This is a genomic window from Paenibacillus sp. TSA_86.1 (assembly GCF_052691815.1).
Genome location: NZ_JBQZGE010000001.1, coordinates 230,687 through 346,029 on the forward strand (window position 1 = coordinate 230,687; position 115,343 = coordinate 346,029).

Consider the following 115,343-nt stretch of genomic DNA (forward strand, 5'->3'; position numbering starts at 1 on the left):
TCTTTATTCATTGCGCTATTTATCGCGAGTATGATCTCTCGTCCGGTTAAAAAGATGAGTGAAGCTGCAGCAGCGATTGCTGACGGTGATCTGACGGGTGAGGAAATTACATTGAAGAACAGAGATGAGCTGGGTGTCTTGGCAACCTCCTTCAATACAATGAGTCAAAATCTGCGTTCGATGATTCAATCCGTATCGGAAACATCGGAGCAAGTTGCAGCTTCATCGGAAGAACTTCTCGCGAGTGCAGAGCAAAACGCTAAAGCTTCGGAGCAAATTACCGAAACGGTGGAAGAATTGGCTGTAGGGACAACAAATCAGGTGGATATCGTGAAGCGTTCTTCACAGGCGATGAATGAGATGGCATTAGGCTCCGAACAGATTGCCGAACTGGCTCAAAGCGTATCCGTATCCGCTGTGGACGCGGCGAATCAGTCGTCGGAAGGCAACAAGATTATTCAGCAAGCGGTGGATCAGATGGGGTCGGTTCGCAACTCTATTGCATCCTTAAGAGAACTGGTTACAGGACTCGGAGAACGTTCTGCCGAGATTGGCACGATCACTGAAGTAATCAATAACATTGCCCGGCAAACCAATTTGCTGGCCCTGAACGCTGCAATTGAAGCTGCACGTGCAGGCGAGCATGGCAGAGGTTTTGCCGTGGTTGCGGGAGAGGTGCGCAAACTGGCAGAAGAATCCTCAGCTTCAGCTCAGCAGATCACACAGATCGTGCAACTGATTCAGCAGGATACCGATCAGGCTGTACAGGCTGTAAAAGTAAACAGCAATGAAACAGAAGCCGGCATTGAGCTGGTTGCTGCAGCTGGACAAGCATTCGAACAGATTTCGGCCGCTGCCAACAAGGTAGCCGGAGAGATCGAAGAAGTATCCGCAGGCTCCGAGGAGATGTCTGCTAGTACGAATGAAGTTGTAAGTTATGTGAATCAAATCTCCAATATTGCTGGCGAGGCTTCCGGTGCTGTTCACAACGTATCTGCTGCAACACAAGAGCAACTGGCATCGATGGAAGAGATTGCTTCCTCTGCAGGTTTGTTATCCAAAATGGCGGAGGAATTGCAAGGACAAGTGGGCAAATTCAAAGTATAGATTTCAAAAATAGAGGACGAAGAGGCTGTTTCTCCCGTGAATATCCGGGGAAGAAACAGCTTTTTTGTCATATCACGCTGATCAGGTCACAACAATGTTATTTCAGAAGTCACCAATGTTGATATTTCAAGTCAAACAAACGACTATAATGGTAATTAATGGTGGAAATTACATCGAGTTACCACCATAGAGAGGAGCGAGGTCACTCAGAAAATGAAGAAGCATTCATCTGGAACTTTCGAGAAAAGGAGATGAACAGGATTTATGAAAGGGCGCTGGTGGAGACGCATTGCGATGGTAACGTTATCGGCAGGACTTCTCGCGGGGAGCTTTTCTATGAATACAGGATTACGTCAGGCGGATGCGGCCGCTGGAGATCATAACTACGCTGAAGCACTTCAGAAGGCTATTTACTTCTATGAGGCACAGCGCTCAGGCCCGTTACCTGCCAATAATCGAGTTGAATGGCGCGGTGACTCGGGAATGCAAGATGGGGCTGATGTCGGCGTCGATCTGACCGGGGGATGGTATGATGCCGGAGATCATGTGAAATTTGGTTTTCCGATGGCGGCGTCAGCAACGATGTTAGCCTGGTCAGTGGTCGAATATAGCGATGGCTATGAGCAAGCTGGACAATTGGAGGAAATTAAGGACAATATTCGGTGGGCAACCGACTATTTTATGAAAGCGCATACGAAGCCAAATGAATTATGGGGACAAGTCGGAGGGGGAAACATCGATCATGCCTGGTGGGGACCAGCAGAGGTGATGCAGATGAACCGGCCTTCGTTCAAGATCGATGCTTCCTGTCCGGGAAGTGATCTTGCGGCTGAAACGGCTGCTGCACTGGCTGCTTCTTCCATCGTATTTGCAGATGATGACCCGGCATATTCGGCAAAAATGCTTCAGCATGCGAAAGAACTGTACAACTTTGCAGATACATATCGGGGAAAATACACCGATTGTATTACCGATGCTGCAGCATTTTATAACTCGTGGACAGGATATGAAGATGAGCTTGCATGGGGCGGAGCGTGGCTTTATTTAGCCACTAATGATAACGCTTACTTGTCCAAAGCGCTTGCAGCTGCAGACCGGTGGTCTACGAGCGGCGGTTCAGCGAACTGGCCTTATACCTGGACACAGGGCTGGGATAGTAAACATTACGGTGCCCAGATTCTGCTTGCCCGGATTACATCCAGTCTGAATATGCCTGAGGCAACCAAATTCATTCAATCGACAGAGCGAAATTTGGATTACTGGACGGTAGGTACAAATGGAGGGCGTGTAACTTACACTCCAGGTGGTCTTGCCTGGTTGGATCAGTGGGGATCACTCCGATATACAGCGAATGCAGCATTCATTGCATTTGTGTACTCGGATTGGGTCAGTGACCCGGTGAAAAAATCCAGATATCAGAATTTTGCTACCTCACAGATGAATTACATCTTAGGGGATAATCCTCGTCAGAGCAGTTACGTTGTCGGATATGGAAAAAATCCTCCACAGCATCCGCATCATCGTACAGCACATAGTTCATGGATGAATAACGAAGATATTCCGGCGAATCACCGTCATATTTTGTACGGTGCCATGGTGGGAGGACCGAATGCGTCGGATCAATATACGGATGACATCTCGGATTATGTGAGTAATGAGGTGGCGACCGATTATAACGCGGGCTTCACGGGCGCACTTGCCAAGATGAATCTGTTGTATGGACAGAATCATCAACCTCTTGCGAATTTTCCTGCTCCTGAAGTGAAAGGTGACGAGTACTTTGTAGAAGCTGCTATTCGGTCATCAGGCTCCAATTTTACGGAAATTCGTGCATTACTTAACAACCGTTCAGGCTGGCCTGCGCGGATGGGAGATCAGCTTTCCTTCAAATATTTCCTGGATTTGAGCGAGGTGTATGCTGCGGGACGCACCGTATCGGATGTGCAGGTTACGGTATCTTCTTCTGAGGGTGCAACCGTATCTCAACCTGTCGTCGTGGATGCCGCCAAACGGATCTATGCGATTACGGCAAACTTCAGTAATACCAAAATCTATCCAGGCGGGGAGGGTAATTACCGCAAAGAGGTTCAGTTCCGGATTACAGGACCGCAAGGTGCATGGAATGCGGCTAACGATCCTTCCTACCAGAATCTGGCGACAGGCACTCCGGTAAAAAGTGTACACATTCCCGTATATGACGCTGGAGTGAAGGTATATGGACAGGAGCCGGGTGTTACACCGGTGACCATCCCAGCTGTACCTGCGGGTGTGCAAGCTTCACCGGGCAATAATCAGGTCACGTTGAACTGGGCTGCTTCTGCAGGGGCTGTATCGTATACCGTGAAACGTGCGGGAGTTAGCGGAGGCCCTTACACAACAGTCGCAACAGGTGTCACCGGGTTAACTTACACCAACACGGGATTGACGAATGGCCAAACGTATTATTACGTGCTGACCGCTGTCAATGCAGCCGGGGAATCCGCAGCTTCTATGCAGGTAGCCGGTGCACCACAAGCAGCTTCGAACGTACCAGGTGCGCTAACGGTAAGTGGAACAGCTGGTAATAACCAAAATGTGCTGTCATGGACAGCGGCATCAGGGGCTGCGAGCTATAAGGTACAGCGGGCTGTTGCTAGTGGTGCGTTCGCGGATGTAGCTACTGGCTTGACGGTGTTGGCTTACACGGACACGACAGCGCTTAATGGAACTTCTTACAGTTACCGAGTGGTTGCTGTGAATGCAAGCGGGCAGACGTTATCTAACGTGGTCGCGCTGACACCTTCAGGTCCACCTGTTTCCACAGGTACGCTTGAAGTGCAGTATCGAAACGGAGGAACCGGAAATTCCAGCAATGCGGCAACTCCTCAGTTTAACGTGAAGAACACGGGCACACAGGCGATCGACCTTAGTACGGTGAAAATTAGGTATTACTTTACGAAAGACGGCACGGAGGATCTGACCTTCTGGTGTGATTATGCTGTGGTGGGTACAGCCAATGTGCAGGGCAAGTTCGTGACCGTGAATCCGGCAAAAGGAATGGCTGATACGTATTTAGAGATCAGTTTTACCTCTGGAGCGGGCAGTCTGGCTGCCGGAGCGGAGACGGGAGTGATTCAGGGACGTTTTTCCAAAAACAACTGGAGCAATTTGGATCAAAGCAACGACTACTCTTATGATGCTTCCAAGACTGCTTTTGCCGCTTGGAACAAAGTGACAGCCTATCAAGGCAGCACTCAAGTATGGGGTCTGGAGCCGTAAAGTGAACGGCAAGGTTGAAATTCAGGAAGGCAACCATCTCAAGGTTTACAAGACAAACATCAGCATGGGCAGACCAGCAGCATTAATATTGAATTTCTACTATTCCAGGGAGGTAATATATTCATGTTGAAAACAGCTGCAAAAAAGAGTTTAACTGCCATGCTGGCGGGAACCGTCATGCTGACGGGATACACGGGACTCTGGGAAGGCCCTCAGGCAGCGCATGCTGCCGATCAGGCGATTGAGATTCAGGCCGATGGCGTGAATGAAGCACGCTTTTTACAACTATACGGGCAATTGAAAGATCCGGCGAACGGATACTTTTCTCCGGAAGGCATTCCGTATCACTCCATTGAAACACTGCTGAGTGAAGCCCCGGATTATGGGCATATGTCTACATCGGAGGCGTACAGTTACTGGTTATGGCTAGAGACGATGTACGGCCACTACACGGGAGATTGGTCCAAACTTGAAGCGGCCTGGGACAGTATGGAGAAGTACATTATTCCGGTCAATGAAGGGGATGGCAAGGAAGAACAGCCGACCATGAGTTTCTATAATCCAAACAGTCCTGCAACGTATGCAGCGGAAAAGCCATTCCCTGACCAGTACCCGTCTAACCTCAATGGTCAATATGCGGCAGGGAAAGACCCGCTGGATGCCGAACTTAAGGCAACCTATGGCAATAATCAGACGTATCTGATGCACTGGCTTATTGACGTGGATGACTGGTATGGATACGGAAACCTGCTGAATCCTTCCCACACGACAACGTATGTGAATACATTCCAGCGTGGAGAGCAGGAGTCTGTGTGGGAGGCCGTTCCTCATCCATCCCAGGATGATAAATCATTTGGTAAAGCAGGCGAAGGTTTCATGAGTCTGTTTACGAAGGAAAATCAGGCACCATCAGCACAGTGGCGTTATACCAACGCAACGGATGCGGATGCACGCGCGGTTCAGGTTCTGTATTGGGCCAAGGAGATGGGGTATAACAATACCGAATATCTGGATAAAGCCAAGAAGATGGGTGACTATCTGCGGTACGGTATGTACGACAAGTACTTCCAGAAGGTCGGAAGTGCGAAGAATGGTACACCAACACCGGGTACAGGCAAAGATTCCAACATGTATCTCATGGCTTGGTACACGTCATGGGGCGGTGGTTTGGGTCAAGGCGGGGACTGGGCATGGCGTATTGGAGCGAGCCATACCCACCAGGCCTATCAAAACCCGGTTGCAGCATATGCCTTGTCTGATCCGGCAGGCGGCTTGATTCCAGAATCACCTACAGCCAAAGCCGACTGGAATGCTACGTTGAAACGTCAGCTCGAGTTCTACACTTGGCTACAGTCCCATGAAGGAGCTGTTGCCGGTGGAGCAACCAACAGCATTGGTGGTTCATACTCGGCTTATCCGGCAGGTGTCAGCACATTCTATGACATGGCCTACCAGGAAGCACCAGTGTACCGTGACCCGGACTCCAACACATGGTTTGGATTCCAGGCATGGCCGCTGGAGCGTGTAGCGGAGATGTATTATATTCTCGCGGAGAGCGGTGATCTGACTTCTGAGAATTTCAAAATGGCCAAACAGGTCATTACGAAATGGGTTGACTGGACGAAAGATTATGTATTTGCTGGTGAGCGCCCTGTAACGGATGCTCAAGGCTACTATTTAAATGCAGCTGGACAGCGTATTCTCGGTGGAAAAAATGTTCAGGTAGCGACAACTTCGGCTCCAGGTGAATTCTGGATTCCAGGTGGTCAGGAATGGAATGGACAGCCGGATAAATGGAATGGATTCAGCGCGTATACGAATAATCCAAACTTCCATGCGGTGACCAAAGATCCGGTGCAGGATACCGGGGTATTGGGAAGTTATATCAAGGCGTTGACGTTCTTTGCTGCTGGGACTGAGGCAGAGAATGGTACGCTGAGTGTGAAAGGTCAGGAAGCTAAAGACTTGGCTCAGACATTGCTTGATACAGCTTGGGATTACAATGATGGTGTAGGTATCGTGACAGAAGAGGAGCGTAAAGATTACTTCCGTTACTTCTCGAAAGAGATTTATCTTCCGGCAAACTGGTCGGGTACCTTCGGTCAAGGGAATACAATCCCGGGTACTGCAGGCGTACCTTCCGATCCGGCAAAAGGCGGAAACGGCGTGTACATCGGGTACTCCGATCTGCGTCCAGCGATCAAGCAAGATCCGGCTTGGGCTTATCTGGATAACAAGTACAAAACATCTTACAACCCAACCACGAAGCAGTGGGAGAATGGTGCACCTAAATTTACGTATCACCGTTTCTGGTCACAAGTTGATATGGCTACCGCTTATGGAGAGTTCGATCGTCTCCTGGGTGACAGCGAAACGCCAGGAGTCGAGGCACCTGCGGTTCCAGCAGGTGTAACGGCTGCCGGCGGTGACAAACAAGTTGTTCTGAGCTGGACTGCTGCGGCGAGAGCAGCCTCTTACACGGTGAAACGCGCGGAAGTGAATGGTGGCCCATATACTTCTGTAGCGACTGGCGTTAGCGGTGCTACCTTCACAGATACCGGATTGACGAACGGGAAAGCGTATTACTACGTCATTAGTGCTGTAAACAGTGCTGGCGAGTCAGCACCATCTGCACAGGTTACGGCAACACCGCAAGCGGGAGTAGTTGTACCAGGAGCCTTCACCCTGAGTGGAACAGCCGGAGATGCAAAAGCTGTGTTGAACTGGACGGCTTCAACTGGAGCGGCAACCTATACTGTCCAGCGCTCGACGGGCACAGGAGCTTATGCCAATCTTGCTACAGGTTTGACGGCTATGACGTATACGGATGCAACAGCAGTGAATGGAACGGCTTATAATTACAGAGTGGTTGCCATCAATGCCGATGGACAGACGAACTCCAATGCGATTGTATTGACACCGATGGCTGCTCCGATTTCAACCGGAACAATCGAAGTGCAGTATCGCAATGGAGGATCGGGGGTTTCAGGCAATTCTCTTACACCGCAATTCAATGTGAAGAATACAGGAACAACGGCTATCGATCTGAGCAAAGTGAAGCTTCGTTATTACTTTACGAAAGACAGTGCCGCTGATATGAGCTTCTGGTGTGATTATGCACAGGTTGGCAGTGCTAATGTGCAGGGGAATTTTGTAGCTGTACAGCCGGCAAAAGGTACGGCGGATACGTATCTGGAGATCAGCTTTACTGCTGGAGCAGGTAGCCTCGCGGCAGGTGCTGAGACAGGAATCATTCAGACACGTGCTTCCAAAAACAACTGGACGAATTTTGATCAATCGAATGATTACTCCTTCAACGCCACCCAAACAGCATTTGGGGCATCGACTAAAGTGACTGCGTATCAGGATGGCGTGAAGGTATGGGGAATGGAGCCATAATCCAATCGGCAAGCGAAGAATGAATGATAAGGGCTGGTTTCAGGAATTGGGGCCGGGAACAAAACGTCCGATCTATCATTCAAACGTGCTGTTGATGTATATTACCATTGAAACGCCGGGGAGAAATCCCCGGTGTTTTCTTGTTTTTTAATCCATTAATTCTCATTTGTGAATGAGGTATTCCAGATTGGAGTGGAATGAAACGTAGTAATGTTTTCCAATTTACATAAAAATAATTATTAAAATCTAGTGCATAGGTTGCATATGCGAAGAGACCGAGGTCTGTCTGACCAAAACGTGGAAAACGAAGTATATCAATTGGTTACAATAATTTAACCTTTAATTCCGTGGGGAGTATGCTCTATTTTTCCAGTGTAAGAACGTTTTCCCTGATTCTTAGTGCTCAAGCTTGTCTAAACCCTTGCAGGACTTTGGGCTGATGAACGTTATGGATTGCCCGTTTACAATAAGGCGAGCCAGGAAGATGTGTTCTTGGTTAAAATTCTGTAATATCCGGAGGGACACGACATCATGAACTGGAAGAATACCATTGTTACGGCAAGTGTAACAGCAGCTATGCTGATGGGAAGTCTAACAACGGCAGCGCTCACAGGACAGGTATCCGCAGCAGCGTCAGATCAATCCCAAGTAGAAGTCATCAGGGGGGTAAACCTTCGAACCTCACCAACATCATCTGGCAAGGTTATTCGTATGCTTTCCAAAGGTGAAACGTTAACCGTGCTTCAGCAATCCGGCTCGTATTGGTATCAAATTAAAGATTCCGCTAATCGGACAGGCTACATATCGTCTTCATCCAAATACACACAAGCACTAAATGGAAGACCGGCAACAGGCAACACGGGCACGACTAACGGTTCTAACAGCAATGGTTCCAACCAAGGTTCTACAGAAAAAGGAAGTGCAGCAGTAGAGAAGGTCATCGCTGCTGGCATGAAGTTCATGGGGACTCCTTATAAATTTGGATCGGATCGTGACAGTACAGCAACCTTTGATTGTTCCAGCTTTGTACGGCGAGCTTTTCTCAATGGACTGGGCATTACACTCCCGGCTGACTCGCGTCAACAAGGAGATTATGTGAAGGGAAAAGGCACAGTCACAACGAATTGGAAAAACTTGAAACGTGGTGATCTGATGTACTTTATGTCGTATAAAGGTACCTCTGCATCAGCCTACAATGGCATAAATAAATCGCGTGCGACGATTACACATACCGGTATTTATATGGGTGATGGTAAAATATTGCATACATACTCCAACGCTGGCGGCGGCGTGACGATTAGCGATATTGCCGGAAAACATTGGGAAAATCGCTTCCTGTTTGGCGGCAGTGCATTGTAAGCATAGGTATAACAGCCAAACGAAAATCAGCTGAATATAGTGAACATATAAAAACACCTTTCATTTGCCATGAGTAAGAGCGAATGAAAGGTGTTTTTATGTTTTTTTATACTGCTGCTATTCCATCGTGGTAGAACAATCGGAATAAAATGTCTTGGTCGTAGTTGCCAAACCCCTCACCATACAGCGTCATCCCGCCTACATGCCTGGCGTCTTCCTCTACAGAAAGGCGCAACGTCCACTGATTACGTTCTACCGGAATGTCAGCAAGGGTGATGCTCGACAGATGCTGCCCATCGATAAACGTGCCTTCATGGGTTATGCGTAACACTTTAAGCATGCCATACTGATTAACGATATCACTCCACCAGTCAGGCGTGAATATGCCGCGTCCATTACCGGAGTCACCCGGGCTAGTCCATTCGCCCAAACGAATACCGTTTAGAGTGAACGTAATGTCAGAAGGCCAGTTTGGATTAACGGAAGGGGCTTCTGATCCGATCTCGAGTGACAACTCAATGGCGTCAATCTGTTGTCCGGTCAACATATAGTTTGGGATTTTATACTCGACAAATCCACGTCCCATCCACAAAATATGAGCATGCATCCGATCTGGATCCAGGAAATAACGGGGATCGTCATACTGCCCAATGACATGGTCCGACGTGGCTAAACCGCAAGTAGGATATACGTCAAAATGCGTGTAGTGCCCAACAGGGATGGAAACCTCGTGAAACTTGCGGGATATCCCTGTTTCTTGAGGCATGGAGATGCCAATCCAGTCTACAGCCAAACTGTTCATTTTATGCGTACCGCCGTCCTTGCGAACCATTTTGGATTGAATAATGCCTACATCTTGAAGCTTGCGGACATGCATGGTGACGATCGCACTGCTCAGGCCGAGCGAAGCTGCAAGGTCTTTCACATTCATCGGTGTTTCGGCGACAAGCCGGATAATCTGCAGACGAACCTCGCTTGCAAGTGCTTCATATAAGGGAAGCCATTCGGCATCGGTATTTGCTCTAATCACAGGTGTTCCTCCAATTTTCATATATAGAATTAAGTTAAACATAAATTCAGTGAAAAGAATAACATTTTTCGAATTTCGGGTTGAAATATGTGTTGTTATCGATTTTAATATAAATATGAACGTTGATCCATAGAATATCAATTAATTTTTATATTAATCTTAGGGAGATGAGATCATTCATGGAAAAGGCGAAAATGACGGTAGATAAAGATTTTACGATCGGTGAAGTGGATAAGCGTTTGTATGGATCATTTATTGAGCATCTGGGACGGGCTGTATATGGCGGAATTTATGAGCCAGGGCATGCTTCAGCCAATGAGCAAGGGTTCCGTACAGATGTACTGGAGATGGTGAAGGAGCTGCAAGTACCGATTGTGCGTTACCCTGGCGGTAACTTTGTATCCGGTTACAATTGGGAGGACAGTGTTGGGCCTGTCTCTGAGCGCAAACGTAGACTGGATCTGGCGTGGAGAACAGTTGAAACGAATGAATTTGGTTTTAACGAATTCGTGGATTGGGCTAAGCAAGCGAACTCCGAAGTGATGATGGCGGTTAACCTGGGAACACGCGGGGCGGATGCAGCTCGTAATATCGTGGAGTACAGCAACCATCCGGAAGGTTCGTATTACAGTGATCTTCGCATCAAACATGGATACAAGCAGCCGCACGGCATCAAAACATGGTGTCTGGGCAACGAAATGGATGGGCCTTGGCAGATTGGTCACAAGACTGCAGAAGAATACGGACGTACAGCCGTGGAGGCAGCTAAAGTCATGAAATGGACAGATCCAACGATTGAACTGGTCGCTTGCGGAAGCTCTCATCTGGGTATGCCGTCGTTCCCGGACTGGGAAGCAACGGTTCTGGATCATACGTACGATCATGTAGAGTATCTGTCCCTGCACCAGTATTACGGTAATCCGGAGAATGATACGCCAACGTTCCTGGCACGCTCACTGGAGATGGATCGTTTCATCGATACAGTGAAAGCAACTTGTGATTATATCAAAGCGAAGAAACGCAGCAAAAAGACGATGTATCTGTCCTTTGATGAGTGGAACGTGTGGTATCACTCCCATGAAAATGACTCCAAAATGGACCCGTGGCAGATTGCTCCGCCACAGCTGGAGGACATCTATAATCACGAAGATGCACTGCTGGTAGGCTGTATGCTGATCAGTATGCTCAAACATGCGGATCGGGTCAAAATGGCAAGTCTGGCTCAACTCGTCAACGTCATTGCTCCGATTATGACCGATACGGGCGGAGGATCATGGAGACAGACGATCTTCTATCCATTTATGCATGCGTCTGTATTTGGCCGTGGCACGGCACTTGTACCTTTGATTCAATCACCGAAATATGACACGAAAGAAATTACGGATGTTCCTTATTTGGAAGCCATAGCGGTGCATAATGAGGAACAGGGTGAAGTGACCGTATTCGCGGTTAACCGTCACTTGCAAGAGTCATTGCCGCTTGAAGTGGATTTGCGCAGCTTTGGCAAATGCAGCCTGATCGAGCATATCGTTCTGGAGGCGGATGATCTTAAAGCGGTTAATACCGTTGCACAGCCTAATAATGTTGTTCCACACAATCGCGGGGGTGCATCCGTATCCGATACACTCATCACCGCCAGTCTGGCGAAAGCATCCTGGAACGTGATTCGTTTGAAGGTTCAGTAACAAGATTAGCAAAGGGATTGAATTGAGCTGAGTACACTTCAATGTACTGAGTGTGTGAACGATAAGGTCGAAGTGGGATAAGGCTGAGGTATGATAAGGCTGGGGTATGATAAGGGCCAAAGTATAAAAAAACGAGATGCGAATATTCGCATCCCGTTTTTTTAATCCCACGCGTTAAGAGTAATCCCACGCATTAGAGTCCCATTGAGCTGTCCAACTGCGCTAACGATCACAGGAAAGCTTATTTAGGCACTTTACGTCACATTTTAAATCTAACGATCCTGAGAGACGCTATTTCGGTAAAAAGGGGTCAAATCTAAGGGGAAAGTGGGAATTTCGCATAAATAGCCTCCGCTGTGATCGTTAGAATTTCAGAATGGCGAAAACAGCTCAAATAGCATCTCCTGTGATCGTTAGAGTAATGCCGAGTAGCCCGACCATAATTCATTGACGCCGACTACTGCAGTCTACTATTATCGTACCTACGGCTGTATAGTTTGCCACTCCTACCTAGGCTTACGCTCTTAAAAACGTATTCCTTCTACCCCTGCATAAGGTGGCGATCACTAAGTGTGGCATCAGCCAGAGTATGTTACTTTCCCGTCGTGTGTAACTTGTTCCCTTGCTGCGTCCTGCTGACCTAATCTTGTATATTGCTCCGAGTTCCCGCTCACGGCGCTGTTACTGATGTTTGCCGTGTCTATCCTCAGTACAGTACTTCGATTGATAGTTTCTTGCCCTCGCATCTTACCCTACTAAGAAACGTTACTTAACGCGATACACTACATCCGCTCGCACTCGCTCTTCAAAACTCAAAGCTTTCGCCATCCTGCGGAATAAGCACTTCGCCTTCTAACTGTTCGGATGCCAGATGGGCGGCAAGGTCAGCGCGTGTTGTCATGCAGTGGTTGATGGCATCCATGTGCACAGCGATGAGGTGAGCTGAATGCGCAGCACGTCTCACAGCAGCCACGTCCGGCCCGTCCATGGTGATGGGATCACCCTGTAAGAAGCGAGCGCCTCCAGCATTTACAACAATGACCTCTGGTTTATATTGCTCAATGGCCGCAGCAGGCTCCTCACACCAGATCGTATCTCCGGCAATGTAGGTGACAGGTTCTCCATCCGCTTCAAGCACAAAGCCGGACACATTCCCCATACGTTTTCCAATCTCACCTGTACCGTGCTGACCCGAAGTGCGAGCAAAGCGTACGGAATGATGCTCATGCTTCACATCAACAGGCGTCACGTCCGTGAATCCGGCTTTGATGAAGACCGGCTCGTCCCCTGGCTGACACAACAACGGGATATCCTTGCGCAGCTGGCTCGCGGCAGCTTCATCCCAGTGGTCGGCATGTACATGCGTAACAATCAACAGATCAGGATGCAGAACATCCGTTTCGGTTTCGGGAAGATCGACTCTGGGGTTACGTAATTCATTCGGTGTATTCTGAAAAGCAGGCATGCTCTCGGCATCCATCAGCATCGGATCAACCAGAATGTTCAAACCGCCGTATTCCAGCCACAGTGTGGCATGACGAATCAATTGAAGTTTCATATCATTTGCACTCCTCTACGTTCTCTCTTAGTATTATCCTATATGTTATACAACCCGATTCACGTCGTACATAACACGCTGAATGAAATTCGGCTCGATTATTTTCAAGGTGAAAGGAATGCTGAACACGCATGAACGAAACGATAGACGCCACGGATATACGCATTTTGCAGATTTTGATTCGGGATGCCAAGCGTTCGAACAAGGAGATCGGAGAGGAAGTGCATCTTACAGGACAAGCGGTTGGGGCGAGAATTCGTAAGCTGCAGGATCTGGGAGTCATTGAAGGGTATACGGTAAAATGGAACCCCGACCGCCTGGGCCTTGGCCTGCAGGCATTTGTCACGGTATTTCTGAACTCTGGCGACAGACATGCCGCCTTTCGTACATTTGTGGCAGCCCGGGAGGACATCGTTGAAGTCCACCGGGTAAGCGGAGAGGGCTGTTACCTGATGCAGGTGCAGACAGGAACAACAGAGCAGCTTGGTGAACTGCTGGAGGCTTTGCTGCCTCTAGGTAATTATAGAGTAAACCTCTCTATTGGAGTGGAGAAGTCGCGTTACTAAGAGGATAGGCTTCTCTCAAGCTTAAGGTATACGGCAGGCTGGGAGAAACGCAGAAAAGGCATTAATCTCAGGCTAGTTTTGTAACCTTTTCTGCAAGTTAGATACATTTAGACCTGATTCAGCATCCCGCCCCAACAACATGATTCCAAATGATTACCCTATATCATGACACAAGCTCAGTCCGGGTCAAGCTCTTGATGTTCCTGTAGAGACTTTTGGAGAATGGACAAAGAGGATTGTAACTCTTTTTTGCCAAACAGATGATCGGTATGGATATGAACTCGTGTGCCGTCTTTCAGAAACAAAACATACATGGGAGAGGCAGACAGTTGCCATTTGCTTCGGGCAGGGGTGGCAAGCTCAATCTTACGAATCTGATTCCACGGAATATCTCGTTTTCCTGCGTGAAGGGATTGATTGTCCCATGAGACAAGCATCGCCACGCGCTGAATGGATCGGGTCCAAAACATAAAGAAAAACGGCCCTACCATCCACATGCCGAGTACGGCGGCCATAGGATAATAGATTTTTTCCACACTCTCGGTCTGTCCCGCAACGATGACCCATAGTAGCAACACACATAAGACGAGGAACAGGAAGCAGAGACTTCCTTTCCAGATGGCTGTTACGCGGCGATAGCGAATCTCCCCCTGCTGATGTTCAGATGTTGCAGGTAACATAGACTATTCCTCCTTCAAGTTCGAATGGATATGTAAAAATACCGCCTGCACCAGCAAAGCGGCCTGTATGACGTGTGAAGCTTATATTCATGTTTACGTGTTCTGACGGTATTCACCCTAACTTACTCGACTGCTGCCCGGATTCGCGCGCATGCTGGTACAGATCCGCATAAATCCCTTGAGCCGCAACCAGCTCCTGATGTGATCCTTCCTCGACAATAGCACCATGTTCCATGACCAGAATTCGATCGGCGTGCATGACCGTGGACAGACGATGTGCAATCACAATCGTTGTTCTGCCTTGCGATACAGACTCCAGTGCGTGTTGCACAAGCTGCTCCGTGTGTGAGTCCAGATTAGCTGTGGCTTCATCCAGAATGAGAATCCGGGGCTGAAATACAACGATTCGTGCAAACGAGATGAGCTGTCGTTCCCCGGCAGACAACCCGCTCCCGCGCTCGGACAGACGGGTATCATACCCTTGCGGTAAACGCTGAATCATTGCATCTGCTCCTACAAAACGGCATGCCTCCATCGCTTGCTCGCGTGTAATATCCTCCCTAAACATCCTGACGTTATCGATAATCGTACCCGAGAATAGAAACGGCTCCTGTTGGATCAAACCGACAATGCGGTGAAGTGAAGCTTGTGGAATGTGGCGAATATCGGTTCCGTCGATCTGAATGCTGCCCTGGTTGACGTCATAGAACCGATTGAGTAGGGAGATCAGTGTGCTTTTGCCAGCTCCGGTTGTACCTACAATGCCAACCATCTCTCCAGGGTACAGGTGCAGGTTCATATCCTGAATGATCGGCTGATCCGCCCGGTAACCAAAGGACACCTCGTTAAAATCAATCTGCCCCATAACCTGCCTTGGCTCCGGCAAGGACGCTTTGTCAGATTCCGGATCATGCACTTCAGGTCGTGTGTTCAAAATATTCCAGATCCGATCCATCGAAACCGTGGTCGACTGAAACGTGTTCCATTGCATCGTAATCTGGTTGATCGGTTGAAAAAACTGACGAATGTAGCTGATAAACGCATACAGCACCCCGACTTGCAAAGACTCGCCCAGCACGGCGCGACCGCCAAGCCACACCATCATGACCAGTGCCGCATTGCCTAGGATGTCAAATGTCCGGTTAAAAATCACATTGGAGCGGGCCTGTGTAATGTTTGCCTCCAGATGCCTTGCGTTCTGTTCCTTGAACCGTTTCCTCTGCTCTTCCTCTTGGTGGAATGCTTGAATCAGGAACATGCCGGACAAGTTCTCCGCAGTAAACGCGATTAGACGGGAAAGGCGCGTGCGTGCATTCTGATAGGCACTACGTAGTCTGCGGCGGAATAGGGCAGCCACGACAGCGATGACCGGAAGCACGATGAGCGAATAACTGGCGAGCATGGGATCGAGCTGAAACATAAAAAAGATAATGAGCACCAGCATCATGCCATCCCGGATCAGACTGAGCAGCACCTGGGTGAAGAAACTGCTGATCGTTTCCGTGTCGCTGGATACATTGGTCACCAGACTGCCGATATGGAAGCGGTCGAAGAAGGACATGGACATTTTGGAGATATGTCCGAACAAATCCTTACGAATACGAGCGACGATGCTCTGACCGACATGTTGTAACAGATTATTTTGAATATAGGTAAAAATAAAACTGATCACCGCCAGCCCCAGAAAAACGGCTGCAAGCTGAACGAGAAACAAGGTGCTGGTTTGACCCACGGCCAGATGATCATCGATGGCGATCTTCACCAGGTAGGGCTGCAACAGATCGGCTGATATGCCGAGCAGGGAGCAGACGAATATACCGGCAAATGCCCAGCGATGTGGTTTGGCATACCCCATCATAGCTTTAAACGAGGCGCGTTTGCTGTGATGTTCTTTGCTGGAGGAATCCGATTTTATGGCTGCGTTGTCGGAATTGGTGCTATTGTCCGAATGATCGCTACGGTTAGAATTATGGTTATTGTGTTTAGAATTCGCATCAGACATGATGTAACCCCTCCTCCTGCAAACGATAGGTCGCCGCATACAGCCCTTTGGCAGCCATCAACTCCGCATGTGTTCCCCGTTCAACAATCTTTCCTTCATCTAGCACCAGAATATCATCTGCATGACGCACTGCGCTGATGCGGTGAGAGATGATCAACGTCGTTTTGTCTTTGCCGATTTTGCGCAAGCTGCGAAGAATCCCCGTTTCAGTAACGGCATCCACAGCACTCATGCTATCATCCAGAATCAGCAATTGGGCCTGTTTGATCAGTCCGCGTGCCAGACTGGTACGCTGCCGCTGTCCACCAGACAGCGTAAGTCCGCGTTCTCCAAGCAGGGTATCGAAACGATCAGGGAAACGCACAATATTTTCATAGATCATTGCTTGTTTGGCACTGTCTTCTACGTCGTCCATAGGCGCCTCGCGGTTGCTGAATGCAATGTTGTCCCGAATCGTGGTGCTGAATAGAAATCCGTCCTGAGGTACATAAGCAATCCGGGATCTTAAACTATCCAGTGACAGCTCCCGAATGTCTGTACCATTGATGAGAATGCTGCCTTCTGGCGGTTCATATGTACGCAGCAGCAGCTTGACCAGTGTGCTTTTGCCTGAACCTGTTTTGCCGACAATCCCAACCGTGCGCCCTGCTTGAATCTGGAGTTGGATATTTTTTAGCGCGGGCGATGAGCTACCTGGATAATGGAACGTCAAATTTTGGATCGTAATCTCCTGCATGTTGTGCAGCGTCTCCGCTTGAGGGATTTCCTGTACGTCAGGTTCTTCGCTAAGAAGATCATTCACTCTTTCGAGAGAGGCTCCCGAGCGCTGCATCGTATTAATGACGTTGCCAATCTGCTGAAGTGGCCCCATGATGATCCGCAGATACAAGGTCAGGGCGACAAAACTGCCCAGTGTAATGGAGTTTTGCATCGTGAGAATGCCACCAACCAGCAGGGAAACCACGAGAGAAAGTGCACCGAGCAAAGGAAGTGTGGCTTGAAAAAGGGAAGACAGCCGCACCAGCCGCAGCTGCTTGCGTTTGATATCGTCGACGGTTGCGCCAAAACGGGTACGAGCGCTATCTTCAATGGCAAATGTTTTGATTACGCGAATACCTCCGAGTTGTTCTTCCGCAGACTCTGTCATCGTAGCGAGTGCCTCTTGCACATCACGGGAGCGCTTTCGAATCCGAGGACCGAAGAAAACAACCAGAAACGGAATGGCGAGCAATGGCACAATACTGATCAGGATCAGTGTCAGCGGAATGCCACTAAGCAGCATCATGACAACACAGGACAGTAACAGAAAAATGGCATTGGTCATCATGGTGACCCCGTTGGATATGGCTTCGCGGACGGAAGTGACATCGTTCATAAAATAACTGAGCAGCTTGCCGTTACCCTGTTTGGAAAAATAGTGCTCGCTAAGCTCGGAAAACTTGCGGAATATGCGTTCGCGCGTCATAAATTCAAATCGCCTGCCCAGCTTCATAATCATGAACTGGCCGGTACCAAACAGCAGGTTGTATGCAATCGCAACGGCAAGCAGTGAAAGACTGTAACGGATTACCGTTTGCATCTGGAGTGTGTTTTGCAGTAATTGATCTGTAAAACTACCCAGAATACGGGGTAAGGAAGCCTGACCGACATTAGACGCAATGATCAAAAGAACAGCCAGGAGATAGATGGGCCAGTTGCACAACACATAACCGCGAAGCAAACCTTTTTGGGACATAGGTGTGGGTTCTCCTTTAGTTACGAAGTCAAGAAAAGGGCAGACACCTCAATCTTAGCGTGTCATGCCCTCTTACTTTATGCGAACTTGTTTGTTATTTATCCGTCAACCGATGAATTGCTCTATTTATATTTTCGCGCTAATGGGAGCAGATGTCAATGAAGCTTGCTCGTCTTGGACGAGATATTTATAAGAAGATATACGAGCAAATTCGGAAAGGAATACAGCAAAAGAACACTCCAAGATGTGAACAGATATACAAAAGGAAAATGGACGTGGTTCAAGGTCTACATGGAGTTTTGCGGGTGATATTTCAGTCTGAGATACGTAAGGTATACAAGGCAATTCATATGCATTGTGATGAAGTATTATTCACCAAATAGAAAATCAACTGAAACATTTTTGGAGGGTGTCCCGTCTGTAGGGATGAAGAGATGAAAAACAGGTTTTACTAATTATATTGGAGGTGCCAGGAAATGAAACATAAAAAAGGATTGGCTGCAACACTTGCACTTTGCGTTTCTTTGACAGCAGGAGGTGCTTCGGCATTTGCATTTTCCGACATTAAGGATGAAGGCCAGAAGACGGTTGTTGATTCATTGAAATCGAAGGGGATTGTGAACGGAGTAACCGCAGATCTGTTCCGACCAGATGTAGCTTTGTCCGAGCCGCAGGGAATTCAGTTGATTGTCAAAGCGTTTGGATTGAAAAATGCATATGCGGAAGCTTCCGCTCAGACTAAAATTAGTCCGAATACCTGGTATGCGGATGCTGTGCAAGCAGCCACTCAGAATGGGCTGTCCGTTCCGGTAGAAGTGAATCCGCAAGGCAAGATGACGCGTGAACAATTTGTTATTTTGCTGCATGAGGGAATTAACACGACCGGTAATTATCCGGTAATCATGAAGTATAATGAAGTGAAGGATGAAAAAAAATTAAGTAAGGACGCCATATCTGCGGTCCAGAACTTGCTGAACATGAACATCATCGAACTGGACAAGGACGGAAACTTCCGCCCGGATCAGTCGCTTACTCGTATGGAGGCAGCTAGTATGATTTTCAATGCGCTTGAATTTGTGGATCAGCACGGCGGCGGTTCAACTGAGCCAGCTCCAACGAATCCTGGTGAAGGACAGCAAGGTATCGTACCTTCGGTAACGATCAGTAAAGTGGATGACAAAACAAGCAAAGTTACCTTGACGGCCGAGATGCCGCATCCGGGGTACGGATTAAAGATTGATGAAGTTAAACTGGAAAAGGATAATCACGCGATTGTAAAATATTCAATCGTGCAGCCTGATCCAGACAAGATGTATCCAATGGTTATTACGAAAGTAACGGCAGAAGCTGAAATTCCAACAGGATACACGGCGGAAGCGCAGCCTTCCGGTAAGTAAATTAGTGTGTATAAGGCGGATCACCTTACCTGTTGCTTGAGAGTGGGAGACTATACCGGCTTGAAGAGCATCAGAGTATCAGAGTATCTGAAAACCAGAGAACTAAAGAACTAAAGAACTAAAGAACTAAAGAACCAGAGTATCTGGGCACCAGAGCTTCAGAAGAGCAGAGCACCAGAAAACCATCTAATTGATCGGACTCTCTATGTAGGGGGGCTAGGCAGTTACCAGTCAAGGGATCTAGCTAGTTTCTGGCTATTTAGGGAAACAGCCGGGCAGGTGGTTTTCGTATGATCAGGTTAGCCAGTAATTACTGGCTGGCCTTTTTTTGTGCGTGGAGAGTAGAGTTGAAGGCTCCTAAAGCGCTAACGATCACCACAGAGCTTATTTCGGTGAAAATAGAGTGTTTTAAAATCTAACGATCCTCAGAGACGCTATTTCAGCAAATTAGGCTAAATTCACCTGGAAAATAGCTAAAAATCAGAGAATAAGCTTTCTGGTGATCGTTAGAATTTCAGATGGGCAAAAAATGGCTAAATAGCGTCTCCTGTGATCGTTAGCCAACCAACAGTCTAACAGGCCATACACATGTTTTAATCATGCAGTAATCTTCCGTCATCATGCCACTGACCATACAGCTGATTTGCTCTCGTATGCATGATGAACTTGTCGAGTCGGCTTTGAAATAGATCGGACTGTTTCTTAACGCTCTGAATCGTGTCGATGCGCACACGCTGATAGAGGGGAGGAAAGGCCGCGAAATGGTTATACACGTGTCTGTCCGCAGTTAACCTCTGCTCAATTTCGGCATCGATGACAAATGCTTCCGGGTTCATGCCGGGCAGAACTTTTCTACCCGTATCCTGCATAAGTCCGAGCTTTTCCAGACGACGAACACGTTCTTTATTCAGCTCTGTCCATGAGCTGCGGCGGCTTCGGGGAGATAATCGCTGTAACAGCCGACCATCGGAAGCTTTCTTTTTGACTCCATCAATCCAGCCAAAGCATAACGCTTCTTCCACAGCATCCAGATATACAAGGGTATCGGGGCGCGGCTTTAAACTTACAGGAACCCAACAGCAGGTCTGTGTAGTTCCATGTTCTTGTAACCATTGCCTTAACTCTTCTCTGGCAGTAGAGGTGAGTATATTTTCAAGTGGAACAGATGGCATCTTATCCAAGACCTTTCATGTTGCATTATATCGAAGAACTTTCATACTGCATGGTATTCGTATTCGTATTCGAGGCCTTTTATCAGGCGTATTAGATTTTAAGCATTAGATAATTACTCCGCTGCATTGGAACTTTCATACCAAAAGCGGGAGTAGTCGTTCATAATCGACGCGTGTCCCAATTGACGAAGCATGGTGGACATATTGCCCCGGTGATAGGTTCCGTGATTCACCAGATGAAAGACGATCTCTGCGAGGCTGGTTTGACGCACGCCTGCAAAGGGATTATCTAGCAGAATGGTCTGCTCCAAATCCGCCCGCTGACGGAACCAATCAAGGTACTCATGGGATAATTCAGTGTAACGTTCCGAATATTCTTCTATCGTGGCGTAGGTTTCTCCGTTGCGCGGCATACAGATTTGCAAAGCTTCAGGCATACTAGTTCCGGTTAATACCAGATACCACATCCGATCCACAGCATACAGATGACTGAGCGCATGGGCGAGGGTAGGAAAAGAACTGTTCACTTCCTGATGCAATACAGGAGCGGGCAGTTCTTGAATGTGCTGCATAATGGTATGAGAAGCCCAAACATGATATTGATACATTTGTTCCGGATGATTCATGGAAAATCGTCTCCTTTATTTTGGCGAATGATTGGGATGGTCGTAGTACCTCCCTTGTTACTAAAATGAGTATAAAAAAAGAAGTATGACAACAGCGTGTCATACTTCCCTATTGGCATACGTGCTGAAAAATCCCATCTAGAATCACTTGCAAACTGCTTTCCTCAAACACAGTAAAACTCCGATCCTTTGAACTCACCTTCAGCTTCAAACTCGATTCTTCAAATGGAACCTTAACTTTCATCATAAAGACGAAGTGCGTCACCAAGCTGCTGCTTAATGGCATCACGCAGTTCTATGGGTTCCAGTATTTCCGCACCGCTGCCAAAACTGAGCAAGTAAGCATACAACCATCTCGCCTTGAGGGGGGTATTAACCTGAATACTCATGGTCATGCTTCCGTCTTCATGAAACTGCTTGTGTGCCTGCGGAAAATAATCGATAGCCTCTGCGAGTGTCTCGGGTTTAACCAGGAAAATAACATCTGTCATGTCATCCTGTGATATGCTGCTCGGCAGTGCTATTTCCGGGTACTGAACAGAGCGGGGATCAAAATGAATGTTTGTCAGACGTACATTCATCATTCGGGACAGCCGAAATTCCCGATAATCCTGTCGGCTTCGACAAAACCCATACACATACCAGCTACGATATTTAAACTGTAGTCGAACGGGCTCCATCTCACGCGTAGTGCGCTCGTTTTTTGCGTTAATATAATCAAACTGAACCACCTGGTAATTTATTATTCCTGTTCGGAGATGGGGAAGTGCATCAGGTTCTGCCCGGCGAGTATCGAGGTCTACGGTTAAGCTGGGCCTGTGATGCTCTTCACCAATCGTCTGCAGGCGTTCGATCGTGCCCTGTGCACGAGCATCATCAAAAACAGTAGACAGACTGGTAAGCACCGTAATTAGCGAGTTCACATCATATGAACCGAGCAGGCTCTTATCCATTTTATAACCGTCCATGATGCCATATCCACCGTTCATTCCCTGATGGGAAACGACCGGAAATCCTGCTGCACAGATCACATCAATATCCCGATAGATCGTTCTCGGGGATACTTGGTATTCCTCGGCAAGGGTAGAGGCGGACAACACCTCGTGATTGAGTAACTTGTAAATGATCGAGACTAAACGTTCCAGTTTCAAAAGAACCCCCACCCGTCATCACTTTTCCTAAACAGCGATAAGTCAAATCTCCCCAACGCTAATCCTCCTGCACGTTGTAAAGCACTCGTGCGAGCAGGCCTTGACCGTAATTGCCAAAACTTTTGCCGAAAATAGTCAAGCCACGTTTGTTAACAGGGCCATCGGTGACCGCGATGCGGAAATGAATATCGCTTTTGTAATCCAGTGCGATATCATCCAGCGTGACGTCAGAGATACGACATCCGTCGATATAGCTGCCTTCCTTCGTAATACGAATCAGCTTCAGCATGCCGTATTGATTCAGATGTGGAGGCCACCAGTCCGGATTAAACGTGCCGCGGGTATCGCCGAAATCCCCGGGACTCGTCCAGAGGCCGATCTTTTTGCCATTGATGTAAAAGTAAATATCCGATGGATAGTTGTCACAGAATCCAGGGGCTTCTGAACCCAGCTCCATGGACAGTTGAATCTCGCTAAACGTTTGGTTGGGCTTGAGGTAGTTGGGAATACGGTATTCGAGATATCCTTCAGCCAGCCAGATCATCTCTGCATCAATGCGCAGCGGATCGGCAAAGTAGCGTGGGTCATCGAACTCCCCGATAATGCTGTCTTTGGTTGCAATCCCGCATGTTGGTGCGGCCTGATAGTCGCTGTAATGCCCAACCTGAATTTCTACCTCATATCGGTTGTGAATCTCCTGTGAACGGAGGTCGACCATTAATTTTTCCTCGTTAAGATAACAGATCTTCTGGATACCGTGTTTGCCAACAGCCGTATTAATCTCGATTAATCCGCTTTCCTCCAGCTTTTTGATATGCATTGTAATTGCACCGTTGCTAAGTCCGAGCTTGGTCGCGAGGTCATTGAGATTAAGGCTTTGGTTTTTGGCTAGAAGCTCTATAATCTGAATGCGAATTTCGGAACTGAGTGCTTTGAAAATATTCACACCTGACATCAGATCTTTAATATAAATCATAGGTGGATGTCCTTTCCCCGTTCTGAACAAAGCCTATGTTGGCAGACTTTTGCACATTTGACTGTTTTATTTCAGATAATTATAAATCATTACATGCTGGAAAGAAAGAGCGGAGAAAAGGGAGGTATACCCTACGTATACATTGAAAAATCTAAAAAAATCCTATGATTTCAATCCCGATCTCTCGAAATAAAACATTGAATTAATTCATGTATATTTGAAATATACCATTGAATTGTAATGTAACCGCTTTTATAATCCTATTATACTTGAATTGATTTAATACTTCATGAACCAAAGCAACCATTTAATCAGGAGAGGCGGCGTTCCGGTATGGAAAAGTTCAGTTCATGGAAAAAGTTGAGGAGTTTAGAGGGGAAGAAATTGAAGAGCCTGGAGTGGAAGACATGGAGGAGTTCCAAGTGGCAGATATGGAAGGATTCTAAAAGGGTGAAGGTGGCATCGGGCACAGGGGATCTAAGAGATTCAGGTCGTTTTAGTGGCTTGAGAAGCTCGAAGAATTCATCCAAAAGGCGTTGGGCTTTACCTGCATTGCTGGTTCTGGTACTGGTGCTTGCAGGACAGTCGCGGGCTTTAGCTGCGTTTTGGAATCTGTCGGGAGATATCGCCGTTCATGATCCTACCCTCATCCAAGAGGGCAATTCATGGTACACCTTTTCCACGGGGCCAGGTATTCAGGTATTGAAATCAGATAACGGAACGTCATGGTATCGTGTGCCACAGATTTTTTTGAATGAACCATCCTGGTGGAACTCGGCTGTCCCTGCACAAAAAGACCTGGATGTATGGGCACCGGATGTTCAGCGGTATAACGGCAAAGTGTGGCTCTATTATTCCATCTCGACCTTTGGCTCCAACAGGTCTGCTATTGGTTTGGCGTCTGCAAATAGCGTTGGCGCAGGGCAATGGAAGGATGAGGGGCTTGTATTACAATCCACGACATCGAATAATTACAACGCCATTGATCCGGAACTGGTCATCGATGCTTCAGGCAATCCATGGCTGGCCTTTGGATCGTTCTGGAGCGGCCTGAAGATTGTAAAGCTGGACAAAAACACGATGAAACCGACGGGGAACATCTCCTCGATTGCAGCACGTCCGAACAATGGAGGAGCTATTGAAGCGCCAAGTATCGTGTACCGCAACGGGTACTATTATTTGTTTGCTTCGATTGACTCTTGCTGTAAAGGCGTGAACAGTACCTACAAAATGGTTTATGGCCGCTCGGCCAGCATTACGGGCCCCTATGTGGACAAAAACGGAGTTAACATGATGAACGGTGGTGGCACGATATTGGATACAGGCAATGTGAGATGGAAGGGCCCAGGCGGGCAGGACGTGGTTAACGGCAATCTAATTGTACGCCATGCCTATGATGCAACGGATAATGGCAATCCGAAACTGCTCATTAGTGATTTGTTATGGGACACGAATGGTTGGCCAAAATATTAGGTTTTTATTTTAGATAAATATAAAATGTTTTAATAAAGTGTTGACTAAATGGATCTGGATTTGATAAATTTAACAACAGAAATGTCGATTCATGGTATTGAATACGTTTACAAGTCCAGATCAGGAGGGGTTCATATGGTCAAGAGAAAGAGTTGGGTCACACTAATGCTGCTAATGTTGGTCAGTGCACTGATGCTTGCAGGTTGTGGAGGGGGAAGCGGAAGTCCGAACGGAGATAAAGAACTGACATTTATGTTCCGCGGCGGCACGGATGAGCAGAAAGCCTATCAGGCTGTCGTTAAAAAGTTTGAAGAAGAGCATCCGGGCGTCAAAGTCAAAATTATCGTAACCGCTGCGGATCAATACGCAACCAAGCTCCGTGCAGCGATCACGGGTAACAGTATGCCTGACGTATTTTATTTTGCTCCAGGTGATATGAAGGCCTATGTCAACAGCAAGGTGCTAATGAACCTGACACCGTATATTGAGAAAAACAAAGATATCAATCTGGATAATATCTGGAAGTATGGCGTTGACTTGTATCGTTATGACGGCAAGATGGCAGGACAAGGTGACCTTTATGGTATGCCTAAGGATGTCGGGCCGTTTGCACTGGGTTATAACAAGACCCTTTTTGAAAAAGAAGGTATCCCACTCCCTGACAAAGACAAACCGTATACGTGGGAAGAGTTCATCAAAGTGAATCAGCAAGCAACGAAAGATACCAATGGGGATGGTAAACCGGACGTATTCGGCACAGGTTTTAACGTGCAGTGGGCACTGCAGTCTTTTGTATGGAGCAACGGGGCCGACTGGCTAGACGAGAGCAAAACCAAAGTAACGATTGATGATCCGAAATTTGCGGAAGCGCTACAGTTCTTTGCGGACATGCAGACCAAATACAAGATCACACCTTCCATTGAAGAGGCACAAACGCTCGATACATATCAGCGCTGGATGAAAGGTGAGATGGCGTTCTTCCCTGTAGGACCGTGGGATATGAGTACATTTGAGAAGCTTCCATTCGATTATGACCTACTGCCTTTCCCGGCAGGATCAACAGGCAAATCGGCTACATGGATCGGTTCCCTCGGGATCGGTGTATCAGCCAAAACAAAACATCCGGAAGAAGCCGCTGCGCTGGTGAATTACCTTACGGCTTCTAAGGAAGGCATGAAACAACTGGTAGACGCGAAAGTACAGATTCCAAACTTGCTGGATATGGCAGACGAGTGGGCGAAAGACACTTCGACGAAACCGGCAAACAAACAGGAATTTATTGATATCGTGAAGGATTACGGACGTGCGTTGCCAGGCAACTATACGTACAACGCGGAGTGGTACGATATGTTCTTCACCGACATTCAACCGGTACTCGATGGCAAGATGACCGCCGCAGACTATGTGAAGCAGCAACAACCGAAGATGCAGAAGCTGCTGGACAAAGCGGTGGAGCAGGAGAAAAAATCGCAGAACAAATAGATAGGAAAGATAGGATGCCAGCAGCCTGAACCGATGCTGCTGGCATCATTTGCTCTTTAGAAGATAGTAATTGAACTTTCTTTTACATGTTGTAACGGAGTGAACGATGTAAACGCTTTGTTCAACTTTTATCGCCAGATTCCATACGAGCATGTGGCATGTATTGACCGGAACAGAGCAAAAGTAATCATCCAAAAAGGCCAATCGATGTATGCCACATGCTGATCTTAGAAACAGGGGTGAACACGTGAATACGAAATCGAGTTTGTATCGCAAAGAGATGATGTATGGATACTTGTTTATTTTGCCCCCCATTCTGGGGCTGCTGATCTTTGTATTGTTCCCGTTCCTTTATTCTCTCTATGGTTCGTTCACCGATTGGGACGGACTTGGGCAGATGAACTTTATCGGGCTTGCCAACTTTAAGGATTTGTTGACCGATGATCTTTTTTACAAGGCTATGTTTAATACGTTTTACCTGATGCTCGGTATTCCGATTGGCCTGTTGCTGGCACTATTACTGGCCATGGGACTCAATCGTAAAATTCCAGGTACAACGACTTTTCGTGTGATCTATTACATACCGGTCATTTCTTCCTTGGCGGCGGTATCGATCATGTGGAACTGGGCGTACAACGGAGACTATGGTCTGGTGAACCAGTTCCTTGATCTGTTTGGTATTAAAGGACCCAACTGGCTGGCTAACAAAGATACGGTGAAACCCGCGCTGATTATTATGACCGTCTGGAAAGGTCTCGGTTATACGATGCTGTTATATCTGGCGGCACTGCAAAGTGTATCCCGTACCTATTACGAGGCTGCAGAGCTGGACGGTGCGAACGGATTTCAGATTTTCCGCAATATCACCTGGCCGATGGTGAAACCGGTAACCTTTTTCCTCGTGGTGACGAATATCATCGGGGGTTCGCAAATCTTTACGGAGATGAACATTATGACGCCGACAGGCGGACCGGAGTATGCATCGGCTTCAATCGTCTTTTATATCTGGCAAAAGGCCTTTAGCAACCTGCAGATGGGTTACGCTTCAGCGATGGCTATGATTCTGGGTATCTTCATCTTTGTGATTACGCTTGTACAATTCAAACTTAACGAAAGATCAGCCTACGACGGGGATTGATGGGCGAGGAGAGGAGTGGAACGGAAGATGTCACATAGTCAAAGAAGGAAAGTAACCAATTCTATTATATTTATCGTTCTGTCCATCGGTGCGATTGCGATGATTGCGCCTTTGCTCTGGATGTTGTCCACCTCGCTCAAGGAGAAGCAGGATGTATTCGCGCTGCCGCCGGTCTGGATTCCGGAAGTATTTCGGTTCGATAAATATAAAGAAATCTGGGAAGCAGGCCCGCTGCTCAGCGGTATCAAAAACAGTCTCATTATAGCCCTTAGTGTGACGGTTGTGGGCACATTTACATCGAGTCTCGCTGCATTTGCTTTTGCCAAATTAAGATTTCCGCATAAAAATAAACTGTTTCTCGCTCTGCTGGCCTCGATGATGATTCCGTATCCAACGGTCATGATTCCGCAATTTATGATGTTCTCGAAGCTGGGCTGGGTAGATACCTTGCTACCGCTCATTGTTCCGGGGCTGTTCGGGAATGTCATTATGATCTTTTTCCTGCGGCAATACCTGCTTAGTGTGCCGGATGCGATCATTGAGGCAGCGAAAATCGACGGAAGCTCCTATTTCCGGTTGTATTCCAGTATTACGTTTCCGCTGATCAAACCTGCCGTGGCTGCACAGCTGATTCTCTGGTTCATGGGCATCTGGAACGATTATCTGGCACCGATTATTTATCTGAATTCACCTGAAAAACAGACGTTACAGCTCGTTATTGCTAACTTTAACGCGACCTATGCCATTCAAACGGATTATCCGCTCATTATGGCGGCGTCGATTGTGGCTCTGTTGCCTGTTCTGATCATTTTCCTGATCTTCCAGAAGCAGATTATCGAGTCGGTTGCGATTTCAGGGGTCAAAGGGTGATGTTTATGAGAGTATGGAGAGCGTGGGAGGAACGGAAGGAACGAAACGAGCGGAATGAGCATAAATATCGAAAATATTGGACGTGGCCAAAGGGGCGACATCGTGCAAGGAAGGGAGTTGCGATACTGATGTTATTGATGTTTATCGGTGTGACAGGCTGCGCAGACGGCGGGGATACGGCGAAACCTCCGGTTTTTCCGGAAGCTCCGCAGGAACCAAAAATGTATGATCTTTCGATTTTGGATGATGAATCCAAGTGGACGGTTAACAATGCACATGATCCGGCCATTATCAAAACAGACCAGGGTTACTACGTCTATTCCACAGACGTTCGTGTGGCAGGTGAGCCGAAACCGGGGGTTATGGTACGCAAGTCAGACGATCTAATCAACTGGAAATGGGTGGGGCAGGCATTGCCAGGTATTCCGAAGGACGCACTCGATTGGACAGGAGCAACGAACCTGTGGGCACCGGATATTATCAAAGCGGGGGATACGTACCGATTGTATTATTCGGCTTCGAGTTTTGGCAGCACACAGTCGGCCATTGGGTTACAGACCTCCAAATCTCCCGAGGGGCCATGGAAGGATGAGGGATTGGTTGTGAAGACAGCTGGTCAGGAAAAGGACGGTCTGAATGCCATTGATGCGAATCCGGTGCTCGATGCACTAGGCAACCCGTGGATGGTATATGGTTCATTTTTTGACGGGATCTATATTGCACCGCTTGACCCGGACACGGGCAAGTTTAAGGAAGAGGGATACGGAACCCGCATCGCAGCCAGGGATCGTGCAACCGAAGAGGGCGCGGTTGAGGGGCCGTATATTGTGTATAATCCCGAGTTTCAAAAATACTATTTATTCGTTTCCTATGATTCTCTGTTCGAAGACTATAACGTGCGGGTGGCTCGTGCCGACTCCATTACCGGGCCTTATACGGATATTAATGGCAACAAGATGTTGGATACAGAGCACCTGCCACAGTATGAAATTGGCACCAAAATTTTGGGCGGATACCGATTCACCAAGGGTGAGGGCTGGGTTGCTCCAGGACATAATTCCGTGCTGAAGGATGGTGACGATTATTACATCGTGCATCATGCACGGGGAGAAACGGATAAAAACTGGCCGTATCTGCATGTGCGCAAAATGCTATGGACCAAGGACGGCTGGCCTGTTTTGTCGCCTGAACGTTATGCTGGAGAAACCGCGCAAGATATTCCACAATCAATGATCGCCGGAACGTGGGAAGGCATGGCGCTTGATCCGTCTGTAAACGGACAGGTGCAGGCAGTACCCTATACGCTGACGAGCAAAGGCAAAATCGAAAGCGGGAACGGTTCAGGCACCTGGACGTTTGATGGCAAGCAAACGTTAACGCTGACGTGGAAGGAAAGCCCATGGGGCGGCGCATCCACGGAAGAGCTAAAACTGCTCCCATCCTGGGATTGGGAGCGAAGCCAGCCTGCGCTGGTAGTCACCGGCCTGAACGACCGCGGCATCGCGGTCTGGGGCAAACAAATTAGCGCAGCTGAGAAATAGGCCGCGAGTGTGAGTTTGGCATCCGATTTCCACCGCCGGGAGCGGGGAATGGGAGAAATCGGAGACCAAGGAGAGCACCAAGGCCCTGCCACCCGCGAACGTCCGCTGTGCCCCGCACTGCCACGGGGTGCGTTGACCCGGCAAAGCGGTCAACGCCACCAACCATCGAGCCGTCTTAAAGGCTCGAAGCCCGATGTGTGCCAGCGAGTGAAAACATCACGAGCAACCAGCGCAGAGGGGCACAAGCAGTGAGAGGGAGGAAGGAGCCGCGAGTGTGAGTTTGGCATCCGATTTCCACCGCCAGGAGCGGGGGATGGGAGAAATCGGAGACCAAGGAGAGCACCAAGGCCCTGCCATCCGCGAACGTCCGCTGTGCCCCTCCAGCCCTGCTTTCCATATTTTCACTTAGGACACATCATAGATTCAAGCCATACACACATATATGAAAGGGGTTCATTCCCATGACCAATTCCATTACATTTACCAATCCCATGCTGGAGCAGCGTGCTGATCCCTGGGTGTACCGTCATACGGACGGATACTATTATTTTTCTGCTTCTGTGCCAGCCTTTGACCGGATTGAAATTCGGCGTGCAGAGACGCTGGAGGCTTTGAAAGATGCTGAGCCAGTGACCGCTTGGACCAAACGGGAGACAGGGCCGATGAGTGCTAACATCTGGGCACCCGAAATTCATTTTATCGATGGCAAATGGTACATATATTTTGCGGCAGCACATACCAGTGAAACCAACGATGGTTTGTTCGATCATCGCATGTATGTGCTGGAGAACGCTTCCGCTAATCCGCTCGCAGGAGAGTGGGAGGAGAAGGGTCAGATTCAGACCAAATGGGAGAGCTTTGCGCTGGACGCTACGACCTTTGAACACAGAGGCATTCGTTATCTGGTCTGGGCTCAGAAAGACCCGAGCATTGACGGCAATTCGAACCTTTATATCTGCGAGATGGAAAATCCGTGGACGCTGCGCGGTGAACAGGTTATGATCGCTACACCGGAATACGATTGGGAGATCATTGGCTTTAAAGTAAACGAAGGAGCAGCCGTGCTACATCGGAATGGTCGTCTGTTTATCAGCTATTCAGCCAGTGCAACCGATCATCATTATTGCATGGGGCTACTTATAGCAGATGAAGATGCCGACCTGCTTGATCCGGCAAGCTGGGTGAAATCACCGAAACCGGTATTCCAGACTTGTGAAGAGAATGGACAGTATGGACCGGGACATAACAGCTTTACCGTTTCACCAGATGGCAAAACCGATATTCTGATCTATCATGCGCGCAACTACAAAGAGATTGAGGGAGATCCGCTATACGATCCGAACCGTCACGCTCGCGCACAGATCATTCATTGGAATGAAGATGGAACGCCGAACTTTGGAATTCCGGTTCCTGATGGCCAGTCCGTGGCAGAGGTGAAGTAGTTTCATTTTGGATATAGAATCAGAGATGAGAGTCTTTTGTTAGCAAACCATTGCTGGCGAAGGGCTCTTTCTGATATGTATGATTCAATAAGGTTTGTGTGGAAAAACTCGGAGATAAAAAACTGAATGAAGAAAGTGCGGATGCTGAAAGCAACCAAAGACAGGTAGCAACGTAAACAATTACATCGAAAAACCAATTCAAACCTTTCAGACTGAATTTTCTTGTTACCTTTGCCTCAAAGCCCTTAATCTCTGGTAGGTATTTTTCTAACGATCACCAGCAACGCTATTTTGACGATATTGCACAGTTTTATTTTCTAACGATCTCAGGAAAGCTTATTTAGGGAATTTGCTTTGAAAATGGCCATTTATCATGCGTTTTCAGCGAAATAAAGCTTCTGGTGATCGTTAGAATTGAAGAAAGCTCGATATCGATCAAATAAGCTCATCTGAGATCGTTAGAATACGCAGAGTGTGGGCGAAACGACTAAAGCCCAAAATACTTCATTTTAAACTGTTCTCAACATTTTACGGGTGTTTCGTTATGATGTATTAAGCTGAGAGAGAGCTGGGTCATTGTTTAAAATCTGGGGCTAACATTACAACCTTTAGGAGGATCATATATGGAATCACGCGAGATACTGGATGTGGAGCTTGGGCAGATTTTAAAATGGGAGAAGGAACAGAAGGATCTGTTCATATGGGACAAGATTGGGCGTTTACCATTTGCGATGCTGGATAAAGTAATGCCCAAGGCGATCAAACAAAAGATCGGTGACTCGCTTAACGAAGTGGGCCAGTATATGCAAACGGGTGGCAAGTTCCTTGTCCAGAAGAAAAAAGTAGCCAAGCTCCTGCAAGAGGAAGCCGAGCGCTCAGGTTATTCCATGACATCCGATGACATCTACCGATTGGAGCAGGATGCGGATACGGATACGGATACGGAGAATACTGCCCAAATTCATAGTGTTGAAAAATTACCGCTTAAGGTGTTGGACCGCGTAGCGGAAAATATCACCGAAAGCCGAAGCAAGTTTGCTGCAGCGCAAGGAGCTGCGACAGGTTTTGGCGGCATCGTCACCATTGCTGCGGACATCCCGCTTGTTATGGGACTTTCGCTGAAAGTGCTGCAAGAAATGGCGCTGTGTTATGGTTATGATCCCAATGATCCACTGGAGCGCATCTTTATTGTGAAGTGTTTGCAATTCTCTTCAGCCGATATTGTAGGCAAGAAAGCCATCATTGAAGAACTCGCAGACTACGATAACCCGGATAAACAAGTTGAGGTGGTTTCTCAAATGCAGGGATGGCGCGAGGTATTCAACTCCTACAGTGAGTCTTTTGGCTGGAAAAAGCTGTTCCAGTTGGTACCCATTGCGGGCATGATCTTTGGGTCAGTCAGCAACAAAAATACAATTCAAGACGTGGCCGAGGCAGGTAAAATGCTGTATAAAAAACGTCTGATTTTGCAGCGTTTAAAATAAATCCGTCGTACATTGCTTGGCATATATATTACGGTTAGAAAAGGCTCCTGCCCGTCTGAATTATTCAGACATGGACAGGAGCCCTTTTTATTTCTACCCATGAACAGCAAACAGTAAAAGACCTTACTCCTCACTCCCGTTTTCTTGTGCCCAACGATGGAGCAACTTATCCGATGGGAGCAAGAAGGTGAAGATGCCGATTAGCGGTAGAAAGCTACATAACTGCATGACTGGTGAAACGCCGAAAACGTCAATCCAGTTGCCGAGCACCAGCGCGCCAAGACCGCCCATGCCAAAGGCAAGGCCAGTAATGAGACCGGAGACCGTTCCGATTTTACCCGGAATGAGCATCTGAGCGTATACCACAGTTACAGAGAAGCTGGATAACATGATAAAGCCGATAATTGTCAGTAAGACACCTGTCCAGAACAGGTTGGCATAGGGTAACAACAACGCCAGCGGTGCGGCTCCAGCCATGGACAGAAAAATCATGTTTCGTTTACCAAATCGGTCTGCGAGCGGGCCGCCAAAGAACGTACCTAGTGCACCGGCAGCCAGGAACAGGAAAATATAAATTTGTGCGTCCTCCGTGGACAAGGCAAACGTATCTTTCAAGTTAAAGGCGTAAAAGCTGCCGATGGAAGCCACGTACCAGGAACGGACAAATACGAGCAGAATCAGGATCGTAATCGCTGCCGCAATTTTCTTGCGCAACGCTGGGTTGGGAGCGCGGCGGGCCGCGGCCTGTTTACGCAGGTACGCGCCTGATTGCAGCATCTGCCCATACCAACGTGCGACATAGAGTTGTACGGCAATTCCCATCGCGGCAATACCAGTAAAGCCGATGGCACCGAACAGCCCAAACGGAATGAAAATCCAGCGGGTCAGCAGTGGTGCAAGTGATTGACCGGCATTACCACCCACCTGAAATATGGATTGTGCCAATCCCCGGCGCGGGCCTGCAGCCATATGGGATACCCGTGAGCCTTCCGGATGGAAAGCGGCGGAGCCGAGTCCGACAAAAATAACAGAGATAAGCACCATCGTATAACTGTCAGCAAAGGCCAGCAGAAGCATACCTGTAAACGTGAAACCCATGCCGATGGGCAGGATCGACGGGGTTGGTTTTTTATCAGCAAACCAGCCGACAACAGGCTGCATAATCGAGGCGGTAAAGTTGATCGCAAAGGCGATCCAGCCAATTTGTGTGTAAGTTAGATGCATGGAATCTTTTAAAATGGGGAAGATTGCCGGAATTACAGACTGAATGGAATCGTTGAACAGATGCACCAGACTGATGGCAATGAGTATCCGGTATACGGTGCTTTGGGCATCCAATCCGGGTGTTGCTTTCGAACGCGCAGCGGCGTCCTTGGCTAATGTGGTTTGTACAGACATAAACAATTCTCCTTTGGTCGCGGTCACGAGGGATCAGCGCCTAATGTTAGATGATATGCAATTAAGCATATTGTTACATAATAGGACAGATTAGATCGACCGACAAGGGGAACAGAGGGGAAATGGTAATGGAATCAATATAATTGTGTGAACTATGAAAGTACAAATCAGATAACCAGACAAACCGGATGGGGGATTATCACCGATTTGGAATTATATATAAAATGAAAACAACCTTTGTACATGTGGAGTTTTGGGAAATGTTGTGATAAACTGTAGGCAACAAGGATAAAATAAAAAAAGAGTAAGGATGCGTCAACATCCTCACTCTTTTACAACAGCCGCTTTCAAGGGCGGTGGCTGTGGACAGGTAATCGAAATAGGCTGCTACCTTACCGAGGGCGGCCTATTTCTTTTTGTTTTGATTATTCAATGCAATAACGATGGTTACAATCAGTCCAATCAAGGTTACTGTAAACCCCGCAAAACTGATCATCAGCGTCAGTACATCTTTTATCTCCACAGGCATCACCTCCTTACACAGGAGACTAGCCGACCGCCCATTCAAGCCATTCTGTTGTTGTAACAAATTATACCACATAATCCAAATCACGGACATCTACTTAAAGCAAGCAGTATTTACAGATTCATATCAACGATTATCAATCGTCTCCGGGTTCATGTCATGATTCATCATGCGGTGTTCCGCCATTTGCTCGTATTTTGTTCCCGGTTTGCCGTAGTTGGTGTACGGATCGATAGAGATGCCGCCGCGCGGGGTGAATTTGCCCCAAACTTCAATAAAGCGCGGGTCCATCAGTTTGATCAGGTCGTTCATAATAATGTTCACACAGTCCTCGTGAAAATCGCCATGGTTGCGGAAGCTGAACAGGTACAGCTTGAGCGACTTGCTCTCAACCATTTTGATATCGGGAATATAGCTGATGTAGATCGTTGCAAAGTCGGGTTGACCCGTAATCGGACACAGACTGGTGAACTCCGGGCAGTTGAATTTTACAAAATAATCACGGTACGGATGTTTGTTATCGAAGCTCTCCAGAATACCCGGATCATACTCAAACGTATATTTCACATTCTGGTTACCCAGCAATGTTACATCTTGCATCTCATCAGGTTGTCTCATAGGGTACAAACACTCCTCTTATTTAATCGAAGCCGCAGGCCTCGTATTATCATCTCGTATATATTTAGACCCCGCGTTTATTACCCCATACCAGCGTATGAAGCTGCGGAAGTACGCGCACGTCGTTCAGATCGTCCGAGGCACTTACCTGATCAATAAGCCACTCGTAACGCTCCAGCAGGGAAGCTGCCAGATCCGGCGTATCCGCCGAAGAAACATCCGGGTTCCCCGTTTGTAAAAATAAATCCGTGCCCGGATACCGTGCATTCACACGGCGGGCATAGTCCAGGTCTGTCTGATCGAAGATCACGATCTTCAGACTATGGCTTCGATCCGCCGGGCCAGTAGCCAAGCGGCTGATCACATCGTCCAGCACAGCCCAGTCGGTGTCCATGCCTGAGCTGGGTGGCTTGGGCGAGACCGTGACTTCGTCAACGTCTGCCAGCCATGACTGCCAGCGGGAGCCCTGCGTCTCCACCGCGGTGCGGACGCCGTGCTCACGCAGCAGGGCAACTAGCCCGCCCAGCGAGGCCAGCAGGGCGGGGTTGCCGCCGGAGAGGGTTACATGGGAGAAACGCGTGCCGCCCAGGCGGCGCAGTTCATCCCATACCGCCTCCGGCGTCAACATGCGAATCTGGTCCTTGCCGCTGCCGTCCCAGGTAAAGGCCGAGTCGCACCAGGAGCAGCGATAATCGCAGCCCGCGGTGCGCACAAACATCGTTTTTTGCCCGATGACCATGCCTTCGCCTTGAACGGTCGGGCCAAAAACCTCCATAACGGGGATGCGTGCTTCCTTACTCATCGATCATCCACTCCCGTCTCGCTTCGGCATAACTGGTTGGCGTTTCGAAGAGCCGCACAAATTCGGTGCGGGCGCCGTCCGTGAGGCCGGCATAAGGCTCAGTCTGCAGAGCATGTTCCATCTGCTCGAACAGCCAAACGACCATGTTTTCAGCCGTTGTATTCATGAGAGGCAGGGTCTCATTCAAATATTGATGATCCAGATACCCTTCAATGCGGGTTTTCCAGATGTCCTTGATATGTCCAAAATCAACCGTCAGCCCGGTTTCACCCGGATAACCGCTGATGCCAAAAACCACTTTATACGTATGTCCGTGCAGATTTTTGCACTTGCCTTCATAACAGTGCAGATGATGCGCGGCATCAAAGGCGAATTCTTTACTGACCAGTACACGTTTGCGATGATATCTTAACTGCGTGGGCAAGATATCCTGGTCAATCCGCTGCAACCGTTCAACAATTCGAAACGTTCCAGGCTCTCTCATCATGCGTCCACTCCAGTGGAGGACGTACTCGAATCAGCAACTGTACGCTCCTGAACATAACGATCCAGTCCGGCTTTACGTAGCTTACAAGCAGGGCATTCGCCGCACCCGTCACCGATGACACCGTTGTAACAGGTCAAAGTACGTTCACGCACATAATCGAAAGCACCGAGTTCATCGGCCATTTTCCACGTTTCGGCTTTGTCCAGCCACATCAACGGCGTATGAATGACAAATGGATAATCCATTGATAGATTAAGAGTCACGTTCATTGACTTTACAAATGAATCCCGGCAATCGGGATAGCCGCTGAAGTCTGTCTCGCATACACCTGTAACCAAGTGGCGAGCGCCTTTTTGTTTTGCCAAAATGGCTGCGAAGCTGAGGAAGAGCAAGTTCCGTCCATCCACAAACGTACTTGGCAGTTCACCTTCTTCATGAGTTATTTCCACGTCAGAACGTGTGAGTGCATTCGGAGCAAGTTGGTTAAGCAAGCTCATATCCAGTACAGTCTGCTGCACGCCCAGATCCTTCGCAATAGCTGCTGCGCATTCAATCTCCAGTTTATGGCGCTGCCCATAATCAAAAGTAACTACTTCAACTTCGGCAAATTGTTTTATTGCCCAGAACAGACATGTTGTGCTGTCCTGACCGCCGCTAAATACAACAACCGCTTTTTCTTCGTTCAACATAAAAAAACCTCTCCATCTTCTTGAGATCACCCCTGCAATGAAGCAAGGAATGTCGGAAGAACAGAGAAGTCCATGAACTGGCATCCATCAAAAAACACACCTTCTTAGTAACAACTTCAAAAAAAGCTGTTATAAGCAAGTGTCCTTAGTTTTTTACGTACATCGTGATAACGTTAATACGTCAGCCTGCAAAGGCTATATGTGGTCACGTTAATCTGTACGCAAGACTGTAGCGACCTAACAGGTCAAGTCTTGTAGAGGGAGTTCGCGAACCTCTCCCATGCCCTAGGCATGGATTTTCTTCTTTAATTGTCCGGGTACAGTATACCATATCATAAGCCGAACGCCTATTTTTAATAGATTTCAAAATTAGGGCGTGTCTGAAAACTCTGAAGAAGGCAGATTTTGCTGAATTTTCGTTCCAAGCAAGGAAGTTTTCTGCAGGCGTGCCGGGGCACGTCAAGGGAAACTGACGCAGCAGGGGGCGAAAAGGCGGTGAAAGATGCACTTCAGTAGGTTTCAAGACACGCCCTACTTAATAATGATGTTACCAAACGGAATAACTTCCTTTAAAATGCGTTTGAATAGCCCATCATCATTCATGTCCTGCTGAAGCCTGTAGTTTTCTCGTCCAGCCTGAAAGAGCACCGTACCTTGTCCCGTCATTTTCCAATGGTAGTTCATATGCTGACTTGCCAGGTTGTTTCCGTATACGGTTAATTCCAGATGAGCATTTTCGGGATAGGCGATGACACTTCCAGCATCCACATAGAGTGGAGCAGTGGGGTGCAGTTCTTGCTGGCATACCTGGCCTTGCGTGAGCAGTCCAATGGTTCCTTTGCCCGAAAACTTCATTTTCACCGCATCTCGGGTAATCAGCATATTTTTGATTTTCTGAATTTTGGTCTGCATGTGCACACCGTCGGAGTAGAAGAACAAGTGGCGAAAATCATAAAGCAGATCACTGTGTTCTGTAAGCTGCACTTCTTTCATCGTGAATCCTGGAGGAAGGGCAGCCACAAACTGGCATGGGCCGGTGATTTCTGATTTAATCAGCTTTTTTTTGCGATACATACCCGAAATATTCATGAATTTATCTTGTCTGCTGCTGCCGGGTCCGCGAAAAGCGACGATTTGCTGCGGATGCAGAATATGAAGGCGGTCATCCTGGATCAGTGAAAAAGTAACCACTTGTCCTGCACCGCCAGCTTCAGCGTGGTTCAGATGTATGTGCATGCAGTAGCTCCTGTTCTTTTATATTCGGCCGGATCTGCGGCGCATTCCCCAGCGCATTACGCGAATCAGAAGGAAGTAACCTAATATGAGAGCTACGACAGTAATCACCATCGTTTGAATTCGCTGTGCAGTGGTTGTTCTGGCATCCTGATCATTTTGCAATTTGCTGACCATTTCAGTAAGCTTCTGATTCTGAGCCAGGAGTTGATCATTTTGCGCTTTGAATGCTTCGACATTAGCTTGGGCTTGTCCGAGCTGAGCGGAGGTTTGGTTCAACTGCTCCAGCGTCTGCTTGTAACTTTCCTGTAATGCATTCACTTCCCCGGGCAATTCGGATACGCGCTCCCAGCCTTTATAAATATCCGAGAATATATTAGCGCTTGCTGCATTTGCAGTAGAAGCTAATGTGACAGTAAATAGAATACATGCGGTGACAAACACCCGAATGAAATAACCCTGAATGGATTTTGGCATGTGTAACACCTCTTTCTTCGGTAGGATCGATCTATCGCCGAATTCGTCGTCATTTGTTGAATTACGGCTCTTACATTATACGTCAAAAACCGGGCATTGGGTTCATGAGGATTATGTTTTATTACCCGAAATGGTCAACAAAGATTGAAAAAACAAATGTTTAATTCTAAAAATCAATGGGTAATACAAGGATAGCAGTACCCCGGACAGAGCAAACATAAAGTTACACTTCCGTTCCGGGTATATCCTGTTCACAAACATGCAATATAATGCTTAAACTAATATATTTAATTTGAAATAAGATCGTAAAACGAAGGAGTAGAATAATATGTACGCATCGAACCAGAGTACCTCAACAAAAACGATTATGATTACTTTAAATGGCGAGCCAGTCGGACGCAAACTGATTATTGACAGCATAACTTATGCACCGGTTGCTGAAACGGAAAGTGTGCAATACATGCACAAAATGGAGCGGAATCATCCGGCCGTTTAAGTTGGGACTTGTCATAGAGAAGGATGTGGAAAGCTTGGCTAATAGCCAGGCTTTTTCGTCGTTTATTGTCGCTTCTAGGCGGATCAAGGGGGATAAAACTAATATAATGGAAAAAAGTAATGAGAACATATGTTCCGTGACAATATAGTGTCCATTCACCCTGCTAACTTAGAAGATAATACACATAAATCGGGGGAGAGACTACCAGTGAACTCAGTCTTTGAAGTATCTTATTCGTGGAATAAAGAGGCCATACCGACAGGGGGAGCGGATCCCGTATATATGATGGTAGAGTGGCGTTATGGATCCCCTGCCAAAAGACTTAGGAAAATAGCACCCAAAATCATGTCGAGAGATTTAGAACTATTGCTCAAACCGGAACATGGCGTTCAGCTTAAAGGCATTTATGGGTGCCGATCCAAAGAAACAGATATCGGCTGGGTGCTTAGACTCGGTGATGTGTACAAGGGGGAGAGCAAGCAGATTCTGCTGGAATTCGCCGTAGGACCCAATCACTCAGGAAAAACAGCGATATGTTCTGCCTATTGGAGTACCCGCAAGTTAAAACAAAGTCAGCGTGTGCTTCTTCGCAGGGAACAGCTTTACATTCAGTATACAAGTCACTTGGGCATGCTAAGGCAGCCAGAAGATCCGAAAGTCGAGAAAACGATTAAATTGAATGAAACCGTACCATTACTCAAGCAGGCTCTACGTGCTTATGAACGAGGCCGTACCCAGGAAGGCAGTGACATGCTGCGTCGTCATGCCGATGCACTACTCATTGAAGCAGCACGTAAAGAGGATCTGGATTATTACACAGAAGCAGAGATCATCGAGAAGCTTCGTTACCACTATGGGATTACGTTTACTGCTAGTCACCGAAATCGTGCAAGAGCAAGTGCGGGTGAAGGATAACGCAACAGGGTTGGTAAACATACTGAGAGAACGAGTTTACATATGTTTTGAAGGTGTAGTTCAACTATAAGTCGAATGTATATATCAATACTATATTAGTCATGGATGGAGCTGTATCACACTATTTGAAACAACATCATGGAGGGCCTGGCAAAATGACAGACCGACTAATCCGATTAATGCGCATTATTACGCTGGTGCAAGCCAAGCCGGGTATTCTGGCCAGGGAACTTGCCGAGCGATGCGAGACAACGGAAAGGACGATATACCGCGACATGGAGGCCCTCAGCGCAATGCACATCCCGATTGCCAATATGGGACACGGAAGAGGGTACATGTTTATCAGCCATTTTGCCATGTATCCGCTGAATTGGTCTGACGAGGAAGCTCAAGCTTTCATGCAGCTTGCAGACGTTATGGAAGATATTCGTCCACTGTTAAAACCCGCTTTTGAGAGTGCCTATGAAAAAGTGGTTGCTTCAAGCCAAAAAGACAGGACCGAGCGGGTGGAATGGAGCGAGCAGATTAGAGGAATGTTTAAAGAGGGAGCCACCATCTGGCAAAGTAATGAAGGGGATGAACCGAGTCATGCCCTCCTTACATTGCTTCAAGCCGGAATCTCGCTAAACAGCATTGAAGGAAATTATTTATCTCAGGGAGAAATGGGGATGATACGCTTTGATCCGTATTGTCTCATACCTCGGGAATATCAATTTGACCTGTTAGCCTATTGCCATCTCTCCGAGAGGATGAGAACGTTCCAGGTCAATCGATTGCACGACTTACGAATTATGCCACGTACCTTCCGCAAAAATGATTATTTGATCGAGTCATATTTCCGTGCCCCCTGGACAACAAAAGGAAGTACCGATGGCGATGCGATCAAAATCCGATTTTCTTCCCTTGTTGTGGACCGCGTGATGCAAGAACGCTTTTTTGTGCGTCCCGTCCTGACGATAGAGCCTGAAGGTACCCTATTGTTTGAAACTGTAATATTTAATGTTGAGGAATTATTTGTATGGATATCCAAGTACGGATCGCAGGCGGAGATCCTTGAACCGGAACATTTCCGCGTTCTTATGAAAGAACATTTGGAACGCTGGCAACAAGTGTACAACCAGAAATAAACGTTAAGATGCAGGTTCAGAGCCGGAGTGATGCTTATTCTTTGTTTTTGAACAGATTGGCAAGATTGCCAAACGGTGATTCCTGTTCTTCATCATCCATAGCACTGGAATAAACGACTTTGGAGGTCACACCTTCATCATCTGCTGCGCAGTTGTTTTCCAGTTTGAACTGGTCGAATTGGTGAATAAACACTTTAGCTGTATTGATGGCATCATCCAGAGCACGATGTTGTGTCCCATCGAATTCAATTCCACAGAGTTCAAGAGCCTGGGCAAGTCCTAGTTGTCGGAACTTTCCTTCCGTGTGCATGGCTCGCGACCATTGCTGCTGTAAGTCGTTATGATTGGTAATCCAGGCCACATCCAGCTGATGCGTACGACAATGGGAGATGAGTTTATTGCGGTCATCCGGCCCCCATGAACACATATAATAAGGTTCAGTGCCCATCCAGTTAATGAATTGACTCAGCGCTGCCGGGAAAAGAGGGGCTGCATCGATGTCCTTTTGAGTGATGCCTGTAAATTGAACGGTGTCGGTGGACAGGACGGATTTGTTGGATGGACGAACATACGTATGAAAGGTGTCGGTAACCGTAAGACCTGTATTAGCGTCCCCGCTTACTTTGACGGCACCGATATCAATAATTTCGGAAGAGTAACGTGTATTACGACTTACGGTAAACTCAAGATCATATATAATATAGGGCATAAGAGAAAACTCCTTTATCAAGGATACAAGTATTCATTCAGGGACCCTGATTTCGATCCTTAAATTGTTATTTCTCTATTCTACAGGGAACCCGGAGCCGTGTCAGCTATTGTTGTGGAATTCGTTGAAGACCCGTGATCGAAGTGTGTTGATTGACGAATTCGTATAATTGTATTTATTGACAAGTTCGTGTAAATGTTCTAATGTGATCAAAAATGAAGAAAAGCGTTTACTGAGGACATGGTTACGTAAGTCCGCTTCAACAGAGAGGGAATGGATGGGTGTAACATTCCTGTTGCTGCTACGTAATTCCTACCTTACCAGCTGCAAAGGATATTGTCCGTGTAATTACGGGAGGTAACTCGCGCCGGAAGGGTCCGTTATGCCCTATAGGATTGCATGCCTGTACGCGAGATGTGAAAGAGAACGTATGCAGTTAAATAAGGGTGGTACCACGACACATTCGTCCCTTGACGAATGTGTCTTTTTGCGTTTAAGGCCTGATATATTCAGGACATTTCTATCTGATAAATAAGGAGTGTATTTAGGATGCGCCAAACTGAAATGCTTGTTCCAACATTACGTGAAGCACCGGCGGAGGCTGATGCAGCCGGGCACCGCTGGTTATTGCGCTCGGGAATGATCCGTCAGCTGGCAGCGGGGATATACAGTTATTTACCGCTTGGGCGACGTGTACTTCTTAACGTTGAGCGAATCGTACGGGAGGAGATGGATCGTGCCGGGTGCCAGGAGGTGTTGTTGCCGATTATGCAGCCAGCCGAATTGTGGAAGGAATCCGGCAGATACACGCAGTATGGCCCTGAACTAATGCGTTTAAAGGATCGACATACGAGAGAGTTCGCGCTTGGCCCCACCCATGAGGAAGTGGTTACGGCGTTAGTCCGTGACGAGGTCAACTCTTACCGTAAGCTGCCATTTACGTTGTATCAGATCGGAACCAAGTTCAGGGATGAGCGCCGTCCGCGTTTTGGATTATTACGTGGACGGGAATTTATCATGAAGGATGCCTATTCATTTGCAGCGGATTGGGATGAACTGGATCACACCTATCAGGCGATGAATACGGCGTATAGTCGCATTTTGGAACGCTGTGGTCTGGATTACATCCGGGTTGAAGCGGATGCGGGAACCATTGGTGGACAAGGGGAGACACATGAGTTCATGGCTCTGGCCGATGTAGGAGAAGATACGATTGTGACATGTAAACATTGCGGTTACGCTGCGAACCTGGAGAAGGCAGCATTTCTACCTGCCCGGTCCGCCGTCCTCACGGAAGAAAAAGAAACAAGTGAGGGTACAGAAGTGTTACGGATTGCGACACCAGGCGTTCGTACGATCGCGGAGCTATGCTCTTTCTTGGGTAAGAAGGCAGAAGAGATGATCAAGACACTGCTCTTTGAGGCTGATGGTGAGCTTGTTGCGGCACTTGTGCGCGGGGATCATGAGTTGAACGATATTGCCTTGAAACAAGTGCTTGGCGCAGAGGAATTGATTTTGGCAGACGAAGCAGCTATTGCTACACATTCCAATCTTACGGTCGGTTACCTTGGGCCTGTAGGGCTTGGACTGCGGATAGTGGTAGATGCTGATGTGGCCGCGATGAAGCAGGCAATAACGGGAGCGAATGAGGTTGATAAACATCTGTCAGGTGTACGCCCAGGTATTGATTTTGCGCTGGATCAAGTTGAACGCATCCGTTTTGCGGCTGAAGGAGATCACTGCGTATCCTGTGGTGAACCGCTTGTATTCACCAAAGGCATTGAAGTGGGACACATTTTCAAATTAGGTACGAAGTACAGCGATGCCATGTGTGCCTCTTTCCTGGATCGCAATGGCCGTCAGTGTGCACCAGTGATGGGATGTTACGGCGTTGGGGTGTCCCGTTTAATGGCAGCTATTGCTGAACAGTATGCAACGGAGGATGGCATCCAGTGGCCTGTGTCTGTGGCACCTTATGATGTACATCTCATTCCGGTAAGCTGGAAGGATGAGCATCAACAGAAGCTTGTTCTTGAACTTGAACAACAGTTGTTGGATGGTGGCTTCCGCGTGCTCGTTGATGATCGGGATGAACGCCCGGGCGTAAAATTCAAAGACGCTGAATTAATTGGACTGCCTGTACACATTGTCGTGGGCAGAGGGGTAGCGGAAGCACAAGTTGAGCTGGGTTCTCATATGCTTGCTGTTTCAGGTGAAACGAAGCGGATCCGTATGACAGCACAGGAAGCTGTGCGTTATGTGACAGAGCAAATTCGGCGAGTTTAAGCTTGGAAATAATATAAGAGGCGATGCGAATCCGTTTTATTACGGGCAAAATAACATCGATATATATAATAGGACTGAATATTATGTCGATCTTTAACTTTCAGCTGAATATGCCAGATCTTTTAGGGAAATAGGGACTCTGGAAGTACAAAAGAATCCAATCTCAGAAATTGATCATACCAAGTGACTAGAGCTGAATAATAGAGATCGATTTAATTGCTCTTTTGCTCATAAACCTACGATAGATTCGGAGATATGAAATGATTCGAGTGTAAGTACGCAAAACGGATTTGAAATCGGTTATGCTTCATTTACACGCTAAATCGCATGAGTACGGATATTACAGGCATATATGTTCTAGTTCAGCATGGGGGACGCACCTTATTTGAAGCTGTAAGCTACATGCAAGAGATTTATTTTTAATTTTGTTTGCAAACCTGCTACAAGGTTGAGCTCCATGATTTTGATAAGAGACTCCGCCGAGCGAAGTTCAGAATACAAACGAAATAAAAACAAAATAAAAGGGAGTCCTTTAGCCAGTAGTTTGGATAAGGGATTCCCTTTTCTAGTTGAGTTGATGTTGCTTTGGATTAAGAAGCCACAGGCAATTTCAAGGTTTGCCCTGGATAAATCCGGTGTGGATTCTTGATTTTATTGAGCTTTTGCAGTGACTGCCATGTTGTACCGTACTGTTTGGAAATCGAGTACAGGGATTCTCCTGATTTTACAATATGCAATTTAGCGGGAGCTGGAGTTGGCTTCCCTGGTGCTGGCTTGACCGGCTTCTCCGGCTTCGGTTTTTCTGGTTGAGGCTTGGTTGGTGTGGGTGCTGGGACAGGGGCTGGGGCCTCAGTTCCCGGTGCTTCTGGTTCTACAGCGGCTTTCTTGCCTTCACTGATGCGACCGTCGGTTTTAATATTTACTGCGCCAAGCTTCTGCATGTAGTTGATCAACGCCTCATCCAATGCACCGTACATACCGATTGTTGGATATTTGGCGAACATCGTGTACTCATCACCGCCGACAGCTGTGAAATCATTGGTTGCGAGCGTGTAGGTCGCTGCTGGATCAAGAGCTTTGTCGTCGACCATAACGGAATGAACACGGCTGCCTTTTGCTGCAGCAGCGTCAATTTTGAACGTGATTCCGGATACTTGAGGGAATCCGCCGCTTGGTTCCGGGTAAGAGCCTACACCGTTTTCCAGCGCTGCGAGCACATCGGAACCTTTGACTTCAAGGGTTACGACTTGATTGCCAAAAGGAAGAACGGTAATAACATCACCCTTGGTTACGATACCTTTTTCGATAGAAGAACGAATGCCACCGCCGTTAGTTAAAGCGATATCGGCTTTACTAACATCGCGGATCGCGCCAGCCAGCAAGTCGCCCAGATTGGTTTCGCCTGCGCGTACTTGTTCACGTTTGCCGTCCAGCAGAACAGCGGTATTTGCTACTTCTTCTTTCAGGATCGGTTCTTGTTTTTTCTGAATGGAACTTACGAGAGCTGCAACGTTCTCGTTTGGTTTAATGTTTTTGGCTTTGGTTTCATCGATTAATGTTGCTGTTTTCTTGGAGACTTTGCCACCGTCTACCCACAGATCAATGAGACCTACATAATTGGTATATTCACCTGCACTTGCGATCAAGGTTCCATGATCAGAGACAAGTCCGTCTTTCAATACGGTATGGCTGTGTCCATCGATGAACACATCAATGCCTGGAACGTCTTTAACGACTTTGAAGCTTGTGTCGGTACTGGAAACATCTTGTCCAATGTGTCCAAGAACAACGACAACATCAACTTTGCTACGAATTTCATTCACGAGGACTTTAGCTTCTGCAGAAGGATCTGTAATTTGCAGGCCTTCTACGTTTTTCGGGTTCGTTTTATACATCGTTTCCGGTGTAGTCAAGGCGATAATCCCGATCTTCACGCCATCAACTTCTTTGATCAAGTAAGGTTCGAAGAGACGAGTTCCATCTTTTTTCTTCACATTTGCACTGAGCATAGGGAATTTCATCATCTTCGACAGCTCAACAAGACGCTCCGAGCCATAGTTGAATTCATGATTACCCGGTACCATCGCCTGATAACCGATTTCGTTCATAACCTGTATAATGCTTTCACCTCTGACAAGCGTAGCAAATGTGGTACCGTGCACCGCATCGCCTGCATCCAGCAAGAGGGTATTTGGATTTTCGCTGCGATATTTGTCAACGATTCCTGCGACTTTGGCAAAACCCATAGCAGGTGATTGTTCAACTGCACGAGCATGCATGTCATTGGTATGTAGGATAGTAATATGTTTGCCTGTGCCTGGAGCGGAATCTGTTGCTGCCGCCGCAATGCCTACACTGCCAAACAGTAAACAAACCGTTAGCAGAAGTGAAACCACATGTTTCGCTTTTTTCATTAATCCGAAACCTCCCAAAAAAATAATCTATTAGAGCGTTTGCACAGCTCATTTAGTATTTTAACAGACTATGATAAGGAAATCTCGTGATTTGCGTAAAAATAAGTAACCTGAAAGTGACATCAGATTCGGTTGGGAAATCTAGTGTAAAACCTTGAATGAGGAACATATGTTCTTAAATGGTGTAAAAAAAATGCTGCGCTTCACGCGGCAGTCCGGTACGCAAGCAAAATTTCTCAAGAGATTCATCTGCTTCTGGTGTGATGCCAGCCGTCAATAACTGAATGGCAAACCGATTGGCTTGTCTCTCCAGTTTGCCTGGAGCGAAGTAGGAATGTTCCTCCAGGAAGAAACGGTTAATTCCTTTGTGAAGCCTGTCATGACCCAGTTCATGAGCACAGACAAATCGCTGCCATTCAGGCGGTAAATCATTGTGTATTACGATAAATCTGCGACGAAGTTTACGGAAATACAGCCCTTTGGTCGATTTGCCCAGATTGGTAAAACGAATCTGTATCCCTACAGCCCGGGCAATGCTGAATGGGCAGTTGGTTCGGTGTTTTCGAATCAGCTTGGTTACGATGTCATCCATATGATCTCACCTGCAGTTTCAATAAGTTTGAACTCGCGTCCTGGCCTCATGGGCGTTGATCCGATTCGCCTGGCTTTTTCCGTTTGTTCATCTGTTTGGCTTCCCAGAACAAACCTGTCAGCACGTCCTTGATCCGTTTTTTGTCCTCTTCATCCAGCGGGATGCCGTCGAACATCAGATCATCATCATCCTCCAGCATTTTTTTGAAGTCCCGGCGATCTTTGTACGTCGCCCAATCCGGTACGTCCTGCTGGCTCGCATCCTGCCCTGTTTCCATATAACCCGCCTGTTTCATCATATCTGAGTAGGGTACACCAAGTGCATCGGAAATTTTACGGATGGTCGCTGGTTTAGGTACGCCGCGTACACCATTTTCAATCCGTGAAATCTGTGAATTGCTTATTCCAGCTGCTTCGGCAAGCTGGTTGATGCTGAATCCTTGTTGCTCTCGCAGCTGTTTCATATAAGGACCAAAAGCGTGCTCCACAATTCATGCATCTCCTTCGACTCGTCATAAGTGCTTGTGATTATAAGTTAAGCCAATGCTATTGCACAGGGCACTCCGACGACAGAACAACCTACTGATCGCTGTTATCCCCGGATTTCCTGTATTTTTCTCCTCAAGGGGAGAAATCCGGTGATAAAGGCGAACGCTCCGCTTCTTCCGGTTCGTTCTGTCCTCTCCGTTATCATGCAAATTACCGCTTATCTTAAATTATAAAAAACAAATGACTTATACGAGTTCAGTAATTATCTGTACTATATCGTATATATACCATTAGGTAAAGAGATATGAAACAATTATGCCAAAAGGTATAGAAAATGAGAGGGAAGGTTTTATTTTATCGTCTAAATGACCCAAAATGAAGGTTTACTCTATTCTCCAGAAAGTGGTATCCTAAAGCAGAAATGCGAACAAAATACGAACATAACATTAACAGTGGCTCGTTTCCAAAAGGCAACAGAAGAAAATAATAAAAACCGTTAAGATTTGGAGAATCGGAACAATTCTATATAGGAGACTGTCTTTGCTAGAAGATGGGATGATTTGAACAAGAGCAAGAGTATGAGAGTGAACAAGAGCAAGAGTATATGAACGTGAGCATGAACATGAGTCGTCAAAAATCAGATGAGATATAGAATGAACGAACATTAGGAGGAGAACAACTATGGCAACGATGGCAAATATGGAATTGATGTTACCGGAATTGGATCGTCGTAAAACACAGGCCGCTGTTGAGGCTGCATTGGAGAAGTATCGGATTTATAAAACAATTGCTTTTGAAGAGCGTGAGGTACTGGTAACCGCAAGTTACACGGAACGTTTCCATGGAGGCACGAATGTGACAGGGGATTCCACGGCAAGAACAGCGATTTTTAATGTGGATGTCCAGCGTGCGCGCCAGGCTTATTGCGATACGATTGATCATATCGTTTCCCGGCTCAGTGAAAAGGAACGTGTGCTGGTGAATGAACGATATATGAAGGACGATGATGTTTTTGACTATAAAATATACAACCATGTCTTTGATCCGCCTGTGAGCAAGGATACCTACACCAAGATTCGCACCCGTGCTTTCTATAAATTGGCGCTGGCTTTGGCTGACCGCGGGCTGATTAATATGGAACCTTTGTCATCAACGAGAAAAGAACGGCAGAAGTTAGGCTGAGTATTCGTCTATAAGTTGAAGCTTTAATATCACCGGGGGATTGGTTACAATAGTTGGGACAATTACAGACTGGAGCATCTGGAAGGGAGGACACTATGCCGGAAGAGGTTAAAATGCAGGATATGGTAACGCTAAAAACCATTGCGGAAACGTTGAATACCTCTAACGATCTCAGCCTGATGCTGGATACGGTTGTTGGCAAACTGTTGGAATTGACCGGATTAACAGCAGGATGGCTGTTTCTTATCGATGAACGGGGAGAGTATACATGTGTGTCAGATTATAACCTGCCCCCGGCTTTAATACGAAACGATAAAGAGCCGATGCGCTCGGGAACTTGCTGGTGTATCAACCGTTTCAAGGATGGCAGGTTGCAGTATGCGGTTAATATCATTAACTGCAAACGTCTCGAAGATGCGGTGGAATTCAAGTGGGGAGACACACAGGATATTACCCATCACGCGACAGTTCCATTGCGCTCAGGGGAGCGAATGCTGGGACTGCTCAATGTGGCAGCGCCAGGCAAAGAGGTTTTCAGCGATAGCGAGCTTGCACTCTTACAAGCGGTAGCCTATCAGATCGGCAGTGCGATGGAAAGGATGAGACTGTATCGTGCAGAGCAGCGGCGGGCTGAACTCTACGCCCGGCTCGGGGATTTCGGTACAGCATTAAGTCTCGCAGTCAACGAATGTACGGAGGCGAATGCGTCGTTACCAGGCACAGTTGCAAAGCTGCTTGGCAAACATTTTGACTGGCCATTCGCTGCTCTCATACAACAAACGAATGGAACATTTAACATAAAGGCCATGTATGCGGATGGTGAGGTATGGAAGGATGCAGACGCACCGCTGACTTTGGAAGGAACACGTTTTATGGATCGGATCGTGGATCATTATCGTGCATCCATGTTCTCAGCCGATGAGATTGTTGAAATATTCAGTCAGAGTAAGCTTGATCGGATATGCAATGAGCTTACATCAGGGATCGGTGTACCTCTCCTATATCATGCACCAGAGGAACCCGGAGTGCTGGTCATCGGTACAAGAGTAAGATCCCTGGATCTGATCAAGGCAGACAGTGAAGTATTAGAGGCTTTGGCAGAGCATATCATCGCATCCAGAGAGAGCCAGAAGTTGGCAGACCACAGGCATGAACTGGCCAGGCTTGAGGAACGGAATCGGCTTGCTCGGGATTTGCATGATTCGGTGAATCAGATTTTGTTCTCTTTATCATTGACGGCAAGAGGTGCAGAGAGTATGCTCTCCGGTACGGAGCCGGTGCATCCTGCAGCAGAAGTGCTGAGAGACATACAAGCATTATCTCAGGAAGCACTCAAGGAGATGCGTGCATTAATTATGCAGCTACGCCCAGCCGGGCTGGAGGCTGGATTGTTAAGTGCATTGCAGGAGTATGGGGCAAAACAAGGGCTTCAGGTGGCCGCTGAGCGTAAAGGGATGCGCGCTATACCCCGTTTAATTGAGGAAGGGTTATGGCGTATCGGTCAGGAGGCGCTGAACAATATCCGCAAGCATGCGGGCGTGTTCTCGGCTTGCATCCTGCTTGAATTCAGTGAAAATGAGGCGAAGCTCACGATCTCGGATCGAGGTAAGGGCGGCGCCAAACGTCGTAAAGCTTCTTCTGAAGGTTCACTCGGGTTGTCGATTATGAGGGAGCGTGCTCAATCACTTGGGGGCAGGCTGGAACTATGGAGTTCTTCACGTAAAGGCACAACCGTAACGGCAGTTATTCCGCTTCCGTTTGAATCGCAATAGAGTCAGGAGGTCAAAGATCGCGATGCCGATTACAATTTTACTTGCCGACGATCATGTCATGGTAAGACGGGGGTTACATGTTTTTCTGAAAACCCAGCAGGACATGAAGGTTGTCGGTGAAGCGTCAAACGGACAGGAGGCCTTGGAGCGGGCACAGGAGCTGGAGCCGGATGTTGTTCTCATGGATCTTCATATGCCTGTCATGGACGGTATTGAAACGGCGAGGCGTTTGCGCAGCCTACTGCCGAATATACGGATTATTGTGCTGACTTCATTCTCGGATCAGGATCATGTCGTTCCTGCTGTTCGTGCAGGGGTGAAGGGATATCTGCTGAAAGATATCGAACCTGAAGACTTGGCTGTAGCAATCCGTAATGTGTATTCAGGCCAAGTTGAATTGCATCCATCGGCAGCAGGTCAACTCATGCATGTCATGGCGTCCATGGATGTGTTGTCAGATGCGCCGCAGGAGGAACGCACTCCTCAAGAGGTATTGTCCCATCAGCATTTGGATCAGACCAAGCAGCGGGTAATGCAAACAAGCAAACCTGGTACAGTATCTGATGCGGGGTTGAAATTACTCACCAGACGTGAACGGGAAGTGCTTGGACTAATCGCTCAAGGACTGAGCAACAAGGAGATTGCGATCCGGCTCGTCATTACGGAGAAAACAGTTAAAACACATGTCAGTCACCTGCTGGATAAGCTGGGACTTGCAGACCGCACCCAGGCAGCGCTTCATGCTGTACGGAATGGCTGGGAGCTGTGAAGAACGGTATAAGCGCCAAATTCAGACAAATTCAGACTAAAGTCGTATGAACTCAACCGAAAGGTTGAGTTTTTTTGTGCAGAAGTTAAGTCCATTAGCTGACGAATTCAGCGATATATATAAGGTAAAATAAGGATAACCAATCTAACATAGGAGAGTGAAAGCAATGAATATCGTGATATTGACAGGCAGCAATCGTAAAAACGCAACGAGTACACGTTTGGGTGAATATGCAGTGGAGATTATTCAAGGTCATGGACATCAGGCCAGCTTGTTTAATCTATATGAAAAACCGATCCCCTTCTATGCCCCGGATGAAAAGCAGGGAACAGACGAGAATCTGGCCAATTTGAATTCCGTGATGCTTGCAGCCGATGCCATTATCCTCTCTACACCCGAGTATCACGGCAGTATAAGCGGTGTGCTGAAAAATGCGCTGGATCATCTAAGTCAGGCTCATTTCAGTGGTAAACCGGTGCTGTCAATCAGCTCAGCTGGCGGAGCAGTGGGAGTAAGCTCGCTTACTCAGCTGCAAACAATGGTGCGTAATCTGCACGGCATTAACGCTCCAGAATGGATCTCCATTGGCGGCGCACAGCGCAGACGTTTTGAAGCCACGTTTGACGGATACGAAGAATACGAAGGCAGTCAGGATGTGGAGGAGCGGGTACAGCGTGTGCTGGGATCGTTTTTGAATCTGGCTCAGACGTTAACGGCGGCAAGGAATGCACATTGAGGCATCCGGGGAGGTCTGGGATGACTACGTTGGATAAAAAATATGAAATACACCAAATCTTTGAAAAGAGGGAACAGAACATGATACAAGGGCTTTATGAAACACATCTGAACGTTATAGATCTCGCAAGATCACATCATTTTTATGAAAAAGTACTGGGTTTACAACATGCCAATGCAAATCAGGAACGCAAATATTCATTTTTCTGGATTGGGGGCGAGCGTCATGCGATGTTGGGGCTGTGGGAGAAGGAGCCTGCACAGGTGCAGCGTCAACACTTTGCTTTTCAGGTATCTCTAGCGGATATGAGACATGCAGTTGAATACCTGGAAAACAAGGGCATCACCACCCGCAATTTTCTGGATGATGATTGTGGAGAACTGTATGTCTTTGGCTGGATGCCCGCCGTTTCTGTTTATTTTAACGACCCGGATGGTCATTCGCTTGAATTCATCGCCGTGCTGCCAGATGAGGCGAAGCCTGAGCTTGGATTGGTGCCGTGGAGTAAATGGGAGAGGCTGCATGGGAGAGGCATATGATCATCGAACAAGTATTGTTTTATACCGTAAAGCTGGAGGAATTGCACCATTTCTATGGAGATACGCTGGGCATGAGGGTATCCGATATTGATCTATCGGAAAAAGCATTTACTGTACAGGCCGGAAGCACCAAGATGATATTCAAGCAGTGGTACGTAGCGGGCGAAGCTGGAGAGAGGGCCGTAGAGCCGTTCTATCATTTTGCCTGGATGATTCCGAGAAATCAGTTTCAAGAAGCGAAGCAGTGGGCGGCGTCACGGGTGACACTTCGTACAGATGGAGAGCGGGACGAAACGTACTCAAACAATTGGGATTCGCGTTCGCTGTATTTTGAAGATCCGGCAGGAAATATTGTGGAGTTGATTGCCCATCAGCAGGAAAATAAGGCACGTGAGAGTCGATTCTCGGTGGCAGACATTTTGCAGATGTGTGAGATTGGGCTAGTGTCGGAGGACGTCCCCGCTGCTGTGCAAAAACTGGAGAAGCTTGGATTATCTCGCTGGGGCGATGGAAGTGATACGTTTTTTCCGGTAGGTGACCGAAACGGTTTGTTTATTGTGGTGAGGAAAGAACGCGTCTGGTTTTTCTCCAATCAAAAGGCACAGATTTTTCCGCTGGAAGCAACAATCCGTGAGGTGGGCACACTTCGCTTTTAGGGGCATAATGGCAACTCTCCGAGCTATGTGGTCATCAAAGCGTCTATGTGAAATCTTTAGCCCGGTTAATATTGTGCAAAAGGGCATAAGTGTCTGAACTTCATCATGTTATAGGAGTAGAGTAAACGCTTTATTTTCTGAAAATCAAGGTAGTCCAGCTTGTAGCGAAGCTCTCATAAGTTGAAGGGGGATGGCAGACTTGGATCGACGTTTGTTGGAGGAAGGGCTAGCAACCATTGCGTCCAGTCGGGAACGCACAGGAGACTTGTGGCATGCCCATTATGGGGCAGGAGCGATCGCAGCTTATTTTTGGGTTCGTGAAAATCGTCTTACGGCCCTTGCTGCTGGCAGCGTAACCGCCGAAGCCAAAGCGATGCTGCGCGAGCATGGGACACATACCCGTCAAATGGCTCTGCCCAATGAGCGTATGCCGCTGGAAGAAGCCGAAGCACGTATTGCAGACGCACTGGAGCGTACGATTGGAGAGCTGCACTGGGTGGGACATCAAGCCATCTATGGTGCCATTAGCCTCAAAGCCATTCGTGAGTTGGAAGGATGGGGCACGGTAGAAGAGATTGAGCAGATTGCACAATTAATTGAGTCGTTTGAACGTACAATTCCCGGCCGATCCTGGGTGAATACTACGGTAAAAGAAATGCGACATATGAGTTTGGAAGCGACGGATGGTTTTCCTGAAATCCTGCATCCCATTCAGCTGTCTCAGTTGATTTTGGAGGAACTGGGTGCTTTTCGCACGATCTATCATGCGGAAGCACATCATGATCTGATCGGTCATATGCTCACCTATGGACATGCGCTGAATATGCTTGATGAGTTGGGTTACACTGCTCTGTTCTATAAAGGCATTCCGCCTTTTCTCAAAATGGTAAAAGCTTTGCGGCTGAGCCGTCATCTCGATGTAACGAAAGAGGCAGCTACACTGCAATCCCCTGTAGATGTGCTGCCTTTAACAAGAGCTGAGCGCTCTAACGCGCTGCCGCATGAATTGGAATACTGGCTAACGGATCACCGCCGCCGTGACTGGTATGGGGGACATGTATTTAAATTCCCGTTCAGTTTCTATCATCATGCTAAAAACGGAGAGGCCATGCCTGAAATTTGGGAGAACTTCCGTTATATTATTGTATAGGCTCGATAGCCCATAGATCAACGTCTATAGAATCTCAAGTATGGAGTAGACCATGTACATGAATGGCGAATTACGCACAATCAATCCATGAAGCACTTGTCCAAGCGGCAGGTGCTTTTTCGCCATTTCTTTTCATAAAACCGCCGACGAATCGGCATAAATCATCCGCAACACCTTCAGCGTGAGCGGGAAAAGACGGTAAGATGATATTATCGGATCAGAAGCAAGGAGAGGCAAAGAGCCGAAGGCAAAAGGTAGCTCATACACGGAGAAACAGGGCGGCGAACTGCTGTTTTTTTAATTCGGTGATTGTTCCCTTGCCCTGATCGGGTATTGAAGAATATCAAAAACAGGAGGCTATATGATATGAAAACAGTATTGTATGTTCCACTCGATGATCGTCCGGCGAATCTGGATGACGTCATTGTACAAGGGAAAGCTGCCGGTCTTCACATCGTTACACCAAACCTGAAGGATATCAAAAACCGTTTGGATACAAAAAAGACGACTGACGGCACAGCACTTCTCGGTACTTCTACGCCGGTTTACGGGAACCCGTCCAAAATTTATGATTTTATTCTAAAACATGCGGCCAAGGTAGACGGTTTTATTATTTCTACGGATATGCTTGCTTACGGCGGCCTGATTGGCAGTCGTCAGCTTCGAGAAGACGGTGGCGGAACGTACCCGGCGTATGACGAGCAAACGACTCATTGGCTGAATGTAATTCGCAGTATCAAAACCAAGTACCCTCGCAAACCACTGTTTGTGATGGACACGATTATGCGACTTGCGACGACTTCATTCGCAGATGGTCTGGCGCTGGATGCATATAATGAATCCCGTTCGTTGATGCAACAGCCACGCCAGACCTACACGGAGTTTGAAGATATTATTCAAGGATATAACGTTTCTCCAGAAGGGGTAGAGTACGGGGAAACGACTTATTTTGATAAACAGAAATACTACAATACAAGACAGCACAAGTTTAAAACGAATCGTTACATTTTGGATCAGCTGGCTCGTACAGGTTATATTGATTTCCTTGCTGTGGGTGTGGATGATGCAAATACCCAAGGGGTTCAGATTAACGAGATCAAGTATGTGGAAGCACGCATTAACGAATGGCTGGGCGGTACGGATGGTCAGAATCCGGATCGGGCGATCATTTTGCCGGATGCCGATGGGTTAGGACATGCTTTGGTCGCTCGAATGGCGAATCAGCTGTTCAAAGGCGGGGCTAAGACCCGGTATGGCGTGAAGTATTACGGTCCGCACGGCTCTACGATTATTAACACCTACGAATATATGGATGTACACCAAAATGTCGTACGCCACATCGATATGGTCGGTGGAGTATGGAATGAGGATGCAGCTGGCCCCACTGTGGACATGGAGATCATCGCCATTACTGCACTGGATCAGGTGCAGGCGGCTGTGGAACGTTTGGCGTTTAATGGAGAGCAGGGACTCCCGTCCATCCTGATTGATTTTGTGGGGAAAGGACCTGCGAATGTGGATGTAGCTGAAGTGTTGCTGAACAGTCCATATACCGGACGTGTGCTTGGTTATAGTGCCTGGAATACACCAGGGAACAAAATCGGACTTGCCGTAGGTATGGCGCAATCGAGATATGCATTGCTCACTACGGAAAAGCATGAACATAAGCTGCGGGATGCGATGAATGCTCACGGATCGCTGTTGTTCAAACGTTTCCTCAAAGACTATAGCTACAAAGCGGTAGCCATTGCTGATGTTCGCACCTATTCGCGTGCGCATGCACTATATACCAATGTAGCAACGTTGGCAGATCAAAATATGATTCTGTTCAACTCGGAAGAGGATTATGCTCATCTGCAAAGTTTGCTGCGTGATCTCATGCAGACCCATACTGCTGAATTGGCAAGCAAACCAGCCTTCCAGCAGGGGAATCCAGCTATTCGTCAGATCTGTGATGGGCAGCTGACGTATGCCACTTATAACGGTGCGCTTCTGGAATACAATAACCCTGATTTCATCTGGGGACGTGCGTTCGAAATTACGCTGAGCCCGCAAGCAAGGCTGGACTAGGGTGTGACTGAAAACGCTGAAGGAAACCAATTTTGCCGAATTTTCTTTCCAAGCCAGGAAGTTTACCGCAGGCGTGCCGGGGCACGTCAAGGGAAAGTGACGCAGCTGGGGGCGAAAAGGCGGTAAAAGATGCACTTCAGTCGGTTTCAAGACACGCCCTAGAATGGACTCGTCTTTTTACCGCCCAAGCACCCTCTTTATTCGCGCTGAAGTCAACCGGATCACCATCCGCGTTAGGGGAATAAGGCTGTAAGATTGTATTGTCGGATTAATTGCCAAGGGACACATCGAAAGCACATACGCTAATGTACAGACCAGCCGAGCGGGCTGGTCTTTTTCATGCGGTGAAGTCGTCCTTGCATGGATCCGGTTTCCACATGGCCCGCGGTAAAAAGGGGGAATCCCGAACTGCCGCATGGTTGCTGCACCATGGGGACGGAAGTCACTTTTGCAGCTGAAGGGGGCGAAATGAGTGTGTCCATGAGTCATGAAATGAACACTGAAACGAGCAATGAACAAAGCCACGAAATCAGCAATGCTGTATCAGAGATTAAGCTGAGTACACGGATCAAAAAGACGTTAAAGCAGAAGCTTGCAGATCTTGTACCCGCTTGGGAAGGCCGTGTGCAGGATATTCCTGCTTCGGGTGAAGTGTTATCCGGGCCGTGTGCAGTTATTGCTTTTGCCGAGGAAGTCCCGAAGTCTGCCTGGGCAGGGTATCGGCGGATCATCAAGATTTCACCGTATGCCCGATCAGAGGACGGGGGTGCGGAGCAAGTGGAGGGCTGGTCAGCATTGCTGATCGCAGGTTTGCATCAGGTGCGGCTGGAAGATGAGCAAGGTGGAGCTTTCACATGTCTTTATCTGGGCTCCACGGACAGTGACCGTGCGGACATTGCATCAGGTTTGGTAACACGTAGTTTACGATTTGGTGTGTACGTTCCCGAACCGGAACGTGCTAGTGAGAACGGTGTTACAAGTGATCCTTGGCTTGCTGCCTTGCAGCAATGGACAGGGAACGAACTGGGAGCAGACTGGTCTCTGTATGCAGATCGCTGGCCTGGAGGGTATAAGATGCCGTCGGTACTGTGGCGTTTAAGCGGCTACAGTACAGCAGTGGCAGGAACTTCGGCGCTTGAGGTGCGCAAACAGTGGATCGGGCATATCCTCACGGAGGATACAAGTCTGACAAATCAGACGGTAAGCCATCTGGTCCAGCGATTGTCACTTCAATCCCGAATCCCAATCACTCAAGTGGGAAATGAAGGTGATGGGGTTCACGCCACGGATGCAAGCCATACACGTTATGTGACGGTAGATGAAGTAACAGCGGATTTACAAGCGGATGCCTATCTGAATGGACAGATTCGTCTGACATTAACACAGCGAATCCGTCGTCCGGTTACAAGTGCACCTCTTATGCGTGAGATCCACCATAACAAAGGAATAGAGTAAAAGTAAGTCCAGAGAAGCTATCACTAATGGATAGGTTCAGATCGTTTTATACCTTAGCTTATGTAGACTCATAGCTTTAGTAAGACTGCTTCTTCATAGAAATTTTATAGATTACAGGATCAAAAATTCATAGGTGAGACGATATCATTTGAATTGTACATTTACACAATAACGGAGAGGACAGAAAAAACCTGAAAAGCGGAGCTAAAAGCTTTCTGAAAGAAAGCTACATTGAAAGCATAGGCTTCGCGTTTATAACCGGATTTTCCCCTTAGAAAGAGGAATAAAAAAAATCTGGGGATAACAGCGATTGGAAGGTGATTCTGTCATTGGAGTGTCCCGTGTAAAGATCTTTAGTTCAATTTATATTCGTGTCATTGAAGTTAAACAGCGAGGTGAGGAAACCATGGCAAGTTTTATGAAAAAAAAGCCACCGGTTCCCCCGCAATATACGCGGGTTGAACTGATGAATCATGCGGAAGCCCTCTTTGCCGTGAAGGCAGAGGTGCTGGTTGGTGCGCTGCACGAAGCGGCGCAGCAGACGTTTTCCATTGAAGAAGCACAGGCAAGTATCAATCAATTTTTGAAAGCGAAGGTGAACCAATAATGGCAGGTGGAACTTGGGAACAAACAAATCGTCCGGTCCTTCCGGGTTTGTATATGAATTTTCAGGCGGCAGCGTCTTCCGCAATTCAGGCGGGCAGTCGTGGAACGGTTGTTGTGCCGGTTAAGGCAAACTGGGGTCCAGTGGGCACGTTTGTGGAAGTGGGCAGTGAAACGGCGATTGAACGTACATTTGCGGCAAACGCAGTGGATAACGGTACGGCGTATGCGTCTTTGAAACTGGCTTTGCTTGGTGGACCGAAGAAGCTGCTCGCTTATCGGGTGGCAAGTTCGGCTGCCAAAGCAGCTACGCTGTCGTTGAAGGACAGTGGCGATGCGGATGTGTTGCAGCTGAATGCGAAGTATCCGGGTGACCGCGCGAATGGATTCTATGTGACGATTCAGCCGGGTGTGATTGACAGTACGAAGTTTGAAGTGCGCCTGTTTGAAGGCAATCGTATGCTGTATGCGCTTTTGACGGCAGATGTTACGGCAGCATCTCTTGCGAAAGAGATCAACACCGATGAGCAAAACCTCTGGATCACGGCACAGGCCATTGGAGAAGGGACCGGCGAGGTTGCGAACGTATCAGGTGCGGCATTCAAAGGCGGTGTAAGTGGCAACGATACGCTTACGAATGCAGAATATATTGCTTTGCAGGGTGTACTGGAAGGCGAACAGTTCGATGTTCTCGCTCTGGATCATGCAGCGGATGCAGCGTTGCTTGCCAGCTTTGCGGCATGGGTCAAACGGGTACGCAGTGAAGGCAAACCAGTGATGGCGGTATTCGGCGGCTCTACAGCAGATGATACGTCCGCTTCGGCAGCCCAGAAAGCAGCAGCACGCTCCCTTACGCTGAACCATGAAGGTGTAATCAACGTGGGTACGGGGGTGCGTTTGGGTGATGCTTTCTATAGCTCCGCACAGACGTCTGCTTACGTGGCAGGTCTCATTGCCGGACAGCGCCTGAATGAATCCACGACCTATGCAGCAACCCCGTTCGATGATGTAACACGCCGCTGGACGCGTGCTGAGCAAGAGCAGGCCGTACAGAATGGCGTATTTATTTTCTTCCACGACGGACGCCGGGTTAAAGCACTTCGTGGCGTGAATACCCTGGTCACCCCTGGTGCCGGACAAAATAATGCGTGGAAAAAAATCCGTTCGATCCGGGTCATGGATGCGATCAATACGGATCTGTAGCGTTCCGCTGAAGATACGTACATCGGCAAGGTGAACAATACCGAAGAAGGTCGTCAGGCACTGATTGGTGCGATGAAGGCTTATTTGGCGTTGCTCGCACAGAGCAATGTCATCGAAGCGGCAGGGTATGATGTCGTGCTCGATCCAGCGTATTACGGGACTGCACCTGTGTTGAAACCGGAGGCAGATCAAGTATTCCTGCAATGGAATGTGAAGCTGACGGATGTGATGGAGCAGTTGTTTGGTACGTTTTACGTGCAATAAGAAAAGTGTCTGGTAACAGGCTGGCAGGCAAGTAGCTATAGAGAGTTTTCTAAAATGAGGAGGAAATATACATGTTAGATGCATCAAGAGTAATTCTCGGTACCCACGGTCAACTGCATATGGATGGTGTGTGGCAGACCAATATTAACAAGTTGGAGGCCAGCGTAGAGATTGAGAAGCGTGAGTTGAATCTGGTCGGCAATGAATGGAAGGTTCATAAAAACGGTGCTAAAAAAGGCACAGGAACGATGACGGGTTACAAGGTCACGTCTGATATGATCAAGCGCGGCTTTACCAAATTTCAAATTATCTCCAAGCTGGACGATCCTGAGTCGTACGGACATGAAAGTGTACTGTTGAAAGGTTGTATGGTGGATAAAATCCAGCTGGCGAACTGGACAGCAGGCGAGGAAGTACCGGAAGAAACAGGCTTTACTTTTGAAGGATTTGAGTTGCTGAATCCAATTGTGGCGAACTAAGTATTAGGGAGCTTTGTGGAGCTGTTTTAACAGCAGGCAAGGACATTGAAGCAGACCGAGAGTTTCTCGGTCTTTTTGGTGTCTTGAGATAGGTATGGAATACACGGAAGCACATCAAATTCAGAGAATACATGAGAAAAAAGGAGACTATCATCGATGAGTATGAATGAAAATATGTCCGAGGAACAAATTTTGGATCAATTGTTTGAAGCGGCGGAACGTCTGCCAGAAGAAAATGTACGTATCCAGCGCCTGGATCTGCTGCTCACCTTGCGTGGATTGACGTCCTCCAAAGTAGACCAGATTCGCGAGCGCTGCACCATTCGCAAAACGACAAAAGGTCGCACCGAGGAAAAGGTGGATACCGAAACATTTAATGCGCTATTAATCTCCGATGCCACGGTAAAAATGAATGTCCGCGGACTGGAACTGTCCGGCTGGGGAGACAATCGTATCACAGGACGTATGAAATTGTCTGGTGGAGAGCAAGCGGTGCGTCGTATGTTGCTGGCTGGTGAACTGGATGCGGTGGGTGATAAAGTGCTCGAACTATCCGGCTTCGGCGTGGAGATTGAAGACCTAAAAAACTGATTCACTCCGGCGGGATGACCACGTTCCTATATCACATGTGGGTGCGTCATCATCTTCGTCCCGGAGAGTTCTGGTCTTTGCCACGCGGCGAGCGCTCGTTGTTGCTTGCGTTCTCGGAAGAGGAAATGGCAGCATTAACCACTCAAATGAATCGTTAATGGAAACAGGCAGGAGGTGAAACAAATGGCAGAATTAATTACGGGGTTATCTCAATCGAACACACAAATGAAGACCACACTTCGTTATCTTGATCAGATTCAACGCTCTACGGATCGCTTAAACCGGGTTCGTTATCAAGGCCTGATCAAAGTAAACAATGAGTTGAGAATGACCGGGCGCAGACTGGAGAGCATCTATAGCACTGCAGTACGTTTAAGTCGATTGCGAATTACCCCGAGAATTGGGTTGGATGATCAGCTAAGTCCGGCGTTGGATCGTGCTTTGATCAAACTAAACAGCTTCCGCAATCAGTTAGTGAAGGCTTCGGGAACGGTATCGGTTGAGGTGAAGCAAAAGGTTGAAGTGGCGATGGGGAAAATGCCCCCGGCGAGTGCCTCTTCCATGTCCGTTGTGATGGGGAGTAACAATACCTATACAACGATTAATAATGTGGCTAAAGAAGAGGATAAGAGCTTATTTGAAAAGATAGTGGGATATGTCGACACAGGATTAAATATTGCTAACAATTTTACTGATTTATTCGGTAAGGGTATAAAAGTGAAAGAATGGTGGTCCGGTCGAAAAGATAAAAAGAACAAAGCTGCCAATCCAAGTGCGAGTACAGAAGCTGCAGAGGGTACAAAACGCAATCGTCGAATTCGCTCCAGCTCCAGTGCAGGGGGAGAAACTTCTCGAAATACAGCTACTCGCAGAGTAGCCGGTGGAAGAGGCCGAAGAGGCGGGGGTTCCAGAGTATCGACTCCAGTATCTGTGCCAACTCCGCGTGTAGCTGATCTTGTCACAGATACGTCAGACCGAACATTCCGAGAATCGTTGGATATGGAGAGAAACCGAAACCGGCGAATTGGCGGCGGCAGAAGATCGAATTTAGTTTCTGGACTAATGTCCTCTTCACCCATGGGGATGTCAAACCTTTTCTCAGGTGATGGCATGTTAGGCAAGTTGGGTGGTGGTCTCGCCAAAGGTGCCAAGAGATTGCTGGGCCCCATCAGCATGCTGGCGGATGTGGCGAATATCGCGAGTGCACCTGCCGAGGAGAGAGGACGGGCAGTCGGTTCTATGATCGGCGGAACGGCAGGTACTGCGATTGGTAGCGCTATTGGCAGTTTTATTTTGCCAGGAATCGGTACTGTTATTGGTGGTGCAGTTGGAGGTTGGGCTGGCGGTGAAGTAGGAGGCTGGATTGGAGATAAAGCCAAGGATATCGGCAATTTTGTATCCAATGCATCGGAAGGATTAGGTAGCGCAATATCGGGTGTTGCTGATTTTGTCTCTGAGAAAACCAAGAGTCTGACTGAGGGATTTTCGAATTTCTTCGGTTTTGGCTCGAACAAAGAAAAACAGACTACTCCGGCTGCAACCGTTGCTTCAACGCCTTCCGTACCGTCAGCACCGCAGATGCCGCCATCATACAGGCCGTCTGTTCTATCGATCACCGGGCCAGAAGCCTACATGAACAATCGATTTGGTTCACCGACGAGTGCTGGGCTTACAGGGCCAAGCCTAATGCAATCTCAGGCAACGGCGCTGAATCAGGCAGGGCAATCCAGTGGCAAAGCATCGCCACTCACGGTGCACATTTCCGAAGAACAGATGGGTAGTCTGGCGGGTTACCTTAAGGATTTCAAAGCGGAAACGACCAACCAGATCGCTGTGAATATTGCACCAGGCACGGTACAAGTGACCGTTCGTGAGAACGCAATTGATTATGACGCCGTTTCTCATCAGGTGGGGCAACGGATTGCAGGCGAGTTCCGCCGCGCGATGCAAAATCGCAAAACGATTATGGCCTAAGCAGAAAGGAGGCCGCAGATATGTCTGTACTTGAAGATAACGTTGGTCCTAACCAGATGTCATTTACGCTGAAGGATGGCAACACTCCGTTTCAATTCCCGGTGAACCCTGAAGAAGTTAATATTTCCAGGTCCAAGGGATATGAAACGGTCAATATGTTGGAGCATGGCGAGTTTGATTTTGCACAAGGGGAGAAGGTGAAGGAGATCACCTTCTCTTCTTTTTTTCCGAAACGATATGATCCGTCCTATTGCATGGATGAAAAATCTTTCATGGATCCCCGCGTGGCGATGGATGTGCTGAACACCTTCCTCATCTCCAAAAAGCCACTACGTTTCATCATCTCCGAAACTGGAGTGAACGTCCCTGTATTTCTTGTTTCTCTGAATTCCAGCTTTCGCGGCGGGGAGACGGGCGATATTTATTTCGACCTGACCTTGCGAACTTGGCGGGATTCCAAAGTGGAGAAGGTGGGTTCGGGTGCTGCTGCGAGCAAGTCCGGTTCACGTACCGATCTGAAAAAAAGCAGCAAGACGTACACCGTCAAAGCCGGGGATTCCCTGTCCAAAATAGCCAAGCTTGAGCTTGGAAACAGTTCCAAATGGAACGAGATTTACAAGCTCAACGCCAAAATCATCGGCAGTGATCCGAACCGAATCAAGCCGGGGCAAAAGCTGGTGATGCCATGACCTACAAGGTCATTGTCGATGACAAATATGACATTACCAAGCTGGTGGAGACCATTACGCTGAAGGATTCTCTTGACCAGATCGCCTATCAGGCGAACATCCGGCTGGCGGTGTCTGCTTCTTCAGGTCTGCCTGCAATTGCACCGGGCATGGCGGTGCGGATCAGCGGGGTTCCTTTTGGCGAAAAATCGATGGTATATCTGCTACATCCGGCGGTCATTTGGGAAGCGGAAAGCTCTAACAGCGGCACCAAGCGTTTGTCCCTCACGGTCTATGACCGGATGATTTATCTCGAAAAATCAGAGGATGAATTCTTGTTTCCCAAGGATCAGACGGCGGTGCAACGGCTCAAGGCTTACGCCAAGGAGTGGAAAATCCCCCTGGCTGCTCTGCCGGAGATCAAGACGAAGCTTGGTAAGGCGGTGTACCGGTCGCAGACGATTTTTACCATGATATTTGCCGATCTGAAAGAAACGGCCAAGTCCGGAGGAGATATGTATCATCCGCGCATGACACCAAGCGGGCTGCAATTGTTCAAGATAGGCAGCAATACAAAGGTACACGCGCTGGATCGGCTCATCGATCTGACGCAGATGCGTACACTCGAAGGCGCAGTCACGAAAGTAAAGGTGATGGCAGCGTCTGACTCCGGCGGTAGTGGCAAAGAGGTACCTTCGAAAGTGCTGGCGATTGAGCAGGGGGATACAGAGCAGTTAGGGACATTGCAAAAACTGATCGAGGACGATCAGGTAAAAACAGCCTCCGCCGCCAAGAAGCTGGCCAAAAGCAAGCTGACAGGTATTCAGGAGACGTTTACGATCTCGGCTCCGGATATCAATACGATTCGCGCTGGAGACGCGGTCACGCTCAAAGGTTTGAAGCTGATCGTGATGTCGGTCAGCCGCGATCTCTCAGCCGGACCGGGCACGATGACGCTGGAGCTGGGCACGGCGGAGCTAGTGAAAAGGAGGTTTTACCTTGAATAAAGACGATCCGTACGGGCATTTTGCCGATGTGATGCAGGGAGCGATGAGCACACATTCCCGTCAGGCTGTGAGCGGTCTGGGCGCGGTGCTGGGTACGATCACGGCGTCCGGTGTGAAGCTGGACGATTTTAAGCACGAAGTGCAAGATTATCTCGTGGCTGAGCTACCGGGCACGCTAGGGTTGCCGGAGCGCGAGATGGCTGGCGCGATTTCTGGAATATCTGACGTGGCAAACGGAGGCACGACGGGCACGGGACGGTTACTTTTGCAAAAAGGGGAAGTGGAAGAAGCGGTCTGGTCTTTGGGCAAAGGGTTGAAAGCCGGGGATCGCGTGCTGGCGATGCGGGTGAATGGCGGGAACGATATTGTGGTGCTGTGTAAGGTGGTGAGTGTGAATGCCTAGTTTGTTTCCGGAAACGGGTATGGTCTGGGGAGATGAAGAGGATCTGTCGGGTGCGGCTTCGGAAGAAGTGCGTTTTGGGCGAAGCTGGCGCTATGACTATGATGCTGGTGATTTTGTGCTGACCCCCAGTGGCAAAGTGGCTACGGCAGATGCGCATGAGGCATGGGTGCAATGGTGTATCAAAGCGGTGAAAACCCCGCGGTACAGACATGTGATCTATTCTCGGGACTACGGTTCGGAACTGGAGGATCTGGTCGGTCAGGGGGATAGTCGTGGTGTGATGGAAAGTGAGATTGCCCGAATGGTGACGGAAACACTGCTGGCTGATCCGCGAACGGATGCGGTGGACCAGTTTACGTTTGATTGGGACCGGGAGCAGTGTGTATTTACGTGCCGGGTGATGAGTGTGCAGGATGAGATGTTTATTCTGGAAAGTGAGGTGATCTGACGGGATGGCTGAGATTCCACGTTATTTGGAGGACCAGACGGAGGAACAGATTATGCAGCGTATGCTGGATCGTCTGCCCGCGGATCTGGATAAGTCGGAAGGTTCGTTTTTGTGGGATGCGGAGGCTCCGGTAGCTTTTATGCTGTCCGAAGCGGCACTTTGGGCGCAGGAGCTGCTCAGGCGCGGATTTGCCAGTACGGCGGCGAGTCGTGATCCGAATTTTCGTTCGGAGGAACTGGATTTGCGAGCGGGGGAACATGGCATTACACGCCGGGCAGCTGTGGCGGCACAAGGCTCCGTGAAATTCACGGGAACGCCGGGCAAAGTCGTGCCAGCAGGTACGGTTGTAGCTACGCTCGCAGATGAGGTGTCCGGTGAAGCGTCGCTGGAATATGAAACGGTGGGCCGTGTGGAGCTGGATGGGGATGGCCTGGGCAGTGTAGGTGTACGTGCGCTCGTGGCTGGAAAAGAGAGCAATGTACCCGCAGGCACGTTAACCGTGCTGTCTACACCGGTAAGCGGCGTGACGTCTGTGGTGAACACGGACGTCATTAAGGGCGGTGCGGACATTGAGGCAGATACCGCGCTGCTGGAGCGCTTTTATGCCAAAGTCCGCAACCAGGGAACAAGCGGCAACAAGGCACAGTATGTGCAATGGGCCAGTGAAGTGCCGGGCATCGGAGCGACGCGGGTCATTCCGCTATGGCAGGGGCCGGGCACCGTTGGGCTATATCTGCTCGATACGGACAAGCGTGCTGCGGGCACCGATCTGGTGGCAGCCGTGCAAAAGTACGTTGATCCCACGCAGGATGGACAAGGCGAGGGCGTTGCCCCGGCTGGACCTGTGGTGACGGTGATGCCGGCAGAGGAAGTGCCGATGAACATTCAGGTGAAGCTGACCTTGGCAAGTGATGCCACGCTGGCGGATGTCCGGGCATTAATCGAACGCGGGGTGACCGCGTATTTGAAGCAGCTTGCTTTTGCCGACCCACTTGTTCGTTACACTCGCATTGCTGCGATCCTGCTGGACATCCCGCCGATTATCGACTATTCGGAGCTGACCGTGAACGGTATAAGCGACCAGAATATCGAGATGACCGCCAGCCAAGTGGCTGTGCTGGGGACGGTGGATGTGCATGAGTAATGTGGGACTGAGCAGTGAGAAGGGGCGGGAGCTGTTCTCGTATTTGCCTCAGTATTATGAGACTTCACGTGTGATGCAAGCCGATATGCAGGCCAAAGGTGCTGAGATGGATCTGCTGTATCAGGCGCTGGACGAGACACTGGAGCAGTTTTTTGTCCGCACGGCGACGTGGGGGCTGGACTTCTGGGAGCAGGAATTGGGCATTGAGACGGATCGTCTCAAACCTGTGGAGCAGCGGCGCTCGGTCGTTGAAGCCAAGCTGCGCGGGGCAGGCAAGTTTTCGGGCAGGCAGGTGGCCAATGTTGCTGAGGCATATGCCGGTGGCAAGGTGGATGTCACGTTTCATCCGGAAGCTTGGCGTTTTACGGTGAGTTTTGTGGATACGATGGGCATTCCACCGAATATCGATGATCTGAAACGAGCCATTGATGAACTAAAACCGGCCCACATGGCCGTGGAATATAAATTCCGTTATCTGGTCTGGGACGATCTGGACAACAAACAGATTACTTGGAATGAACTTGATGCCGCGTCCCTGACGTGGAATGAACTGGAGGTGTGGGCGTAATGCCACAGGAAACCGATCGATTAAATCTCCCCCTGCCTTTGGGAAATGAGGATGTAACTCGGGAGAGTATTAACGGGATTTTTGAAAAAATTGATGCAGGTGTTGCAACGCAAGCCGATTTGGAAACTCTTCGCGAAGCGGTAAGCAAGATGGATATCCCTGATGCGTCCTTGACACAAAAAGGGAAGGTGCAGTTGTCGAACAAGACGGATGGTACATCCGAAACGGTGGCAGCAACGGAGAAGGCGGTTAGGGATGCTATCATTGCTGCAGCGGCAGATTCATCAAACAAGGCTGGTAACGCTATATCTAAAGTGAAAGGATACTCAGATGAGCTTGTCGGTGAATTACCTAAACTTTTGACAAGTGTCAAAAATAATACTGTTTCTGCTATAAATGAGCTTTTTCAATCTGGCGTTAGTGCGAAGCAATTAATAGTGGATGCCATTAACGTCAAAGGAGGTAGTGCATCCACTGAGGATACATGGGCAGTAATATCTTCTAAAATTAATCTGATCACTAACGGGGAAATAGAACGTCTTGAGGAGTTCTCTACATTAAATACGGTGGCTACTTGGATGCTCGAAACAATAGATAACGACAATGGTTTTTATTATTTAGATATTTTTGTTGGTACAGGATGGGATGTTACAAGATCAATTATTATCCCTACTTCATTTTCTAAAAATTGGACAGGCCAACGAAGTTATCAATGGATTAATAGTTATACTGTCAGGGTATGGACTGGTAAATACGGAAACACGGATAAAACTTATGCAACATTTAAAATTGCAATGATAAAAAATTATAAGTCAATACAGAGAGGATTTACACAAGTTGTTAGTGGATTAGCTTCCGTTGAAGTTCCGATTAGAGCGGTTACTGTAGCTAATAGTATAGTTTTTTGGGGAATTGCATTTGGGACAACAGCAAGTGGTCAGGAGATATCTAGTATTAGACCCTCTTTTATTAATAGCACAACCTTAAAAATTAATGGCATTTCATCTTCTTATATTCAAAAGGTGTCATGGTTCGTTGTAGAGTTATATAATCCTGTTTCTAGATCGATTTTTGGCTTGTTAAGAAATGCTGACAGTCCATTCTAGTATTTGCTTGAGTATAATTCTTATAAAAGAGGTAGATCAGAGATATGATTTTATTATTATCACAAAGGAGGTGAACCATGACCACAACCCAACTTACCAATGCCATCGCAGCAACCCTATCACATCACCTCCCCAACCTCCCAATTTATTCTGCTACAGGAGCAGCCCTTCCAGAAAGCCAAGGCCTAGCCTACCGCCTACTTGCTGCCAAACTCACTCGTGAGCGGAGCGATCGATTCGTGCAATCTCACATCTACGAGATTCGGTGGCTGGATGGGAACAACATTCCGGAAGACTTGCCGGACAAGCTCTTCGAAGCACTGGAGACGATTGAAGTGGAAGGTACGCCCTACCGTGCAACGGAGCTGCGATGGAAAACGTGGGGAGAGACACCCAAACTATGGGTGTATTACACCATGCGAACCACCAAAGTGTCGGAGTCCTCCGGTCCAATGAAGCAGCTGGAACAGAAACCTACTGCTTTGAAATCAACATAGCAGGATGAACTTAATTAAGGGGGATCTATCATGAAAGGAATAGGAGGCGCGTTTACGATGTTTACCAAGAAAGAAACCGTTCGAAAGAATCTTGAAGAAACAGAACAACAGCTTAACGATACCCAATACAACAAAGCACAGTTTGCCGATGCCCGGCAGTTTAGCCGGTTGGAAAAAGATATTTTGGCAGCCGTTCTATCGGAAGAGAAGGCGTACACAGTGCAAGACGCACAGCAACATATCCAACAATTTATGAATGGGGAGGCACAATAATGGCTGGAGGAACATGGACAACTCAAAATAAGGTACGCCCCGGCGTATATATGAACTTTGCATCAGAGGGCACTTTGCCCGGTACAGTGGGAGAGCGGGGAACGGTGGCTTTGGCGCTTCCAATGTCATGGGGACAAGCAGGTACGATCTTAACGGTACAGGCAGGTGATGATGTACAGGCGAAACTTGGTTATGACTGGACAGCACCACAACTGTTGCTGATTCGTGAAGCGTTGAAACGTGCACAGACCTTACTTTTATATCGTCTTAATTCAGGAACGAAGGCCAAAGCGACATTGGATACTCTCACGGTAACTGCTCAGCATGGCGGTGTACGAGGGAACGATTTGGCCATTGTCATTTCCGCAAATATGAACGAACCAGAACAATTTGATGTATCTACTTTGCTCGCTGGCAAAGAAGTGCACAAACAGACGATATCCACTATGGAGCAGCTACAATCCAATGCATTTGTCACCTTCACTGGCGAAGGCACACTTACGAATACAGCTGCACTTCCGCTAACAGAAGGTAATGATGGTACAGCTACCAACCAGGAGCATGCCGATTTCCTGAGCAAACTGGAAGTACTTGATTTCAACACCGTTGGTCTGATCTCGGATGATGCTACATTGAAATCCGTGTACACCGCATATATCAAGCGTTTACGCGATATCGAGGGTAAGAAGGTACAACTGGTGCTTTCCAACTATCCAGCTGCGGATCATGAAGGTGTCATTAGTGTGAAAAATGGAGTTGTGCTTGCGGACGGTACCGCGCTTACACCGAAACAAACGGTAGCTTGGACCGCTGGTGCCACAGCAGGGGCTAATCTGAACGAATCTCTAACCTTCCGTGCGTATGACGATGCTGTGGATGTAAACGGACGATTGACACACACCGAGACAGAGGCAGCACTGCGTAACGGTGAATTTGTGTTTACAGCGAGCAGCAACCGTGCGTTGGTGGAGCAGGATGTGAACACCTTCCGTTCGGTGACACCGGATAAGGCACGTCATTTTGCTAAAAACCGTGTGGTTCGTGTTCTGGATGGCATCGCTAATGACATGAAACGTATTTTCGAATCCTATTACATCGGCAAAGTAAACAACAATGAGGATGGACGCAGTCTGTTCCGCTCGCAATGTGTAACGTATTTGAAGCAGCTTCAGGATATTGGAGCGATTCAAAACTTTGATTCCAAAACCGATATTACCGTGCTTCCGGGCAATGAAACCGACAGTATTTTGATCGAAGTGCAGGTACAACCTGTGGATTCCGTTGAAAAAGTATACATGAAAGTGAAGGTGGTTTAAGATGGCATTTTTGAAAGCAAGCGACACGATCTCCGGTCAAGAGGGCCGCGCATACGCAACCATTAATGGACAGACGGAAGAAATGTTTTACGTGAAGACACTGGAAGCAACGGTGGAGAAGCAAAAAGCAGAGGTTAAAACCTTGGGTCGCCGTGGCGTGCAGCACAAAGCAACAGGCTGGTCCGGTTCAGGCTCCATGACGATTTTCTATACCACTTCCCGTTTCCGTGAGCTGATGCTGCAGTACATGCAAAATGGCGTGGACACCTACTTCGACATTCAAGTGACCAACGAAGATCCTTCGTCCACTATTGGCAAGCAGACCGTGACCCTCAAGGGCGTCAACCTGGACAGTGTGATCATGGCATCTCTGGATACCGAGGCGGAGGCGCTGGAGGAAGAAGTGAGCTTTACGTTTGAAGATGTAGAAATGTCAGCATCCTTTGATCTACCGAAGTAAGCGATATACGCGAGTAGTGCATAAATCAAGATAAATAATAGATGATTGAGTACTGGTTTTGTAAAAGGAAGTAGTTCAACTTGCCTGTGTTACGGGCTACTTGGCGTATCCAAATCACTCAGGCAGTCGCTCCGAACATACCGAGCTGTGCTTGTTAAATAACCCAATATAACTGCTCTTCGCCGCTCTTTGCGGCGGGGAGCCTTAACTTAAGAGGAGGAACTAAACATGAGTGGATTGAGTATGTTTTTTGCACAAAATGCAGTAGCAGATACAACGGAGGAATTTATCGTCTCTCCTCGTTTCAAAGATGATAAAGGGGCACCGGTTGCCTGGAAATTGCGCAGCATGACCGAGGACGAGAACCAGGAATGCCGCAAGGCAGCTACCCGCAAAATCAAGGGCAAGAATGGTGTCTACACTCCTGATATTGATGCCAATGAATACATGGCTCGTCTGATGACGGCAAGTGTGGTATACCCGGATTTGAAAAATACCGAACTTCAGCGCTCCTATAATGTGATGGGTGCAGAGTCGCTTTTGCGCAAAATGTTGTTGCCTGGTGAATTTGCTTCACTCGGTGAACAGGTACAGAAGCTGAATGGCTTCAATCAAGACATGAACGAACTGGTGGATGACGTAAAAAACTAATCAAAGAGGGCGATTCCGAAGCCAATCTGGCTTATTACGCTCTCCATGAATTTAAGATTTTGCCGCATGAGCTCATGGCTTTCTCGATGCGAGAACGGGCAGCCATCTATGCGATGATCCAGGTCCGGGTGGAGGAAGAGAAGAAAGAGCGGGCGAGAAGCCGGACGCGGAAGAAATAATGGAGAAAGGAGGGAAATGAATGTCGAGCACAAGCATAACGGTAATCAATCCTCCGACGATTAATAATCTGATCAATAATTTGAATCTCGTCCAGGTGAAAACGACAGAAATTATCAATAATTTCAACCAGATGAATCAAATTAACTTGAATCAGTTTAATCAAACCAACATTGCCAATCACTTTAATCAAGTGAATCAGCAGATGAATGTAACCATTAACTTGATGGAAAAGTTAGAGGATGCAGCTGATGATACAACGGATAAACTCGGAGATAACTTAAGTAAGCTCTCCAAGTGGCTGCAGATGATAAAGTCGGCTGGAAGCATCGTGTTAAAAGCGGCCGCTGAAGAAGAAGACTTTAAATATCGTTATATGGTGGCTGCTCAAGATCCGGTAGTTGGTGAAGGTGTTTATCATAAATTCCGAGATCAGGCTTCTAAAAAAGGCCAAGATGTGAATGATTCGCTTAAGGCTTCCCTTGGTTATTTGCCAATGGCACAGAATACAGGGCAAGTAGAGCAGCTAAATGACCTTACTGCACGTTTAAGCATGTTGTCACCAGATGGCAAAAGTCTGTCGGATGCTTCTGGAGCCATCCAAAGTGCTATGAATGGAGATGACGGTGATCTGACAAGTCAGTTCGGTATTTCCGAAAGCGCATTGAGTGGTGCAGGTTTGGAAGGATTTATTCAAACGAAAGATTTGGATGGCTTTATCCAGGGTTTGCAAACGGTTCTTGAAATGCAAGGTTATACTCAGGAAGCATTCGATACGATGCTGGATTCCCCATTGCAGAAATGGACTGCTCTTGTGAACCAGTTCAATGGTATCTTATCTGAGATCGGTACAAAAGCATTGGAGGTACTTTCTCCAGTACTTGACCGACTGAATGAAGCGATGAGCTCAGGACAGTTCAGCGGTTTTATTGAATGGATTGGTGGAGCATTTGCAATCATCGCCCAGGTCATCGCTTTTATCGTTGATGGATTCATCAATTTCGCCACAGCTGTACAAGCAAGCTGGGATATCATTGCGCCTATTTTGACAGCTATTGCTATGGTACTGCTCTACAATATGATTGTTTCTCTTGGTATTGTCATTGGCGAAGTATTCTTGCTTGCTGTAGCATGGCTGGCTGTCAACTGGCCTATCTTACTTATCATTGCCGCAATTGCAATATTAATTATGGTTTTTCAAATGTTTGGGGCAACTGGCACGGATATTCTTGGGGCAATCATTGGGACGTTTATGATGTTTGGGGAAATGATCCGAGTGGTGATTGCTACGGTCTGGAACATATTTGCTTCATTAGCTGACTTCTTGATTAACCTTTTTATTGATCCTGTCTATGCGATTCAAAAGCTGTTTTATGATCTCGGCATGTTTGTATTACAAACTCTCTATAATGTGATGGTAGGTATCGAAGATTTCCTTAAGAGAGCTGTAGGAGCCATCAGCGAGGTTGCTTCCTTCATCAATGATACATTTGGAACTAATCTTAGCGTGATATCTGAATCAGATATTAACATTGGCAGCAAGAACATAAAGAGCTGGATGGACGCTTTAAAATCTGTAGAGCCGCAAAGTGATAAAAATGTATTCAAGTCTATGCGAATGGATGGGGAATACAATACCAATGCATATGGAGAAGGACAAAAATATGCAGAAGATTGGACTGCAAAGTTCACTTCCAAACCGAAGGATAGTTCCGTTAAAGACTTGCCAGGTAAATTCGGTAAAGACTTCATGCCTGAAACTCCCAAAACACCTCCCATGCCGCCGATGCCGACAGCACCTGCCCCCGCCAACATGAACAATATGAGTAACCTCAACAAGATTAACAATATCGGACAAGTGGACAAAATCGGTGATGTGGCTGGCACGGTGGACGTAACGAGTGAGGATCTGAAACTGATGCGTGAACTTGCCGAGATGCAGGCCATTCAGCGCTTCGTCAGTCTGACGCCAACGGTGCAAGTGACGACAGGGGATATCAATAGCGGACATGACGTGGACAGTATCATTAGCAAAATTACCGAAGAAATGAACAGTCAGATCGTCTCCGGTGCCCAGGGGGTGTATGGATAAGTGAGCTATTCGATACAACTTAGCTTTAACAACCGCGCGGAATATATTTATTTCCCGGTTATACCGGAGAGTATTGAGTTTTCAGATGCGGGAGACGGAAGCACATTCAAAGTTAGCCGTTTAGGAGAGATCAATGTGATCAAGTCCCCCAAACTTCGTGAAGTCAGCTTCAGCGGCATTTTTCCGGCAGATTATAGTCCATATCATTACAAATACGACTCAAGAGATCCTGGAGCGCAGAAAGAGTTTTACCGTGACCCCTATGAGTATGTGAAAAATATTATCCGCTGGATGCAGACAGGACGGCCCGTCAGGCTGATCTTTTCCAGTGCAAGATACACGGTCAACATGGCTGTCTCCATCGAGAGCTTCGATTGGAAGGAGACAGCGGGTACGGTGGGCGATGTCCAGTATGATATCAAGCTGAAGCAGTACGTTTTCTATGCCGCCAAAAAAGTAGTGCCTGTGAAGAACAGTCAGAACAAGACTGCGGCTTCAACAATGAAAACCAAAGCCTCCCGGCCGGATGAAAAAGTAAAACCGAAAACCGTCACCTTGAAAGCCGGAGATTCCTTATGGTCTGTCGCCAAAGCTCATCTGGGTGATGGGGCACGCTGGAAAGAGTTGCAGAAACTGAATGGCATCAAAGACGCACAGCTCAAGAAGCTGCCCGTTGGACTTGTCATCAAGCTTCCGTGAAAGGAGAGGTGATATGCAGCAGGAGATCCATCTGGACAACAGGCAGATCATTGAGAAGGAGCAGTTATTGCTGGATGACAAGCAAGGAAACATCTGGGACATCAGCGAAATTGTTGGCGATATTACGTACAAGACCTCCCGAATCGGCAAGCCCTCCTCTCTTGAATTCACGTTGATTAAGGGGAGCTTGTTTCAGAATCGAAAGTTTAGTTATGAGAACGGTTATGTGGTGAGGTACACCCATGGGGAACTGGGAATATTTTATGGATATATTTTTTCGGTGGACAGCAGCAAGGATGAAAAAGTAAAGATTAAAGCCTATGACCAGACACGATATCTCACGGCGAATCAAACGTATCAGTTTGTTAAAGCAACGGCAGCGGATGTCATCAAGCGGATTGCAACGGATTTTCAGTTGAAAATAGGGGATTTAAAGCAACCCAAGTACGCCATTCCACACATGCTTTTTGATAACAAAAAGTTGATTGACATGATCTGTGAAGCCTTGGACAGAACGCTGATTTATGGCGGAAAAAACTATATTTTTTACGATGATTTTGGCAAGCTGGCCCTTCGCGATGTCGAAGAGATGCCTTACGGTTTTGTAATTGGAGATCATAGTCTGCTTACAAATTATAGTTACAAACGGTCGATTGATGATCAGACTTACAACAAGATCAAGTTGTACAGGGATAACAAGGATACGGGCAAACGTGACACATTTGTGCATCAGAATACAAGCAGCATCCGTCAATGGGGGCTGCTTTTTTTGTACCAGAAGGCAGATGATGGTTTGAATAAAGGCCAGATCGATGACATGTTGAAAACGCTGATGACTTTGCGTAACCGGGAGACACAGAAGTTGAAGGTGGATGCCCTTGGCGACTTTAAAGTGAGAGCCGGGAGTTTTATCAATATTCAGATCGATGAATTGAAGATTAATCAATATTTTCTGGTGGATGAGTGTACGCACAAGGTACAGGGGGGTGTGCACACCATGTCACTGGATTTGAAGGTGGTGTAGCCATTTATGATGCTTGATGTGATTAAAAAGGCGGCAGTAGCCGCCGTAGATGCCAAATCACCCGTACAGATTATGTACGGTGCTGTGACGAGAACTAAGCCTTTGGAGATTACCGTGGAACAGCGGCTTGCGCTAAGTGACCCTTTTCTCGTCGTCACGGAATCGGTGGCACAGAAAAACTGGATGATCGGTGACTCGGCCTTATTGCTACGTGTGCAAGGCGGAGACAGTTATGTTGTGCTGGATCGGCTGGTGAAACCATGATTCCACAAGGTTCTCAGATCGGCGGAGAAGATAATCTGGAAGAAGTTTCGGTGCTTCCAAGCTTGACCTACGTACTGCAAGCCTCGGGACAACGGATCGGCAGACTTCAGTTGGATGGAAAAGAGGCAGTTAAACAGGCGGTGTACAAAGCTTTGTCCACACGTCGTTATGAACATCTGATCTATTCATCTGATTATGGAATGGAATGGTCTTGGGAAGGCATTTCCGGGAGATCCATGGTGGAATCCGAATTGGAACGCTGGATTCAGGAAGCATTGCTTCCGGACGACCGGATTTCGGAAGTCACTGAATTTGAGTTTGTTCATGAGGCGGATGGCGTCAAGGTTTCTTTTACGGTGGCAACAGATTTCGGCAACTTCAGGCAAGAGACGGAGGTGAACATGAATGTATGAACAGGAGACATTTGAGGTTATTTTGAGCCGGATGTTGGATAAAATTCCGGATGGTGTGGATAAACGTGAAGGCAGCATTCTATACGATGCCCTCGCTCCAGCAGCAGTGGAGATGGCTCAGATGTATATTGAGCTCGATATCAATGCGAATCTGAAATTCGCGGATTCCGCTTCAGGTGAATATCTGGATCGTGCGGTAGCATGGTCAGGTATTACTCGCAAGCCGCCTACGAAGGCGCGTTGGTCTGCAAGTTTTCAGGACCAAGAGGGCAAACCCGTGGAGATTCCAATGGAAAGTCGCTTTTCGACAGGAGAACGAGTATATAGAGCTGTGGAGAGAATGACGACAGGGCAGTTCGTACTTGAAAGTGAGGTTGCAGATGCCGAAGGCAATGAATATAAGGGGATACTGTTACCCATTGATTATATTGCAGGCCTGACCACCGCCAGATTAACCAAACTGCTTGTTCCAGGGGAGGACGAGGAAACGGATCAAGCCCTGTATGATCGTTATCAGGACAAAGTTTCCCGTCCCATCACAAGTGCCAACAAGTATCAGTACGAACTGTGGGCGCGGGAGAATTCGGGAGTTGGCAAAGCGAAAGCCTTTCCGCTCTGGAATGGTCCAGGTACGGTCAAGGTAGCTCTGCTCAATAATGAGATGCACGCTCCTGCGGAGGGAGTCATCGAGGCGGTGCAGCATTACATCGATCCTTCGCAGGATGGCATGGGGGAAGGGGCAGCACCCATCGGTCCGGTTGTCACCGTCGTAGGGGCAGAAGAAGTCCCTATTCATATCGAAGTGAAGGTTACACTCGCATCAGGATCAACGTACGAAGGTGTGAAATCCTTGATTGAGACGGGGGTTACTGCGTATCTGAAAGAGCTGGCCTTTGCTGATCCGCTCGTTCGTTGGACACGGATAGCCAATGTCATTCTGGATATTCCGCCCGTGATCGATTACAGCAATCTGTTGGTCAACGGCGGTATGTCCAATCTGGAAATTGTGCCGGGAGCTGTCGCTGTGCTTGGGACGGTGAAGGTGACGTGAGTAAAGCAGATAAATTGATGAATCTATTGCCCCCGCTTTATGAAAATGTGCTGGAGATGCAGCTTCTGACACAGACAGAAGGTACTGAGCTAGACCAGCTTGCAGATGGGGTAGAAGACGTATTGCAGCAGTTTTACCCGGAATCCGCAACGTGGGCGTTGACTCGCTATGAGCAGGATTTACAGATTCCGACCAACCGTGCCAAACCGGACGACCAACGAAGGTCCGTCATCATTTCCAAAATGCGTGGCAGCGGCAAAGTCTCAGGCTCTATGCTCAAGAACGTTGCTCAGGCATATGAAAGTGGAAGTATCGATGTTTCGGTAGATTCAAGCGAGTATCGCATCTTGATCCGTTTTATAGATACATTGGGCCTGCCACCCAACCTGGATGATCTGAAAGCAGCGATTGAGGATATTAAACCGGCGCACATGACCGTCGAGTACCGTTTGCGGTATCTGACCATTGCCGAAGTTGAAAGCATGACCCTGAGTGAGATGGAACAAACCCGGCAGGATAAATTAGCAGGAGGTGGAGCTTAATGAGTGAACCAAAGACACCTAATTTAGGATTAAATAAAATTGACCGTTCCTCGCCATCGACAACCTACTTTGATCTGGACAAGTACCTGGATCAGAACTGGGAGAAGATTGATGATTTTGCAGAGCAGGTGGGGGAAAAGGCCGAAGAAACAGCAACGAAGGTAAGTGACATTCAGGAACGATTGGATGTGGAGAAGAGAAGATCGGTAACGCTCGAGCCCGGATTGCAGATCATTCATGCGGAGCGAGCTTCTACCTTTAAGTTGGAGGGGCTGAAGGGGCGCACGCTTGTGAACTTGTTGGGGCGTGATGGTGGTTTTGAAAGTATGAGTGGTTGGTTTACAACTGCGGGCGTGGCGTCTGAATTGGATTCGTCACAGAAAACACAAGGTAATCAAAGTGTTAAAATTTCTTTAAAAGAAGGGAGCACCGGGGGGAGTTTATACAAATTATTAGGGCAAACTCTATCAACGAGTAAAAACTATATTGCGCTTGCAGATTTGAAAAAAGGCACTTCGACGAGTGTTTCTCTTTCTTTGTGGAATGGCACGTCTAACGTATCCGGGACAGTGGTCACAACCGATCAGTTCTCAACGGCAGTCTTACTGATTCCAGCTTCCAGTCTAGGGACAACGACGAACAATTTACAGATTTCAATTGTAGGAAGTGTAAAAGGACAATTTGGTCATGTGGATGCAGTGCGGTTATATGAGATTACTTCAGATGAATCGAAGGCTCTTTCTAACATATCTGCTAACAAAATTGCAGCGAAATATCCTTATGTGGATAGTGTTCAACCTGTGCATAATCCATTTGTAATTCGTTACGGAGAAAATCTTTTGCCGCCGTTTTATGAATGGAATCCTTTGGGGCATAGTCTAATGATTGATGCTCCATATTCTGCTAGTGGCAAAATGCTGGCTGAGTCTATTGGAACGGATGCGTACGCTGTAACTTATTTGAATATATTAGCTGATCAAGAATACACGATTAGCAACCCATTAAAAAGCACAGGTAAGCTTCGATTAAGTGTTTATACTTCTTATGGAAGAGTGCAGGGAATGTTTATAAAACCGGGAGAAACGAAGACAATCAGAACAGCACCTAACACTTTGTATATCGGAATGCATCTCAGCGGTGTCACACAATACACTGATGAATTTGATGTAAGTAAATGGACGTGGTCTGCTGGGAACAAAGCAACATTTGTACAACCCGTAATGACTTTAGGTGAAGCGGCTAGATCGTTTAAAGTACGTGAAGATTCAATGCTCGCACTGCAGACGGATTTGTATTCTGATCCAGTGACTGGGGAGAGCGCTGATGAAATTTTTTTTAGAGAAGGACATTATTATAAAGTAAGAAAGTGGGGTAAAGTTAGACTTATTCCCGAAAATTTAGATTCTAATAGTCTTGGGGCTACTAAATATACTGGATATAAACAAATCGCTATTTACATGCCAAGAAACGTAGATACTTCGAATTTCAAGGCTTATCTGACCAAATATAACGGGAGGAACCTAGCCTTAGATCGATCAAGTTCCCCTCTCTTAAGTGCCGATGTTTTTAATGTTGGCAATGATTCATATAAGGGATATCTATGGATGACCGTTTCGAATGATGAAAGTGGCTGGGGAGATTCGTATAATCCGACTGCTGATGATATTAAGGCGTACTTCTTAGGTTGGAGACTATATGACGGAGAAAGTTCATTGTATAACGGAGTTGGCACAAAGTACTGGCATAAACTATCAGATGGTATTTCGACACCGGGACAAGGAACTAAGATTTTGCCAACGACACAGATTCCGGGGTGGACTCCTTATCAGCTCGTGTATCTAGTTTCAAAACCGATCATCGACCCTATTAAAGCGGAAGGACAACTAACATTTTTAGAGGGACCTAATCAGCTAGAAGTAGGGTCAGGTCTGGAGATTAGAGAGAGTGTTAATCCAGTATTTACTTCAAACGAATATAAATCCTACAACATTAATAACTTTAATCAATCTTCTAAATTGAAGAAAAAAGTTAAAAAAATAATGTCCATCTATAAAGACGATATGCAGGATTATTGGGACGTAAATCGATTTAGTCCAGAGTCAGAAATTTATGGTAGGGAACTCGCTAGTCTACCAGCTTTTCAATTTGATTCATCAGCGAAATACTCAGTAACCTATCAAAGTTTAGGTGATTTCTTCTCAGTACCACTGACTGGATCAGTTGGAGCAAGCGAGAAAACAGTAATAGATCAATTGATAAACGATTCTTCTGCTATTTCTAAAAAGCTGTCAGTGTTTGAAGGTAAAGATAGTGAAAAAGAATTAAAGAATTTTGTACATGGACATTTTCTCAGTAAGTCAATAAGTATCAAACAAAATGATGATTTAAATAATTTCGTAACAGAAGGGGAGTTCTATTGTCAACTTAGTAGTGTTGCTGAAACGTTAAAAAATTGCCCTGTAGGAATAGCCTTCAGTCTGAAAGTAAGCAAAAATGGAACCCAGAATACAGGGAGCATACCAGGAGTGACACAAACTCTAATCACTTTTCTGCCCGTAGGATTTACAACTTGGCAACGGAATCTTTATGATACCTGGGGGCCGTGGGTTAAGGTTCCGTCGAGAGAGGAATTTGAGAATTTAAAGTCCTCTGTCAGTGATGGGAAATCGGCAATCGCTGCCGCTATTACTGGCAAAGGTGTAGCAGCATCAGGCAGCGATACATTTGCACAGTTGGCAACAAAAGTAGTTCAAGTAAGTGAAGTGCGTTATCAAAGTATCGTACCTTCTATTTCTCCTACTAGTGGGACAGTGAATAAAGGCCAAACGGGTACAGTTACTACTTTAGCAACTTTTCAAAAGGGAACAAAAATAGTTAGTGTTGGCTCTATAAATGAAAGTTGGATACCATATATTTTTTCTGGAAGTTCAAATTTAAACGTAGGCTTTGGTTTTAAGGACGGGGCAGGGGAATTGTGGTATCACCCTGATTATGCTGAAGGTGGCGTCAGTGGTAGGACATATTTCAACCTTTTGCATATGGAATGTGACTTTGTTACAGGAATTTTATATTCTCAGTATTTTAAATCCGACTCACCGATCTCAGCTAAGGAAACTTTATCTTGGAAATTTGCACAAAGCACAATGCCTTCTAATTTTAACATTAATGTTGGCCCCATCAGTCTAGTTGTATGTGTGTCGTATAACAATGTTTTTTCTTCGGGTGGTTATCAATATAGGTTTCAAAATTCACGTATTCTCTCAGTATAAGAAGCATAACTCAGAAGCTCATTTATTTAAAGTCAAAGGAGGTGAAGCCATGGAACGATGGGACACCCTATGGAAATGGGGGATTGCGCTGATGAGCAGCTCGGCAAACTATTTTTTCGGAGGTTGGTCAGGGGTGCTCGGCGTACTGCTAGTCTTTGTCATTCTCGATTACCTAACAGGGATAGCGGCAGCGGGAATGACAGGCAAGCTTGAAAGTAATATTGGATTGTTTGGCATCGCCCGAAAGGTATTTATATTTGCAATGGTATCGGTGGCTCATCTGGTGGACGGTGTTCTGGGGGACGGACATTTGTTCAGGGATGCGGTCGCCTTTTTTTATATCGCAAATGAGTTGTTGTCCATTATTGAAAATGGGGGCAAGCTGGGCGCTCCGATTCCGCCAGTCATTCGGCAGGCGATTCAAGTGCTTAAAGGAAAGGCGGGGGAAGATACAATCTCTAATCCCTTGCCATATACTTCTCCGTCGCAGGCTGATACCAAAAGTGGAAGTGATCGCCCATCAGAAAATGAACAGTCCAGCGAAAAGTCCGCAGCTCAAGAGAATTCCGATTTTAAGAAAAGCAGCTAAAGGTCTCAGCTAGAACCATCTGAATGAGTTCGATTTCGATTTAATATAGACGGCTTAGTTTGCTACTCAAACTTTATGTTAAGAACACACACGGGACGAAATGGCTAAGCAGAGCAGTGCAACAATGAGAAAAGCACCCGTTATGGGTGCTTTCTTTACTTTCAGCTATCACTCTAATGCATCTTTAATCCTTGATACACTGTGATCTCACACGACTCAAGCTACATACTGGTCTACAGACTACTTTTTAAGTTTGATCATAAGGTTTAAGTAGTATTTGAGCTGTTCCCAATAAGAGTTTTCTTTCATAAGGCTAGCTCGGTATTCCGAGTCATATAACGGACAACAAGGGACACGCACACAAGCAACCCTTAACCCGTCCGCATTAACTATATACAAAAGGCAATTTGCCGCATAAAGGGTGTGAGAATTTTGCAAAATAGAACCTCGGGCAACACGCAGGGCATTGATGTCTCCAGGTACCAGGGCAATATCGACTGGGCCAAGGTGAAGGCAAGCGGCATGACCTTTGTGTTTATCAAAGCAACCGAAGGGCGAACCTATATCGATCCGAATTTTCAGAAAAATGTAACCGGTGCGCTGGCGGCGGGCATGATGGTCGGAACCTATCATTTCTTCCGCGGAACGTCTGTCGAGATTGCGAAGGCTGAAGCAGCGCATTATGCCAATACGCTGGATAAAATCGGGGGAGCCAAAGCCCTACAGTTGCCACCGGTTATGGATTACGAGAACAATCCCGGCAATCTGAGCAGAGCGCAGATGAATACGGTAGCCCAAGCCTTTTTAACAGAATTGCAGCGTCTGACAGGTGTGAAACCGATCCTATATACAGGCAACTCGTTTGCTGCCAATTTCGATACTTCGTTGAGTTCCTACGATCTATGGATCGCGCGATACAGCAATACACGTGTGCCTGATGAACAGCCGGCGTGGAAGCGCTGGACGTTCTGGCAATATACAGACTCCGGCAAGGTGAACGGGATCAGCGGCAACGTGGATATGAATGAATTCGAGGGGAGCGCGGCACAGCTCCGTGCCAGATATGCAGCGGTTGCTCCAACCCCGAATCCGACTAATCCTGGTAATCCGTCGAACCCAACAGAGCCATCAAACCCGAATCCACCAACTGTACCACCGAAAGGGGGCGAACCGATGACAGCCGAAGAGAAAGCCGCATTTGATGCGCTAAAAGTACAGGTCGACCGTTTGCAGGCAAGACAGCAGATGGAAGTACCCGTCTGGGCGAAAGCTGCTGTAGATGCCGCACTGGCCTATGATAGCAAAAATCCGCTGTTTAGTATTGATAACGGAGCGAGCTACGATTTTTATCGTTTTATTACCGTGATGCACCGTAGAGGTTTGTTTAAAAAGTAATTTAATCAGCCGGTTTTAGAATAGAACAGATCTGAATATGTGGAGAAAATAAGCAAGGAACATGGGCGGTTATTGTCGAGCCGTGTTCCTTTTTTGTATATAATGTCATCATTGCTGACGCGTTTGATAAAGTTGAAGACGTATGTATGTAAATCCCTTGTCTAATTGGTAAATCTGATGTAAAGTGAGTTACACGAAAATGTTTTTCACCACGATTTAATACATAAACCTCCTCATCATGACAAAACCATAACATGGAAAGTTATCGTAGCGTCGTTCCGTTCTGTTCTATTCTTTCTTTCTTTTTCTACTCGTGATTCTACCTGTCAGCCTGACACCTCATGAAAATGCTGAACCAACAACCCATGTCTAATGTGTTTGATCCATGTTTTTATTAGGATCTGAATAATTGCCAGCTCTTCATCGTTATGGTCCTTAATTACATATGCATCCGTATGCGGTTATCTCGACATGTCTATTTCAAGTAGACGATCTCTTTTACTCTGCCAAGAGTGATAGCTGGTGCTTATTGACCTTGGTTCAAATAAATCGTTCATCCTGTAATGACATGACGTAGACTCCAGCGCTGTGCATCCGAGTTGTTCTTTTGTCTGTTCACCTACAAGATCTCACTCCGTTACTAAACCAGTCTCAAAACTTCTCAAATCTCAATGTAGGTATCAGAGGCATACAAAGCCTTTAATAGATGATACAAGTATTTGTAAATCTCCCTTGTTAAGAAATTACCTGATGACTGCCTAGCACCACCACCACCACATCATCGCACACACGGCCAGAGGTACCGTTTTTCGGCGCAAGTATCACACACATTATGAGACAGGAAGGGTGTTGTACGTATGCGAATGAGAAAAAAATGGATGTCCGGTTTACTGACTTTGGCACTGAGTACTGTACTTGTGTTATCTGGTTGCTCCAGCAACAAGGAAGGCGGGGAAGGTACGCCGACACCTGCGGAAGGTAATGACCCACCAACAGAGGCAGCTGCTCAGGATACGATGATCATGGGACGCGGCGGAGACTCCGTTGCGCTGGATCCCTCAATTGTGACGGATGGGGAATCGCTCAAGATTGGACATCAGGTATTTGATTCGCTTTTAGATTACAAGGAGGGTGAGACCGAAGTGGTCCCGGCACTGGCTGAGAGCTGGGAAATATCCGCGGACGGGCTCAAGTATGTGTTCAAGCTGAAATCCGGGGTGAAGTTCCATGATGGAACTGACTTTAACGCGGATGCCGTTGTGTTCAATTTCAAACGCTGGAGTGATCCCGCAAGTGAATATAAATTCGAAGGCGATTCCTTCGATTATTACGATTCCATGTTTGGTCCTGAGGACGCGCGTGTGATCAAGGAAGTGAAGGCGCTTGATGAAGCAACGGTTGAATTCACCCTGAACCAGCCACAAGCCCCGTTTCTGCAAAATATTGCAATGACCCCGTTTGGCATAGGCAGCCCGGCGGCGATTCAGGAGAAGAAAGAAAACTTCAAGAGTGAGCCTGTAGGCACTGGCCCATTTGTATTCAAAGAGTGGAAGCGGAACGACTCGATCACGCTGGAGAAAAATGCAGCCTACTGGAAGGAAGGTTTACCGAAGCTGAACAAGGTGATCGTGCGCTCCATCCCGGATAACACCGCTCGTTTCAATGCATTACAAAATGGCGAGATAGATATCATGGAAGACCTGAACCCGGATGATCTGAGCATTCTGGAGAGCAAAAGCGAGCTGCAGAAGATCGAACGTCCACCGTTCAACGTGGCGTATATCGGTTTTAATTTTAAGAAAAAACCTTTTGATAACGTGAAAGTCAGACAAGCCCTCAATCATGCCGTGAACAAACAAGCTATCATCGATGCCTTCTTTGCCGGACAGGCGAAGCCTGCGGTGAACCCGATGCCGCCAACGCTGTGGGGTTACAACGATGAGATTGAAGATTATGCCTATGATCTGGAAAAAGCAAAAGCATTACTGACCGAAGCCGGTTTCCCTGACGGATTACCTGATCCGGTTACGTTTTATGCGATGCCGGTATCCCGTCCGTACATGCCAGACGGCAAGAAGGTAGCAGAGGCGATTCAGGCGGATTTTGAGAAAATTGGTGTCAAAACCACCATCGAATCCCCCGAGTGGGCCACATATCTGGAAGATTCTAAAGTTGGAGAGAAGGACGATCTCTACATGCTCGGCTGGACAGGAGACAACGGTGATCCGGACAACTTCCTGTATACGCTTTTGGACAAAGACGCCATCCCGAGCAACAATCGTAGTTACTACGTAAACGAGGAACTGCACACACTGCTTACGAAAGCACAGACAGAGACGGATCAGGACAAACGTGCCGAACTGTACAAACAGGCTCAGGTCATCATCAAGGAAGATGCGCCTTGGATTCCGCTTGTGCACACCACACCGATTCTGGCGGGGAAAGCCAACCTGAAAGGTTTTGTAACGTCTCCGCTGGGAAGCGAGTCGTATGCAAACGTGTATTTTGAATAAATCTTTCGAATGAATGTAAATTAACGCAAGTGTTAATACAAAGCTATGCGCTGGCGGACATGCAATGCTTATTAGATTCTACATCCGGGTAGTGACGGGCCAAAGCATACGTGTTCACCAGCGCTATTTCTATTATTTCGCCTAATATGAAATCATGCGGATGAACCCTTTAGGGCAGGTGATCTGGAAGTGAATAGCTATATTGTCAAACGTGTGTTGGTACTGCTGCCCGTTTTGCTGGGCATGACGTTGATCGTATTTTCCATCATCCATGCGATACCCGGTGATCCGGCCGAGACGATTCTGGGGCAAAAAGCAACCGAACAATCCAAGCAGGCTCTAAGGGACCAACTTGGACTTGATAAACCTTGGTTTCAGCAATACTTTGCCTATTTGGGCGATTTGTTAAAAGGGGATTTGGGCACATCCATTCGCACGAAGGTGCCTATTGCCCAGGAAATTGGTCCTTATCTGACAGCAACGCTTGAACTCACGCTGGCAAGTATGTTGTTTGCTGTCATTATTGGCGTGAATGCAGGGATTGTTAGTGCATGGAAGCACAACTCCTGGTTTGATTACTGCTGTATGGTGGTTGCACTTGTGGGTGTATCGATGCCCATCTTCTGGCTTGGATTGATGGAACAATGGCTGTTTGCCAACAAACTGCAATGGTTGCCGTCCATTGGACGGATGAACGCGCGTGATCCGGTCGATGCGGTTACAGGTCTGTATGTGCTGGACACGATGCTCGCAGGGCGCTGGGATCAGCTATGGACGGTGACCAAACATCTGATTCTGCCAAGTGTGGCGCTGGGCACGATTCCGATGGCCGTTATTGCACGGATGACCCGTTCCAGCATGCTTGAAGTGATGAGTTCGGATTATATCCGTACCGCCAAGGCGAAAGGATTGGGGCCGTTTTTTGTCGTATACGGACATGCGCTGAAAAATGCATTTATCCCTGTGCTGACCGTCATCGGGATTCAGACCGGGTCGCTGCTGGGTGGTGCGGTGCTGACGGAAACCATTTTTGCCTGGCCGGGTGTAGGGCGTTATATATATGAGGCTATTAGTTCGCGGGACTATCCTGTGATTCAGAGTGGAATCCTGATCGTGGCTTTCTTTTTCGTGGTCATCAACCTGATTGTAGATCTGCTCTATGCTGTGTTTGATCCGAGAATCAGTTATAAGTAGGAAGTTGAATTTACGGGAAGAAGCTCATCTGCAGGCAAACCGCTTCAAGTAAGCAACCTCTACAATACTTAGTTCAGCTTATTTAAGTTCAGCAAAGGAGAACATGTATGGCCAAATTGTCAACCAATACCGGACAAGCCGTTGACGCTATGAACGTAAGCAGATCCGGACCTTGGCGTGAGGCGTGGAGGACGTTTCGAGGGAATCGGCTTGCTTTGGCAGGTCTGATCATCATTGTTTTTTTCGTCACACTGGCCTTTCTTGCACCTTATGTTGCGCCCTATGATTACAAAGAGCAGGTGTTGCAGGATCGGCTTCAAGCCCCTTCGGCGGAACACTGGTTCGGGACGGACGATCTAGGACGGGATGTGTTCTCCCGGGTAATTCATGGAGCACGAATCTCGTTGTGGGTTGGATTTTTCTCGGTCATTGGCTCCATTATTGTTGGAGCCCTGCTGGGACTGGTTGCCGGGTTCTATGGAAAATGGGCTGATATGCTTATATCGCGTCTGTTTGATATTTTGCTGGCGTTTCCGGGCATTTTGCTAGCGATTGCGATTGTTGCCATTCTGGGCCCATCCTTGCAGAATGCGTTGCTCGCCATTGCAATCGTGAATATTCCAACGTATGGACGGTTGGTGCGGTCACGGGTGCTCAGCTTACGACAGGAAGAATTTATTACATCGGCAAGGACGCTGGGAGCCGGGAACGGGCGCATTTTGTTCCGACACATTTTACCCAATAGCCTTACGCCGCTCATTGTACAAGGGACACTCGGGATAGGTACTGCGATCATTGAGGCGGCAGCTCTCGGATTTCTGGGCATGGGTGCACAGCCCCCAGATCCGGAGTGGGGGAAAATGCTGTCGGATTCCCGTCAGTATATCCAAAAAGCGCCGTGGACGCTTATTTTTCCCGGTCTGTCCATCATGCTGACGGTACTCGGTTTCAACCTGATGGGCGATGGGCTGCGTGACACCCTTGATCCAAAGATGGTGAAAAAGTAGAGTAGTTATTGCGGTACCAAATGCTTTGCTCTGCTGTTCTGTCAGGTCTCTAATTTCACCACGCCGTCCCGAGCTTTAATTCGAGGCGGTTTTTGTTTTTTGTGTTGCTGGAGCGAGTACGTTACACTGAGATAGGGCATGTGGTTCGGTCTGACTGCCGTCAAGCAGTGAAGCACCGTGCGCTGGGAACTGGGTGGAGATGAAAGGTCATTCACACGGAGCTAAGGCATCTTTTTGCTAATTAAAATCTATGATTTTGTTAAAATAAGCCTCTTCGTATTGACACCCAATTTTCCCATATGTTATATAAAAAGAAGGGTTTAGCACTCTGGTCATCCGAGTGCTAACAGAGCAACGAATACACACCACTACATATGGAATGGTGCTGTCGAAAATATGGCTATGCTGTGCAACCATTCGTAAACGGATGTTTACCTTGCAGATCAGCTTGCCTTTATTTTTCAAACAGATCATTCGATACCCAAATTTGAGAGGAGCATTCCATTCATGGCGATTAAAAAAGAATTTCAAGCGGAATCCAAACGTTTGCTGGATATGATGATCAACTCCATTTACACACAGAAAGAAATTTTCCTCAGAGAGCTGATCTCCAACTCCAGTGACGCCATCGACAAAATATATTACAGAGCATTGACGGACGACACGCTCGTTTTCAACAAAGAGGACTATTATATCAAGCTTACGATTGACAAGGAAAACCGCACACTTACCCTTACCGATACTGGTATTGGTATGACGCAGGAAGAGCTGGAGAACAATCTGGGCGTTATCGCGAAGAGTGGTTCACTGGCGTTCAAAAAAGAAAACGAAGCCAAAGACGGCCATAACATTATCGGCCAATTCGGGGTTGGTTTCTACTCCGCGTTTATGGTGGCGGACAAGCTGACGGTAACGAGTAAAACGCTGGGCAGTAACGAAGCTTGGAAATGGGAATCCGAAGGTGCGGATGGGTATACCATTACACCTGCTGAGAAAGATACGGTGGGTACAGAGATCGTACTGACGATCAAAGAAAACACCGAAGAAGATTCGTATGACGAATTTTTGGAAGAGTACCGCCTGAGATCCATCATCAAGAAATACTCCGACTTCATTCGCTACCCGATCAAGATGGATGTGACGAATCACCGTCCGAAGGAAGGTGAGGAGAACGAGTTTGAGGAGTACAAGGAAGAACAAACCGTGAACAGCATGGTGCCGATCTGGCGCAAAAACAAAAGTGAACTGACCGAAGAAGACTATACCAACTTCTATATGGAGAAAAGGTACGGTTTTGACAAACCGCTCAAACACTTGCACATTAGCGCGGATGGAGCGGTGGTGTACAATGCAATCCTGTTTATCCCGGAGAATACGCCGTTTGACTATTACACCAAAGAGTATGAAAAAGGTCTGGAGCTATACTCCAACGGCGTATTGATCATGGATAAGTGCGGCGATTTGTTGCCGGATTACTTCGGTTTTGTTAAAGGTATGGTGGATTCCGAGGATCTGTCCCTGAACATCTCCCGCGAGATGCTGCAGCATGATCGTCAGCTCAGTCTGATTGCGAAGAACATCAAGAACAAAATCAAGAGCCAATTGCAAAGCCTGATGAAAGACGAGCGTGAGAACTACGAGAAGTTCTATCAAGCCTTTGGCCGTCAGTTGAAATATGGCGTGTATAGCGATTATGGCGCTAACAAGGATACGCTGCAGGATCTCCTGCTGTTCACGTCTTCCAAAGAGAGCAAGCTCGTAAGCCTGGACGAATACGTCTCCAGAATGCCGGAAGATCAGAAGTACATCTATTATGCTGCGGGTGAATCCATCAGCCGGATCGAGAAGCTGCCGCAGATCGAGGGTGTATTGGAAAAAGGGTACGAAGTGCTCTACTTCACCGACGATATCGATGAATTCGCGATCAAGATGATCATGAACTACAAGGAAAAAGAGTTCAAATCCATCTCCAGTGGTGACCTGGGTATCGAAGATAGCGCCGAAAAAGAAGAAACCGAAGCGCAGGACAATGACAACAAGGAATTGTTCGAAGCGATGCAAGCCCAGTTGGAAGGCAAAGTTAAAGCAGTAAAAGCCTCCAAACGTCTTCGCAGCCATCCGGTTTGTTTGTCCACGGAGGGTGAGTTGACGATTGAGATGGAGAAAGTGCTGAAAGCTATGCCGAACAGCGGCGATGTTCAAGCGGATAAAGTGCTGGAAATCAACGTGAACCATGATGTGTTCAAATCGTTGAAAGATGCTTTTGCACAGGATAAAGAAAAATTGAGCTTGTACACCAGCTTGCTGTATCACCAAGCTCTGTTGATTGAAGGTTTGCCGATTCAGGATCCAGTAGAGTTCACGAACGATATTTGCAAAGTGATGGTGTAAGTCTAGCTGTTATAAGCACAGTTTGAGGTTTGACCCGACAGGACGTAATGTGCCTGCCGGGTTTTCTTTTATATGGAGGTTACCATAGCTGTAAAAGTAGATCCTACCTAAGCGCATACCATGCCCTGTACAGTAACATAGACTTCTGAATTCTATGCACAGACGCTAGTCTTGCAGGGTATAATATATAGAGAGAAGACTGTGCATCATAAGTTGATGTAAGAAGAGGTGACATGACAGACGGATTTTGCTTTTCGAAACCGCAGATGTTGTGTATAATCACTCAAAATAGAGACAGTCGGCTAGGAGTGATCTACATGCAATGGCATGATCTGAGAGAACATAGACAATATCCTGAACTTACAAAGCTGGAGGGCTCTCGTGCAGCATACGAGCGGGACTACTCCAGATTGATTCATTCACCAACCTTCCGGAGACTGCAGGGTAAATCGCAAGTGTTTGGCGCAGGCACGGGGGATTATTATCGGACGCGTCTGACCCATTCCCTTGAAGTGGCACAGATTGCGCGAGAAGCGGCGAGAAGCCTGCTGCGGCATTACCCGGAGGTAGACTGGAGCCAGGCAGAGAATCCGGGCCTGATCATCGACTCGGAAGTCGTAGAATGTGCGGCGATTTCACATGATTTTGGTCATCCTCCTTTTGGACATAAAGGGGAAGAAGTGCTCGATGGCATTTTGGATGATCTGATTAACAGCGAGACTAAGAAAATCATGAAGAAAAGTCGTGCAGCCAAAGTTCCTAAGGCTGAATCCGATGTGCGAGCGGAACTCAAACGGAAATACGAGCATTTTGAAGGGAACGCACATAACTTCCGCCTCATTATGCATCTGGAAAAACGTGAAGATATCGACGGGCTGAACCTGTCGGATGCCGTCTTGCTAGGGATTAACAAGTATCCGTATCCGGGAACGGAAAGCAAGAAAGGCATGTACCAACATGAATGGCAGTACATTCGTGAGATTCGGGAGCGCTGGAACATCCCGGCAGGCAAGAAAACGCTCGAAGCGCAACTGATGGATCTCTGTGATGACATTGCGTATTCCGCACATGATCTGGAGGACGGCATCAAGGCAGGCAAAATCGAAGTGCACGAGCACTTCCTGCAAGACCAGCATGTCAACCGTCTCATCGTGGACAAAGTTACAACACTGGAGGATCTGTTCTGGAAGGGCTGGACAAGAGAGGCGATCTCGGAAAAAGTGGAAGAAGTCCTCGCATCGTTCCTGCGCATCTGGAATGAAAAAATGCCTTTCTGCGAGCATGATTACTCGCGCACTCGTCGTGAAGTGAAGGCCTACTGGGTCAGCCTGTTTGTGGGCAGTCTCGGTGTAATTAATGAAGGGGATTGGAAAAAGGTAACCTTCGTCCGTGAAGGCGTAGAAGACCTCGACATGCTGCGCACGGTGAGTGTGCTCAAGAGCTTTGCCTGGGTGACGATGATCCGGGATCTGCGCGTGCAGCGCTTGCAGAAACGTAGTGAGTGGATGATCAAGCGGTTATGGGATGCATTCCTTGATCCGGAAACGTCAAAATCTATTATTCCTTCCGATTGGCTACAGCGTTTTGAGAAGGATCAAGCCAAAGCGCAACCGATCTGGAATTGGGAACATATGGTGATTGATTATATTGCAGGAATGACGGATGCGTTTGCCGAGAAAATTTATAATGAGCTCTACGGCCTGAAGGTTGGTTCGATCTACGATCTCGATTAGAATGTATAGGCAAGAATACGGTGTATCGAAGAGAGAAGCTCTATATCAAACGGAAAGGCCAAGATATCAAAGGAGTTGTGAGGTGTGGCTGCAAACGTAAGTGAAAACTTTGGTGAGAGCGCTGGTGAAGGCACCGAAGTCAGTTCTGGAGAAAATTTCAGTCTGGGTGTGCTGGATCTTGTCCCCAAACTGAATGGTGTAACCGCTGAACAGGCTCTTCAGCAAGCAGTGCTTTTGGCTCAACAAGCTGAAGCATGGGGGTACACACGGTATTGGACGTCGGAGCATCATGATATGGCTGAGCTTGCTTCCGCTTCTCCTGAGGTATTGCTGTCACATATTGGTGCCAAGACGGATACCATTCTGCTTGGGTCGGGAGCCATTTTGCTTCCACATTACAGTCCGCTCAAGGTTGCGGAGTCGTTCCGTCTGTTGGCTACACTCTATCCGGGACGGATCGAGCTGGGATTAGGACGGGCTCCAGGTGGAGGGCCTCATGCCACGATGGCGCTCAGTGGCAATTATTTGCAGCATGTTTCAAATCTTCCGACCAAACTTGCTTCGCTAACCGAGTTGCTGGAAGACCGTTATACGTACGAGGATGTTGCGGTTACAGCTCGTCCAATTCCAGAGACTCCATTATCGCTATGGATGCTGGGCACCAACGTCAAAAGTGCAACGTATGCCGCACAGTATGGAATGGGTTATGTATTCGGTCAATTCATGAGTGATTCGGATGGAGTGGAGGCTGTACAGCGTTATCGGGACGAATTCGTGCCAAGTGCCAGGCTGAAGGAACCTGAAGTGATGGTAGCCGTAAGTGTGATGTGTGCGGCGTCTGACAGGGATGCGTTAATCTGGAGCCAAGAGAAGCAAGAAGGGCGGCATATTATCGGTACACCTGAGAGAGTATGGCAGCAGATTCGGCAGGTAGGACAAAGACTGAATACGAACAGAATACTTGTGGCAACGGCTGGCCCTGATTATGAACGCAGGCTGGAATCCTACCGTTTGCTGGCTGAGACTTCGTTCAAAAGCGCTGAATAGTTTTTTGGAAAAGGGATGGAACTAGAGCAAGTTGAATGTCGAACTTAATTGAACTGAAACTAATTAGTTGTTAGGTGATGTTAGGTTAACTATGAGCTGCCGATCAGAAGGCTTCGGATGATGCAGCTCCTTTTTGGTTCGAAAAATTTCAACAAAAATTTTATGAGTTAAAGCGTTTACTGACAAAAGAATGCTATAATACTTTACGGCTATTATTCAGATATAATAGAGAAGAGTGTACTTTGCAAGGGCCAATAGATAGGTTTAATTGCGAGAAAAGCACTAAATTGTAGATGTGGCGAAAGTTGCCATGAGGGGGAAATCATATGTTCAGCAGATTTAAAATTAAGAGTATCGGTCTGCGTATCAGCATCGCGTTTTACTTGTTAATCCTCTGTTTAATCATTTTAAGCGTGACCATTATTGGCCGAATGAATTCAATTGAGACGAACACCAATGATATTACAGGTAACTGGATGCCTTCCATCCAGAAGATCAACCATCTAAATTATTCAACAGAACATGTATTGTCACTCAGTTATCGTTACTTTGACGCTGAAGCAGCGGACAAGTCCAAACTTAATGAAGCGCGTACGAAATATATTCGTGAAACCGCTCAGACTATTACAATCTACGATAAACAGAACAAGTCAGCAGAAGAGAATGAGCACTGGACATCGTTTAAGAGCAAATGGGAAGCCTATCTCAAATTTAATGCTCAAGCCATTCGAGTCAGTGACGAAGGAGATACCCAGCTTGCCAAAGAAGTAGCTGCCAAAGGCTCAGCTTCCTTTGATCTGATGCAGGTAGATTTGGAGTATCTCGTCAATTACAACCAGAAGCAATCCGATATTTCGGCAGCCCAAACGCTTCGTTCCGTTCAAGATGGCAGGTTGTCTGTGCTTATAGGTGTGCTTGTTATGATTATCATAACGGCTATATTTATTCCGATCATTCGTACACAGGTGGTCAAACCGCTGCTTCGTGTCATCAGTGCTGTTAAATTGATCGCGGAAGGTCAATTGAACGTACAGGATGTACATACCAAGCATGAAGATGAAGTAGGTGCCTTGGCCAAAGCGGTCAATGAGATGAAAGGTAACCTGACTTCCATGGTGGTGAATGTAAGGCGTGTAGCTGAATCGGTGAATCGTCAGAGTAGCGAACTGGCCATCGCTTCGGAAGAAGTCAAGATCGGCAGTCAGCAAATCGCAATCACGATGGAGGAATCGGCTAAGGCAGCTGAGAGTCAGGCTCAGACCGCAGTGGAGTCAGCTCGTACCGTGGAAGAATTGAATGTTCATATTCAACAACATGCAGAGCAGGGGAATCAGCTTCGTTCGATGTCCAATCAAGTGTTGGAGCAAGGACAGACCGGACGCAAAGCGATGGAAGAATCCGTGCAACAGATGCAACAGATTGCCAGCGCAGTGTCTTCCTCAATGAGCAAAATGGAGCAGTTGAACCGCAAAAATGAAGACATTTCCAAACTGGTTCTGGTCATTCATGATATCGCTCGTCAAACCAATTTGTTGGCGTTGAATGCTTCGATAGAGGCGGCACGGGCAGGAGAGAGTGGACGCGGTTTTGCCGTTGTCGCATCCGAGGTTCGGAAGTTGTCTGAAGCCGTACAGGCATCTGTTGAAGAAATTACGACGATCACGCAAGATATTCAGCAGGATTCTCAAAGAGTAGTTAATGAACTGCGAGTAGGTGTTCAGGAGACAGAACTTGGGCAGGAGCATGTGCTCACGTCAGGGGAGTTGTTCAGAACCATCAACACATCCGTAGAAGGCATGGTGGGGGTAATCGGCACGATGTCGGAAGGACTTTCAGGGATGGAAGAGAGCAGTGGTCGTATGAATGATTTCAGTCAGCAGATTTCTGCGGTGTCTGAACAATCGGCGGCTAGTGTCGAGGAAGTATCTGCTTCTGCAGAGGAACAGGTGAGTTCTATGGAGACCATCAGCAGTAACATTCAAACGTTGAAAGAACTGTCGGACGACCTGCTCATATCGATCGAAAAGTTAAAAGTATAACCCGTTCTTTATAATAGAAGAAACAGGGTAAAACGATTGTTTGAATCAAGGTGATGTGAATCATGGAAATTCAATTTTAGGACCTGGTCATAAAGAACGAAAATAAGGGAATCCCAGTGATGGGGTCCCTTATTTTTTTGCTGATTTGGTAACAATGACTGCATGATTTCCCCACTTGGTTGCCTCTTGGCCTAACTTTGGGTACGATTTAAAGTAGATGTAGAAATGAGGTGAATTATGGCGGAAACGAAATATGTGTACACCTTTGCCTGTCATGAAAACGAACGTGAGTTATGTCAGTTAGAACTGAGCACATTGCTTAAGCCAGCTTCAGAAATACGTAGTGACAGCGGCTCTTATGTCAGGTCTGAGCGAAGGATTCCACCGGGTAGAAGTCCGTTTATTCATGGGCGGCTGGATATATTGGGGGAGAGTGACTCAGTTGCCGAACTGCTCCCTATAGCTCGCGAGATTCGTTTGCAGCAAGATGAGACCTTCAAGGTAGTTTGTCTGAAAGCAGGGGATCATCCGCCTGATTATGCTCAGGCACGGAAGTTGGAAAAGGAAATCGGGATGTGCATCCATGGAACGGTACAGATGAAGCAGCCTAAAGTGACTTTCGGACTAATCCAAACTGGACAAAAATGGATCTTCGGTCAGTGGACAAATTCGGATAAATCGTGGCAAGTACATCAACGGAAGCCACAAAACTACTCCACGGGATTTGGTGTCACTTTAGCAAGAGCATTGGTGAATATTGCTGTTCCAGAATTGGAAAATCATCGTTTGCTGGATCCTTGTTGCGGAATGGGCACAGTTGTCATAGAAGCTCTATCGATGGGGATTGATACAAGAGGCAATGATTTGAATGCACTTGCGGTTCGCGGGGCTCGAGTTAATTTACCCCATTTCGGATATGATGCAAATCGAATTACTTTGGGAGATATGAGGGATTTAGAGGGGGAATATGATTCGGCAATATTCGACATGCCTTATAATCTTTGTTCGGTTCTTCCCGATCATGAACAGCGGCTGATGCTCATGAAGTTACGCGAGTTATGCAAACGAGCTGCCATTGTTTCCACAGAGTGGGTGCAGGAGCAGTTGCTCGAATCTGGCTGGGTGATAGAACATTACATCACTGTGCGTAAAGGTGCATTTGTACGCCATGTTTGGGTGTGCAGTTGATCACTTGGATAGGTATGTAATTATTCAATAGAGTGCATAATAAATACTCCACGAAGGAAGAAGAATTCCTTGTGGAGTAATTTTTTTAATGATTTGGTTCGAAGGTTATACGTCATTTTCAACATGTTGCATGGGAACGGGTGTTTGTGTTAATATTTATGACTATAATCGACAAGGTTGAGCGGAAGCGTTTTTCCGGCAACGTAAGCCTCCAGATTTTTGATGAAAATATCGAGAGCACGAGTGGTATATTGTTCGGTGCTTCCTGCAATGTGCGGTGTAATTAAGACATTATCCATGCCCCATAGCGGGTGGTCTGCCGGAAGAGGTTCCTCTTCGAACACATCCAGAGCAGCAAAGGCGATTTTGCCACTTTGCAGTGCAGCCAGCAACGCCTCCGTGTTGACGCTGGGGCCGCGACCTACATTGACAAAACAGGCATCGTTCTTAAAATGATTAAATGCATCCTGATCATAAATATGGCGTGTTTCATCGGTTAACGGCAAAATGTTAATTACATAGTCACCCTGGCTTAGAGCTTCATGCAGTCCAGACATATCATACATATGGTCGACATTAGGCACGTCTTTTCCAGAGCGTCGTACTCCGACCGTGCGCATGCCTAACGCTTTCAGTACACGAGCTGTTTCTGTTCCGATCTCGCCGACTCCAACGATAACCGCAGTTTTTCCATGCAGCTCTGGCAGCGCTTTTCCGGGATTTTTCCATTCTGCCTGCTGCTGGTACAACATAGCTTGTCTTAACCAGCGGCTATGGGATAACATCATGCCCAGAATGATCTCTGTGATTGGAATGGCATGAACACCATTGGCGCTGGTAACCTGAATATTTTTATGTTGCAGCTCCGCAAATGGGAGGTTGTCTACACCGGCTGACCAGACTTGAATCCATTTTAATGGGCTGTCCTGATGCAGAGTGTGTTCCCTTACAAGAGGGGACCAGCCCAGTATAATTTCGGCATCTTTTAAGTCAGCCGGGTCCAAATCTTTGGCTTTACCTACTTTGATGGTATAACCTGGTGCAACCTGAAGAATTTGGTGCTGCTGTTCTTGGGATAATGATGGAAAACATACGATTTTGCCCATAATGTGTGTGCCTCCTGAGATCGATGAATTAGTCTTGTCAAGTGTATCAGATTCAGTACATGATGTGCATAAATATGGAAAATGCAGGAATGAAGTCTGATATGCAAAATCCTTATTGTGTGTCACTCTATATTTACCCAGGTTGAAATGATATGCATAGTTATGGAATAATAGAGCGAACTTTAGAGAGGTGTATGCAATGGATACCCATAAACTTCAAGAACATGCATCCAGACGGGAACGTCTGTTTATTGCAGTGCGTCTGCCTGAATCTGTCCAGCAGTTTCTTCATATGCAGACACAGCTAATACGAAACAAGTTTGATTTTCGCAAATGGACAGACCACAGGGATTATCACATCACTTTGCAATTTTTGGGAGATACATTGATGAGTGATGTCGGTCATCTTCGCATAGCTCTGCACGCCGTAGCTGCTGATTTCCAATCGTTTGACCTGCAACTTTCTGATTGGGGAACGTTTGGTCTGGAGAAAACGCCGAAAGTTCTTTGGAGGGGTGTTAACGGAGATATAGAGCGATTACACCTTTTGCAGAAACATATTGTAGAGGCAACCAAAAGTTTAGGATTTGAAGCCGAATTAAGACCGTATCACCCACATGTTACTGTAGCTAGAAAATATCTCGGATATCTTCCTGGTATGGATGATCATGGGATTACTCAAGTTGTTACAGAACATGTTTCTCATGGGAATTCATGGTCTGTAGAAGGTTTTGTACTTTATGTGACAAGGCTTGGACAAACGCCAATGTATGAGACGGTGGATACGTTCTCATTTTCCTGAAAAACTTTTTAATACCATAAACTCACATTGACATTGTGTTTATCCCTATGTAATATTAGCCAACGTTATTCAAATTCTTTTTTTTTGGTTACTAAGATTAGGGAATTGTTTCGATAGGAGGAATCTTCGAATGGAAATTATAAGCAAGAATCGTTGGGTGGCACCGATGTTATCTGTGCTGCTTGTATGTATAGTGGGGGTAAATGTCGTTCAAGCGACGGGGAAGTGGAATGAAGCGAGTGATAGTAAACAAATGACAGAGCTTGCGTCTTCGGCGCATGATAACCCATCTTTGCCGCAAGATCAGAGGCGAATGATGGAAGATGGGACAAGTCTATCTACTGACACGTCTGTGCAATCCGCAACATGGACGAATGCACTGCCGGCCAAAAACTGGCTTGTGACTGCTCAGGAAAAGCAGGAGCAAAAGGAAGCCGCGGCTAAACAAAAAGCGCAAGCTATAGCTCAAGCTAAAGCCCAAAAAGAAGCTGCTCTGAAACTGGCTAAATTACAAAACGCCAAAGCGACAGCTGCAATGACAACTCCCCCCCAAAAACTTTACTTTACGCGGACCGAACTTCTGAATCAGGAAGATGCGAAACTCGCAACCTGGTCTTACAGTGTGTCCGATAAAGAACTGCATCTGCTGCAAAAAATCGTCATGGCAGAGGCGGAAGGTGAACCGTACAAAGGCAAAGTGGCAGTTGCCAATGTTGTCTTAAACCGGCTGCGGTCAGCCAATTTTCCCGATACCATTTACAAGGTGATCCATCAGAAATCACAGTTTAGTCCTGTGGCGAATGGACGTCTGAAACGGGTAACCCCGAATGAAGACAGCGTTAAAGCAGTCAATGCTGCACTGAACGGACAGAAGGAAGTCTCTGATGATACGTATTATTTCTTATCATTGACGCTTGCTGACGATCTGACAGTGGCCCGCACGAAGAAAGAAGTAAAAACGATCGGTCATCATACTTTTTACAAGTAAAAGACCCTAAAATTCTGCAAACAGGCAGGGTAGTTAACTATGTGAGCATCGCATATGCCCTGAAAAATCTGGAAAGCAGTTTTATTTCGTCGTTTTCAAGTGAATCTTTATCTGTAATTTACCCAGTTTTTTGGTAGAACATACGACGAAATGCAATAAAAATTAAAAAGGTTCCCCTTCCTTTTACGAAGGGGAACCTTTTTTGTGTTTTCTTTTCGTTTAACCTTTTGATTGAATGTGCAATGTCTATCACGTTCTCAGAACGCCTGTAATGCATCTTAGAGACGTCTTAGAGGCAATCTGGTACCAGACAAGGGTCTGTTAGTAATCCCCGCTGAAAAGCGCTCTACAGACGTAGTTGTAACTTCTGTTGTTGCGGGAAACAGTAAATCATGTACAGCTTGAGCGCAGCAGGCTGGATCATAAGGCAAAGAATGTCCGGATTTGGCCTTCGTGTTCTCAGAGCGATTCGCCTGATTGGACTGAAGTTCAGATAGCTCCCGGAATCGATCGGTTATGACTTCTGAAGAATGAATGATCTGTCCATATCCGGCTTGTACAAAGTATTCACAGTTCTCCTCTTCCTGTCCTGGAAGCGGGGGGATAAATAACATGGGGAGACCTTTGGCCATAGCCTCGGTGCATGTCATGCCTCCTGGTTTAGTGATTAGTACATCCGAAACATCCATGAGTTTGCTAACTTCCTTTGTGTATCCCAGAATACGTATATTCGGATGCTGGAAACATGGAATTTCTTTCATTTTGTCAATCATCTTCTGATTACTTCCGAGACAGAAGATTAACTGTACTCGATCTGCCCAGGATGCGAGAGCTTTCATATCTTCCTCGTCAAAAGAAAGGCCCCAGCCGCCTCCCATAAGCAGGGCTGTCGGCATATTTTGCAGTCCCATCTCTTCTCTGAGCTTTACTTTATCCCCAGCTTCCCAGAAATCAGGATGAACAGGTATGCCTGTAATTTGAATCTGTGAGGCAGGAACGCCTCTAATCTCAAGCAAGGCCTTAACCTGAGGAGTAGAAACCAGATATTTGTTAACCTCAGGGTTGATCCACGTTCCGTGCACATCATAATCGGTAATTAACGTATAGAGCGGGATATTCAGACCTTGACGTTTAAGTCTGGAAATTACCGCATTCGGAAATGGATGAGTGCAAATCACGATGTCCGGCTTCAACTGGGATACAACCTGCGCCGTTTGTGTGTAGAAAATACGGTGCAACGCCAGTTTGGTTAAGCCGTTTAATGATTTGTTGTACTGTGTGCGGTACAACAGGCTGACAAGTTTGGGTTGAACCGATAGTGTCTTTCGATATGCAGAAAAGATCAGCGGAGCTACGGTCGGGTTTAAAAATTTTCCAAGTTCAATAACACGGCTATGAACTTGAGGACTGACTTTTTTGATGCCGTGTGCCAGGGCATGAGCCGCCTGTGTATGACCAGTACCGAATCCTTCTGATAATAAGAGCACTCTTGGTTTTCGCATGAGTTCACCTTTATTCATAAGTTTAAGTTAAAATTAAAATTTAATTGAAACAGTTTCTAAGTTTCAAATAGGACAGTTTTGCTAGGTTTCTTACTACATGAATATACGGCAAAACACAGAATCATGTTTCATCCCCTCATATTTACACTGTATATTCTGTTTTGAGACCTCAAACTTCGGTTATGTGCGGATTGTTTGAGTCACCTTACACTATAGACGAGGATGCTGACAGTTTCCACTGCATTTCGGTTAAAAAATATTAATACATTTTTTATTGTTAGGCTTGCAATCTTATTTTCAAGATGATATTCTAGTTTTTGACCGAATGACCGTTTTGTATTTTTGGTCATTTCAAAGAGAGCGATAGAATCACTCGGCACATTTCCAAAGGAAAGAAGGAGGGGATAAAATGGCTCCGATCGACAGGAGACAGCAGGTCATTCATGCAGCCGCCCAGTCGTTTGCCATGTTTGGATACAAAGCGACTACGATGGACCAAGTGGCTAAGATCGCCAATGTAGGCAAGGGCACGATCTACACCTTTTTCAGAAACAAAGAAGAGCTGTTTGATCAGATTCTGGTGGAAGTTATTCATGAAATGAAAAATATTGCGCAGCGTGAAGTTCATCAGGAGAGTGCTTTTTTTGATAACCTGTTTCGCGTGCTGGATGCGCTTCTGGAATTCCGCCGTGATCATGAGTTGCTCGTTAAGTTGTCGCAGGAATTGAAGGATTTTGGAACATTGCAGGCCAGGGAGGGTCTGGAAAAGGTAGAGAAAGTGATTTCCGAATTTCTGGCTCGTGAACTGGAGAAGGCTAGGGATAACGGAGAGATACGTGATTGTGATCCGCAAGTTGTCGCTTTTATGATGATTCGATTGTATATTGCTTTGACCTCTGACTGGAGCAAGCATCATGAACCACTTAGTAAAGAAGCGATCAAGAACTACTTTCGTCTTTTCTTAATGGAAGGGATCGCAGCGATCAGCCCCGTTAAAGGTTTATAAAATAATCCATCGTTAAGGTTTAAGCATCACCCACTACCTATTAAATGGGCAGACTTTAATTATACAATGAACATTTCAGTAGTTGGTGGAAGGGAGAAAATGAAACTTGTCGGAGGACAAGTTTGTTTTTTGCTCTTGATTGACCATTTGAGAGAATTGGTCATTACGTATTTCGGGAAAAATTCCAGAGATTTTCAATCTGTTTTCATATTGGATATTCCTGCTGAGTAGCAGAGAGATTAAGGGGAGAAAATGACATGAAATCATTAAACGTGTTTTTCAAGGATTTGGGATCAGCCGTGAGAAACCCGAAGGTGTTGATCCCTGTAATTGCGATATTATTTATTCCGATCCTGTACAGCGGCATTTACCTGGCAGCTTACTGGGATCCTTATGGTCAAGTGAATAAACTGCCGGTAGCGGTAGTTAATTTGGATAAAGGAGCCGAACTGGAGGGGAAATCACTTCATGTCGGCAATGATCTCATCGATGAACTGAAGAAAAACGAAGATTTCAAATGGGACTTTGTCAGTGCCGCCCAGGCAAAGGACGGCATGCAAAGTGACAAGTATTACATGCAGATTACGATTCCGGAGAACTTCTCTTCTCAAGCGACAACATTGCTTGATGATAAGCCAGCACCGGCAAGCTTGATCTATGAGCCGAACGGTAATTACAACTTTGTGGGTGCCCAGATTGGTAAAACGGCCATGAAGGACTTGAAAGCCAAAGTTTCGGCTAAAGTTACAGAGTCTTATGCAGAGACACTCCTTGATAAGTTCTCCGAGGTGTCGACCGGCTTGACTGAAGCAGGAAACGGCGCGGGAGATTTGAAAAGCGGGGCTGGAAAACTCGATGACGGGGCAGTGAAGTTGAAGGATAATCTGGCTAAGCTTGCCTCCGGAACGTTGAAACTTCAGGATGGATTAGCTCCATTAAGTAATGGAGTTAATGCACTGCATAATGGAGCAGCAAAACTTGAAAATGGAACGACAAGTCTGGTTTCGGGTTTGCAACAACTTCATAATGCAGCTACGGGCCAGCTTCAAAGCGGTGCCGACCAGTTGAAAGACGGCAGTAACAAGCTGGCCGTGGGCCTCCAATCTTCATTGGACGGCACGAACAAGCTGCAAGCAGGTCTGCAATCATCCGAACAAGGCAGTGCGAAGCTGTCTGATGGTCTGCAATCGGCAGTCCAGGGCAGTGGAACATTGGCGACTGGCTTGCAATCCGCTGTGGATGGCAGTAGCAAAGTGGCCGATGGAGCACAGGGCGTAGCCGCCGGATTGAAACAGTTGGCTGCAAGTAACCCGGAACTGGCTGCAAGCGCAGATGTTCAGAAGCTGCTTGCCGCGAGTCAGGCTGTTGCTGACGGAAGTGCACAGCTGCATGAGAGCGAGCAGAAGCTGGCTCAAGGCGCGGATCAGCTTCACCAAGGGAATCAACAACTGGCTACTGGTGCAACTGAACTGCATGGAGGTCAACAGCAACTGCTTGCTGGTGCGACTCAACTGGTAGATGGACAAAAGCAGCTGCTTGCAGGTGCTGGACAGCTTAGTCAGGGTGGAGCAAAGCTCTCTGACGGCTTGCGACAATTCAGTAGCAAATTGGGTGAAGCAGCGACAGGCGGTACGCAACTGGCAGCTGGTGCGAAACAGCTAGGTACAGGTACGACTGCATTACAGACAGGTGTCGGTAAACTTAGCGGCGGTGTTTCATCCCTGGCTGACGGTTCCAAACAGCTGGGCGACGGAGCCGGTAAACTGGCTAATGGCCTTACAGAACTGAAAGACGGTTCTGGTGAACTGGCAACGAAGCTGAAAGATGCAGCTCAGAAAACATCCGAAGTGAAGAAAACAGATGAAGTTGTGAATATGTTTGCAGAACCGGTTAGCTCTTCCGAGAACAAGACGGAGAGCGTGAGCAATTACGGAACAGGCATGACACCATTTTTCCTGTCCATCGGTCTGTTCGTAGGTTCATTGATCTCCACAATTGTTCTGAAAATGCGTGAAACATCCGTATCTGGGGCAACAGGCTGGAATCGTTTTGTAAGCCGCACGCTGGTGTTTGGTTCGGTTAGCATCTTCCAGTCGGTTATTTTAGCGAGCTTTATGCTTTACGGGCTCGGACTGGAGACGCACAGCGCAGGACTATTCTATCTGTTTACCATTATAACGGGGCTGACCTTTATGCTGATCGTTCAGGCTCTCGTGACTTGGCTCGATCTGCCTGGACGTTATGTGATTATCTTGCTTCTGGTCTTCCAACTGGCAGCGAGTGCAGGAACATTCCCGATTGAACTTATTCCTTCATGGCTCCAGGCGATTAGTCAGTGGCTGCCAATGACACATAGCATTGTGGGCCTCAGAGCTGTCGTATCCAGCGGTAATTTTGATGTCATGTGGCATCAGGCGGAAATCCTTAGCATCTATGCAGCTGTATCTGTTCTGCTGACGCTGACGTACTTCCTTCTGAGCGGCCGACGTACAAAGAAAGATGCCGAGGTAGCAGAAAACGGTCAGCCTTTGACTGTATAATTTAAGAGACATAAACGAGAATTTTATATTATTTCGCAAAAAAAGTTAAAGCATAAGTATCGAAATTATGCAATATAGTAGTCAAATAGTGCAAATGGCCTGCAGCTGGAAAAATAGCTGCAGGCCATTTTGTATTCAATGATATGAAAATAGAAAACGAAATTGGAAGCTGGAGCATGAAAATTACGAAAATATGGTCAAACGTAGGCTGGATATGGAACGATTTTCTTTTATCAGCAATTAAAATCAGTTGTGCTCTGTCTTAAAATGTGTATAATTATTCAAAAAAGAGGCGTTTTTAAACGTCATCACACTAAAGCTGTACTGCAAAGCAATTCTTATCAGAGGTATTAAAAAGTTTAAATTGCGCTGATGTTAGGTCGGTGTTAAAATAATAGAACTATATCAAAAAACGTCGCTCCATCATGAGTAGCCGTGCTAACGGCTGCGTGGTTGTTGTATATATGCTGTTAACCGATCATTCGGTGCCAGTCCTTCGCAATATCCGCGGTCTTTGCCGCAATACCAGGCTTATCACAGATGGCTCAAGCTGTCACCCCTTCATCTCAGCAGGCAGGCTTATCGCAAGCGAAATGCCAGCTCCTCCCGTTACATTGTTGCCTGTTGCTATGTTCTTATTCTTGATCTTTCCGAAATACTTCATTATAGAAAGGTTGCGTTCCATGAGACACATCGGATTACCTCCAAAACAGGGTCTATATGATCCACAATTCGAAAAAGATGCATGCGGAATGGGTTTTGTTGCCAACATCAAAGGAGTACCTTCACACGATATCGTAAGTCAGGCACTGACCATGCTCAGTAATATGGAGCACCGCGGGGGACAAGGAAGTGAACCGAATTCCGGTGACGGAGCAGGGATCCTGATTCAGATTCCACATCGTTATTTTGCAAAAGAAGCAGAGCGTCTTGGCTTTGCATTGCCTGAACAAGGCTTCTATGGCGTAGGCATGTTGTTCTTGTCTCAGGATCCTGCAGTTCGTACGGCACATGAAGAGAGTCTGAAGAAGATTATTGAAGAAGAAGGACAAACCTTCCTGGGCTTCCGGGATGTCCCTACGTATGATGAGATGTTGGGCCGTTCTGCACTGGCAGCGAAGCCTTATGTCCGTCAGGTATTTATCGGAAGATCAGATAAAGTGAAGGATGAACTGGCATTTGAGCGCAAGCTGTATGTCATTCGCAGACGTGCTGAACTGGCGATCCGTTATTCGGCAGATGAGGCCGAGGGAGAATCGTTCTACTTGCCAAGCTTGTCCTGCCGAAAAGTAGTATACAAAGGCATGTTGACAACCGAACAGGTAGGCAAATTTTATCTGGATCTGCAGGAAGAATTGGTGGAATCGGCGATTGCACTCGTTCACTCCCGTTTCAGTACGAACACCTTCCCAAGCTGGGAACGTGCTCACCCGTATCGCTTCATGATCCACAACGGTGAGATCAATACGATGCGTGGTAATGTGAACTGGATGCATGCGCGCCAGTCCTTGTTTGAAAGCGAACTGTTCGGCGACGATATTGCCAAAGTAAAACCGGTCATTAATCCGGACGGTTCGGATACTGCGATGTTTGATAACACGCTGGAGTTCCTGTATCTGAGTGGACGTTCCCTGCCACATGTGGCCATGATGATGGTCCCTGAACCGTGGAGCACCGATGAAGGCATGGATCCTGCGAAAAAAGCATTCTATGAATACCACAGCACAATGATGGAACCATGGGATGGCCCGGCTGCAATGGCATTTACAGACGGTTTACAGATCGGTGCTACTCTTGACCGTAACGGTTTGCGTCCTGCTCGTTATTATGTAACCAAGGATGACCGAATCATCCTTTCTTCCGAAGTCGGTGTTCTGGATATTGCACCAGAGGACATTCTGTATAAAGACCGTCTACGTCCAGGACGGATGTTGCTTGTAGATACTCAAGAGGGCCGTATCATCTCTGATGAAGAAGTCAAAGCGCTCATCGCTGCTGAGAATCCTTACGACGAGTGGCTTGAAGAGCATTTGATGGATCTGAACGAGTTGCCGGAAGCACCGGAGCTCCCAGACCCTAAACATGATAATGTAACACAGCTTCAACTGGCTTATGGATATACGTTTGAAGAATTGCGCAAAGTACTGGAGCCCATGGCATCCACAGGAATGGAAGCTACAGGTTCCATGGGTTATGATGCACCACTCGCTGTTCTGTCAGATCGTCCGCAACGCCTGTATAACTACTTTAAACAAATGTTTGCACAGGTAACCAATCCGCCGATTGATGCGATCCGTGAAGAGATCGTTACCTCTACAGCGACAACGATTGGTCCGGAGCGTAACCTGCTTAACCCTGAACCGGAGAGCTGTCGCCAGATCCGTCTGGATACACCGGTATTGTCTAATGAAGACTTCGCGAAGATTCGCCACGTTCGTCGTCCGGGCTTCCGCTCTATGACGATCCCGATCTTCTTCACTGCTGCAGAAGGAGCGGAAGGGTTGCGTAATGCGATGGAATTGCTCTTCGAAGCAGCTGACCGTGTCATTGACAAAGGACATAACATCCTGATTCTGTCTGACCGCGGTGTGGATGCCGAGAATGCAGCAATCCCGGCGCTACTGGCTGTTGCAGGTCTGCATCACCATCTGATTCGTCAGGGTACAAGAACAAAAGTCAGCATTTTGCTTGAATCAGGGGAACCTCGTGATATTCACCACTACGCGCTGCTTCTGGGTTATGGCGTAAGTGCAGTTAACCCTTATCTGGCATTTGAAACGCTGGATGATATGATTCAGCAAGGCTTGCTGCGTGGTATCTCTCATGAGAAAGCCGTTAAAAACTACATTAAAGCCGCAACCAAAGGCGTTATTAAAATATTGTCCAAAATGGGAATCTCGACGATTCAATCGTATCGTGGAGCTCAAATCTTTGAAGCGGTTGGTCTGAAATCAGATTTCGTTGACCGTTACTTTACTTGGACACCTTCCCGGATCGGAGGTATCGGCCTGGAGGAAGTGGCAGCGGAAGCGTTGACACATCACAATCGTGCCTTTACCGATAAAGACGGGAACGACAAAGTGCTGGATTCCGGCGGTGAATACCAATGGCGCAATGACGGTGAAGAGCATTTGTTCAACCCGCAAACGATCCACACGTTGCAACATGCCGTACGTACGGGCGATTACAAGCTGTACAAAAAGTATTCCAAACTCGTACAGGGTGAGAATGATCAACTGTTGACCATTCGCTCCATGCTGAAGTTGAAACCGGTTGGAGCATCTATACCGCTTGAAGAAGTTGAGTCTGTGGAAAACATCATGCGTCGTTTCAAAACCGGTGCGATGTCCTTCGGTTCGATCAGCAAAGAAGCTCACGAAGATTTGGCAATCGCTATGAACCGTGTAGGTGGTAAATCCAACACAGGCGAAGGCGGAGAAGATCCGGCTCGTTTTGTTAAAGACAGCAATGGGGATTCCCGTCGGAGTGCGATCAAACAGGTGGCATCCGGACGTTTTGGTGTAACATCCAATTATCTGGTCAATGCTGACGAGATTCAGATCAAAATGGCACAAGGGGCTAAACCAGGTGAAGGTGGACAACTGCCAGGACGTAAAGTGTATCCTTGGGTAGCTGAAGTTCGTGGCTCTACACCAGGCGTAGGTTTGATCTCGCCGCCGCCGCATCACGATATCTACTCCATTGAAGACTTGGCCGAGTTGATCTACGACTTGAAAAATGCCAATCCGCGTGCTGAAATTAACGTGAAACTGGTATCAGAAGTGGGTGTCGGAACGATTGCTGCGGGTGTAGCCAAAGGCCGTGCGGACATTATCTTGGTTAGTGGATATGATGGGGGTACGGGTGCATCTCCTCAAGGCTCAATCCGTCATGCGGGTATGCCATGGGAGCTTGGACTTGCAGAGACACATCAAACGTTGATGCTGAACAATCTGCGTGATCGTGTTGTTCTTGAAACAGACGGCAAAATGCTGAACGGGCGCGATCTGGCGATTGCTGCATTGCTTGGAGCGGAAGAGTATGGTTTCTCAACTGCACCACTCGTTGCACTGGGATGCATCATGATGCGTGTTTGCCAAATGGATACCTGCCCTGTTGGTGTAGCCACACAGAATCCGGAGCTGCGTAAAAATTACATGGGTGACCCTGAACATGTCGTGAACTTCATGCGTTTTGTCGCTGAAGACATGCGTGAGATTATGGCTGATCTTGGTTTCCGTACCATTCAGGAAATGGTCGGACGTACAGATTGCCTCGAAACGGTAGAAGCCGTAGATCACTGGAAGAAAAAAGGTGTGGATCTGTCTGTATTGCTGCATGTGCCTGAACTGCCAGAAGGCGCTGCGCGTTACCGTACGCAGCATCAGAACCACCAACTGGAAGAGACGCTGGATATGCAGCAACTCGTCCCACTGGCACAGCCGGCAATCGAATCCGGTCAACCGGTTGAGGCAGTTCTGCCGATTACCAACGTAAACCGTGCAGTAGGAACCATCTTGGGTAGCGAGATTACACGTAAATATGGTCTTGCTGGTTTGCCTGAAGATACCGTTAAATTCAAATTTATCGGTTCAGCTGGACAGAGCTTTGGTGCTTTTGTACCAAAAGGCATGAGCCTCACCGTTGAAGGAGACTCCAACGACTACGTGGGTAAAGGCTTGTCTGGAGGTAAGCTGATTGTTATGCCTTCACCAAAAGCGACATTTGAGGCGGAGAATAACATCATTATCGGGAACACGGCTTTATATGGAGCAACAAGTGGTGAAGCGTATATCCGCGGTATTGCCGGAGAGCGGTTTGCGGTACGTAACTCGGGAGCCAAAGTTGTCGTTGAGGGCGTAGGTGACCATGGCTGTGAATATATGACGGGTGGTCGTGTCGTAGTACTCGGCGATACAGGTCGTAACTTTGCAGCAGGGATGTCCGGAGGTATTGCCTACGTGTACGATCCAAAAGGCACCTTCCTGCAGCGTTGCAATTTGGAAATGGTTCTGTTGGAGCGCATCGAAGATTCTTCCGAAAGCGAAGACCTGCTTGGCATGATTCAACGTCACACAGCACTCACTGGCAGTGCTGCCGGTCAGCGTATTCTGGATACATGGCAGGATTCCTTGAATCAATTTGTGCGTGTCATTCCGAAAGACTTCAAACGCATGACTGAACAGATTGAGCGGATACAAGCGACAGGTTTGACAGGTGAAGCGGCTTTGCTAGCAGCATTTGAAGCGAATATGCGGGAACTTGCACGTACCGGAGGTTAATTATCCATCGTTCTCTTTGTAAAAGTTTATAAATAAAAGGAGCCTTATGACCGCCAAAACGGCGTATTCATAGGGCTCCTTTTTGCTTTCGACAAAATTAGAACCCGCTCAAAAAACGTTATCGCCACGAGACGACAACATCAAGGAACGTTCTAACGTATAATTAGGTTTAGTTTTGGAGTGCAGAGAAAGTATAAAGATAAGAGAGGTTAGCGGAATGAAGATGAAGCATCCAAACATGGGCGATTCTAAGCCGACAGGTAAACCAGTCGAAACAACCCAGATCGACATCATGAAAGTTTTACTGCAATGTGGAATCGACCCGGAGCGTTTGCAGCATTTCGTATCCTCCAACACCAAGCGTTCTTGAGCCAATACACACCATGAAGTGGAGGGAATTCAAGATACACAAAAAGACCCAGATACCAGAGCGGGAAGTGCTCGGAAACTGGGTTCTCTTTTCGGAGGTACCTTGATTAATCCATACTGCGCTCCATTCGCACAAAAGCGATAAACCGACGTGCTTCTTCCTCCGTTAACGGTTTACCATCAATCATCAGATCAAAGCGCTCCAGCACTTCCTTATCTGACAACTCAAGCGTATCCACGAATTCACGCACGTCTTCGTCCATCACCATATCACTTTGCTTCGTGCGTCCAATCAAATAATCAATGGACACATCGAAGATGTCAGCAAGCCGTGTTAACACCTCGAAATCCGGTTTGCGCCGGTTTTTCTCGTAGTGGGAGAGAGCCGCTCTGGTAATATGAATGGAGTTCGCAAGTTCTTCTTGAGTAAGTCCCCGCTGTTCTCTTAATTCAGCAATGCGATTTCCGTAGCTCATAAGCTATTTCCCCCTGAACACCATCATATATATTGAAACAATCCTGAGCCAAGTTTTTGATCAGGGTAAGTTTTCCTGCAAATGTACTACGCCTCGTTGGTCTAATACTCCACTTGTAAATAGGTCTGTCTAAGGACATCTCAAATTGTCGTAAATCAAAAGAACCATGTCCAAATACCGCTTGACATGATACGTTTTGTATCGTAAATTGGACGTATGGAGTTACAAAATGTATCATTTGAGTTATTTTAAGTATTTACAGATGTCCCTCGCACTATACCTGCCATGCGGAAGTGAGGGCAATCCATGTAGGCTAATCCATTCTAAAGGAATGAAACCATGAATTCAAAAATTCTTCAGGAATGGGCTGATCTGAAACCAAATGTCCATATGTACATTCAGGAGTTTCATGGGAAAATGGTAGATCGCAAAAGACGTCCCGTCCTGTTACTTGGTATGGATACACAAGCGATCACTTTCCTGAGCGACCTGAACTTACCAGTATTATCAGAAATGCTAATAGGTTTGGATGTAGAAGACAACCGTGTATGCGTCAGGCTTCATGCCAAGCTGCAATGGAAACAGCCCTTTGGAGAACTGATAATGTATCATTCAGACTTGCATATTCAGAAAGAACAGACACTATATATAACTGGACAGTTAAACAGAATGCTTGATGAAGTTGAATTTGAGGCAGTTTCCCGTTCTACATACGGGAAGGCAACAGGCCCATCTCCTCAGTTAAAGCCTTATCGTTACATTGATTTTATCATATAGGCTAGGTTAAATCTGAACATTTTCTGAACGAGCATGTACTTAACGCCATTTTACTATATTTCGTAGCGTTATGCATTAGTTCTTTAACACCAAAAGCATTTGCGCAATGAATAAAGGGGCGAGGGGGAGCATACTATTTCAGGAAGTTTGGATATGGTTGAAATGCACTGCCACATTTTATTCGGTCTGGATGATGGTCCTGTTCAAATGGAGCAGTCCGTTGCGATGGCTGAGAAAGCAGTAGCCTCAGGAATTACCTCCATTATTGCAACTCCGCATCACCTGAACGGACATTACAACAATGAACCAAAGGTAGTCAATCAGGCTGTTCATATGCTTCGTGCAGAGCTTGCCAAACGAAATATCCGTTTGCAGATTGATCCCGGTCAGGAGATCAGAGTGCACGATAGACTGATTGAAGACTTGTATGCAGGAAAGTGCTGCACACTTGCCGGTAGTCGATATATGTTGCTGGAGCTGCCCTTTGGTCATATTCCCTCACAGTTCCCCGGAATACTCCATGAACTGCGAATCGCGGGAATTACCCCTATTATTGCTCATCCGGAGCGTAACCTTGTTATTTTGAAAAAGCCGCTGCTGTTGTCCGATTATTTGAGTCAAGGCGGACTATGCCAGCTTACAGCCGAATCATTCACTGGGCTTTTCGGACGAAAAGTTCAGAAATGGTGTTTTCATTTTTGCAAAGAAAACGGGTTTCATTTCATTTCATCAGATGCACATGATACTTGCAAACGGACATTTGCGCTAGAGGAGGGAGCCAGAGAGATTGGTTATCGCTTTGGTCCTGAATCAGTGAAGCACTTGGCGTTGAATGCCTCCTCCATTCTGACGAATTCAAGAGTAATTCCGAAACGATGGAAATCTCGCAAATGGCTGCTGTCTATCTGGTAGTTTACATAGGATTGATTACAACGTTTAGGAGGAATGAAAGTGGAACTGAAGGGATATTTTCGAATCTTGCAAAAAAAACTGTGGTTAATTGTAGTTATCGCATTAATTGCCGGGGTAGGAGCAGGCGTGAAAAGCATCTTTTTTACCCAACCGCTCTATGAAGCCAGTTCCAAACTGATTGTCAACCAGACTTCAACGATTGAAGGTCAGGCTATCATGGATTTCAGTATGATTCAAACCAACATCAAATTAATCAACTCTTACCGCGAGATTATCAAATCATCTGCAATCATGGACAAAGTTGTCTCAACATATCCCGACCTGGGCTTAACCTCCAGTGAACTTATGAATCGAACCTCCGTCTCTACGGCCAGCGAATCCCAAGTGATGAGCATTACGGTACAAGGGACGACCTACGAAAGTGCTGCAAAAACGGTCAATGCCATCTCCAAAGTGTTTCAATCGCAAATTCCTCTAATTATGAAAATTGACAATGTGGCCATTCTCAGTGAAGCCAATCTCAACAGTAATGTTGCCCCAATCAATATGAAAACAACATTAAGCATTATCGTCAGTTTGTTTGCTGGTCTGGTGCTAGCCGTAGCTCTCGTGTTTCTGCTTGACTATCTGGATGATACCTTCAAATCGGAAACGGAGCTGGAGAAAGAGCTGGGATTACCTGTACTAACCGTTATATCCAAAATGAAGAAAGAGGATCTGAAAAATACGAAAAATTACGTATCTCAACAGAAAGTAGGGGATGGCACATATGTCACGGTTAACCAGTGAGAATAACAGTTTGGTGACCTACTTCAATTCAAAATCACATATCTCCGAAGGTTACCGCAAGCTACGAACCAATATCCAGTTCTCATCCATCGACAATCATATCCATAAAATTATGATCGCTTCGGCCGAATCAGGTGAAGGCAAGACCACCACCATTAGCAATCTGGCAGTCACCTATGCTCAGGAGGGCAAAAAAGTGCTGCTGATCGATGCAGATCTGCGAAATCCATCTTTACATCGAGTCTTTTCTGTACCTAATCATGTCGGTTTAAGCAGTGTGCTTTCGAATCAGTACGCTATGGAAGAGGTGCTGAGGGACAGTTACATCGATAACCTGCAGTTGTTCACCTCAGGTCCGATCCCACCTAATCCTTCGGAGATGATCGGTTCCAATCGGATGAAAAGCCTGATGGAGAGGCTGGAAAATCAATATGACGTCATCATGTTTGATACGCCTCCTGTACTGTCTGTTACGGATGCACTAATCGTCAGTTCCTTGTGTGACGGAGTACTGCTTGTCGTGAATGCAGGAAAAGTCAAAAAGGAATTGGTCAAGAAAACGAAGGCTCATCTTGAACATGTCAATGCCCGTATTCTAGGCGTCATTCTGAACAATTTAAAAGCCAGTGCAGGTTCAGTCAGTTACGGCGAAATATAAAAGAACCCGGAATTTGATATCAAAGGTAATGTCTACTGCACCTTTATCACTGTAGGCACTCGGTCATGCTGTGGGTTCTGCGGAACCTTAGACGTATATCGTCAAAGGCATGATGTGAGGAGGGGTTCAATGCCCTTTTTATGTATCTTTGGAGAGAAAAAATTCAAAAAAAGAGGATAGGGTGGTATTTATGAAAAAAGTGAGAAAAGCAATCATTCCTGCAGCTGGTTTGGGAACGCGTTTTCTGCCAGCCACGAAGGCGATGCCCAAAGAAATGCTCCCTATTGTGGACAAACCAACCATTCAATATATCGTTGAGGAAGCCATTGCCTCTGGAATTGAAGATATTATCATCGTGACAGGAAAAGGTAAGCGGGCTATTGAAGACCATTTTGACAACGCATTTGAACTGGAACACAATCTTCTGGAAAAGGGGAAGCTGGGCCTACTGGAAGAGGTGCGCAAATCATCTAATGTGGATATCCACTACATAAGACAAAAAGAGGCTAAAGGATTGGGTCATGCCGTCTGGTGTGCACGTAATTTTATCGGTGATGAACCGTTCGCCGTCCTGCTCGGGGATGACATCGTTGTATCTGATGTGCCTTGTACAAAACAACTCATTGACCAGTATGAACAAGTACAACAGTCTATTGTCGGGGTGCAAACGGTTTTGCCCGAACAAACGGATAGATACGGTATTGTGGATCCCCTGCAATCCGATGGCCGTTTGACAGAAGTTCTTCGATTTGTAGAAAAGCCTGCTCAAGGCACGGCACCCTCCAACTTGGCCATTATGGGCCGATATGTTCTTAGCCCGGAGATTTTTGAATATTTGGAACACCAGGAAATTGGTCAAGGAGGAGAGATTCAACTCACAGATGCGATTCAACGTTTAAATGAAACACAAGGAGTATATGCTTACGACTTTGAAGGCGTACGATACGATGTTGGTGAGAAGCTCGGATTCATTTTGACAACTATCGATTTTGCACTACAAAATCATGACCTCAAATTTCCTATGCTCCAAGCGTTACAACAGATTCTTGACAAGCATGTTGTAGAGCAAGTGGTTGGGGGGGACTATGAATGAGTTCAACTCCACAGACGAAGGAAGCCGAGATTGTAATGGACCCC

General features: G+C 47.1%; 98 protein-coding genes and 1 pseudogene (2 of these 99 running past the window's edge). 75 read left to right on the forward strand and 24 right to left on the reverse strand.

The window, feature by feature from the left end; translation table 11 throughout:
• From ACUTVW_RS00950 to ACUTVW_RS00965, 4 genes are all read left to right on the forward strand, one after another.
• A protein-coding gene (locus tag ACUTVW_RS00950) for a methyl-accepting chemotaxis protein (protein WP_445644946.1) crosses the window boundary here: on the forward strand, window positions 1-1,107 show its 3' portion. It extends 597 nt beyond the left edge of the window; only the last 1,107 of its 1,704 coding nucleotides appear in the window; its start codon lies off the left edge, out of view; it ends in the stop codon at window positions 1,105-1,107.
• Window positions 1,108-1,443: 336 nt separating this feature from the next.
• Window positions 1,444-4,365 carry a glycoside hydrolase family 9 protein gene (locus ACUTVW_RS00955; RefSeq protein WP_445644947.1) on the forward strand — a complete coding sequence of 974 codons (2,922 nt, stop codon included), beginning with the start codon at window positions 1,444-1,446 and terminating at the stop codon, window positions 4,363-4,365.
• Between the two features lie 123 nt (window positions 4,366-4,488).
• Window positions 4,489-7,764 carry a glycoside hydrolase family 48 protein gene (locus ACUTVW_RS00960; protein WP_445644065.1) on the forward strand — a complete coding sequence of 1,092 codons (3,276 nt, stop codon included), beginning with the start codon at window positions 4,489-4,491 and terminating at the stop codon, window positions 7,762-7,764.
• A 531-nt stretch (window positions 7,765-8,295) separates the two neighbouring features.
• On the forward strand, window positions 8,296-9,123 hold the full coding sequence (locus tag ACUTVW_RS00965) for a C40 family peptidase (RefSeq protein WP_445644066.1): 828 nt from the start codon (window positions 8,296-8,298) through the stop codon (window positions 9,121-9,123).
• A 106-nt stretch (window positions 9,124-9,229) separates the two neighbouring features.
• Here the strand turns inward: ACUTVW_RS00965 and ACUTVW_RS00970 are convergent, their stop codons facing one another.
• The gene (locus tag ACUTVW_RS00970; protein WP_445644948.1) at window positions 9,230-10,150 is read right to left on the reverse strand and encodes an ArsR/SmtB family transcription factor; all 921 of its coding nucleotides are present in this window, start codon (window positions 10,148-10,150) and stop codon (window positions 9,230-9,232) included.
• 182 nt (window positions 10,151-10,332) lie between these two features.
• Between ACUTVW_RS00970 and arfA the strand changes: the two genes are divergently transcribed.
• Entirely contained in the window at window positions 10,333-11,838 is a 1,506-nt protein-coding gene (arfA, locus tag ACUTVW_RS00975; protein ID WP_445644067.1) for an arabinosylfuranosidase ArfA, read from the forward strand.
• An 805-nt stretch (window positions 11,839-12,643) separates the two neighbouring features.
• On the opposite strand, the gene ACUTVW_RS00980 is transcribed toward arfA, so the two are convergent.
• Entirely contained in the window at window positions 12,644-13,396 is a 753-nt protein-coding gene (locus ACUTVW_RS00980; protein WP_445644068.1) for an MBL fold metallo-hydrolase, read from the reverse strand.
• 131 nt (window positions 13,397-13,527) lie between these two features.
• Here ACUTVW_RS00980 and ACUTVW_RS00985 point away from each other — a divergent pair, with 131 nt between their 5' ends.
• On the forward strand, window positions 13,528-13,962 hold the full coding sequence (locus tag ACUTVW_RS00985; RefSeq protein WP_445644069.1) for an Lrp/AsnC family transcriptional regulator: 435 nt from the start codon (window positions 13,528-13,530) through the stop codon (window positions 13,960-13,962).
• A gap of 176 nt (window positions 13,963-14,138) precedes the next feature.
• Here ACUTVW_RS00985 and ACUTVW_RS00990 read toward each other — a convergent pair whose 3' ends face one another.
• The 3 genes from ACUTVW_RS00990 to ACUTVW_RS01000 all read right to left on the reverse strand — a co-directional run bounded on the left by ACUTVW_RS00990 (window position 14,139) and on the right by ACUTVW_RS01000 (window position 18,379).
• Window positions 14,139-14,642 carry a hypothetical protein gene (locus tag ACUTVW_RS00990; RefSeq protein ID WP_445644070.1) on the reverse strand — a complete coding sequence of 168 codons (504 nt, stop codon included), beginning with the start codon at window positions 14,640-14,642 and terminating at the stop codon, window positions 14,139-14,141.
• Window positions 14,643-14,754: 112 nt separating this feature from the next.
• Window positions 14,755-16,500: an ABC transporter ATP-binding protein gene (locus ACUTVW_RS00995; RefSeq protein ID WP_445644949.1), complete on the reverse strand. Its 1,746-nt coding sequence runs from the start codon at window positions 16,498-16,500 to the stop codon at window positions 14,755-14,757.
• 136 nt (window positions 16,501-16,636) lie between these two features.
• Window positions 16,637-18,379: an ABC transporter ATP-binding protein gene (locus tag ACUTVW_RS01000; protein ID WP_445644071.1), complete on the reverse strand. Its 1,743-nt coding sequence runs from the start codon at window positions 18,377-18,379 to the stop codon at window positions 16,637-16,639.
• 476 nt (window positions 18,380-18,855) lie between these two features.
• Between ACUTVW_RS01000 and ACUTVW_RS01005 the strand changes: the two genes are divergently transcribed.
• Window positions 18,856-19,776, forward strand: coding sequence for an S-layer homology domain-containing protein (locus ACUTVW_RS01005; RefSeq protein ID WP_445644072.1), 921 nt, complete (start codon window positions 18,856-18,858; stop codon window positions 19,774-19,776).
• Window positions 19,777-20,369: 593 nt separating this feature from the next.
• Here the strand turns inward: ACUTVW_RS01005 and ACUTVW_RS01010 are convergent.
• From ACUTVW_RS01010 to ACUTVW_RS01025, 4 genes are all read right to left on the reverse strand, one after another.
• Complete coding sequence (locus ACUTVW_RS01010; RefSeq protein WP_445644073.1) at window positions 20,370-20,948, reverse strand: YdeI/OmpD-associated family protein; 579 nt, start codon at window positions 20,946-20,948, stop codon at window positions 20,370-20,372.
• Between the two features lie 113 nt (window positions 20,949-21,061).
• Entirely contained in the window at window positions 21,062-21,574 is a 513-nt protein-coding gene (locus ACUTVW_RS01015; RefSeq protein WP_445644074.1) for a DinB family protein, read from the reverse strand.
• A gap of 233 nt (window positions 21,575-21,807) precedes the next feature.
• Window positions 21,808-22,725: a helix-turn-helix transcriptional regulator gene (locus ACUTVW_RS01020; RefSeq protein WP_445644075.1), complete on the reverse strand. Its 918-nt coding sequence runs from the start codon at window positions 22,723-22,725 to the stop codon at window positions 21,808-21,810.
• Between the two features lie 58 nt (window positions 22,726-22,783).
• On the reverse strand, window positions 22,784-23,701 hold the full coding sequence (locus ACUTVW_RS01025) for an ArsR/SmtB family transcription factor (RefSeq protein WP_434752592.1): 918 nt from the start codon (window positions 23,699-23,701) through the stop codon (window positions 22,784-22,786).
• Between the two features lie 552 nt (window positions 23,702-24,253).
• On the opposite strand from ACUTVW_RS01025, the gene ACUTVW_RS01030 reads away from it, so the two are divergent.
• The 8 genes from ACUTVW_RS01030 (at window position 24,254) to ACUTVW_RS01065 (ending at window position 33,131) form a co-directional block, all read left to right on the forward strand.
• Entirely contained in the window at window positions 24,254-25,174 is a 921-nt protein-coding gene (locus ACUTVW_RS01030; RefSeq protein ID WP_445644950.1) for a glycoside hydrolase family 43 protein, read from the forward strand.
• A gap of 135 nt (window positions 25,175-25,309) precedes the next feature.
• Complete coding sequence (locus ACUTVW_RS01035; RefSeq protein ID WP_445644076.1) at window positions 25,310-26,656, forward strand: ABC transporter substrate-binding protein; 1,347 nt, start codon at window positions 25,310-25,312, stop codon at window positions 26,654-26,656.
• A gap of 247 nt (window positions 26,657-26,903) precedes the next feature.
• The gene (locus tag ACUTVW_RS01040; RefSeq protein WP_342554581.1) at window positions 26,904-27,794 is read left to right on the forward strand and encodes a carbohydrate ABC transporter permease; all 891 of its coding nucleotides are present in this window, start codon (window positions 26,904-26,906) and stop codon (window positions 27,792-27,794) included.
• A gap of 27 nt (window positions 27,795-27,821) precedes the next feature.
• The gene (locus ACUTVW_RS01045) at window positions 27,822-28,664 is read left to right on the forward strand and encodes a carbohydrate ABC transporter permease (RefSeq protein WP_434752590.1); all 843 of its coding nucleotides are present in this window, start codon (window positions 27,822-27,824) and stop codon (window positions 28,662-28,664) included.
• A gap of 125 nt (window positions 28,665-28,789) precedes the next feature.
• Window positions 28,790-30,205 carry an arabinan endo-1,5-alpha-L-arabinosidase gene (locus ACUTVW_RS01050; protein ID WP_445644951.1) on the forward strand — a complete coding sequence of 472 codons (1,416 nt, stop codon included), beginning with the start codon at window positions 28,790-28,792 and terminating at the stop codon, window positions 30,203-30,205.
• A 274-nt stretch (window positions 30,206-30,479) separates the two neighbouring features.
• Window positions 30,480-30,614, forward strand: a complete 135-nt coding sequence (locus tag ACUTVW_RS01055; protein ID WP_445644077.1) for a hypothetical protein — start codon at window positions 30,480-30,482, stop codon at window positions 30,612-30,614.
• A gap of 52 nt (window positions 30,615-30,666) precedes the next feature.
• A complete protein-coding gene (locus tag ACUTVW_RS01060; RefSeq protein ID WP_445644078.1) occupies window positions 30,667-31,647 on the forward strand; it encodes a glycoside hydrolase family 43 protein in 981 nt (326 codons plus the stop codon).
• A gap of 623 nt (window positions 31,648-32,270) precedes the next feature.
• Window positions 32,271-33,131, forward strand: coding sequence for an EcsC family protein (locus ACUTVW_RS01065; RefSeq protein WP_445644079.1), 861 nt, complete (start codon window positions 32,271-32,273; stop codon window positions 33,129-33,131).
• A 123-nt stretch (window positions 33,132-33,254) separates the two neighbouring features.
• On the opposite strand, the gene ACUTVW_RS01070 is transcribed toward ACUTVW_RS01065, so the two are convergent.
• The 8 genes from ACUTVW_RS01070 to ACUTVW_RS01105 form a co-directional block, all read right to left on the reverse strand.
• Window positions 33,255-34,529 carry an MFS transporter gene (locus tag ACUTVW_RS01070; protein ID WP_445644080.1) on the reverse strand — a complete coding sequence of 425 codons (1,275 nt, stop codon included), beginning with the start codon at window positions 34,527-34,529 and terminating at the stop codon, window positions 33,255-33,257.
• 406 nt (window positions 34,530-34,935) lie between these two features.
• Window positions 34,936-35,052 (reverse strand): putative holin-like toxin, encoded by a 117-nt coding sequence (locus ACUTVW_RS01075; RefSeq protein ID WP_221787759.1) that lies wholly within the window; start codon window positions 35,050-35,052, stop codon window positions 34,936-34,938.
• 129 nt (window positions 35,053-35,181) lie between these two features.
• On the reverse strand, window positions 35,182-35,673 hold the full coding sequence (queF, locus tag ACUTVW_RS01080) for a preQ(1) synthase (RefSeq protein ID WP_110897191.1): 492 nt from the start codon (window positions 35,671-35,673) through the stop codon (window positions 35,182-35,184).
• Between the two features lie 64 nt (window positions 35,674-35,737).
• The gene (gene queE / locus ACUTVW_RS01085) at window positions 35,738-36,475 is read right to left on the reverse strand and encodes a 7-carboxy-7-deazaguanine synthase QueE (protein ID WP_445644081.1); all 738 of its coding nucleotides are present in this window, start codon (window positions 36,473-36,475) and stop codon (window positions 35,738-35,740) included.
• Window positions 36,468-36,959, reverse strand: a complete 492-nt coding sequence (gene queD, locus ACUTVW_RS01090; protein WP_445644952.1) for a 6-carboxytetrahydropterin synthase QueD — start codon at window positions 36,957-36,959, stop codon at window positions 36,468-36,470. Before queD ends, queE begins: the two co-directional genes overlap by 8 nt.
• Window positions 36,959-37,648: a 7-cyano-7-deazaguanine synthase QueC gene (gene queC, locus ACUTVW_RS01095; protein WP_445644953.1), complete on the reverse strand. Its 690-nt coding sequence runs from the start codon at window positions 37,646-37,648 to the stop codon at window positions 36,959-36,961. The genes queD and queC overlap by 1 nt, the downstream gene beginning before the upstream one ends.
• A 534-nt stretch (window positions 37,649-38,182) precedes the next feature.
• The gene (locus ACUTVW_RS01100; protein WP_434752581.1) at window positions 38,183-38,887 is read right to left on the reverse strand and encodes an AIM24 family protein; all 705 of its coding nucleotides are present in this window, start codon (window positions 38,885-38,887) and stop codon (window positions 38,183-38,185) included.
• 18 nt (window positions 38,888-38,905) lie between these two features.
• On the reverse strand, window positions 38,906-39,361 hold the full coding sequence (locus ACUTVW_RS01105; RefSeq protein WP_445644082.1) for a hypothetical protein: 456 nt from the start codon (window positions 39,359-39,361) through the stop codon (window positions 38,906-38,908).
• Between the two features lie 328 nt (window positions 39,362-39,689).
• Between ACUTVW_RS01105 and ACUTVW_RS01110 the strand changes: the two genes are divergently transcribed.
• The 3 genes from ACUTVW_RS01110 to ACUTVW_RS01120 all read left to right on the forward strand — a co-directional run bounded on the left by ACUTVW_RS01110 (window position 39,690) and on the right by ACUTVW_RS01120 (window position 41,899).
• Window positions 39,690-39,857, forward strand: a complete 168-nt coding sequence (locus ACUTVW_RS01110; protein WP_445644083.1) for a hypothetical protein — start codon at window positions 39,690-39,692, stop codon at window positions 39,855-39,857.
• A 207-nt stretch (window positions 39,858-40,064) separates the two neighbouring features.
• A complete protein-coding gene (locus ACUTVW_RS01115; protein ID WP_445644084.1) occupies window positions 40,065-40,772 on the forward strand; it encodes a hypothetical protein in 708 nt (235 codons plus the stop codon).
• Window positions 40,773-40,927: 155 nt separating this feature from the next.
• On the forward strand, window positions 40,928-41,899 hold the full coding sequence (locus ACUTVW_RS01120) for a helix-turn-helix transcriptional regulator (protein ID WP_445644085.1): 972 nt from the start codon (window positions 40,928-40,930) through the stop codon (window positions 41,897-41,899).
• Between the two features lie 34 nt (window positions 41,900-41,933).
• Here the strand turns inward: ACUTVW_RS01120 and ACUTVW_RS01125 are convergent, their stop codons facing one another.
• Entirely contained in the window at window positions 41,934-42,608 is a 675-nt protein-coding gene (locus tag ACUTVW_RS01125; RefSeq protein ID WP_445644086.1) for an exonuclease domain-containing protein, read from the reverse strand.
• A gap of 549 nt (window positions 42,609-43,157) precedes the next feature.
• On the opposite strand from ACUTVW_RS01125, the gene ACUTVW_RS01130 reads away from it, so the two are divergent.
• Window positions 43,158-44,894 (forward strand): proline--tRNA ligase, encoded by a 1,737-nt coding sequence (locus ACUTVW_RS01130; RefSeq protein WP_445644087.1) that lies wholly within the window; start codon window positions 43,158-43,160, stop codon window positions 44,892-44,894.
• Between the two features lie 590 nt (window positions 44,895-45,484).
• Here the strand turns inward: ACUTVW_RS01130 and ACUTVW_RS01135 are convergent.
• The 3 genes from ACUTVW_RS01135 to ACUTVW_RS01145 form a co-directional block, all read right to left on the reverse strand.
• Window positions 45,485-47,308 carry a 5'-nucleotidase C-terminal domain-containing protein gene (locus tag ACUTVW_RS01135; RefSeq protein ID WP_445644088.1) on the reverse strand — a complete coding sequence of 608 codons (1,824 nt, stop codon included), beginning with the start codon at window positions 47,306-47,308 and terminating at the stop codon, window positions 45,485-45,487.
• 175 nt (window positions 47,309-47,483) lie between these two features.
• Window positions 47,484-47,900 (reverse strand): ImmA/IrrE family metallo-endopeptidase, encoded by a 417-nt coding sequence (locus ACUTVW_RS01140; protein ID WP_445644089.1) that lies wholly within the window; start codon window positions 47,898-47,900, stop codon window positions 47,484-47,486.
• Window positions 47,901-47,946: 46 nt separating this feature from the next.
• Window positions 47,947-48,390, reverse strand: coding sequence for a helix-turn-helix domain-containing protein (locus ACUTVW_RS01145; RefSeq protein WP_445644954.1), 444 nt, complete (start codon window positions 48,388-48,390; stop codon window positions 47,947-47,949).
• Window positions 48,391-49,087: 697 nt separating this feature from the next.
• Between ACUTVW_RS01145 and ACUTVW_RS01150 the strand changes: the two genes are divergently transcribed.
• The 44 genes and pseudogenes from ACUTVW_RS01150 to ACUTVW_RS01365 all read left to right on the forward strand — a co-directional run bounded on the left by ACUTVW_RS01150 (window position 49,088) and on the right by ACUTVW_RS01365 (window position 96,999).
• Complete coding sequence (locus ACUTVW_RS01150; RefSeq protein ID WP_434753075.1) at window positions 49,088-49,570, forward strand: ArpU family phage packaging/lysis transcriptional regulator; 483 nt, start codon at window positions 49,088-49,090, stop codon at window positions 49,568-49,570.
• A 95-nt stretch (window positions 49,571-49,665) separates the two neighbouring features.
• Complete coding sequence (locus tag ACUTVW_RS01155; RefSeq protein WP_445644090.1) at window positions 49,666-51,342, forward strand: GAF domain-containing sensor histidine kinase; 1,677 nt, start codon at window positions 49,666-49,668, stop codon at window positions 51,340-51,342.
• Window positions 51,343-51,364: 22 nt separating this feature from the next.
• Window positions 51,365-52,111, forward strand: a complete 747-nt coding sequence (locus ACUTVW_RS01160; RefSeq protein ID WP_445644091.1) for a response regulator — start codon at window positions 51,365-51,367, stop codon at window positions 52,109-52,111.
• 166 nt (window positions 52,112-52,277) lie between these two features.
• Entirely contained in the window at window positions 52,278-52,847 is a 570-nt protein-coding gene (locus tag ACUTVW_RS01165) for an NADPH-dependent FMN reductase (protein ID WP_445644092.1), read from the forward strand.
• A gap of 20 nt (window positions 52,848-52,867) precedes the next feature.
• Window positions 52,868-53,386 carry a VOC family protein gene (locus tag ACUTVW_RS01170; RefSeq protein ID WP_445644093.1) on the forward strand — a complete coding sequence of 173 codons (519 nt, stop codon included), beginning with the start codon at window positions 52,868-52,870 and terminating at the stop codon, window positions 53,384-53,386.
• On the forward strand, window positions 53,383-54,042 hold the full coding sequence (locus tag ACUTVW_RS01175) for a VOC family protein (RefSeq protein ID WP_445644094.1): 660 nt from the start codon (window positions 53,383-53,385) through the stop codon (window positions 54,040-54,042). The genes ACUTVW_RS01170 and ACUTVW_RS01175 overlap by 4 nt, the downstream gene beginning before the upstream one ends.
• A gap of 190 nt (window positions 54,043-54,232) precedes the next feature.
• Window positions 54,233-55,192, forward strand: a complete 960-nt coding sequence (locus ACUTVW_RS01180; protein WP_445644095.1) for a hypothetical protein — start codon at window positions 54,233-54,235, stop codon at window positions 55,190-55,192.
• A gap of 366 nt (window positions 55,193-55,558) precedes the next feature.
• Window positions 55,559-57,262: a DUF4127 family protein gene (locus ACUTVW_RS01185; RefSeq protein ID WP_445644096.1), complete on the forward strand. Its 1,704-nt coding sequence runs from the start codon at window positions 55,559-55,561 to the stop codon at window positions 57,260-57,262.
• Window positions 57,263-57,730: 468 nt separating this feature from the next.
• Window positions 57,731-58,717: a hypothetical protein gene (locus ACUTVW_RS01190; protein ID WP_445644097.1), complete on the forward strand. Its 987-nt coding sequence runs from the start codon at window positions 57,731-57,733 to the stop codon at window positions 58,715-58,717.
• Window positions 58,718-59,123: 406 nt separating this feature from the next.
• Window positions 59,124-59,324 (forward strand): hypothetical protein, encoded by a 201-nt coding sequence (locus ACUTVW_RS01195; protein ID WP_445644098.1) that lies wholly within the window; start codon window positions 59,124-59,126, stop codon window positions 59,322-59,324.
• Window positions 59,324-60,787: pseudogene (locus tag ACUTVW_RS01200) on the forward strand (phage tail sheath subtilisin-like domain-containing protein). The gene ACUTVW_RS01195 and the pseudogene ACUTVW_RS01200 overlap by 1 nt, the downstream one beginning before the upstream one ends.
• Window positions 60,788-60,858: 71 nt before the next feature.
• Window positions 60,859-61,266: a phage tail tube protein gene (locus ACUTVW_RS01205; protein WP_123063182.1), complete on the forward strand. Its 408-nt coding sequence runs from the start codon at window positions 60,859-60,861 to the stop codon at window positions 61,264-61,266.
• 156 nt (window positions 61,267-61,422) lie between these two features.
• Window positions 61,423-61,857, forward strand: a complete 435-nt coding sequence (locus ACUTVW_RS01210; protein WP_445644099.1) for a phage tail assembly chaperone — start codon at window positions 61,423-61,425, stop codon at window positions 61,855-61,857.
• A gap of 183 nt (window positions 61,858-62,040) precedes the next feature.
• A complete protein-coding gene (locus ACUTVW_RS01215) occupies window positions 62,041-63,831 on the forward strand; it encodes a hypothetical protein (protein ID WP_445644100.1) in 1,791 nt (596 codons plus the stop codon).
• A gap of 56 nt (window positions 63,832-63,887) precedes the next feature.
• Window positions 63,888-64,520 carry a LysM peptidoglycan-binding domain-containing protein gene (locus ACUTVW_RS01220; protein WP_445644955.1) on the forward strand — a complete coding sequence of 211 codons (633 nt, stop codon included), beginning with the start codon at window positions 63,888-63,890 and terminating at the stop codon, window positions 64,518-64,520.
• A complete protein-coding gene (locus ACUTVW_RS01225) occupies window positions 64,517-65,506 on the forward strand; it encodes an XkdQ/YqbQ family protein (RefSeq protein ID WP_445644101.1) in 990 nt (329 codons plus the stop codon). Before ACUTVW_RS01220 ends, ACUTVW_RS01225 begins: the two co-directional genes overlap by 4 nt.
• Entirely contained in the window at window positions 65,499-65,909 is a 411-nt protein-coding gene (locus ACUTVW_RS01230) for a hypothetical protein (protein WP_445644102.1), read from the forward strand. Before ACUTVW_RS01225 ends, ACUTVW_RS01230 begins: the two co-directional genes overlap by 8 nt.
• On the forward strand, window positions 65,902-66,357 hold the full coding sequence (locus ACUTVW_RS01235) for a DUF2634 domain-containing protein (protein ID WP_445644103.1): 456 nt from the start codon (window positions 65,902-65,904) through the stop codon (window positions 66,355-66,357). The genes ACUTVW_RS01230 and ACUTVW_RS01235 overlap by 8 nt, the downstream gene beginning before the upstream one ends.
• Before the next feature lie 4 nt (window positions 66,358-66,361).
• Window positions 66,362-67,501 (forward strand): baseplate J/gp47 family protein, encoded by a 1,140-nt coding sequence (locus ACUTVW_RS01240; protein ID WP_445644104.1) that lies wholly within the window; start codon window positions 66,362-66,364, stop codon window positions 67,499-67,501.
• Window positions 67,494-68,069, forward strand: coding sequence for a YmfQ family protein (locus tag ACUTVW_RS01245; protein WP_445644105.1), 576 nt, complete (start codon window positions 67,494-67,496; stop codon window positions 68,067-68,069). Before ACUTVW_RS01240 ends, ACUTVW_RS01245 begins: the two co-directional genes overlap by 8 nt.
• Window positions 68,069-69,175, forward strand: a complete 1,107-nt coding sequence (locus ACUTVW_RS01250) for a tail fiber protein (protein WP_445644106.1) — start codon at window positions 68,069-68,071, stop codon at window positions 69,173-69,175. The genes ACUTVW_RS01245 and ACUTVW_RS01250 overlap by 1 nt, the downstream gene beginning before the upstream one ends.
• A gap of 77 nt (window positions 69,176-69,252) precedes the next feature.
• Window positions 69,253-69,672: a phage tail terminator family protein gene (locus ACUTVW_RS01255; protein WP_445644107.1), complete on the forward strand. Its 420-nt coding sequence runs from the start codon at window positions 69,253-69,255 to the stop codon at window positions 69,670-69,672.
• Window positions 69,673-69,702: 30 nt separating this feature from the next.
• The gene (locus ACUTVW_RS01260; protein ID WP_445644108.1) at window positions 69,703-69,945 is read left to right on the forward strand and encodes a hypothetical protein; all 243 of its coding nucleotides are present in this window, start codon (window positions 69,703-69,705) and stop codon (window positions 69,943-69,945) included.
• Complete coding sequence (locus tag ACUTVW_RS01265; RefSeq protein WP_445644109.1) at window positions 69,945-71,261, forward strand: phage tail sheath family protein; 1,317 nt, start codon at window positions 69,945-69,947, stop codon at window positions 71,259-71,261. Before ACUTVW_RS01260 ends, ACUTVW_RS01265 begins: the two co-directional genes overlap by 1 nt.
• Window position 71,262: 1 nt before the next feature.
• Window positions 71,263-71,721 carry a phage tail tube protein gene (locus ACUTVW_RS01270; RefSeq protein ID WP_445644110.1) on the forward strand — a complete coding sequence of 153 codons (459 nt, stop codon included), beginning with the start codon at window positions 71,263-71,265 and terminating at the stop codon, window positions 71,719-71,721.
• Window positions 71,722-71,949: 228 nt separating this feature from the next.
• Window positions 71,950-72,372 (forward strand): phage tail assembly chaperone, encoded by a 423-nt coding sequence (locus tag ACUTVW_RS01275; RefSeq protein ID WP_445644111.1) that lies wholly within the window; start codon window positions 71,950-71,952, stop codon window positions 72,370-72,372.
• 199 nt (window positions 72,373-72,571) lie between these two features.
• Complete coding sequence (locus ACUTVW_RS01280) at window positions 72,572-74,641, forward strand: hypothetical protein (RefSeq protein ID WP_445644112.1); 2,070 nt, start codon at window positions 72,572-72,574, stop codon at window positions 74,639-74,641.
• Window positions 74,642-75,340: a LysM peptidoglycan-binding domain-containing protein gene (locus tag ACUTVW_RS01285; protein ID WP_445644113.1), complete on the forward strand. Its 699-nt coding sequence runs from the start codon at window positions 74,642-74,644 to the stop codon at window positions 75,338-75,340.
• 13 nt (window positions 75,341-75,353) lie between these two features.
• A complete protein-coding gene (locus tag ACUTVW_RS01290; protein WP_445644114.1) occupies window positions 75,354-76,364 on the forward strand; it encodes an XkdQ/YqbQ family protein in 1,011 nt (336 codons plus the stop codon).
• Window positions 76,365-76,370: 6 nt separating this feature from the next.
• A complete protein-coding gene (locus ACUTVW_RS01295) occupies window positions 76,371-76,628 on the forward strand; it encodes a DUF2577 family protein (RefSeq protein ID WP_445644115.1) in 258 nt (85 codons plus the stop codon).
• On the forward strand, window positions 76,625-77,041 hold the full coding sequence (locus ACUTVW_RS01300; protein WP_445644116.1) for a DUF2634 domain-containing protein: 417 nt from the start codon (window positions 76,625-76,627) through the stop codon (window positions 77,039-77,041). The genes ACUTVW_RS01295 and ACUTVW_RS01300 overlap by 4 nt, the downstream gene beginning before the upstream one ends.
• Complete coding sequence (locus ACUTVW_RS01305) at window positions 77,034-78,092, forward strand: baseplate J/gp47 family protein (protein ID WP_445644117.1); 1,059 nt, start codon at window positions 77,034-77,036, stop codon at window positions 78,090-78,092. The genes ACUTVW_RS01300 and ACUTVW_RS01305 overlap by 8 nt, the downstream gene beginning before the upstream one ends.
• On the forward strand, window positions 78,089-78,634 hold the full coding sequence (locus ACUTVW_RS01310; RefSeq protein ID WP_445644118.1) for a putative phage tail protein: 546 nt from the start codon (window positions 78,089-78,091) through the stop codon (window positions 78,632-78,634). Before ACUTVW_RS01305 ends, ACUTVW_RS01310 begins: the two co-directional genes overlap by 4 nt.
• The gene (locus ACUTVW_RS01315) at window positions 78,634-81,903 is read left to right on the forward strand and encodes a pyocin knob domain-containing protein (protein WP_445644119.1); all 3,270 of its coding nucleotides are present in this window, start codon (window positions 78,634-78,636) and stop codon (window positions 81,901-81,903) included. Before ACUTVW_RS01310 ends, ACUTVW_RS01315 begins: the two co-directional genes overlap by 1 nt.
• Window positions 81,904-81,952: 49 nt before the next feature.
• Window positions 81,953-82,492, forward strand: a complete 540-nt coding sequence (locus tag ACUTVW_RS01320; RefSeq protein WP_445644120.1) for a phage holin family protein — start codon at window positions 81,953-81,955, stop codon at window positions 82,490-82,492.
• A 432-nt stretch (window positions 82,493-82,924) separates the two neighbouring features.
• A complete protein-coding gene (locus ACUTVW_RS01325) occupies window positions 82,925-83,887 on the forward strand; it encodes a GH25 family lysozyme (RefSeq protein ID WP_445644121.1) in 963 nt (320 codons plus the stop codon).
• 863 nt (window positions 83,888-84,750) lie between these two features.
• Entirely contained in the window at window positions 84,751-86,400 is a 1,650-nt protein-coding gene (locus ACUTVW_RS01330) for an ABC transporter substrate-binding protein (protein WP_445644956.1), read from the forward strand.
• A gap of 189 nt (window positions 86,401-86,589) precedes the next feature.
• On the forward strand, window positions 86,590-87,594 hold the full coding sequence (locus ACUTVW_RS01335; RefSeq protein WP_445644122.1) for an ABC transporter permease: 1,005 nt from the start codon (window positions 86,590-86,592) through the stop codon (window positions 87,592-87,594).
• 107 nt (window positions 87,595-87,701) lie between these two features.
• On the forward strand, window positions 87,702-88,601 hold the full coding sequence (gene nikC / locus ACUTVW_RS01340) for a nickel transporter permease (RefSeq protein ID WP_445644123.1): 900 nt from the start codon (window positions 87,702-87,704) through the stop codon (window positions 88,599-88,601).
• Window positions 88,602-89,108: 507 nt separating this feature from the next.
• Window positions 89,109-90,992: a molecular chaperone HtpG gene (htpG, locus tag ACUTVW_RS01345; RefSeq protein WP_445644124.1), complete on the forward strand. Its 1,884-nt coding sequence runs from the start codon at window positions 89,109-89,111 to the stop codon at window positions 90,990-90,992.
• 317 nt (window positions 90,993-91,309) lie between these two features.
• The gene (locus ACUTVW_RS01350; protein WP_445644125.1) at window positions 91,310-92,725 is read left to right on the forward strand and encodes a deoxyguanosinetriphosphate triphosphohydrolase family protein; all 1,416 of its coding nucleotides are present in this window, start codon (window positions 91,310-91,312) and stop codon (window positions 92,723-92,725) included.
• A gap of 162 nt (window positions 92,726-92,887) precedes the next feature.
• Window positions 92,888-93,772, forward strand: coding sequence for an MsnO8 family LLM class oxidoreductase (locus ACUTVW_RS01355; RefSeq protein ID WP_434753073.1), 885 nt, complete (start codon window positions 92,888-92,890; stop codon window positions 93,770-93,772).
• A 326-nt stretch (window positions 93,773-94,098) separates the two neighbouring features.
• Window positions 94,099-95,811: a HAMP domain-containing methyl-accepting chemotaxis protein gene (locus ACUTVW_RS01360; RefSeq protein ID WP_445644126.1), complete on the forward strand. Its 1,713-nt coding sequence runs from the start codon at window positions 94,099-94,101 to the stop codon at window positions 95,809-95,811.
• A gap of 237 nt (window positions 95,812-96,048) precedes the next feature.
• Window positions 96,049-96,999, forward strand: a complete 951-nt coding sequence (locus ACUTVW_RS01365; protein ID WP_445644127.1) for a TRM11 family SAM-dependent methyltransferase — start codon at window positions 96,049-96,051, stop codon at window positions 96,997-96,999.
• Between the two features lie 149 nt (window positions 97,000-97,148).
• Here the strand turns inward: ACUTVW_RS01365 and ACUTVW_RS01370 are convergent, their stop codons facing one another.
• Window positions 97,149-98,105, reverse strand: coding sequence for a D-2-hydroxyacid dehydrogenase (locus tag ACUTVW_RS01370; RefSeq protein WP_445644128.1), 957 nt, complete (start codon window positions 98,103-98,105; stop codon window positions 97,149-97,151).
• A gap of 199 nt (window positions 98,106-98,304) precedes the next feature.
• Here ACUTVW_RS01370 and thpR point away from each other — a divergent pair, with 199 nt between their 5' ends.
• Both thpR and ACUTVW_RS01380 read left to right on the forward strand, forming a co-directional pair.
• A complete protein-coding gene (thpR, locus tag ACUTVW_RS01375; RefSeq protein WP_445644129.1) occupies window positions 98,305-98,907 on the forward strand; it encodes an RNA 2',3'-cyclic phosphodiesterase in 603 nt (200 codons plus the stop codon).
• A 130-nt stretch (window positions 98,908-99,037) separates the two neighbouring features.
• Window positions 99,038-99,895 carry a cell wall hydrolase gene (locus ACUTVW_RS01380; RefSeq protein ID WP_445644130.1) on the forward strand — a complete coding sequence of 286 codons (858 nt, stop codon included), beginning with the start codon at window positions 99,038-99,040 and terminating at the stop codon, window positions 99,893-99,895.
• 278 nt (window positions 99,896-100,173) lie between these two features.
• On the opposite strand, the gene ACUTVW_RS01385 is transcribed toward ACUTVW_RS01380, so the two are convergent.
• Window positions 100,174-101,397, reverse strand: a complete 1,224-nt coding sequence (locus tag ACUTVW_RS01385; protein ID WP_445644131.1) for an MGDG synthase family glycosyltransferase — start codon at window positions 101,395-101,397, stop codon at window positions 100,174-100,176.
• Window positions 101,398-101,806: 409 nt separating this feature from the next.
• On the opposite strand from ACUTVW_RS01385, the gene ACUTVW_RS01390 reads away from it, so the two are divergent.
• The 4 genes from ACUTVW_RS01390 (at window position 101,807) to ACUTVW_RS01405 (ending at window position 110,595) form a co-directional block, all read left to right on the forward strand.
• Window positions 101,807-102,403 (forward strand): TetR/AcrR family transcriptional regulator, encoded by a 597-nt coding sequence (locus ACUTVW_RS01390; protein WP_445644132.1) that lies wholly within the window; start codon window positions 101,807-101,809, stop codon window positions 102,401-102,403.
• 257 nt (window positions 102,404-102,660) lie between these two features.
• Window positions 102,661-104,943: a YhgE/Pip family protein gene (locus tag ACUTVW_RS01395; RefSeq protein ID WP_445644133.1), complete on the forward strand. Its 2,283-nt coding sequence runs from the start codon at window positions 102,661-102,663 to the stop codon at window positions 104,941-104,943.
• A 683-nt stretch (window positions 104,944-105,626) separates the two neighbouring features.
• The gene (gene gltB, locus ACUTVW_RS01400) at window positions 105,627-110,225 is read left to right on the forward strand and encodes a glutamate synthase large subunit (protein ID WP_445644134.1); all 4,599 of its coding nucleotides are present in this window, start codon (window positions 105,627-105,629) and stop codon (window positions 110,223-110,225) included.
• A gap of 217 nt (window positions 110,226-110,442) precedes the next feature.
• Window positions 110,443-110,595: a hypothetical protein gene (locus ACUTVW_RS01405; protein WP_445644135.1), complete on the forward strand. Its 153-nt coding sequence runs from the start codon at window positions 110,443-110,445 to the stop codon at window positions 110,593-110,595.
• Between the two features lie 106 nt (window positions 110,596-110,701).
• On the opposite strand, the gene ACUTVW_RS01410 is transcribed toward ACUTVW_RS01405, so the two are convergent.
• A complete protein-coding gene (locus tag ACUTVW_RS01410; protein WP_445644136.1) occupies window positions 110,702-111,070 on the reverse strand; it encodes a helix-turn-helix domain-containing protein in 369 nt (122 codons plus the stop codon).
• Between the two features lie 417 nt (window positions 111,071-111,487).
• Between ACUTVW_RS01410 and ACUTVW_RS01415 the strand changes: the two genes are divergently transcribed.
• The 6 genes from ACUTVW_RS01415 to ACUTVW_RS01440 form a co-directional block, all read left to right on the forward strand.
• A complete protein-coding gene (locus ACUTVW_RS01415) occupies window positions 111,488-111,847 on the forward strand; it encodes a hypothetical protein (protein WP_445644137.1) in 360 nt (119 codons plus the stop codon).
• Window positions 111,848-112,000: 153 nt separating this feature from the next.
• Window positions 112,001-112,759, forward strand: coding sequence for a tyrosine-protein phosphatase (locus tag ACUTVW_RS01420; protein WP_445644138.1), 759 nt, complete (start codon window positions 112,001-112,003; stop codon window positions 112,757-112,759).
• 33 nt (window positions 112,760-112,792) lie between these two features.
• Complete coding sequence (locus tag ACUTVW_RS01425) at window positions 112,793-113,548, forward strand: YveK family protein (RefSeq protein ID WP_445644139.1); 756 nt, start codon at window positions 112,793-112,795, stop codon at window positions 113,546-113,548.
• Entirely contained in the window at window positions 113,529-114,206 is a 678-nt protein-coding gene (locus ACUTVW_RS01430; protein WP_445644140.1) for a CpsD/CapB family tyrosine-protein kinase, read from the forward strand. Before ACUTVW_RS01425 ends, ACUTVW_RS01430 begins: the two co-directional genes overlap by 20 nt.
• Before the next feature lie 190 nt (window positions 114,207-114,396).
• Window positions 114,397-115,299 carry a UTP--glucose-1-phosphate uridylyltransferase GalU gene (gene galU, locus ACUTVW_RS01435; protein WP_445644141.1) on the forward strand — a complete coding sequence of 301 codons (903 nt, stop codon included), beginning with the start codon at window positions 114,397-114,399 and terminating at the stop codon, window positions 115,297-115,299.
• Window positions 115,296-115,343, forward strand: the 5' end (the start) of a protein-coding gene (locus tag ACUTVW_RS01440) for a sugar transferase (RefSeq protein ID WP_445644142.1). The gene runs 651 nt beyond the window's last position; only the first 48 of its 699 coding nucleotides appear in the window; its start codon is at window positions 115,296-115,298; the stop codon falls past the right edge of the window. Before galU ends, ACUTVW_RS01440 begins: the two co-directional genes overlap by 4 nt.

What these genes read in the sequence shown, in the direction of transcription:
- ACUTVW_RS00955 (WP_445644947.1), top strand. Translation starts at nt 1,444, where the DNA reads ATGAATACAGGATTACGTCAGGCGGATGCGGCCGCTGGAGATCATAAC.
- ACUTVW_RS00960 (WP_445644065.1), top strand. Translation starts at nt 4,489, where the DNA reads ATGTTGAAAACAGCTGCAAAAAAGAGTTTAACTGCCATGCTGGCGGGA.
- ACUTVW_RS00965 (WP_445644066.1), top strand. Translation starts at nt 8,296, where the DNA reads ATGAACTGGAAGAATACCATTGTTACGGCAAGTGTAACAGCAGCTATG.
- arfA (WP_445644067.1), top strand. Translation starts at nt 10,333, where the DNA reads ATGGAAAAGGCGAAAATGACGGTAGATAAAGATTTTACGATCGGTGAA.
- ACUTVW_RS00980 (WP_445644068.1), bottom strand. Translation starts at nt 13,396, where the DNA reads ATGAAACTTCAATTGATTCGTCATGCCACACTGTGGCTGGAATACGGC.
- ACUTVW_RS00985 (WP_445644069.1), top strand. Translation starts at nt 13,528, where the DNA reads ATGAACGAAACGATAGACGCCACGGATATACGCATTTTGCAGATTTTG.
- ACUTVW_RS00990 (WP_445644070.1), bottom strand. Translation starts at nt 14,642, where the DNA reads ATGTTACCTGCAACATCTGAACATCAGCAGGGGGAGATTCGCTATCGC.
- ACUTVW_RS00995 (WP_445644949.1), bottom strand. Translation starts at nt 16,500, where the DNA reads ATGATGGGGTATGCCAAACCACATCGCTGGGCATTTGCCGGTATATTC.
- ACUTVW_RS01000 (WP_445644071.1), bottom strand. Translation starts at nt 18,379, where the DNA reads ATGTCCCAAAAAGGTTTGCTTCGCGGTTATGTGTTGTGCAACTGGCCC.
- ACUTVW_RS01005 (WP_445644072.1), top strand. Translation starts at nt 18,856, where the DNA reads ATGAAACATAAAAAAGGATTGGCTGCAACACTTGCACTTTGCGTTTCT.
- ACUTVW_RS01010 (WP_445644073.1), bottom strand. Translation starts at nt 20,948, where the DNA reads ATGCCATCTGTTCCACTTGAAAATATACTCACCTCTACTGCCAGAGAA.
- ACUTVW_RS01015 (WP_445644074.1), bottom strand. Translation starts at nt 21,574, where the DNA reads ATGAATCATCCGGAACAAATGTATCAATATCATGTTTGGGCTTCTCAT.
- ACUTVW_RS01025 (WP_434752592.1), bottom strand. Translation starts at nt 23,701, where the DNA reads ATGATTTATATTAAAGATCTGATGTCAGGTGTGAATATTTTCAAAGCA.
- ACUTVW_RS01035 (WP_445644076.1), top strand. Translation starts at nt 25,310, where the DNA reads ATGGTCAAGAGAAAGAGTTGGGTCACACTAATGCTGCTAATGTTGGTC.
- ACUTVW_RS01045 (WP_434752590.1), top strand. Translation starts at nt 27,822, where the DNA reads ATGTCACATAGTCAAAGAAGGAAAGTAACCAATTCTATTATATTTATC.
- ACUTVW_RS01060 (WP_445644078.1), top strand. Translation starts at nt 30,667, where the DNA reads ATGACCAATTCCATTACATTTACCAATCCCATGCTGGAGCAGCGTGCT.
- ACUTVW_RS01065 (WP_445644079.1), top strand. Translation starts at nt 32,271, where the DNA reads ATGGAATCACGCGAGATACTGGATGTGGAGCTTGGGCAGATTTTAAAA.
- ACUTVW_RS01070 (WP_445644080.1), bottom strand. Translation starts at nt 34,529, where the DNA reads ATGTCTGTACAAACCACATTAGCCAAGGACGCCGCTGCGCGTTCGAAA.
- queF (WP_110897191.1), bottom strand. Translation starts at nt 35,673, where the DNA reads ATGAGACAACCTGATGAGATGCAAGATGTAACATTGCTGGGTAACCAG.
- queE (WP_445644081.1), bottom strand. Translation starts at nt 36,475, where the DNA reads ATGAGTAAGGAAGCACGCATCCCCGTTATGGAGGTTTTTGGCCCGACC.
- queD (WP_445644952.1), bottom strand. Translation starts at nt 36,959, where the DNA reads ATGAGAGAGCCTGGAACGTTTCGAATTGTTGAACGGTTGCAGCGGATT.
- ACUTVW_RS01100 (WP_434752581.1), bottom strand. Translation starts at nt 38,887, where the DNA reads ATGCACATACATCTGAACCACGCTGAAGCTGGCGGTGCAGGACAAGTG.
- ACUTVW_RS01105 (WP_445644082.1), bottom strand. Translation starts at nt 39,361, where the DNA reads ATGCCAAAATCCATTCAGGGTTATTTCATTCGGGTGTTTGTCACCGCA.
- ACUTVW_RS01110 (WP_445644083.1), top strand. Translation starts at nt 39,690, where the DNA reads ATGTACGCATCGAACCAGAGTACCTCAACAAAAACGATTATGATTACT.
- ACUTVW_RS01120 (WP_445644085.1), top strand. Translation starts at nt 40,928, where the DNA reads ATGACAGACCGACTAATCCGATTAATGCGCATTATTACGCTGGTGCAA.
- ACUTVW_RS01125 (WP_445644086.1), bottom strand. Translation starts at nt 42,608, where the DNA reads ATGCCCTATATTATATATGATCTTGAGTTTACCGTAAGTCGTAATACA.
- ACUTVW_RS01130 (WP_445644087.1), top strand. Translation starts at nt 43,158, where the DNA reads ATGCGCCAAACTGAAATGCTTGTTCCAACATTACGTGAAGCACCGGCG.
- ACUTVW_RS01135 (WP_445644088.1), bottom strand. Translation starts at nt 47,308, where the DNA reads ATGAAAAAAGCGAAACATGTGGTTTCACTTCTGCTAACGGTTTGTTTA.
- ACUTVW_RS01140 (WP_445644089.1), bottom strand. Translation starts at nt 47,900, where the DNA reads ATGGATGACATCGTAACCAAGCTGATTCGAAAACACCGAACCAACTGC.
- ACUTVW_RS01150 (WP_434753075.1), top strand. Translation starts at nt 49,088, where the DNA reads ATGGAATTGATGTTACCGGAATTGGATCGTCGTAAAACACAGGCCGCT.
- ACUTVW_RS01155 (WP_445644090.1), top strand. Translation starts at nt 49,666, where the DNA reads ATGCCGGAAGAGGTTAAAATGCAGGATATGGTAACGCTAAAAACCATT.
- ACUTVW_RS01160 (WP_445644091.1), top strand. Translation starts at nt 51,365, where the DNA reads ATGCCGATTACAATTTTACTTGCCGACGATCATGTCATGGTAAGACGG.
- ACUTVW_RS01165 (WP_445644092.1), top strand. Translation starts at nt 52,278, where the DNA reads ATGAATATCGTGATATTGACAGGCAGCAATCGTAAAAACGCAACGAGT.
- ACUTVW_RS01170 (WP_445644093.1), top strand. Translation starts at nt 52,868, where the DNA reads ATGACTACGTTGGATAAAAAATATGAAATACACCAAATCTTTGAAAAG.
- ACUTVW_RS01175 (WP_445644094.1), top strand. Translation starts at nt 53,383, where the DNA reads ATGATCATCGAACAAGTATTGTTTTATACCGTAAAGCTGGAGGAATTG.
- ACUTVW_RS01180 (WP_445644095.1), top strand. Translation starts at nt 54,233, where the DNA reads ATGGCAGACTTGGATCGACGTTTGTTGGAGGAAGGGCTAGCAACCATT.
- ACUTVW_RS01185 (WP_445644096.1), top strand. Translation starts at nt 55,559, where the DNA reads ATGAAAACAGTATTGTATGTTCCACTCGATGATCGTCCGGCGAATCTG.
- ACUTVW_RS01190 (WP_445644097.1), top strand. Translation starts at nt 57,731, where the DNA reads ATGAGTGTGTCCATGAGTCATGAAATGAACACTGAAACGAGCAATGAA.
- ACUTVW_RS01195 (WP_445644098.1), top strand. Translation starts at nt 59,124, where the DNA reads ATGGCAAGTTTTATGAAAAAAAAGCCACCGGTTCCCCCGCAATATACG.
- ACUTVW_RS01205 (WP_123063182.1), top strand. Translation starts at nt 60,859, where the DNA reads ATGTTAGATGCATCAAGAGTAATTCTCGGTACCCACGGTCAACTGCAT.
- ACUTVW_RS01210 (WP_445644099.1), top strand. Translation starts at nt 61,423, where the DNA reads ATGAGTATGAATGAAAATATGTCCGAGGAACAAATTTTGGATCAATTG.
- ACUTVW_RS01215 (WP_445644100.1), top strand. Translation starts at nt 62,041, where the DNA reads ATGGCAGAATTAATTACGGGGTTATCTCAATCGAACACACAAATGAAG.
- ACUTVW_RS01220 (WP_445644955.1), top strand. Translation starts at nt 63,888, where the DNA reads ATGTCATTTACGCTGAAGGATGGCAACACTCCGTTTCAATTCCCGGTG.
- ACUTVW_RS01225 (WP_445644101.1), top strand. Translation starts at nt 64,517, where the DNA reads ATGACCTACAAGGTCATTGTCGATGACAAATATGACATTACCAAGCTG.
- ACUTVW_RS01235 (WP_445644103.1), top strand. Translation starts at nt 65,902, where the DNA reads ATGCCTAGTTTGTTTCCGGAAACGGGTATGGTCTGGGGAGATGAAGAG.
- ACUTVW_RS01240 (WP_445644104.1), top strand. Translation starts at nt 66,362, where the DNA reads ATGGCTGAGATTCCACGTTATTTGGAGGACCAGACGGAGGAACAGATT.
- ACUTVW_RS01245 (WP_445644105.1), top strand. Translation starts at nt 67,494, where the DNA reads ATGAGTAATGTGGGACTGAGCAGTGAGAAGGGGCGGGAGCTGTTCTCG.
- ACUTVW_RS01250 (WP_445644106.1), top strand. Translation starts at nt 68,069, where the DNA reads ATGCCACAGGAAACCGATCGATTAAATCTCCCCCTGCCTTTGGGAAAT.
- ACUTVW_RS01255 (WP_445644107.1), top strand. Translation starts at nt 69,253, where the DNA reads ATGACCACAACCCAACTTACCAATGCCATCGCAGCAACCCTATCACAT.
- ACUTVW_RS01260 (WP_445644108.1), top strand. Translation starts at nt 69,703, where the DNA reads ATGAAAGGAATAGGAGGCGCGTTTACGATGTTTACCAAGAAAGAAACC.
- ACUTVW_RS01265 (WP_445644109.1), top strand. Translation starts at nt 69,945, where the DNA reads ATGGCTGGAGGAACATGGACAACTCAAAATAAGGTACGCCCCGGCGTA.
- ACUTVW_RS01270 (WP_445644110.1), top strand. Translation starts at nt 71,263, where the DNA reads ATGGCATTTTTGAAAGCAAGCGACACGATCTCCGGTCAAGAGGGCCGC.
- ACUTVW_RS01275 (WP_445644111.1), top strand. Translation starts at nt 71,950, where the DNA reads ATGAGTGGATTGAGTATGTTTTTTGCACAAAATGCAGTAGCAGATACA.
- ACUTVW_RS01280 (WP_445644112.1), top strand. Translation starts at nt 72,572, where the DNA reads ATGTCGAGCACAAGCATAACGGTAATCAATCCTCCGACGATTAATAAT.
- ACUTVW_RS01290 (WP_445644114.1), top strand. Translation starts at nt 75,354, where the DNA reads ATGCAGCAGGAGATCCATCTGGACAACAGGCAGATCATTGAGAAGGAG.
- ACUTVW_RS01295 (WP_445644115.1), top strand. Translation starts at nt 76,371, where the DNA reads ATGATGCTTGATGTGATTAAAAAGGCGGCAGTAGCCGCCGTAGATGCC.
- ACUTVW_RS01300 (WP_445644116.1), top strand. Translation starts at nt 76,625, where the DNA reads ATGATTCCACAAGGTTCTCAGATCGGCGGAGAAGATAATCTGGAAGAA.
- ACUTVW_RS01305 (WP_445644117.1), top strand. Translation starts at nt 77,034, where the DNA reads ATGTATGAACAGGAGACATTTGAGGTTATTTTGAGCCGGATGTTGGAT.
- ACUTVW_RS01315 (WP_445644119.1), top strand. Translation starts at nt 78,634, where the DNA reads ATGAGTGAACCAAAGACACCTAATTTAGGATTAAATAAAATTGACCGT.
- ACUTVW_RS01320 (WP_445644120.1), top strand. Translation starts at nt 81,953, where the DNA reads ATGGAACGATGGGACACCCTATGGAAATGGGGGATTGCGCTGATGAGC.
- ACUTVW_RS01330 (WP_445644956.1), top strand. Translation starts at nt 84,751, where the DNA reads ATGAGAAAAAAATGGATGTCCGGTTTACTGACTTTGGCACTGAGTACT.
- nikC (WP_445644123.1), top strand. Translation starts at nt 87,702, where the DNA reads ATGGCCAAATTGTCAACCAATACCGGACAAGCCGTTGACGCTATGAAC.
- htpG (WP_445644124.1), top strand. Translation starts at nt 89,109, where the DNA reads ATGGCGATTAAAAAAGAATTTCAAGCGGAATCCAAACGTTTGCTGGAT.
- ACUTVW_RS01350 (WP_445644125.1), top strand. Translation starts at nt 91,310, where the DNA reads ATGCAATGGCATGATCTGAGAGAACATAGACAATATCCTGAACTTACA.
- ACUTVW_RS01360 (WP_445644126.1), top strand. Translation starts at nt 94,099, where the DNA reads ATGTTCAGCAGATTTAAAATTAAGAGTATCGGTCTGCGTATCAGCATC.
- ACUTVW_RS01365 (WP_445644127.1), top strand. Translation starts at nt 96,049, where the DNA reads ATGGCGGAAACGAAATATGTGTACACCTTTGCCTGTCATGAAAACGAA.
- ACUTVW_RS01370 (WP_445644128.1), bottom strand. Translation starts at nt 98,105, where the DNA reads ATGGGCAAAATCGTATGTTTTCCATCATTATCCCAAGAACAGCAGCAC.
- thpR (WP_445644129.1), top strand. Translation starts at nt 98,305, where the DNA reads ATGGATACCCATAAACTTCAAGAACATGCATCCAGACGGGAACGTCTG.
- ACUTVW_RS01380 (WP_445644130.1), top strand. Translation starts at nt 99,038, where the DNA reads ATGGAAATTATAAGCAAGAATCGTTGGGTGGCACCGATGTTATCTGTG.
- ACUTVW_RS01385 (WP_445644131.1), bottom strand. Translation starts at nt 101,397, where the DNA reads ATGCGAAAACCAAGAGTGCTCTTATTATCAGAAGGATTCGGTACTGGT.
- ACUTVW_RS01390 (WP_445644132.1), top strand. Translation starts at nt 101,807, where the DNA reads ATGGCTCCGATCGACAGGAGACAGCAGGTCATTCATGCAGCCGCCCAG.
- ACUTVW_RS01395 (WP_445644133.1), top strand. Translation starts at nt 102,661, where the DNA reads ATGAAATCATTAAACGTGTTTTTCAAGGATTTGGGATCAGCCGTGAGA.
- gltB (WP_445644134.1), top strand. Translation starts at nt 105,627, where the DNA reads ATGAGACACATCGGATTACCTCCAAAACAGGGTCTATATGATCCACAA.
- ACUTVW_RS01405 (WP_445644135.1), top strand. Translation starts at nt 110,443, where the DNA reads ATGAAGATGAAGCATCCAAACATGGGCGATTCTAAGCCGACAGGTAAA.
- ACUTVW_RS01410 (WP_445644136.1), bottom strand. Translation starts at nt 111,070, where the DNA reads ATGAGCTACGGAAATCGCATTGCTGAATTAAGAGAACAGCGGGGACTT.
- ACUTVW_RS01415 (WP_445644137.1), top strand. Translation starts at nt 111,488, where the DNA reads ATGGTAGATCGCAAAAGACGTCCCGTCCTGTTACTTGGTATGGATACA.
- ACUTVW_RS01420 (WP_445644138.1), top strand. Translation starts at nt 112,001, where the DNA reads ATGGTTGAAATGCACTGCCACATTTTATTCGGTCTGGATGATGGTCCT.
- ACUTVW_RS01425 (WP_445644139.1), top strand. Translation starts at nt 112,793, where the DNA reads ATGAAAGTGGAACTGAAGGGATATTTTCGAATCTTGCAAAAAAAACTG.
- ACUTVW_RS01430 (WP_445644140.1), top strand. Translation starts at nt 113,529, where the DNA reads ATGTCACGGTTAACCAGTGAGAATAACAGTTTGGTGACCTACTTCAAT.
- galU (WP_445644141.1), top strand. Translation starts at nt 114,397, where the DNA reads ATGAAAAAAGTGAGAAAAGCAATCATTCCTGCAGCTGGTTTGGGAACG.